The sequence below is a fragment of the Streptomyces sp. NPDC055099 genome (assembly GCF_053607685.1).
Map to the genome: position 1 here is coordinate 694,889 of NZ_JBSGUA010000001.1, position 90,752 is coordinate 785,640.

The 90,752-nt window shown below is 71.2% G+C and carries 74 protein-coding genes and 2 tRNA genes (1 of these 76 cut by a window edge); 19 read left to right on the forward strand and 57 right to left on the reverse strand.

The features are described 5' to 3' along the window. The 4 genes from ACWFRU_RS03140 to leuA all read right to left on the reverse strand — a co-directional run. Positions 1 to 1,001, reverse strand: the 5' portion of a protein-coding gene (locus ACWFRU_RS03140) for a sensor histidine kinase (protein ID WP_453684520.1). Its footprint begins 211 nt before the window's first position; only the first 1,001 of its 1,212 coding nucleotides appear in the window; it begins with the start codon at positions 999 to 1,001; the stop codon falls past the left edge of the window. Positions 1,002 to 1,120: 119 nt separating this feature from the next. After that, positions 1,121 to 3,208, reverse strand: coding sequence for an MMPL family transporter (locus tag ACWFRU_RS03145; RefSeq protein ID WP_453684093.1), 2,088 nt, complete (start codon positions 3,206 to 3,208; stop codon positions 1,121 to 1,123). A gap of 181 nt (positions 3,209 to 3,389) precedes the next feature. After that, the gene (locus ACWFRU_RS03150; protein WP_453684095.1) at positions 3,390 to 4,124 is read right to left on the reverse strand and encodes a TerB family tellurite resistance protein; all 735 of its coding nucleotides are present in this window, start codon (positions 4,122 to 4,124) and stop codon (positions 3,390 to 3,392) included. Positions 4,125 to 4,274: 150 nt separating this feature from the next. Then, positions 4,275 to 6,002, reverse strand: coding sequence for a 2-isopropylmalate synthase (leuA, locus tag ACWFRU_RS03155; protein ID WP_453684097.1), 1,728 nt, complete (start codon positions 6,000 to 6,002; stop codon positions 4,275 to 4,277). A 297-nt stretch (positions 6,003 to 6,299) separates the two neighbouring features. On the opposite strand from leuA, the gene ACWFRU_RS03160 reads away from it, so the two are divergent. The 4 genes from ACWFRU_RS03160 to ACWFRU_RS03175 all read left to right on the forward strand — a co-directional run bounded on the left by ACWFRU_RS03160 (position 6,300) and on the right by ACWFRU_RS03175 (position 10,361). Continuing rightward, complete coding sequence (locus tag ACWFRU_RS03160; RefSeq protein WP_453684099.1) at positions 6,300 to 7,370, forward strand: M4 family metallopeptidase; 1,071 nt, start codon at positions 6,300 to 6,302, stop codon at positions 7,368 to 7,370. Positions 7,371 to 7,407: 37 nt separating this feature from the next. Continuing rightward, complete coding sequence (locus tag ACWFRU_RS03165; protein ID WP_453684100.1) at positions 7,408 to 7,674, forward strand: protealysin inhibitor emfourin; 267 nt, start codon at positions 7,408 to 7,410, stop codon at positions 7,672 to 7,674. Between the two features lie 75 nt (positions 7,675 to 7,749). Then, complete coding sequence (locus tag ACWFRU_RS03170; protein ID WP_453684102.1) at positions 7,750 to 9,126, forward strand: GH1 family beta-glucosidase; 1,377 nt, start codon at positions 7,750 to 7,752, stop codon at positions 9,124 to 9,126. Next, positions 9,123 to 10,361, forward strand: a complete 1,239-nt coding sequence (locus ACWFRU_RS03175; RefSeq protein ID WP_453684103.1) for an MFS transporter — start codon at positions 9,123 to 9,125, stop codon at positions 10,359 to 10,361. The genes ACWFRU_RS03170 and ACWFRU_RS03175 overlap by 4 nt, the downstream gene beginning before the upstream one ends. 15 nt (positions 10,362 to 10,376) lie before the next feature. Here the strand turns inward: ACWFRU_RS03175 and era are convergent, their stop codons facing one another. Next, positions 10,377 to 11,336, reverse strand: a complete 960-nt coding sequence (gene era, locus ACWFRU_RS03180) for a GTPase Era (RefSeq protein ID WP_453684105.1) — start codon at positions 11,334 to 11,336, stop codon at positions 10,377 to 10,379. 191 nt (positions 11,337 to 11,527) lie between these two features. Here era and ACWFRU_RS03185 point away from each other — a divergent pair, with 191 nt between their 5' ends. Together ACWFRU_RS03185 and ACWFRU_RS03190 are read left to right on the forward strand one after the other, a co-directional pair. Further along, positions 11,528 to 12,835, forward strand: a complete 1,308-nt coding sequence (locus tag ACWFRU_RS03185) for an ammonium transporter (RefSeq protein WP_453684107.1) — start codon at positions 11,528 to 11,530, stop codon at positions 12,833 to 12,835. Then, positions 12,832 to 13,170 (forward strand): P-II family nitrogen regulator, encoded by a 339-nt coding sequence (locus tag ACWFRU_RS03190; protein WP_453684109.1) that lies wholly within the window; start codon positions 12,832 to 12,834, stop codon positions 13,168 to 13,170. Before ACWFRU_RS03185 ends, ACWFRU_RS03190 begins: the two co-directional genes overlap by 4 nt. Before the next feature lie 130 nt (positions 13,171 to 13,300). Here ACWFRU_RS03190 and ACWFRU_RS03195 read toward each other — a convergent pair whose 3' ends face one another. Both ACWFRU_RS03195 and ACWFRU_RS03200 read right to left on the reverse strand, forming a co-directional pair. Beyond that, positions 13,301 to 13,666, reverse strand: coding sequence for a cytidine deaminase (locus ACWFRU_RS03195; RefSeq protein ID WP_453684111.1), 366 nt, complete (start codon positions 13,664 to 13,666; stop codon positions 13,301 to 13,303). A 43-nt stretch (positions 13,667 to 13,709) separates the two neighbouring features. Beyond that, entirely contained in the window at positions 13,710 to 14,618 is a 909-nt protein-coding gene (locus tag ACWFRU_RS03200) for a helix-turn-helix transcriptional regulator (protein WP_453684113.1), read from the reverse strand. A gap of 87 nt (positions 14,619 to 14,705) precedes the next feature. Between ACWFRU_RS03200 and ACWFRU_RS03205 the strand changes: the two genes are divergently transcribed. Then, entirely contained in the window at positions 14,706 to 16,121 is a 1,416-nt protein-coding gene (locus tag ACWFRU_RS03205) for an MFS transporter (protein ID WP_453684115.1), read from the forward strand. Here the strand turns inward: ACWFRU_RS03205 and ACWFRU_RS03210 are convergent. The 16 genes from ACWFRU_RS03210 to hrcA all read right to left on the reverse strand — a co-directional run bounded on the left by ACWFRU_RS03210 (position 16,118) and on the right by hrcA (position 32,943). Further along, positions 16,118 to 16,474: an MmcQ/YjbR family DNA-binding protein gene (locus ACWFRU_RS03210; protein ID WP_453684116.1), complete on the reverse strand. Its 357-nt coding sequence runs from the start codon at positions 16,472 to 16,474 to the stop codon at positions 16,118 to 16,120. The two genes, ACWFRU_RS03205 and ACWFRU_RS03210, sit on opposite strands and share 4 nt — an antisense overlap. Continuing rightward, positions 16,471 to 17,772: a hemolysin family protein gene (locus ACWFRU_RS03215; protein ID WP_453684118.1), complete on the reverse strand. Its 1,302-nt coding sequence runs from the start codon at positions 17,770 to 17,772 to the stop codon at positions 16,471 to 16,473. The genes ACWFRU_RS03210 and ACWFRU_RS03215 overlap by 4 nt, the downstream gene beginning before the upstream one ends. Before the next feature lie 4 nt (positions 17,773 to 17,776). Beyond that, positions 17,777 to 18,274 (reverse strand): rRNA maturation RNase YbeY, encoded by a 498-nt coding sequence (gene ybeY, locus ACWFRU_RS03220; protein WP_363208630.1) that lies wholly within the window; start codon positions 18,272 to 18,274, stop codon positions 17,777 to 17,779. A gap of 13 nt (positions 18,275 to 18,287) precedes the next feature. Beyond that, the gene (locus tag ACWFRU_RS03225) at positions 18,288 to 19,331 is read right to left on the reverse strand and encodes a PhoH family protein (protein WP_453684120.1); all 1,044 of its coding nucleotides are present in this window, start codon (positions 19,329 to 19,331) and stop codon (positions 18,288 to 18,290) included. A gap of 149 nt (positions 19,332 to 19,480) precedes the next feature. Beyond that, positions 19,481 to 20,584, reverse strand: coding sequence for a carbohydrate kinase family protein (locus ACWFRU_RS03230; RefSeq protein ID WP_453684122.1), 1,104 nt, complete (start codon positions 20,582 to 20,584; stop codon positions 19,481 to 19,483). Between the two features lie 18 nt (positions 20,585 to 20,602). Then, a complete protein-coding gene (locus ACWFRU_RS03235) occupies positions 20,603 to 21,808 on the reverse strand; it encodes a macrolide family glycosyltransferase (RefSeq protein WP_453684124.1) in 1,206 nt (401 codons plus the stop codon). 28 nt (positions 21,809 to 21,836) lie between these two features. Then, entirely contained in the window at positions 21,837 to 22,838 is a 1,002-nt protein-coding gene (locus tag ACWFRU_RS03240) for an adenosine deaminase (RefSeq protein WP_453684126.1), read from the reverse strand. A 13-nt stretch (positions 22,839 to 22,851) separates the two neighbouring features. Then, on the reverse strand, positions 22,852 to 23,760 hold the full coding sequence (locus ACWFRU_RS03245; protein ID WP_453684128.1) for a ribonuclease Z: 909 nt from the start codon (positions 23,758 to 23,760) through the stop codon (positions 22,852 to 22,854). Between the two features lie 6 nt (positions 23,761 to 23,766). Next, positions 23,767 to 24,120, reverse strand: coding sequence for an HIT domain-containing protein (locus ACWFRU_RS03250; RefSeq protein ID WP_363208636.1), 354 nt, complete (start codon positions 24,118 to 24,120; stop codon positions 23,767 to 23,769). 145 nt (positions 24,121 to 24,265) lie between these two features. Then, the gene (locus tag ACWFRU_RS03255; RefSeq protein WP_453684522.1) at positions 24,266 to 27,484 is read right to left on the reverse strand and encodes a S41 family peptidase; all 3,219 of its coding nucleotides are present in this window, start codon (positions 27,482 to 27,484) and stop codon (positions 24,266 to 24,268) included. A gap of 51 nt (positions 27,485 to 27,535) precedes the next feature. After that, positions 27,536 to 28,096: a hypothetical protein gene (locus ACWFRU_RS03260; RefSeq protein WP_453684130.1), complete on the reverse strand. Its 561-nt coding sequence runs from the start codon at positions 28,094 to 28,096 to the stop codon at positions 27,536 to 27,538. A 120-nt stretch (positions 28,097 to 28,216) separates the two neighbouring features. After that, a complete protein-coding gene (locus ACWFRU_RS03265; protein WP_453684132.1) occupies positions 28,217 to 28,609 on the reverse strand; it encodes a VOC family protein in 393 nt (130 codons plus the stop codon). A 27-nt stretch (positions 28,610 to 28,636) separates the two neighbouring features. After that, on the reverse strand, positions 28,637 to 29,404 hold the full coding sequence (locus tag ACWFRU_RS03270) for a 16S rRNA (uracil(1498)-N(3))-methyltransferase (protein ID WP_453684133.1): 768 nt from the start codon (positions 29,402 to 29,404) through the stop codon (positions 28,637 to 28,639). After that, positions 29,401 to 30,510 carry a nitronate monooxygenase gene (locus ACWFRU_RS03275; RefSeq protein ID WP_453684135.1) on the reverse strand — a complete coding sequence of 370 codons (1,110 nt, stop codon included), beginning with the start codon at positions 30,508 to 30,510 and terminating at the stop codon, positions 29,401 to 29,403. Before ACWFRU_RS03275 ends, ACWFRU_RS03270 begins: the two co-directional genes overlap by 4 nt. A gap of 276 nt (positions 30,511 to 30,786) precedes the next feature. Further along, positions 30,787 to 31,926, reverse strand: coding sequence for a molecular chaperone DnaJ (dnaJ, locus tag ACWFRU_RS03280; RefSeq protein ID WP_453684137.1), 1,140 nt, complete (start codon positions 31,924 to 31,926; stop codon positions 30,787 to 30,789). Continuing rightward, entirely contained in the window at positions 31,927 to 32,943 is a 1,017-nt protein-coding gene (hrcA, locus tag ACWFRU_RS03285; RefSeq protein ID WP_351160429.1) for a heat-inducible transcriptional repressor HrcA, read from the reverse strand. It abuts the gene before it with no gap. 201 nt (positions 32,944 to 33,144) lie between these two features. Here hrcA and ACWFRU_RS03290 point away from each other — a divergent pair, with 201 nt between their 5' ends. Further along, positions 33,145 to 33,888, forward strand: a complete 744-nt coding sequence (locus tag ACWFRU_RS03290; protein ID WP_453684138.1) for an MBL fold metallo-hydrolase — start codon at positions 33,145 to 33,147, stop codon at positions 33,886 to 33,888. Between the two features lie 34 nt (positions 33,889 to 33,922). Next, positions 33,923 to 34,744, forward strand: coding sequence for a DUF3097 domain-containing protein (locus ACWFRU_RS03295; protein ID WP_453684140.1), 822 nt, complete (start codon positions 33,923 to 33,925; stop codon positions 34,742 to 34,744). A gap of 300 nt (positions 34,745 to 35,044) precedes the next feature. On the opposite strand, the gene hemW is transcribed toward ACWFRU_RS03295, so the two are convergent. Together hemW and ACWFRU_RS03305 are read right to left on the reverse strand one after the other, a co-directional pair. Continuing rightward, positions 35,045 to 36,277, reverse strand: coding sequence for a radical SAM family heme chaperone HemW (gene hemW / locus ACWFRU_RS03300; RefSeq protein WP_453684142.1), 1,233 nt, complete (start codon positions 36,275 to 36,277; stop codon positions 35,045 to 35,047). Between the two features lie 83 nt (positions 36,278 to 36,360). Next, complete coding sequence (locus tag ACWFRU_RS03305; protein WP_453684143.1) at positions 36,361 to 38,292, reverse strand: SpoIIE family protein phosphatase; 1,932 nt, start codon at positions 38,290 to 38,292, stop codon at positions 36,361 to 36,363. Positions 38,293 to 38,562: 270 nt separating this feature from the next. Here ACWFRU_RS03305 and ACWFRU_RS03310 point away from each other — a divergent pair, with 270 nt between their 5' ends. After that, positions 38,563 to 42,660 (forward strand): HAMP domain-containing protein, encoded by a 4,098-nt coding sequence (locus tag ACWFRU_RS03310; protein ID WP_453684524.1) that lies wholly within the window; start codon positions 38,563 to 38,565, stop codon positions 42,658 to 42,660. 12 nt (positions 42,661 to 42,672) lie between these two features. After that, on the forward strand, positions 42,673 to 43,260 hold the full coding sequence (locus ACWFRU_RS03315) for a response regulator (protein ID WP_365817067.1): 588 nt from the start codon (positions 42,673 to 42,675) through the stop codon (positions 43,258 to 43,260). Between the two features lie 44 nt (positions 43,261 to 43,304). Here ACWFRU_RS03315 and ACWFRU_RS03320 read toward each other — a convergent pair whose 3' ends face one another. Then, entirely contained in the window at positions 43,305 to 45,194 is a 1,890-nt protein-coding gene (locus ACWFRU_RS03320; RefSeq protein WP_453684146.1) for an AMP-dependent synthetase/ligase, read from the reverse strand. Positions 45,195 to 45,444: 250 nt separating this feature from the next. Then, positions 45,445 to 47,316, reverse strand: coding sequence for a translation elongation factor 4 (lepA, locus tag ACWFRU_RS03325; protein WP_453684148.1), 1,872 nt, complete (start codon positions 47,314 to 47,316; stop codon positions 45,445 to 45,447). A gap of 283 nt (positions 47,317 to 47,599) precedes the next feature. On the opposite strand from lepA, the gene rpsT reads away from it, so the two are divergent. Further along, positions 47,600 to 47,866 carry a 30S ribosomal protein S20 gene (gene rpsT / locus ACWFRU_RS03330; RefSeq protein ID WP_135334171.1) on the forward strand — a complete coding sequence of 89 codons (267 nt, stop codon included), beginning with the start codon at positions 47,600 to 47,602 and terminating at the stop codon, positions 47,864 to 47,866. Positions 47,867 to 48,303: 437 nt separating this feature from the next. Here rpsT and holA read toward each other — a convergent pair whose 3' ends face one another. Continuing rightward, complete coding sequence (holA, locus tag ACWFRU_RS03335) at positions 48,304 to 49,290, reverse strand: DNA polymerase III subunit delta (RefSeq protein WP_453684149.1); 987 nt, start codon at positions 49,288 to 49,290, stop codon at positions 48,304 to 48,306. A 132-nt stretch (positions 49,291 to 49,422) separates the two neighbouring features. Between holA and ACWFRU_RS03340 the strand changes: the two genes are divergently transcribed. Beyond that, positions 49,423 to 49,668 carry a hypothetical protein gene (locus ACWFRU_RS03340; RefSeq protein ID WP_399386554.1) on the forward strand — a complete coding sequence of 82 codons (246 nt, stop codon included), beginning with the start codon at positions 49,423 to 49,425 and terminating at the stop codon, positions 49,666 to 49,668. 27 nt (positions 49,669 to 49,695) lie between these two features. On the opposite strand, the gene ACWFRU_RS03345 is transcribed toward ACWFRU_RS03340, so the two are convergent. The 6 genes from ACWFRU_RS03345 to leuS form a co-directional block, all read right to left on the reverse strand. Further along, a complete protein-coding gene (locus ACWFRU_RS03345; protein WP_453684526.1) occupies positions 49,696 to 50,652 on the reverse strand; it encodes a YceI family protein in 957 nt (318 codons plus the stop codon). A gap of 206 nt (positions 50,653 to 50,858) precedes the next feature. After that, on the reverse strand, positions 50,859 to 53,591 hold the full coding sequence (locus tag ACWFRU_RS03350) for a ComEC/Rec2 family competence protein (RefSeq protein ID WP_453684151.1): 2,733 nt from the start codon (positions 53,589 to 53,591) through the stop codon (positions 50,859 to 50,861). Beyond that, on the reverse strand, positions 53,588 to 54,523 hold the full coding sequence (locus ACWFRU_RS03355; protein WP_453684153.1) for a helix-hairpin-helix domain-containing protein: 936 nt from the start codon (positions 54,521 to 54,523) through the stop codon (positions 53,588 to 53,590). Before ACWFRU_RS03355 ends, ACWFRU_RS03350 begins: the two co-directional genes overlap by 4 nt. 863 nt (positions 54,524 to 55,386) lie before the next feature. After that, complete coding sequence (locus tag ACWFRU_RS03360) at positions 55,387 to 56,232, reverse strand: DegV family protein (RefSeq protein ID WP_453684155.1); 846 nt, start codon at positions 56,230 to 56,232, stop codon at positions 55,387 to 55,389. 78 nt (positions 56,233 to 56,310) lie between these two features. Further along, on the reverse strand, positions 56,311 to 57,084 hold the full coding sequence (locus ACWFRU_RS03365; protein ID WP_453684156.1) for a hypothetical protein: 774 nt from the start codon (positions 57,082 to 57,084) through the stop codon (positions 56,311 to 56,313). Between the two features lie 174 nt (positions 57,085 to 57,258). Next, a complete protein-coding gene (gene leuS, locus ACWFRU_RS03370) occupies positions 57,259 to 60,162 on the reverse strand; it encodes a leucine--tRNA ligase (protein WP_453684158.1) in 2,904 nt (967 codons plus the stop codon). Between the two features lie 414 nt (positions 60,163 to 60,576). On the opposite strand from leuS, the gene ACWFRU_RS03375 reads away from it, so the two are divergent. Continuing rightward, a complete protein-coding gene (locus ACWFRU_RS03375) occupies positions 60,577 to 61,827 on the forward strand; it encodes a hypothetical protein (RefSeq protein WP_453684159.1) in 1,251 nt (416 codons plus the stop codon). After that, on the forward strand, positions 61,824 to 63,419 hold the full coding sequence (locus tag ACWFRU_RS03380) for an NADH-ubiquinone oxidoreductase-F iron-sulfur binding region domain-containing protein (RefSeq protein WP_453684161.1): 1,596 nt from the start codon (positions 61,824 to 61,826) through the stop codon (positions 63,417 to 63,419). The genes ACWFRU_RS03375 and ACWFRU_RS03380 overlap by 4 nt, the downstream gene beginning before the upstream one ends. Before the next feature lie 72 nt (positions 63,420 to 63,491). Here the strand turns inward: ACWFRU_RS03380 and ACWFRU_RS03385 are convergent. After that, positions 63,492 to 63,564, reverse strand: a tRNA-Ala gene (locus ACWFRU_RS03385). A 111-nt stretch (positions 63,565 to 63,675) separates the two neighbouring features. Between ACWFRU_RS03385 and ACWFRU_RS03390 the strand changes: the two genes are divergently transcribed. After that, complete coding sequence (locus ACWFRU_RS03390) at positions 63,676 to 64,938, forward strand: glycosyltransferase 87 family protein (RefSeq protein ID WP_453684163.1); 1,263 nt, start codon at positions 63,676 to 63,678, stop codon at positions 64,936 to 64,938. On the opposite strand, the gene ACWFRU_RS03395 is transcribed toward ACWFRU_RS03390, so the two are convergent. The 3 genes from ACWFRU_RS03395 to ACWFRU_RS03405 form a co-directional block, all read right to left on the reverse strand. Beyond that, entirely contained in the window at positions 64,917 to 65,150 is a 234-nt protein-coding gene (locus ACWFRU_RS03395; protein ID WP_006137425.1) for a hypothetical protein, read from the reverse strand. The two genes, ACWFRU_RS03390 and ACWFRU_RS03395, sit on opposite strands and share 22 nt — an antisense overlap. Before the next feature lie 3 nt (positions 65,151 to 65,153). Further along, on the reverse strand, positions 65,154 to 65,345 hold the full coding sequence (locus ACWFRU_RS03400; RefSeq protein WP_453684165.1) for a hypothetical protein: 192 nt from the start codon (positions 65,343 to 65,345) through the stop codon (positions 65,154 to 65,156). Positions 65,346 to 65,431: 86 nt separating this feature from the next. Next, a complete protein-coding gene (locus ACWFRU_RS03405) occupies positions 65,432 to 66,910 on the reverse strand; it encodes an MFS transporter (RefSeq protein WP_453684167.1) in 1,479 nt (492 codons plus the stop codon). A gap of 94 nt (positions 66,911 to 67,004) precedes the next feature. Here ACWFRU_RS03405 and ACWFRU_RS03410 point away from each other — a divergent pair, with 94 nt between their 5' ends. Further along, complete coding sequence (locus tag ACWFRU_RS03410) at positions 67,005 to 67,922, forward strand: helix-turn-helix transcriptional regulator (protein ID WP_453684169.1); 918 nt, start codon at positions 67,005 to 67,007, stop codon at positions 67,920 to 67,922. Positions 67,923 to 67,925: 3 nt separating this feature from the next. Here the strand turns inward: ACWFRU_RS03410 and ACWFRU_RS03415 are convergent. The 7 genes from ACWFRU_RS03415 to ACWFRU_RS03445 all read right to left on the reverse strand — a co-directional run bounded on the left by ACWFRU_RS03415 (position 67,926) and on the right by ACWFRU_RS03445 (position 72,326). Further along, a tRNA-Ala gene (locus tag ACWFRU_RS03415) sits at positions 67,926 to 67,998 on the reverse strand. A gap of 150 nt (positions 67,999 to 68,148) precedes the next feature. After that, the gene (locus tag ACWFRU_RS03420) at positions 68,149 to 68,790 is read right to left on the reverse strand and encodes a histidine phosphatase family protein (protein WP_365817037.1); all 642 of its coding nucleotides are present in this window, start codon (positions 68,788 to 68,790) and stop codon (positions 68,149 to 68,151) included. Beyond that, complete coding sequence (gene rsfS / locus ACWFRU_RS03425) at positions 68,787 to 69,233, reverse strand: ribosome silencing factor (protein ID WP_361828200.1); 447 nt, start codon at positions 69,231 to 69,233, stop codon at positions 68,787 to 68,789. Before rsfS ends, ACWFRU_RS03420 begins: the two co-directional genes overlap by 4 nt. Positions 69,234 to 69,368: 135 nt before the next feature. After that, positions 69,369 to 71,102: an LCP family protein gene (locus ACWFRU_RS03430; RefSeq protein WP_453684172.1), complete on the reverse strand. Its 1,734-nt coding sequence runs from the start codon at positions 71,100 to 71,102 to the stop codon at positions 69,369 to 69,371. Between the two features lie 16 nt (positions 71,103 to 71,118). Next, positions 71,119 to 71,757: a nicotinate-nucleotide adenylyltransferase gene (gene nadD, locus ACWFRU_RS03435; RefSeq protein ID WP_365817033.1), complete on the reverse strand. Its 639-nt coding sequence runs from the start codon at positions 71,755 to 71,757 to the stop codon at positions 71,119 to 71,121. Positions 71,758 to 71,818: 61 nt separating this feature from the next. After that, complete coding sequence (locus ACWFRU_RS03440) at positions 71,819 to 71,980, reverse strand: hypothetical protein (protein ID WP_363211168.1); 162 nt, start codon at positions 71,978 to 71,980, stop codon at positions 71,819 to 71,821. 85 nt (positions 71,981 to 72,065) lie between these two features. Next, a complete protein-coding gene (locus tag ACWFRU_RS03445) occupies positions 72,066 to 72,326 on the reverse strand; it encodes a hypothetical protein (RefSeq protein ID WP_453684543.1) in 261 nt (86 codons plus the stop codon). 98 nt (positions 72,327 to 72,424) lie between these two features. Between ACWFRU_RS03445 and ACWFRU_RS03450 the strand changes: the two genes are divergently transcribed. After that, positions 72,425 to 73,522 carry a M48 family metallopeptidase gene (locus tag ACWFRU_RS03450; RefSeq protein WP_453684174.1) on the forward strand — a complete coding sequence of 366 codons (1,098 nt, stop codon included), beginning with the start codon at positions 72,425 to 72,427 and terminating at the stop codon, positions 73,520 to 73,522. 3 nt (positions 73,523 to 73,525) lie between these two features. Here ACWFRU_RS03450 and ACWFRU_RS03455 read toward each other — a convergent pair whose 3' ends face one another. The 5 genes from ACWFRU_RS03455 to proB all read right to left on the reverse strand — a co-directional run bounded on the left by ACWFRU_RS03455 (position 73,526) and on the right by proB (position 78,469). After that, a complete protein-coding gene (locus ACWFRU_RS03455; protein WP_453684176.1) occupies positions 73,526 to 74,593 on the reverse strand; it encodes an SCO2583 family membrane protein in 1,068 nt (355 codons plus the stop codon). 66 nt (positions 74,594 to 74,659) lie between these two features. Beyond that, complete coding sequence (locus tag ACWFRU_RS03460; protein WP_453684178.1) at positions 74,660 to 75,235, reverse strand: SCO2584 family spore wall biosynthesis protein; 576 nt, start codon at positions 75,233 to 75,235, stop codon at positions 74,660 to 74,662. A gap of 66 nt (positions 75,236 to 75,301) precedes the next feature. After that, on the reverse strand, positions 75,302 to 76,594 hold the full coding sequence (locus ACWFRU_RS03465) for a glutamate-5-semialdehyde dehydrogenase (RefSeq protein ID WP_453684180.1): 1,293 nt from the start codon (positions 76,592 to 76,594) through the stop codon (positions 75,302 to 75,304). A gap of 74 nt (positions 76,595 to 76,668) precedes the next feature. Then, positions 76,669 to 77,151 carry a hypothetical protein gene (locus ACWFRU_RS03470; RefSeq protein WP_363211173.1) on the reverse strand — a complete coding sequence of 161 codons (483 nt, stop codon included), beginning with the start codon at positions 77,149 to 77,151 and terminating at the stop codon, positions 76,669 to 76,671. A 190-nt stretch (positions 77,152 to 77,341) separates the two neighbouring features. Next, complete coding sequence (gene proB, locus ACWFRU_RS03475; RefSeq protein WP_453684182.1) at positions 77,342 to 78,469, reverse strand: glutamate 5-kinase; 1,128 nt, start codon at positions 78,467 to 78,469, stop codon at positions 77,342 to 77,344. A 273-nt stretch (positions 78,470 to 78,742) separates the two neighbouring features. Between proB and ACWFRU_RS03480 the strand changes: the two genes are divergently transcribed. Next, positions 78,743 to 80,833, forward strand: a complete 2,091-nt coding sequence (locus ACWFRU_RS03480) for a hypothetical protein (RefSeq protein ID WP_453684184.1) — start codon at positions 78,743 to 78,745, stop codon at positions 80,831 to 80,833. Positions 80,834 to 80,965: 132 nt separating this feature from the next. Here ACWFRU_RS03480 and obgE read toward each other — a convergent pair whose 3' ends face one another. The 7 genes from obgE to ACWFRU_RS03515 form a co-directional block, all read right to left on the reverse strand. Further along, complete coding sequence (gene obgE, locus ACWFRU_RS03485; RefSeq protein WP_453684186.1) at positions 80,966 to 82,405, reverse strand: GTPase ObgE; 1,440 nt, start codon at positions 82,403 to 82,405, stop codon at positions 80,966 to 80,968. 135 nt (positions 82,406 to 82,540) lie between these two features. Then, complete coding sequence (gene rpmA, locus ACWFRU_RS03490) at positions 82,541 to 82,795, reverse strand: 50S ribosomal protein L27 (RefSeq protein ID WP_148013939.1); 255 nt, start codon at positions 82,793 to 82,795, stop codon at positions 82,541 to 82,543. A gap of 14 nt (positions 82,796 to 82,809) precedes the next feature. Then, positions 82,810 to 83,130: a 50S ribosomal protein L21 gene (gene rplU / locus ACWFRU_RS03495; protein ID WP_055566950.1), complete on the reverse strand. Its 321-nt coding sequence runs from the start codon at positions 83,128 to 83,130 to the stop codon at positions 82,810 to 82,812. A 170-nt stretch (positions 83,131 to 83,300) separates the two neighbouring features. Beyond that, positions 83,301 to 84,650 (reverse strand): phospholipase D-like domain-containing protein, encoded by a 1,350-nt coding sequence (locus ACWFRU_RS03500; RefSeq protein ID WP_453684188.1) that lies wholly within the window; start codon positions 84,648 to 84,650, stop codon positions 83,301 to 83,303. A gap of 179 nt (positions 84,651 to 84,829) precedes the next feature. Further along, a complete protein-coding gene (locus ACWFRU_RS03505; protein ID WP_453684189.1) occupies positions 84,830 to 88,711 on the reverse strand; it encodes an Rne/Rng family ribonuclease in 3,882 nt (1,293 codons plus the stop codon). Between the two features lie 246 nt (positions 88,712 to 88,957). Continuing rightward, positions 88,958 to 89,758, reverse strand: a complete 801-nt coding sequence (locus ACWFRU_RS03510) for a TIGR03936 family radical SAM-associated protein (protein WP_453684191.1) — start codon at positions 89,756 to 89,758, stop codon at positions 88,958 to 88,960. A gap of 46 nt (positions 89,759 to 89,804) precedes the next feature. Further along, positions 89,805 to 90,752: hypothetical protein (locus ACWFRU_RS03515; RefSeq protein ID WP_453684193.1), on the reverse strand; the 948-nt coding region annotated here is incomplete at its 5' end.

Genomic DNA, 90,752 nt, shown 5'->3' on the forward strand with positions numbered 1-90,752 from the left:
ACCCGCAGTTCCGCCCCCTCCGCGCGTATCCCCACCCGGATGGTGAGCCCCGGCCCGCCGTGCCGCACCGCGTTCGTCAGGGCCTCCTGCACGATCCGGTAGGCCGCCGCGCCCACGGCGGGCGACGCGTCGGCCTCCCGTACCGTGAGGTCGACCTCGGCCCCGGACGTACGCGCCGCCTCCGCGAGGTCGGCGAGGCCGTCGAGGCCGGGCAGCGGGCCCCGCGTCTCCTCCGCGCCGCCCGTCTCCCTCAACACCTCGAGGGTGGCGCGGAGTTCGCCTCGCGCCGAGCGGCAGGTGTCGGCGATGTCGTCCAGGGCCTTGGCCACCGCCGCCCGGTCGAGCCGGTCCGGATCGGCGGCGAGGACATGGGCCGCGACGGAGGTCTGCACGCCGACCAGGGTGATGCTGTGCGCGAGCAGGTCGTGCAGATCGCGGGCGACCCGCAGCCGTTCCTCGGCGACCCGCCGCCGCGCCTCCTCCTCCCGCGTGCGCTCGGCCCGCTCGGCACGTTCCAGTACGGAGGTGACGTACTGGCGGTGGATGCGCACGTACACGCCGAGCAGCAGCACCGCGACGATCCACCCGGCGATTCTCAGCACCTCGGCCACCTGGTGCGGGGCCACGCTCGCGTTGACGGACATCGTGACGCCGACGACGAGGGTCCCGGTGATCAGGGCGCGGCGCGGACGGCCCGAGACGGCGACGGTGTAGAGGGCGACCATGCCGACCGGGACCGCGGCCACGTGGGTGTAGTCGACGGCGTGGTACGGCGCGACGCAGGCCATGACGGCAAGGAGCACGGGCACGGGACGGCTTCGCCGCCACACCAGGGGCAGATGGGCGCCCAGGAGGAGCGCCCACCCCAGCGCGTCCGGCCGCCGCCCGTCCACGACGAAGACCGCGAGCAGGACGGACAGCACCGCGAGGCCCGCAGCGAACACCGCGTCGTCCCGCAGGGCACGCGAGGTGCCGGGCACGGCCCCGGTGAAGGGCAGCACACCGCGCGGCCCCGACGGACCCCGGCGGACCTGAACCTCCGGTTCTCTCCCCACCGCTGCATCCTCCCGTACGAGGACGCCCCTCCGGCAGGGAAGGGGCGTCCTGAAGCGGTCAACTGTCAGGGGGCGGGCACCCGTTGGGGCTCCGTCTCCGGTACCGGGCCGGTGGCGGGCGCGGGCCGCGACAGCTTGCCCGGCCACCACACCTTGCGCCCCAGCGCCACGCTCGCGCTCGTCACCAGGTACGTCCGCACCAGGAACGTGTCGAGCAGTACCCCGACCGCGATCACGAAGCCGAGCTCGACGAGCTGCACCAGCGGCATGTTGGTGAGCACCGCGAACGTCGCGGCGAGCACGAGCCCCGCCGAGGCGATGACGCCGCCCGTCGTCCGCAGCGCGGTGAGCGCGGCGGCCCCCGGTTCGGCTCCGGCGAGGGATTCCTCCCGCATGCGGTGCATCAGGAAGATGCCGTAGTCGACGCCCAGGGCGACGAGGAAGACGAAGGACAGCAGACCGAGTCCCGGGTCGGTGCCCTCGAAGCCCAGGAGCGGCTCGAAGACCAGGCCCGCGATGCCCAGCGACGCGCCCCACACCGCGACCACCGCGGCGAGGAGCAGCAGGGGCGCGACGAGGGAGCGGAGGAGCGCGACCAGGATCAGCAGGACGGCGGCGAGCACCAGGGGCACGATGACGAGCCGGTCGCGGGAGTTGGTGTCCTTCAGGTCGAGCTGCTGGGCGCTCGATCCGCCCACGTACGAGCCGTCCAGGTCCGCCCGCAGCGCCTTGATCGTCGCGGTCTCCCCCGCCGACTCGGGCGGGGCCTTCGCGATCACGGAGATCTCCGTCCAGCCCTCGGCGGTACGTCCCTTCTCGGCGCTGTCCACACCCTTCATGCCCTTGATGTCGGCGAGGGCGGTCGTGGCGCGGTCCTCGGGCGTCAGCACGGTGATGGGCCGGGTGCCGCGTTCGGGGTAGGCCTTGGCGAGGGTCTCCATGGCGGTGACGGAGTCGGGCGTCTTGGTGAAGGAGTCCTCCTGTTTCAGGGCGCCCGGCAGGTTCAGCGCTCCCAGGGCGAGCGCGCCGAGCAGCACGGCGCCGGCCGCGAGCACGGTGCGGGGCCTGCGGCCCGCCGAACTGCCCATCAGGGAGAAGAGACTGCGCCGCTGCTTGGGCTCGCTGCCGAAGGCGGGCACGAGCGGCCAGAACACGCGCCGTCCGAGGAGGACCAGGACCGCGGGCAGCAGCGTCAGCATCGCGGCGAGCGCGCACAGCACGCCGACCGTGCCGAGGGGGCCCATGCCGCGGCTGCTGTTGAGGTCGGCGGCGAGCAGGCAGAGCAGCCCCGCGGCGACCGTCCCCGACGAGGCGAGCACGGCGGGTCCGCATCCCTTCAGGGCGGCGGTCATCGCGTCGTAGGGGCGCTCGATCCTGCGCAGTTCCTCGCGGTAGCGGGAGACGATGAGCAGCGCGTAGTCCGTGCCCGCGCCGAAGACGAGGATCGTCATCACACCGCTGCTCTGGCCGCTGACGGACGTCCCGAAGGCTTCGTGCAGTCCGTACGCGACGCCCATCGCGAGGTAGTCCGCGACGCCCGCCACGGCGAGCGGCACGAGCCACAGGAAGGGGCTGCGGTAGATGAGGATCAGGAGCAGCGCGACCACTCCGGCGGTGGTGTAGAGCAGCGGCCCGCCGAGGGAGTCGTAGACCTTGCCCGCGTCGGTGTCGAGCGCTCCCGGTCCTCCCACGTCGACGCTCAGCCCGCCGTCGCCTTCGGCGGTCTCGCGTATGTCGTCGACGAGGGCGTCCCTGGCCTCTTCGTCCTGGCCGGGCTCGGTGCTCGCCACGGGGTACATCAGCGTGGTGCCGTCCTTGGACGGTACGGCGCGCGGGTCGGACGTCAGCTCGTGGGCCCGGCCGATCTCGGCGACCTGGGCGGCCGCCGTCTCGCGGTCGGCGGCGGTCAGGCCGCCGTCGCGGTGGTAGACGAGCACCAGTTCGGTGGACTTGCCGCCGGGCAACTGGTCCTGGATCTTGGCCACTTCGGTGGAGTCGGCGCTCGCGGGCAGATAGTCGACGACGCGGTCCTGCTGGGCGTCGGACAGCTTCGACGCGAAGGGCCCGGCGAGCGCGAGCACGGCTATCCACAGTCCGAGGAACACCCAGGGCACGGCTCGTCGCCGTCGTGCGGTGGTCTGTTCGGCCCGCATGACGGGCCTCCTTCCGGCAGGTCGGCAGCTTCGGTGCCTACCCTTCCGGAGGGGCTCGCGCGTTCCGTCGGGCGCGAGGGCGAGTTGAGGAGTACGGCGCAGGGAGACATCCGCGTCGCAGTACTCCCTGGGGAGTAGCGCCCCTGCACTCCTGAGGTAACCCGTGAGGTCGCCCCTGAGGTCAGAAGTGCGTCGTCCGCGCCGCCACCATCAGCCGCGTCACCTCGTCCGCGCCGATGGTCAGCGCGCCGCCCGCCGTGGCGAGCACCTCGCGCTCGGCGGGGGTGTACGGGCCGTCGGCGAGGGCGATCCGCGCGCCCTGGAGCAGCAGCGCCTCGCGTCCGGCCGGGGCCAGGTGCGGGGCCAACGGGCCGAGCGCCTCGTGGAGTTCTATGGCCAGACCGGGCCCGCAGTCCGGGACGGTCGCCCGTCCGGTGTCGGCGGCGAGCGCGTCGACGAGGGCGACGAGCTGTTCCTCGCGGCAGTCGTCGAAGCCCGCCCCGCGCAGCGCGCCGACGGCCGCGTCGAGCGTCGTGCGCGAGGAGGTGCCGCCCGCGGCGAGGACGGCGAGGACGACGGTGTGCACGGCCTCGCGCACCATGGCCGACAGGCGCGTGGTGGTGGGATGGCCGAGAACGTCCGTGCCGAAGTGGTCGCCGCAGGCGGCGCACTCGACGATGGGGCCCGCTGTGCCGCGCGGCAGGACGGGAACACCGAGCAGGACGAAGCGGCGCCGGCCCGTGCGGCGCTGGTAGTTGCGGTCACCGCCGCAGCCGGGGCAGAAGAACTCGCCGTCCCCGACGGTGGTCCAGGCCGTGTGCACGCCGATCACGCGCCTGCGCAGGACCCGCCCGCGGGATACGGGCGTGGCGAAGATGCGGGATTCCCGGCCGTTTCGTCCCCGATCTGGCAGCACCGCACACCTCCGTAACGCCCCGGCAACATTGCCGCGTTGGGCGTGATGTTAGCCACATTGTTGATGTGGCGTCAGCACCCTGTGCGAGAGATGGCCGGTAGACGATCGCCGGACAGGCTCAATTTCGGCCTGCCCGGCGGCCGGGAAGCGTCAGCGTGCGGCGCGGTTCACCGCGGAGACCGCGGCCTTCAGCGAGGCACGTGTCGTGTTGGCGTCGATGCCGATGCCCCACAGGACCTTGTCACCGATGGCGCATTCGATGTACGAGGCGGCCTGCGCGGAGGCGCCCTCGCTCATCGTGTGCTCCTGGTAGTCCAGGAGGCGTACGTCGATGCCGATGCCCTGCAGCGCGTTGAAGAAGGCCGAGATCGGACCGTTGCCGGTGCCGGTCAGGACGGTGTCGGCGCCGTCGACCGTCGCCTCGACGGTCAGCGTGTCCGTGCCGTCCTTGTCGGTGGTGGTCTGGCCGTTCTTGACCTGGATGCGGCCCCACGGGTTCTCGGGGTTGGGCAGGTACTCGTCCTGGAAGATGCCCCAGATCGCGTCCGGCGTGACCTCGCCGCCCTCGGAGTCGGTCTTCGTCTGGATGATCTTCGAGAACTCGACCTGCATGCGGCGCGGCAGGTCCAGCTTGTGGTCGTTCTGCAGGACGTAGGCGATGCCGCCCTTGCCGGACTGCGAGTTGACGCGGATGACGGCCTCGTACGAACGGCCGACGTCCTTGGGGTCGATGGGCAGGTACGGGACGGCCCACTCGATGTCGTCGACCGTCTTGCCCTGCTGCTCGGCCCGGACGCCCATCGCCTCGAAGCCCTTCTTGATGGCGTCCTGGTGGGAGCCGGAGAAGGCGGTGTAGACGAGGTCACCTGCGTACGGGTGGCGCGGGTGGACCTCCATCTGGTTGCAGTACTCGGCGGTGCGGCGGATCTCGTCGATGTCGGAGAAGTCGATCTGCGGGTCCACGCCCTGCGAGAAGAGGTTCATGCCCAGGGTGACCAGGTCGACGTTGCCGGTGCGCTCGCCCTGCCCGAACAGGCAGCCCTCGATGCGGTCGGCGCCGGCCATGATGGCCAGTTCGGCGGCGGCGACGGCGGTGCCGCGGTCGTTGTGCGGGTGGACGGACAGGCAGACGTGCTCGCGGCGGGTCAGGTTGCGGGACATCCACTCGAAGCGGTCCGCGTGGGTGGAGGGCGTCGAACGCTCGACCGTGGCGGGCAGGTTCAGGATGATCTCGCGGCCCTCTTCGGGCTGCCATACGTCACAGACGGCCTCGCAGACCTCCAGCGCGAAGTCCAGCTCGGTGTCGGTGAAGATCTCGGGGCTGTACTGGTAGCCGAAGACGGTCTCGGGGCCCAGCAGCTTCTCCGCGTACTCCATGACCAGGCGCGTGCCGTCGACGGCGATCTGCTTGACCGCGTCCTTCGAGCCACGGAAGACGACCTCGCGCCAGACGGGCGCGGTCGCGTTGTAGAGGTGGACGGTGGCGCGCGTGGCGCCGACCAGCGACTCGACGGTGCGGGCGATCAGCTCCTCGCGGGCCTGCGTCAGCACGGAGATCGTGACGTCGTCCGGGATCGCGCCGTCCTCGATGATCGACCGCACGAAGTCGAAGTCCGTCTGCCCGGAGGAGGGGAAGCCGACCTCGATCTCCTTGTAGCCCATGCGGACCAGGAGGTCGAACATCTCGCGCTTGCGCGCGGGGGACATCGGGTCGATCAGCGCCTGGTTGCCGTCACGCAGGTCCGTGGAGAGCCAGCGGGGAGCGACCGTGATCCGGTTGTCGGGCCACGTGCGGTCGGGGATGTCGACCTGGTCGTACTGCCCGTACTTGTGGATCGGCATGGAAGTGGCGCGCTGCAGATTGGGCTTGATCGCCATGATGCGGGGGCTCCTCGGGAGTGTCCTTAAGGACGGCCGACGGTCGCTTCGCGAGCAACACCGAACTCCGCGGGGAGGGGGTCGGCCTCGACTACAGGCCCTCGCCGCGGCAGCTAAGGAGAAGCAGCCCGTAACGCATGATGCTCCGCAGCCTAGCCGAGCCGCGCTGTGTGCGCGGGTGCGTATCAGTATGCGGGATCGCCGCCAGGTAACGGGTATGAGGTGATCAATACCTCTATTTCATTAATCATGGTTGCAGGTAGTGACAGCGGCATGACCCAGTGCCACATTGCCGCCATGACCGCCAACCCAGGCTTCGAGCCTGTCTTCTGCACCATCATTCCGCCCCACGTGCTCGACACTCTGGCCCAGAGTGACGACGCCACGCTCGCGGGTCCCGCCCGCCGCACCCTGGAACGGGACTCCATCGAGCGCACCCACCGCCGTCTGACCACGGTCATCGGCGCCCCGTCCGTCTCACTGCCCAAGGAAGCCGCGGAGAGCAAACCGCACCGCACGATCTACGACGCGAAGCACAAGACCGAGCTGCCGGGCCGCAAGATCCGCGGCGAGGGCGAGAAGCCCGGCAAGGACGCGACCGTCAACCGCGCGTACGCGGGCCTCGGCGCGACCTTCGAGCTGTTCCTGAAGACGTACCAGCGCAACTCCATCGACGGCAGCGGTCTGCCGCTGAACGCGACGGTCCACTACGGCGAGAAGTACGGGAACGCCTTCTGGAACGGCGAGCAGATGGTGTTCGGCGACGGTGACGGCGAGATCTTCCTCGACTTCACCATCCCGGTGGACGTCATCGGCCACGAGCTGACGCACGGCGTCGTGCAGTACACGGCGAACCTCACGTACTTCGGCCAGCCGGGCGCCCTGAACGAGTCCTTCGCGGACGTCTTCGGCTCGCTGATCAAGCAGTACACGCTCGGCCAGACCGCCGCCGAGGCCGACTGGCTGATCGGCGCCGGGCTGCTCGCGCCGCGCGTGACCGGCAAGGCGCTGCGCTCCATGAAGGCCCCGGGCACGGCGTACGACGACGACGTGCTCGGCAAGGACCCGCAGCCCGCCGACATGGACCACTACGTCCGCACCGGCCGCGACAACGGCGGCGTGCACATCAACTCCGGCATCCCCAACCACGCCTTCTACCTGCTGGCCGAGGCGCTCGGCGGCAACGCGTGGGAGCGGGCCGGGCAGATCTGGTACGCGGTCCTGACCGGCGGCGAGCTGGCCCAGGACGCGTCCTTCGCGGACTTCGCGAAGCTGACGGTGGCCGCGGCACGCGCCAAGTACGGCGAGGGCGAGGAGCACGGTGCCGTGGTGAAGGCGTGGTCCCAGGTCGGGGTGCCCACCAACTGACCTACCCACCGACCTCCCCATGGAGTAGACAGGACCCATGCGTATCCAGGTGAAGCGCACGGGAGGATTCGCGGGCATCGAGCGGCACGCCGAGGTCGAGACCTCGGGACTGCCCGATGCCCACGAGTGGCAGGCCCTGGCCGAAGAGGCCGTGGCAGAGGGCCGGAGCACGCCACCGATAGGGGTGCCGGACGGCTTCAGTTACCAGCTCACCGTGGACGGACACACGGTGTACTGCTCGGATCCCCGCCTGACCGAACCACAGCGCAAGCTGATCACGCGCGTCCTCAAAGAAGGCGCGTAAAAACTTGAACTGTGTTCACGTTTTCTGAGGTACGCCCATTGACTTCCCTGCTCGGCCGTACGGAAGATCGCGGCCATGGCAGCGAGCGATGCGCGCAAACCACTACCTCAGTTCCCCCGCGATTTCCTGTGGGGAGTGTCCACTTCGGCTCACCAGATCGAGGGCGCCGTCGAGGAACGCGGCCCCTCGGTCTGGGACGCGTTCACGGCGGTTCCGGGCCGGGTCAAGGACGGCACGACGGCCGCCGTCGCCTGCGACCACTACCACCGTTACCGCGAAGACGTCGCGCTCATACGCGAGTTGGGCGCGGACGCCTACCGCTTCTCGGTGTCATGGCCCCGCGTGCTGCCCAGCGGGGCCGACGAGGTGAGCGCCTCGGGCCTGGACTTCTACGACCGGCTTGTCGACGAGCTGTGCGCGGCGGGCGTCAGCCCCGTCCCCACGCTCTTCCACTGGGACACCCCCCTCTCCCTGGCCGACGAGGGCGGCTGGCTGCGGCGGGACACGGCCGAGCGTTTCGCCGAGTACGCGGCGGTGGTGGCCGGGCGCATCGGTGACCGCGCCAAGAAGTGGATCACCTTGAACGAACCCGCCGAGCACACCCTCCTCGGTCACGCGCTCGGCCAGCACGCGCCCGGACAGCAGCTCATGTTCGACGCGCTGCCGGTGGCGCACCACCAGCTCCTCGCCCACGGTCTGGCCGTACGGGCGCTGCGCGCGGCAGGCGTCACGGACATCGGCATCGCGAACTCGCACGGCCCCACCTGGCCCGCGTCGTCCTCGCCCGAGGACACACAGGCGGCGGACTTCTACGACGTACTCCTCAACCGCCTGTTCGCGGACCCGCTCATCCTGGGCCGATACCCGGACGGCATCGCGGAGTTGATGCCGGGCGGCGGCGACATCGAGGCTGATCTGAAGGTCATCGCCGAGCCGATCGACTGGTACGGCATCAACTTCTACCAGCCGACCAAGGTGGGCGCCCCGCTCCCGGCAACGGCAGCGGGAACAGGAACCACGGAGTTCTCCGGCCTCACGCTGCCGCCCGAACTCCCCTTCTCACCAAAGGAGATCGAAGGGCGCCCGGTGACGGACTTCGGCTGGCCGGTGGTCCCGGAGTCGCTGACCGAGCTGCTCACCGGCTTCCGCGACCGGTACGGCGACCGCCTGCCGCCGCTGGTGATCACCGAGAACGGCTGCTCGTACGAGGGCACCGACGACCAACGCCGGATCGACTACCTCGACGGCCATCTGCGGGCACTGCACCGGGCGTTGGAGGACGGAGTGGACGTACGCGGCTACTTCGTCTGGTCCCTGATGGACAACTTCGAGTGGGCGGAGGGCTACCGGCAGCGCTTCGGCCTCGTCCACGTCGACTACGCCACCCTGGAGCGCACCCCGAAGGCGTCGTACGCGTGGCTGCGCGAGGCGCTGCGGGCGCAACGGGCATGACGGCCGACGCGCTGCGCGAGCCGGTCGACCGGGTCGGCCGGGGCTGGACGGCATCCCTGTCGCTCGCCAACGGCGCGATCTGGGTGGGCTGGTACGGCCCGCTGCAGATCCTGCTCGCCGTGCAGGCGGAGGATCTCGCCCCGGCAGGCACCTCCAAGGAGACGGTCCTCGCGTGGGTCGCGGGTGCGGGGGCCGTGGTGTCCCTCGCCGCGAACCCGCTCTTCGGGGCGCTCTCGGACCGCACCGTGTCGCGCTTCGGGCGGCGTACGCCGTGGATCGTGGCGGGCGCGGCGGGCGGCGCGGCGGCGCTCCTGCTGCTCTCGGCCGCGGGCTCCGTGTGGTGGATGGCGGCGGGCTGGTGCCTGGTCCAGCTCACCCTGAACGCCGCGTTCGCCGCGGTCACGGCGGCCGTGCCGGACCGGGTGCCTCGGCTCCAGCGGGGTGCGGTGGGCGGCTGGCTGGGGGCGGCGCAGATCCTGGGCGTGGTCGTGGGGACGGGCCTCGCGACGGCTGCCGGGGGTGTGGGCGCGGGGTACGCGGCGTGCGCGGTGTTCACGCTGGCGGGCGTGCTGCCGTACGTCCTGCGCCACCGGGACCTGCGCCTGGCGCCGCGGGACAGGCCGCCGTTCGCGTGGCGGTCGTTCGCCCGCGCCTTCTGGCTGAGCCCGCGCCGCTACCCGGACCTGGGCTGGGCCTGGCTGACCCGCTTCCTGATCAACCTCAGCAACGCCCTGGTCCTGCTCTATCTCCTCTATTACCTACGGGACCGCCTGCACCACTCCGACCCGGACGAGGGCGTACTGATCCTCACCGCGGTGAACGGCGTGACGCTGCTCGCGACGGTGGTCGTGGGCGGCATCTGGTCGGACCGCGTGGGCCGCCGCAAGCCGTTCGTGCTCTGGTCCGGCGTCCTGATGGCGGTGGCTACGGCCCTGCTGTCCGGCTGGCAGACCTGGCCGGGGGCGATGGTCGCGGCGGCGGTGCTCGGCGTGGGCTTCGGCGTCTTCACGTCGGTGGACTTCGCCCTGATGACGGACGTCCTGCCGAAGGCCATGGACCGCGGCAAGGACATGGGCGTCATCAACATCGCCAACTCCCTGCCCCAGGTGGCGGCCCCCGCCCTCGCGGCCCCGCTCGTGACGCACTTGGGCGGCTACCGGGTGCTTTACCTGGTGGCGGCGGCGATCGGGCTCGCGGGGGCGCTGCTGGTGACGCGGATCAGGGGCGTGGAGTAAGCAGGGTGTCGGCTCTCAGAAGCCGAGCTTGCGGAGCTGCTTCGGGTCGCGCTGCCAGTCCTTGGCGACCTTCACGTGCAGGTCCAAGAAGACGGGCGTACCAAGGAGTGCCTCGATCTGCTGGCGGGACTTGATCCCGACCTCCTTGAGGCGCTTGCCCTTCGGGCCGATGATGATGCCCTTCTGGCTGGGGCGCTCGATGTAGACGTTCGCGTGGATGTCGAGCATCGGCTTGTCCGCGGGCCGGTCCTTGCGCGGCAGCATCTCCTCCACCACGACGGCGATGGAGTGCGGCAGCTCGTCCCGCACGCCTTCGAGCGCGGCCTCGCGGATCAGCTCGGCGACCATGACCTGCTCGGGCTCGTCCGTGAGGTCGCCCTCGGGGTAGAGCGGCGGGCTCTTCGGCAGCATCGGGACGATCAGGTCGGCGAGCAGCTGGACCTGCTTGTCGCCGACCGCCGAGACCGGCACGATCTGCGCCCACTCGAAGCCGAGCTCCTTGCCGAGCTGGTCGATGGCGATGAGCTGCTCGGCGAGCGTCTTGCTGTCGACGAGGTCCGTCTTCGTCACGACCGCGATCTTCGGCGTCTTCTTGATGCCGGCCAGTTCCTTGGCGATGAAGCGGTCACCGGGGCCGAGCTTCTCGTTCGCGGGCAGACAGAAGCCGATGACGTCGACCTCGGCCCACGTGGTCCGCACGACGTCGTTGAGCCGCTCGCCGAGCAGCGTGCGCGGCTTGTGGAGCCCGGGGGTGTCCACCAGGATCAGCTGGGCGTCGGGCCGGTGCACGATGCCGCGGACCGTGTGCCGTGTGGTCTGCGGCTGGTTCGCGGTGATCGCCACCTTCTGGCCGACCAGAGCATTCGTGAGGGTGGACTTGCCCGCGTTGGGGCGGCCCACGAAGCAGGCGAAGCCGGCGCGATGGGTGGCCTCGGACGGCTCGGATGACTCGGTACGAACGCTCATGGCGCCCATTCTCCCTGATCGCCGGAGGGCCGCAGCACCCCGAGGCGCTCCCGGACCCCTGATCGGGCACCGGCAGGCCGTTCGTGAGCGTCCGGAAACCCTCGCGCAACACGAAACACGGCGGAAACGCGCGGGTGCCCGTTCGGAAACGCGGGGCGGTGACGCTCTCCCTCTGCCCCCACCCGGAGGAGAGATTCCCCGTGCAGTCCCTGTACGCGTCCTACGCCCCCACCTTGGCCGCCGCCAAGGGGCCCGACACCGGCGACACCGCCTGGCTGCTGGCGGCCACCGCCCTGGTCCTCCTGATGACGCCGGGCCTCGCGCTCTTCTACGGCGGCATGGTCCGCACGAAGAGCGTCCTCAACATGCTCCTGATGTCCTTCGTCTCGATCGCCCTGGTCACGGTGGTGTGGCTGCTGGCCGGCTACTCGCTGGCATTCGGCGAGGACGCGTTCGGAGGGCTGATCGGAGGCCTCGACCATCTCGGCCTGGCGGGCATCGGCCCGCAGACCCTCACCGGGACGGTCCCCACCCTCCTCTTCACCACGTTCCAGCTGACCTTCGCGATCCTCACCACGGCCCTGATCAGCGGCGCGATCGCGGACCGCACGAAGTTCGCGGCCTGGCTGGTCTTCGTGCCGGTGTGGGCGCTGCTCGTATACGTTCCCGTGGCGCACTGGGTGTGGGGCCCGGACGGCTGGATCTCCTCGTCCCTCGGCGCGCTGGACTTCGCGGGCGGCCTGGTCGTCGAGATCGCCTCGGGCGCCTCCGGCCTCGCGCTCGTCCTGGTCATCGGCCCGCGCATCGGCTTCAAGAAGGACGCGATGCGTCCGCACAACCTGCCGATGGTGCTGATGGGCGCGGGCCTGCTCTGGTTCGGCTGGCTCGGCTTCAACGGCGGCTCGGCGCTCGGCGCGAACGGCCTCGCGGCGGCTTCCCTCCTGAACACCCTCCTGGCCGGATGCACGGGCCTGCTCGGCTGGCTCTTCGTGGAGCAGCGACGCGACGGCCACCCCACCACCTTCGGCGCGGCGTCGGGCGCGGTGGCGGGCCTGGTCGCCATCACCCCCGCCTGCGGGGTCGTCGGGGTGCTCGGCGCCGCGGTGGTCGGCCTCGCGGCCGGGGTGGTCTGCTCGTACGCCGTGGCGTGGAAGTTCCGCTTCGACTACGACGACTCGCTCGACGTGGTGGGCGTCCACCTGGTCGGCGGCGTGGTCGGCACGCTCCTGATCGGCCTGTTCGCGACGGCCACGATGACGGACGGCGCGGAGGGCCTCTTCTACGGGGGCGGGCTCGCCCAGTTGGGCAAGCAGACGGTGGCGGTGCTCGCGGTGGCGGCGTACACGTTCGCGGTGACGTACGGCATCGGCAAGGCGATCGACAAGGTCATGGGCTTCAGGGCGTCGGCGGAGGACGAGCAGACGGGCCTCGACCAGACGCACCACGCGGAGACGGCCTACGATCACGGCGTCCTGGTCAGCCCGATGAAGGGGAGCACCGTCCGATGAAGCTCATCACCGCGGTCATCAAGCCGTTCCGCCTGGACGAGGTGAAGACCGCGCTCCAGGAACTGGGCATCCAGGGCCTCACGGTCACGGAGGCGAGCGGTTACGGCCGCCAGCGGGGCCACACGGAGGTGTACCGGGGAGCGGAGTATCAGGTGGACCTGGTCCCGAAGGCCCGGATCGAGGTCGTGGTCGACGACGCGGACCTGGACCCGGCCATCGACGCGATCGTCCGCGCGGCGGCCACGGGCAAGATCGGCGACGGCAAGGTGTGGGCGGTCCCGGTGGAGACGGTGGTGCGGGTACGGACGGGGGAACGGGGTCCGGACGCGGTGTAGCCCCTGGGGCTCCGCCCCAGACGCCGCTCCTCAAACGCCGGACGGGCTGAAAATTCAGCCCGTCCGGCGTTTGAGGACAAGGCCCTCGCGCCGAGCGAGTTTTCGGGAAGGGGTGGGGTTGGGGAAAGACTCAGTTCGCCTCGGCCCGCACCCGGACCTCCCCATCAGCCCCCGCCAGGAACACCGGCGTCCCGGCCCCGCCAAGGTCCCGCACAGCGGAAAGGTCCTCGGCAGAAAGCTCCTCCGCAGAGGAGACGACCGCCGCCGCCTCAAGGGACTCCGCACCGGAGGCGACAGCCATCGCCACAGCGGTACGCAAGGCGGAAAGCGACAGCGAGGGAAGCGAAACCGTCCCGGCGACATACGTCCGCCCCGTCTCGTCCCGCACAGCGGCCCCCTCGGCCACCCCATTCCGCGCCCGCGCCGAACGAGCCAGCGTAACGATCTTCCGGTCCTCAGCGTCAAGCGCGTCAGGCGACGCAGCACTCTCGGTCATGATCCGAGCATACGGAGGCATACGGGGGACGCAGAACGGGGCCTCACCCGGCCACCGGATACATGGACCCCCGCCGCCCCTCCGGCGACGCCAGCCACTCCAGCTTCGCCGCGGTCTCCGCCTCCGGCAACGGCGTGTGCAGCACGATCGTGAGGTCGGGCCGCGCCGGCACCCGCAGGGCCGTCGACTCGACGTGCAGCGCCCCCACCAGCGGATGCGTGAGCTCCTTGTGCACCTGCCCCGCGGCCCGCACGTCCCGCCGCTCCCACAGCTCGGTGAACTCCTCGCCCGCCGTCTCCCGCAGCTCGGCGAGGACCGCCTGGAACCCCTCGTCGTCCGGCGCCTCCGAGCACGAGGCACGGAACTGCGCGACGACCGTCTCCGCGTTCGTCCGCCAACTCACGCTCCGGGAGCGGTAGATGGGGTCCGTGAAGAAGTCCACGATGCAGTTCTGGGTGATCTCGGGTCGCATCCCGAAGACCATCCCGGCGGCGTCGTTGTAGCGGACGCAGTTGTAGTAGCGGTCCATGATGTGTGCCGGGTAGGGCATCCACGTGTCGATGAGCCGCTGCAACCCCTCACACATGTCCCGGTCGGCCTGCTCGACCTCGGGCGCGGGCGGGTTCAGCCCGGCCAGCACATAGAGATGCCGCCGCTCGGTGCTCGACAGCTTCAGGACGCGTGCCACGGAGTCCAGGACCTGCGGCGACACCGAGATGTCGCGGCCCTGCTCGAGCCACTGGTACCAGGACGCGCCGACCCCGGCGAGCACGGCGACCTCCTCGCGGCGCAGCCCCGGCGTACGCCGCCGCGCGCCGCCGTCCGGCAGGCCGGCCTCCGCGGGGGTGATGCGGGCGCGCCGGCTCATCAGGAACTCGCGCAGTTCGCCGAGCCGCCGTGCCTTGGCCTCGTCCTGGGGCCGTACGGCCGCCGCCTCACTCGTCCCTGCCATCTGCCGGCTCCCCCCTGCCTGGTGTCACGACCACCAGCATAAGTTCCCGCTCCCCACGGGTATTCCGGACGCCCGAGGCTCTTGACCATGGCGATCGACACCACCACTCCCCCGTCCACGAAGGCCACGGCCCCGGCCGCACCCAAGCTCTCCTCACGCGACAGGCTCGTCCTCTTCGTGCTCTGCGCCGCCCAGTTCATGGTCGCGCTCGACTTCTCCGTGCTGAACGTGGCGCTGCCCGTGCTCGGCGCCGACCTGGGCATGAGCCAGTCCGCGCTGCAGTGGGCGGTGACCGCGTTCGCCCTTCCCTCCGGCGGCTTCCTGCTCCTCTTCGGCCGCACCGGCGACCTGTTCGGCCGCCGCAAGCTGTTCATCGGAGGCCTCGCGCTCTTCGGCCTCGCCTCGCTCCTCGCCACCTTCGCCTGGGACCCGGCGTCCTTCCTCGCCGGGCGCGCGCTGCAGGGCGTGGGCGCGGCGGCCATCGTGCCGACCGGCATGTCCCTGCTCACCACGACGTTCCCGGAAGGCCCGCAGCGTGACCGGGCGCTGGGGATATCGGGCACGCTGCTCTCGCTCGGCTTCACGATCGGCATGGTGCTCGGCGGCGTACTCACCGACACGCTCGGCTGGCGCTCCACGATGGGCCTGCTGACCCTCTTCGTGCTGATGGTGCTGCCCCTGGCGCCGGGCCTCCTGCCCGAGTCACGCACCCCGGACCGCCCCCGCCTCGACGTCCCCGGCGCGGTGACCGTCACCGGCGGCCTGCTCGCCCTGATCTACGCGCTCTCCACGGCCGCCGAGCGCGGCTTCGGCGGCGTGGACGTCATCGTCGCTCTCGTCGCGGGTGTGCTGCTGCTCGCCGCCTTCGGTCACGTCGAGTCGCGTGCCGCGTCCCCGCTCGTCTCGCTGCCGATGCTGCGGCGGCGGACGGTGGCGTGGGGCAACCTGGGCGGGCTCGTCACCTTCTCGATGATGTCGGCGGTGGTCTTCGTCCTCACCCTGTATCTCCAGGAGGTGCTGGAACTCTCCGCCTTCCGGACCGGCCTCGTCTTCGGCGTGCAGGGCGTGCTCTCGGTGGTCGCCGGGATCTACGCGCCCAAGGTCATCAGCCGCTTCGGGGCGCGCCGCACGCTCGTCGTCTCGCTGCTCGGCCAGGGCCTGTTCATCGCGGCGCTGCTCGGCGTCGACGAGGGCACCTGGTCGGTGTGGCTCGCCACGGCGGGCGTCTCGGTGGCGAGCATGTTCCACCTGGGCGCGATCATCTCGTACGGCGTGACCGTCACCTCGGGTGTCCCGGACGAGGAGCAGGGCCTGGCCACGGGTCTGGTGACGTCCACCCAGCAGGTGGGCATCACGGTGGGCATCCCGATCCTGGGCGTCCTGGCGACCACGAACACGGATCTCCTGGCGGGGACGCGCACGGTGCTCCTGGTCGACGCGGCGGTCCTGCTGGTGACGGCGGCCCTGGTGGCGACGGGGCTGCGGGTCCGGCGTACCGCCTAGGGCCGGTCGAGACGCAGGCGCTGTGCCTTCGGCAGACCGGCGACGACCAGGTCGTACGAGTCCTCGACGAGCTCTCGGACCATCGCGTCCGGGAGCTCGGCGTCCACCGTCACGGTGTTCCAGTGCCGCTTGTTCATGTGCCACCCCGGCACGATCTCCGGGTGGGCTTCCCGCAGCTGGACCGCCATGTCGGGCTCGCACTTCAGGTTCACGGTCAGCGGCTCGGCGTCCAGGAAACTGAGCGCGAACATCTTGCCCGCGACCTTGAACACCGAGATCTCGGGGCTGAACGGAAACTCCTCCACCGCGTCGTTGAACGACAGGCAGAACGTGCGCAGCTCCTGCGGTGTCACCCCGGGGTCTCCTTCTCCGCGCCCGCCGGCGCGAGCGGCTCCACGAGCACCGTCACGATCTTGTTCCGCCGCCCGGCCGCGGATTCCGCGGTGAGCCGCAGCTCACGGCCGTCCGGCAGCGGCACGAGCGCGGACGCGTCGGCGATCGGCACCCGGCCGAGCGCCTTGGCGAGCAGACCGCCGACCGTCTCGACGTCCTCGTCGTCGAACTCGTCGAGCCCGAAGAGCTCGCCGAGGTCGCCGATGTCGAGGCGCGCGGTGACGCGGTAGCAGCCGTCGTCGAGCTCCTCGACGGGCGGCAGCTCACGGTCGTACTCGTCGGTGATCTCGCCGACGATCTCTTCCAGGATGTCCTCGATGGTGACGATGCCCGCCGTGCCGCCGTACTCGTCGATGACGACGGCGACGTGGTTGCGCTCCTGCTGCATCTCGCGCAGGAGGTCACCCGCGTTCTTCGTGTCGGGCACGAACGTCGCCGGGCGCATGGCCGTCGAGACGAGGTCCGACTCGCTGTCGCGGTTGATGTGCGTCTTGCGGGCCAGGTCCTTGAGGTAGACCATGCCGACGACGTCGTCCTCGCTCTCGCCGGTCACCGGGATGCGCGAGAAACCGGACCGCAGCGCGAGCGTGAGCGCCTGGCGGATCGTCTTGAAGCGCTCGATGGCGACCAAGTCCGTCCGGGGCACCATGACTTCGCGCACGAGGGTGTCGCCGAGCTCGAAGACGGAGTGCACCATGCGGCGCTCGTCGTCCTCGATGAGGGATTCCTTCTCGGCGAGGTCGACCATCGCGCGCAGCTCGGCCTCGGAGGCGAACGGGCCGCGCCTGAAGCCCTTGCCGGGCGTGAGCGCGTTGCCGATGAGGATCAGGAGCGGCGGGATCGGCCCCATGATGCGGGCCAGCGGCAGCAGGACGTACGCGGCGGCCGTCGCGGTGTTGAGCGGGTGCTGGCGGCCGATGGTGCGCGGCGAGACGCCCACCGCCACGTACGACACGAGGACCATCAGCGCGATGGCGATGGCGAGCGCCTCCCAGGTCTCGGGGAATTCGTTCAGGCAGGCGTACGTCACCAGGGACGCGGCGGCCATCTCGCACGCCACTCGCACGAGCAGCGCCACGTTCAGGTAGCGGGTGGGGTCGGCGGCGACCTGTGCGAGCTTGGCGCTGCCGCGCCGCCCGGAGCGGACCGCCTCCTCCGCCCGGAAGCTGGAGGTGCGGGCGATGCCCGCCTCGGCGCAGGCAGCGAGCCAGGCGACGACGACCAGGGCGACGGCGCCCGCGATCAGCTGGAAGCTCATGGGCCTACGAGACCGTGGGCGCCGGAGAGGGGCCGGTCAGGCCGTTCTCGGCGCGCCAGCCGTCGACGATGGCCGCCTGGAGGCCGAACATCTCGGCCTTCTCGTCCGGCTCCTCGTGGTCGTACCCAAGGAGGTGCAGCACTCCATGGACGGTGAGGAGCTGGAGCTCCTCGTCCATGGAGTGCTCCGTGGGCGCTTCCTTGCCCTGCTTGGTGGCGACCTCGGGGCAGAGCACGATGTCGCCGAGGAGGCCCTGCGGGGGCTCCTCCTCGTCCTTGGCCGGCGGGCGCAGCTCATCCATGGGGAAGGACATGACGTCCGTCGGTCCCGGCAGGTCCATCCACTGGATGTGGAGCTGCTCCATGGCGTCCTCGTCCACGACGATCACCGAGAGCTCGGAGAGCGGGTGGATGCGCATCCGCGCGAGGGCGTAGCGGGCGATGTCGAGGATCGCCTGCTCGTCGACCTCGGTCCCGGATTCGTTGTTGACGTCGATCGACATGGTGCGGCTTCCGCTACTTCCCGTGTTTCTTGTTCTGCTGACTCTGCTGGCTGTCGTCGTACTTCTCGTACGCGTCGACGATACGGCCGACGAGCTTGTGCCGGACGACGTCGTGGGACGTGAGCCGCGAGAAGTGCACGTCGTCGATGCCCTCCAGGATGTCCTGGACCTGGCGCAGACCCGACTTCGTGCCGCCCGGCAGGTCGACCTGGGTGACGTCGCCCGTGATCACGATCTTCGACTCGAAGCCGAGGCGGGTGAGGAACATCTTCATCTGCTCGACGCTGGTGTTCTGTGCCTCGTCGAGAATGATGAAGGCGTCGTTCAGGGTGCGGCCTCGCATGTACGCCAGCGGCGCCACCTCGATGGTGCCCGCCGCCATCAGGCGCGGGATCGAGTCCGGGTCGAGCATGTCGTGCAGCGCGTCGTACAACGGCCGCAGATACGGGTCGATCTTTTCGTAGAGCGTGCCCGGCAGGAAGCCGAGCCGCTCGCCGGCCTCGACGGCGGGGCGGGTCAGGATGATGCGGTTGACCTGCTTGGCCTGGAGGGCCTGCACGGCCTTGGCCATGGCGAGGTAGGTCTTGCCGGTGCCCGCGGGGCCGATGCCGAAGACGATGGTGTTCTTGTCGATGGCGTCGACGTAACGCTTCTGGTTGAGCGTCTTGGGGCGGATCGTGCGGCCGCGGGACGAGAGGATGTTCTGCGTGAGGACCTCGGCCGGGGTCTCCTGGCCGTCGCCCTCTCCTGCCTCGTCCGCCCTGAGCATGGCGATCGAGCGTTCCACTGCGTCCTCCGTCATCGGCTGACCGGTGCGGAGCACCAGCATCATCTCGTCGAAAAGGCGCTGGATGAGGGTGACTTCACGGGCGTCACCGACAGCGCTGATCTCGTTTCCCCGGACATGGATGTCGGCCGCCGGGAAGGCCTTCTCGATCACGCGCAACAGGGCGTCTCCGGAGCCGAGCACCGTCACCATCGGGTGGTTGGCCGGGACGGTGAAGTGTGCTCGCGACTGGCCCTGGGCAGGGGTACGAGCTGTGGGTGTCTGAGTCATGGGCCGGCACTTAGGCCTGCTCATCCTCCTCATGCGGGGCTTGGTGGCCGCTCGACAGCCTTGCACTGCCAAGAATACGACGCACCACTGTCACCGCCGTAGGGCTTTTCCACTCCGGTCACGCACGACTGTGCGATTTCGGGCGGTGGCTACGCCGACCGGAACCCGATCGTGGGCACCGCGCGCCGCAGCGGCCACGGACGCGTGGCCTCCGGAAGCAGACCCTCCAGGAACCCGTAGCGGCGCAGCGCCACGGGGTCCTGGTCGTCGACCTCCCGCACGGTCCGCCACCACGTGGCGACCTCCGCCCAGCCCGGCGCCGACAGGGAGCCGCCGAACTCCTGGACCGAGAGCGCCGCCGTGAGCCCCGCGAAGGCCAGCCGGTCCGCGAGGGGCCACCCGGCGAGGGTGCCGGTCACGAAGCCCGCCACGAAGACATCACCGGCCCCGGTGGGATCGAGCGCCTCGACCGCGATGGCCGGAACCTCGGCGGTCTCGCCGGTCCGCCCGTCCACCGCGTACGCCCCTTCGGCACCCAGCGTCACCACGGCGAGCGGCACGTGTTCGGTCAGCGCGCGGGCGGCGGCCCGGGGGCACTGGGTGCGCGTGTACCGCATGGCCTCCTCCGCGTTCGGCAGGAACGCCTCGCAGTGCCGCAGGTCCGGGAGCCCCGCGAGGTCCCAGCGCCCGGTGTCGTCCCACCCGACGTCGGCGAAGATCCGCGTGCCCGTGCGCGCGGCCTCGGCGATCCATGGCGCGCGCGTGCCGGGGGTCAGGGAGGCGACCGCGGCACGCGCGCGTGGCGGGCAGGTGGGGGCGCCGCCGTCCGGGGACCCGGCGTCGGGCGGCGGCTCGTGCCCGTGGCTGACCATGGTCCGCTCGCCCTCGTAGGCCATGGAGACGGTCACCGGCGAGTGCCAGCCGGGCACGGTGCGTGACGTGGTGAGGTCGATTCCCTCGCCCTGTTCGAGGGCGTCCCAGCAGTACTCGCCGTAGTGGTCGTCCCCGAACGCCGCGGCGAGGGACGTGCGCAGACCGAGCCGGGCGAGGGCGGTCGCCATGTTGGCGACGCCGCCGGGGCTCGACCCCATGCCGCGCGCCCAGGACTCGGTGCCGCGCACGGGCGCGGAGTCGAGCCCGGTGAAGATGATGTCGAGGAAGACCGTGCCGGTGAGGAAGACGTCGCAGGGCGGATCGCCTGCTCTGCGGGCTCCCTTGAGCGGGTCGATGCTGGGTTTGAGAGGTACGACCATGCAGGCAACGTAACGGATTCAGGCCACCGGGGGCCGGACGCCGAGCTCCGCCTCGATGAGATCAGCCGCCCGCGCCGTGCCGCCCTCGGCCCGCACCTCCGCCTTGAGGCGGGCGGCCCGGGCCGCGACATCGGGGTCGGAGGTCAGGTCGAGCAGCGCGCCGCGCAGCGCGTCCGGCGTCGCGTCGGCCGTGTCGATCCGCCGCGCGACGCCCAGCTCCACGAGCCGGTCCGCGTTGAGCGGCTGCTCGGCCCCCTGCGGCACGGCGATCATCGGCACTCCGCTGTGCAGACCCTCGCTGCTGCTGCCCATGCCCGCGTGCGTGACGAACGCGTCGGCCTGCTCCAGGATCGCCAACTGCGGCACCCACGAGCGCACTTCCACGTTCCCCGGCACCTCGCCGAGATCGGCGGGGTCCACGTGCTTGCCGATCTGCAGCACCACGTGCCATCCGGCGAGGCCGCCGAACGCCTCCACGCAGCGCCGGTAGAACTCGGGCTGCTGCGTGTAGGCGGAGCCCAGCGACACGAGCAGCACCTTCTCGGCGCCCTCGGGCCGCTGCCAGCCGCCCTGCGCCGAGCGGTCGCCGAAGCACGGCCCGACGAACGCGACCCGCTTCGGGTCGACCCGGTCGGCGAAGAGCTGCATGGCACGGGGGATCGTGGCCACCGCGCGGTCCGGCGTCCCCGAGAAGGCGTCGACGTCCAGGGTCGTGGCCCCGCACCCCGCGAGCCACTCCCCGAACCGCGCCTGGAGTTCGGCGGCCCCGGGGAGCTGCTTCAACTGGGCCCCGACCTCCTCCTGGTAGCCGTCCCAGGACACGAAGGTGGGCGACAGCTGCACGAACGGCCGTCCCTGCGCCTCGGCGAGGGCGCGGGCGACGTACGCGCCGATGTCGTACAGATACAGGTCGGCGGGATCGTCGTCGTAGAACGCGCGCAACTGCGGGAGCACGGACATCGCGTCGTCGAGGAACAGACCGCTGGCGGCGATCGGGTCCTCGGGCCAGACGTTGTCCTTGAACGGCAGCTTCGAGGTGCACGGGACGAGTTCGGCGCCCGTGGGCTCGATCAGCTCACGGGTCGCCGGGTCGTTCGCGTACGTCACCCGGTGTCCGCGCGCCACGAGTTCGCGGATGATCTCCAGGCTGGGCAGCACGTGGCTGACCATCGGGACACCGACCATGGCGATATGGGCGGGGCGACGGGGGCTTCGAGGATGCATGGGCGAACCGTAGGCCCGTCCTCCGCGATCAGTCGAAGGAATATTCCGCGACCTCGGCGAGGTACCGCGCCCGCAGCGCCTCGTCCTCGGCACTGCCGTCGAGGAAGGACGCCTCGAAGGAGTTGCGGGCGAGCTCCCGCAGCCGTTCCTGGTCGAGCGCGAGGGCTTCGCGTACGGCGTGGAAGGTGTCGTCGACATAGCCCCCGAAGTACGCGGGGTCGTCGGAGTTGACCGTGCACAGCAGCCCGGCGTCCATCATCCGCGCCAGGGGATGCTTTTCGAGTACGTCGATGGCGCGCAGCCGGACGTTGGACAGCGGGCACAGGGTGAGCGGCGTCCGCTCGCGCACGAGGCGTTCGACCAGCTCCGGGTCCTCCATGCAGCGCAGCCCGTGGTCGATGCGCTCGACGCCCAGGACGTCCAGGGCCTCCGTGATGTACGCCGGCGGGCCCTCCTCGCCCGCGTGCGCGACCCGGCGCAGGCCGAGCGCGGCCGCAGCCTCGTACACCTCGCGGAACTTGGCGGGCGGGTGCCCGACCTCGGCCGAGTCGAGCCCGACACCGATGATGCTGTGCAGATGGGGCTTGGCCGCCTCCAGCGTCTCCAGGGCGGATGCGGCGGACTCGTCGCGCAGGAAGCACATGATGAGCTTGGTCGAGATCCCGTGCCGCTCGACACTGCGGTCGAGGGCGCGCCCGAGCCCTTCGATCACGGTGCCGATGGAGACGCCGCGCGCCATGTGCGCCTGCGGGTCGAAGAAGATCTCCGCGTGCCGCACTCCCTGTTGGGCCGCTCGCGCCAGATAGGCGTCGGCGAGCTCCTCGAAGTCCGCCTCGGTCCGCAGGACGGCCATCAAGCCGTAGTACAGGTCGAGGAAGGACTGCAGATCATCGAAGAGATAGGCCTTGCGGAGCTCTTCGGTGTCCGCGTACGGGAGCGTGACGCCGTTGCGGGCGGCGAGGGCGAAAGCGAGCTCGGGTTCGAGCGTCCCCTCGATGTGGAGGTGGAGTTCGGCTTTGGGAAGGGGCATGGCGGCGGCTCACTCAGGTGGTTCGTTTGGGCAGAGGTACACGCAGCAGGTCTTTGGCGACGGTGAGTTCACCGTCGAATCCCGCGCCCCGGGCCTGCTGCTCGAAAACGCCGGGGTCGGGGTAGCGCTGACTGAAATGGGTCAGCACGAGGTGCCGGACGCCGCCGTCCACGGCGACCCGGGCCGCCTGCCCCACGGTCAAGTGGCCGTGATCGCGGGCGAGTTGTTCGTCCTCGTCCAGGAAGGTGGACTCGATGACGAGCATGTCGCAGCCCTCGGCGAGCGCGTGGACGCCGTCGCAGAGGCGGGTGTCCATCACGAAGGCGAACTTCTGCCCCCGCCGCACCGCGCTCACCTCGTCGAGCGCGACACCCCGCAGCGAGCCTTCCCGCTGGAGGCGGCCCACGTCGGGTCCCGCGATGCCGCGCGCGGCGAGCAGCTCCGGGAGTATCCGCCGGCCGTCGGGCTCGGTGACGCGGTAGCCGAAGGACTCGACGGGGTGCGAGAGCTTGACGGCGTCGAGCGCGAAGGAGGGGGCGACGGCCAGGGGCCCGTCGTCCGACACGGGCTCCTGGACTAGGGCGACGGTCTCGCGGTAGGCGGTGGCGTACCGGAGCCGGTCGAAGAAGTGCTGCCCTGAGCGCGGGTAGTGCACGGTCACGTCGTGCGGGACGCGGTCCAGGTTGATGCGCTGGATGACCCCGGGCAGGCCCAGCGAATGATCGCCGTGGAAGTGCGTGACGCAGATCCGGTGCAGGTCGTGCGCGGCGACCCCGGCACGCAGCATCTGGCGCTGCGTGCCCTCGCCGGGGTCGAAGAGGATGCCCTGCCCGTCCCAGAGCAGGACGTACCCGTTGTGGTTGCGGTGCCGGGTGGGGACCTGGCTCGCGGTGCCGAGGATCACCAGTTCACGTACGGACAAGGGGGCTTATCCCGGAGGCCACTGCAGGCCGCGTCCGCCGAGGACGTGGGCGTGCGCGTGGAAGACGGTCTGGCCCGCGCCGGTGCCGGTGTTGAAGACGATGCGGTAGCTCTCCGCCTTCTCCTCGGCGGCGACCTCGGCGGCCTCGCGCAGGACGTCGGCGGCGATGGTGGGCTCGGCGGCGGCGAGGGCGGCGGCGTCCGGGTAGTGCGCCTTGGGGATGATCAGTACGTGGGTGGGGGCCTGCGGGTTGATGTCGCGGAAGGCGACGGTCGTGTCCGTCTCCCTGACGAGGGTCGCGGGCACGTCCCCCGCGACGATCTTGCAGAACAGGCAGTCGGCCTGCGGTTCTCCCGCCATGCGGAGCCTCCGGTCCTCGCTTCTCATTGGTCCCTGCGCATGCTATCCGGGCTGCGCCCCTGCCTGGCCCCCTCCCTCAGCCCTCGGCGGCCCCGCCCCTGCCGAACATGCCTCCCCGCTCACCCGCCCGATTGCCCCGCGCACCTCAGACCCCCGGCAGCTCCGGTGCCGTCTTGGGGGGTGTTGTCTCCAGGGAGGCCAGGGCCAGGCGGATCGCCTCGTCCAGTTGTGGGTCCCGGCCCGCGGCGTAGTCCTCCGGGGTCACCACCACCTCCACGTCCGGGTCGACCCCGTAGTTCTCGACGCCCCAGCCGTAGCCCTCCAGCCAGAACGCGTACTTCGGCTGGGTCACCAGCGTGCCGTCCACCAGGCGGTACCGGCTGTCGATGCCGATGACGCCGCCCCACGTCCGCGTCCCCACCACGGGCCCGATCCCCAGCGCCTTGATCGCCGCGTTCACGATGTCCCCGTCGGAGCCGGAGAATTCGTTGGCGACGGCGACGACGGGCCCGCGCGGCGCGTCCGCCGGATAGCTGGAGGGCCGCAGGCCCCGCGGCAGGTCCCAGCCCACGATCTTGCGGGCCAGCTTCTCCACCACCAGCTGGGAGGTGTGCCCGCCGCGGTTCTCCCGTACGTCCACCACGAGACCGTCCCGCGCCACCTCCATCCGCAGGTCACGGTGGATCTGCGCCCAGCCGGGCGCCTGCATGTCCGGCACGTGGAGGTATCCGAGCCGCCCGCCCGACCGCTCGTGGACGTACGCACGCCGGTCGACGACCCAGGCGTGGTACCGCAGCGGCTCCTCGTCGTCGACGGGGATCACCACCGCGTGCCGCGGGTCGCCCCCGCCCGCGGGCGACACCGTCAGCTCCACCGGCTTCCCCGCCGTGCCCATCAGGAGCGGCCCGGGGCCCACCACCGGATCGACCGGCCGCCCCGCGACGGCCAGCAGGGCGTCCCCGGCGCGTACCGCGACCCCGGGCGCGGCGAGCGGCGACCGGGCGGAGGGGTCAGAGGTCTCGGAGGGCAGGATGCGGTCGATGCGCCACACCCCGTCCGCGCCCCGCGAGACATCCGCGCCGAGCAGCCCCTGACGTACCGCCGCGCTCCCCCGGGTCCCGCCTCCCACGACGTAGGCGTGCGAGGTGCCGAGCTCCCCCGCGACCTCCCACAGCAGGTCCACGAGGTCGTCGTGCGTGGCCACCCGTCCGAGCACCGGGCGGTACCGGTCGAGCACGCCGTCCCAGTCGATCCCGCCCAGGTCGGGCCGCCAGAAGTTGTCCCGCATGAGGCGCCCGGCCTCGTCGTACATCTGGCGCCACTCGGCGGCGGGGTCGACGGTCTGCCGGACCCGGGTGAGGTCGACGGTGATGTTCGAGTCGGAGCTCTCGTCGCCGGAGGCGCGCCGGTCGCTCGGCACGACCTTCAGCTTCCCGTCGGCCCAGAGCAGCACCCGCTTGCCGTCCCCGCTGACGGCGAAGTGGTCGGCGTCCAGGGCGAGTTCCTCGATGCGCTGCTGCACGAGGTCGTAGCGTTCGAGCTCGGTCTGCGGGTCGGGGTCGGACGGGGTGGCCCTGGACGCGCCGAGCACGCCCCGCACGGGGTGCCGCAGCCACAGGACGCCGTCCTTGGCGGCCCGCAGCGTCGAGTACCGGGCGGCCTCGACCGGGAACGGCACGATGCGGTCGGCGAGACCGTCGAGGTCGATGCGGGTGACGGGCGAGCCCTCGCTGTCCGGGGTCTCGTCCTTGTCGGGCGCCTCGAAGGGCCGCCCGTGCCGCTGCGGCCCGAAGGGCGAGGGCGTGGTGGCGGCCAGCGTGATGAGGTGGGGCCGCGATCCGCCGACGAAGGCGAGGTCGAAGACGTGCTCGTCGTAGACGGGGTCGAAGGCCCGCGCGGACAGGAACGCCAGATGCTTCCCGTCGAGGGTGAACGCGGGCGCGTAGTCGCGGAACCGCAGCGGCGTCGCCTCGGACACCGAGAGATCCGCCGTGTTCGCCAACTTCAGCTGCCGCAGCGGACTCGGCCCCGGATGCGACCACGCGAGCCACGCCGAGTCCGGCGAGAAGACGAGCCCGGTGGCGTCCCCGTGCTCCCCGCGGTCGACCTCCCGCACCTCACCGCTCTCCCGCTCGACGAGGAGCACCCGGCCGTCGTGCGAGGCGACGGCGGCCCGGCTGCCGTCGGGCGCCACGGCGAGCGCGAGCACCCGGCCGAGCTGCCCGGCGGCGATCCTGCGCGGGGTGGCACCGGGCGCGAGGCCGGTGGCCGGTGCGAACTGGAGCGCGTCGTCGCCCTCCGCGTCCGTCACCCAGACGACGTGTTCCTCGCCGTCGACACGGAACGTGCGCGGCAGCCGTGCGCGCACCCCGTGCTCGGCGGCCAGCGCGCGGGCGGGCCCCTCGCGGTGCGTCACCCAGTGCACGCCGCCGCGCACGGAGACCGCGCTGCCGCGTCCGGTGTGGTCGGGAGCGGCGGCGCCGAACCAGCGTGCCGCGCTGACGGGGTGCGGCTGGAGGTCGGTGCGCTGGCCGCCGAGGCGGATGTCGAGGCGGCGGGGCGCGGCGTCCACCAGGTCGTCAAGGAGCCAGAGTTCGCCCGCGCTCGCGTACACGACACGGGCGCCGTCGGTCGCCGCGTGCCGGGCGTAGAAGCCCTCGACACCCGTGTGCCGCCGAAGATCGGAGCCGTCGGGCAGCGAGGAGTAGACGGCGCCGACACCTTCGTGGTCGGAGAGGAAGGCGATCCGCTCGCCCACCCACAGCGGGTACTCGATGTTCCCGCCGAGCTCTTCATGGAGGCGTACGAAGCGGTCGTCGTCACCCGCGCCGCCACGCCGGATCCAGAGCTTGCCCGCGGTGCCGCCGCGGTAGCGCTTCCACCAGGCGGCCTCGCGCCCCATCGGCGCGGAGAGCAGCAGGACTTGGCCGTCCCGTGGGCCGTACGCGACATCTCCCACGAGTCCGTACGGCAGCGTGTCCGCGGGCCCGCCGTCCAGCGGGACGGCCCGCGCCCAGCTGCGGCGCAGGGAGGCCTGGCCCGCCGTGCTGACCGCGAGGACCCGCCCGTCCGGGGTCCAGCCGCGCACCGAGGTGCGTGAACTGCCCCAGTAGGTCAGGCGCTCGGACGGGCCCCCGTCGACCGGGGCGACATGCACCTCGGGGGAGCCGTCACGCGTGGAGGTCCAGGCGACGGTCGTCCCGTCCGGGGAGACGCGGGGGTGGTTCACCGGCGTGTTGTCGGCGCTGACGCGCCACGCCCGGCCGCCGTCGAGGGGCGCGACCCAGACGTCGTCCTCGGCGGTGAAGGCGACCAACTCGCCGTGCAGATGGGGGAACCGGAGATACGCAGAGTGCCCAGTCAGTGTCACACAGCCAGCCTAGGCAGCGTGGGCGGAGCCGGACAGGGTTTTGGATCACTTGCCCCTGATGCAGGAGCAGCTCGGATGGGGCGTGACGGTCACCGTGACGGTCGCGGCGGGCGGCTGGTCGGGCTCATCCGGCTGGTCCGGCTGGTCCGGTTCCTCCGGCTGCTCGGGTTCGTCGCCGCCGGAGCAGTCGCCGAGCACGTCCACCCGGAACCACTCCTTGCCGTCTACCTTGGCGGTGAGGTTGCCGCGTACGCAGTGCCCGTCGACGACGGACCACACAGAACCCTTGACGGTGATGTCGCTGGTGTCGTCGGAACCCTTGCCGGTCTTGGCCTGGCCCTGGCAGTCGACGGTGGCGACGGCGTCCCGGTCCGGGGAGCCGCTGGAGGGTGTGACCCGGGACTTGTAGCGGGCGGTACAGCTGATCCAGAGCACGTCGAGATGCTGCCGCTCCAGCTCCTTGGTCGCCATCTCGTCCGTGGTGATCGCGATGGCGGCGGTGTTCATGCCGCCGTCGACCGGATCACACGCGGCGGCCCCGATCACCGCCGCACCCGCGAACCCGACGGCGTACAGCACCCGCCGACGCCGTCCGCGAACCTCCACCGAACGATCACGTAAGCGCCTCAATGCCCCCATAGGCGGCAGAATGCCACCACGAGCCGCCTGACGATAGTCCCCTTTGCGTCCAAAAACTCCGGCGGGGCACCGAGCGGTTCGGTGGCTTCAGGCGCGCAGCAGCAGCCACTCCTGCAGTTCCACCAAGTTCCCCTCCGGGTCCTTGAGATGGGCGACCCGCATGCGGTCGGTCAGGGGGGCGGGGCCCTGGGCGATGACACCGCCGCGCTCGGCGATCCGGCCGCAGTACGCGTCGAGGTCGTCGACCCGCAGCACGACCAGGGAACGGTGGCCGGTCGCCGACTCCTCCAGCTCGTCGAGGAGCCGGGCCATCATCGAGCGGTCCTGGAGCGCGATCCCCGCGGAACCGACCGCCGGGCTGAACTTCTCGTACGGCCCGTTCACCGCCCCCGACTGCGGCTTGAGGCCGAGGATGTCGGCGTAGAAGCGGTAGCAGGCACTGAAGTCCGATACGAGCAGCCGTACTTGGGCCAGTTCCACGGCATCTCCCTCACCCGGCGCGGGAGTTCAGGACCAGCGGCCCGTGCGCCCCAGGAGCAGTGCGGCCGCCGCCGTCCCCGCGGTCGACGTACGCAACACGCTACGCCCCAGGCGGTACGGCTTCGCCCCCGCGTCCGCGAAGGCCGCGAGCTCGTCCGGTGACACACCGCCCTCGGGGCCGACCACCAGGACGATGTGCCCGGCCGCCGGGAGTTCGGCCGTGGCCAGCGGTTCGCTGCCCTCCTCGTGCAGGACCGCGGCGAGGTCGGCGGAGGCGAGCAGCGCCGCCACCTGCTTGGTCGACATGGCGTCCGCCACCTCTGGGAAGCGCACCCGGCGCGACTGCTTGCCCGCCTCACGCGCCGTGGCACGCCACTTGCCGAGCGCCTTGAGCCCGCGCTCGCCCTTCCACTGCGTGATGCAGCGCGACGCGGACCAGGGCACGATCGCGTCGACGCCGGTCTCCGTCATGGTCTCGACGGCGAGTTCTCCGCGGTCGCCCTTGGGCAGGGCCTGTACGACGGTGATGCGGGGCTCCTGCGGCGCCTCTTCCCGCACGGAGTTCATCCGCAGGATCAGCCGGTCCTTGCCCTCGGTGTCCTCGACCACGCAGTCGGCCCAGCGCCCGGCCCCGTCGGTCAGGACGACGTCCTCACCGGCGTGCAGCCGCTTCACGGAGACGGCGTGGCGCCCTTCGGGACCATCGAGCACGAAGCGTCGGTTCTCAGAGGATTCAGAGGCCTCAGAGGCCTCAGAGGTCCCGAAGGTCTCGACGACGAAGACGGGCGCGGTCACGCCTGGCTCCCCTGCTGGCTCCCCGGCTGGGTTCCCTGCTGCCCACCGGCCGCCAACGCGGCCTTCGACTCGGCCAGTTCGGCCGCGAGGACCTCCACGAGCTGCCCGGCGGGAAGCTCCCGCGCCATACGGTGGCCCTGCCCCGCCCACAGGGCCATGCCCTGCGCGTCACCGGCCTTGGCCGCGGCCTTGCGCAGACCGCTGGTGAGGTGGTGGACCTGGGGGTAGGCGGCGGGGGCGTAGGGACCGTGCTCCCGCATGAAGCGGTTGACCAGGCCGCGCGCGGGGCGTCCCGAGAAGGCGCGGGTCAGTTCGGTCCGGGTGAACAGCGGGTTGGTCATGGCCTGCTTGTGCAGGGGGTTCGCGCCCGACTCGGGGCAGACCAGGAAGGCCGTGCCGAGCTGCGCGGCGTCCGCGCCGGCCGCGAGCACCGCGGCGATCTGCGAGCCGCGCATCAGACCGCCGGCCGCGACGACCGGGATCTGCACGGTGTCGCGCACCTGCGCGATGAGCGAGAGGAGGCCGAGCCCGGCGCCGTCCGTCTCGGGGTTGTCGCGGTGCGTGCCCTGGTGGCCGCCCGCCTCGATGCCCTGTACGCACACGGCGTCGGCGCCCGACCACTGGGCGGTCTGCGCCTCTTCGGGCGAGGTGACGGTGGCGACGGTGATGGTGCCGACCCGGGCGAACGCGTCGAAGACGTCGCGGGTGGGGCAGCCGAAGGTGAACGACACCAGCGGCACCGGGTCCTCGACGAGGATCGCCAGCTTGGCGTCGTAGCCGTCGTCGCGACCGCTGTCCGGGTCGCCGAGCTGCGTCTCGTACCAGGCGGCCTCACCGGCGAGCTGGTTGCGGTAGACGTCGACGGCGGCGGCATCGGCGTACTCGGGCTGCGGCATGAACAGGTTCACGCCGAAGGGCCGGCCCGTGAGCCCCCGCAGCTGTTTGATCTCCTGGTACATCCCGTCGGCGGTTTTGTATCCGGCGGCGAGAAAACCGAGCCCCCCGGCCTCGGAGACGGCCGCGGCGAGCTGGGGGCACGAGGCGCCACCCGCCATGGGGGCCTGCACGATCGGGAGGCGGCAGAGATCGGTCAGTGCGGTGGGCATGAACGCATCGTGCCACTTCCTGGCCGGGGCGCCGAATCGCGGACCTTTCCCACCCACCCACCCGTCACCCGGCATGATCAGAAGCGCCCCGTAAGGGGCGCGGGGCTGCGACACAAGCGGCTCCGCCGCGGGGCGCGAGCAACCAGGGACGCCCCCATAAGGGGCGCGGGGAACTGCGCGAGCAACCCAAGACAGCCCGCGGACGGCAGATGGCAAAGCGCCCCCGGCGCGGCGTGAACCGCAGCCGGGGGCACCCGAAAAGCACTGCTCAAGGCGCTACCGCCCGTTGAACGCATCCTTCAGACGCGAGAACAGCCCCTGCTGCCCCGGCTGGAACTGCCCCGTGGGCCTCTCCTCGCCGCGCAGCTGCGCAAGCTCCCGCAGGACCCGCTCCTGCTCCGCGTCCAGCTTGCTCGGCGTGAGGACCTCGACGTGCACGATGAGGTCACCGCGACCGCCGCCCCGCAGGTGCGTGACGCCCCTGCCGTGCAGCGGCACCGACTGGCCGGACTGCGTGCCGGGCCGGATGTCGACCTCCTCCAGGCCGTCCAGCGTCTCCAGGGGCACCTTCGTACCCAGAGCCGCGGCCGTCATGGGGATGGTGACCGTGCAGTGCAGATCGTCCCCACGCCGCTGGAACACGGCGTGCGGCAGCTCGTGGATCTCCACGTACAGGTCGCCGGCGGGGCCGCCGCCGGGGCCGACCTCGCCCTCGCCCGCGAGCTGGATCCGCGTGCCGTTGTCGACACCGGCGGGGATCTTCACGGTGAGCGTCCGCCGCGACCGGATGCGGCCGTCGCCGGCGCACTCCGGGCAGGGGGTGGGCACGACCGTGCCGAAGCCCTGACACTGCGGGCACGGCCGCGACGTCATGACCTGGCCGAGGAAGGACCGCGTGACCTGCGACACCTCGCCGCGACCGCGGCACATGTCACACGTCTGCGCGGACGTCCCCGGCGCGGCACCTTCGCCGCTGCAGGTCGTACAGACGACCGCCGTGTCGACCTGTATGTCCTTGGTGGTCCCGAAGGCCGCCTCGTCCAGGTCGATCTCGAGCCGGATCATGGCGTCCTGGCCGCGGCGCGTGCGCGACCGGGGGCCGCGCTGCGACGCCGTCCCGAAGAACGCGTCCATGATGTCCGAGAAGTTGCCGAAGCCACCGGCCCCGAAACCGCCCGCACCACCGCCGCCGCCCGCCTGGGACAGCGGGTCGCCGCCGAGGTCGTAGACCTGCTTCTTCTGCGGGTCCGACAACACCTCGTACGCGGCGTTGATCTCCTTGAAGCGCTCCTGAGTCTTCGGATCCGGATTGACGTCCGGGTGAAGCTCTCGCGCAAGCCTCCGGAAGGCCTTCTTGATCTCGTCCTGGGAAGCGTCGCGGCGCACGCCTAGTACGGCGTAGTAGTCCGTGGCCACTTACGACTCCGCCAGGATCTGTCCGACGTAACGTGCCACTGCGCGTACTGCTCCCATCGTTCCCGGATAGTCCATGCGGGTCGGGCCGACCACGCCGAGTTTGGCTACTGCCTCGCTGCCCGAACCGTAGCCGACGGAGACCACGGACGTAGAGCTGAGTCCCTCATGGGCGTTCTCGTGACCGATCCGTACGGTCATGCCCGAATCCGTGGCCTCGCCAAGCAACTTGAGCAGGACGACCTGCTCCTCAAGAGCCTCCAGGACGGGCCTGATGGTGAGGGGAAAGTCATGTCCGAAGCGGGTGAGATTGGCCGTTCCGCCGATCATCAGCCGCTCCTCGGTCTCCTCGACAAGAGTTTCGAGGAGTGTCGAGAGCACCGTCGCCACCGTGCCGCGGTCCTCCGCGTCGAAGGACTCCGTCATGTCCTGCACCAGCTGCGGCACGTCCGCGAAGCGCCGGCCCGCGACCCTGCTGTTGAGCCGCGCCCGCAGGTCCGCGAGCGAGGTCTCGCCGAACGGGGCGGGACAGTCGATCATGCGCTGCTCGACCCGGCCCGTGTCCGTGATCAGTACGAGCATCAGCCGGGCGGGAGCCAGCGAGAGCAGCTCCACGTGCCGCACCGTCGACCGCGTGAGGGACGGATACTGCACGACCGCGACCTGCCGGGTCAGCTGCGCGAGCAGCCGCACCGTGCGCGCCACGACGTCGTCGAGGTCGACGGCGCCGTCGAGGAAGTTCTGGATGGCCCTGCGCTCCGGGGCCGCCATCGGCTTGACGCCCGCGAGCCGGTCGACGAAGAGGCGGTACCCCTTGTCGGTCGGGATACGGCCCGCGCTCGTGTGAGGCTGGGCGATGAACCCTTCCTCCTCCAGCGCGGCCATGTCGTTGCGGACGGTGGCCGGGGAGACCCCGAGGCTGTGCCGCTCGGTGAGCGCCTTGGAGCCCACCGGCTCCTCGGTGCCGACGTAGTCATGGACGATGGCACGCAGCACCTCGAGCCTGCGTTCACTGAGCATCCGCGCAACACCTCCACCTTTTCACCCTGGGACCCGTCTGCCCCGCGGCCTTGCCTGGCACTCCCCGCAGGTGAGTGCCAGCCTGCACCGCGCCCAGTGTACGGCTGCGAGGTACGGGCCCGGCAAGGGCCGGACCCCATGTCGGTCCGACGGCCGGGGTGACGGCTGCCAAGCCGCCCGCGCGGGGCTAGCGTCGGCTGCATGGACGTGGCACTGGCTTGGGACGAGGCGGGTTGGGAGCGGCTCGCGCCGCATGTGGGACGCAGGCGCCTGCCGGTCTGGGACTGTACGGCGGGTCTGGTCGTCGGCGGCGAATCGGCGCTGATGATCGAGGCGGGCGCGACCCTGCGCGAGGGCGCGGAGCTGCGTACCCAGGCGCGCGGCATCCTCGGTGGGGGCCGCCGGGTCACCCATCTCGCCCTGACGCATCCGCACTTCGACCACGTGCTCGGCGCCGCGGCGTTCGCGGGCGTGGAGGTGTACGGGGCGGTCGGCCTCGACGCGCTGCTCGCGAGGGGACGAGACGAGCTGCGCGAGGACGCCGTGCGGCAGGGGGTCGCCCCGGACGCCGCGGCGGAGGCCGCCGATCTGCTCGTCCGCCCGCGCCACGCGGTGTGCGGGGAGTGGACGCTGGATCTGGGCGGCGGGGTGCAGGTCCTGCTCGCGAACGTCGGCCCGGGGCACACGGGCCACGACCTGGCGGTCCTGGTCCCCGGGACGGGCGACTCCCCCGAGATCGTCTTCTGCGGCGACCTGGTCGAGGAGTCGGGCGAACCGCAGGCCGGTCCCGACGCGGTCCCGGCGCGGTGGCCTGCCGCGCTCGACCGGCTTCTGGACCTGGGCGGCGAGAACGCGGTGTACGTGCCGGGGCACGGCGCGGTGGTCGATGCGGCTTTTGTCCGCGCGCAACGCGCCACACTGGCGGCTCGCTTCGGCGTGTCGTAGCCGCTCGTACGCCGCTTCTCTTATCGTCATGCGAATGCGCCAGTACTCCGCAGACCTCACTCCTCCATGGAAGAAGCCGAAGCCCGTGCCGGAGGTCGCCGCGGAGGCGGACCTCGTGGTGGAGGAGCTGAGCACCGGGTTCTGCGGGGCGGTGATCCGCTGCGAGAAGACGGCGGAGGGTCCGACGGTGACCCTGGAGGACCGCTTCGGCAAGCACCGCGTCTTTCCGATGACGCCGGGGGCCTTCGCCCTGGAGGGCCGGACGGTGACGCTGGTCCGCCCTTCGTCCGCCACCTCCACTCCGGTACGTGCCGCGCGTACCGCGTCGGGTTCTGTGGCCGTGCCGGGAGCGCGGGCCCGGGTCGCCCGCGCCGGGCGGATCTACGTCGAGGGGCGGCACGACGCGGAACTCGTCGAGCGGGTGTGGGGCGACGACCTGCGGATCGAGGGCGTGGTCGTCGAGTACCTGGAGGGCATCGACGACCTCCCGGGGATCGTCGAGGAGTTCTCCCCCGGGCCCGACGCGCGCCTGGGAGTCCTGGTGGACCACTTGGTGCCCGGCTCGAAGGAGTCACGGATCGCGGCGCAGGTGAGTTCCCCGTCGGCCCTGGTGGTGGGGCACCCCTACATCGACGTGTGGGAGGCGGTGAAGCCGTCGTCGGTGGGGATCGCGGCGTGGCCCCGGGTCCCCCGCGGCCAGGACTGGAAGACGGGCGTCTGCGAGGCGCTGGGCTGGCCTCCCCACACGGGTGCCGCGTGGCAGCGGATCCTGGGCTCGGTACGCAGCTACCGGGATCTTGAGCCGGCGTTGCTGGGTCGCGTGGAGGAACTGATCGACTTCGTCACGGCGGAGTAGCCTACGGCGGTCTGCGGGCCCGAACAGTCCCGCCGCTTCGGGCCCCTGGGCCATCACCGCGGCCATCTGCACGTCCGAACAGGCCCGCCGCTTCGCGGCGGATTTCTCCCACCCACCCGCCCGATTGCCCCGCAGGGCTCCGGGACCCGCCGCCGATTGCCCCGCGGTTGCCCGCCCGGGCCGGGCGGCTTTCTTTCAGCCCGTCCGGCGTTTGAGGACCGGGGTCTGGGGCGGAGCCCCAGTTTCGGGAAGGGGTGGGGTTGGGGAAAGCCCCGCAGGGACAGCCCGAACCCCAGCCGATCAGTCCACCAGGTCCCGCACCACCGCATCCGCCAACAACCGCCCCCGCAGGGTCAGCACAGCCCGCCCCTCCTCGTAGGGCCCCGCCTCAAGGAGCCCATCCGCGAGGGCCCGCCCCGCGGCCGCAAGGCCGGCGGGGCGCAGAAGAGTCAACGGACACCCCTCAAGCAGCCGCAGCTCCAGCAGAATCCGCTCCACCCGGCGATCCTCGGCGGCGAGAATCTCCCGCCCGGCCCCAGGCGAGCGCCCCGCGCTCAACGCCCCCGCATAAGCCCCCGGATGCTTGACGTTCCACCACCGCACGCCCCCCACATGGCTGTGGGCCCCCGGCCCGGCCCCCCACCAGTCGGCCCCACGCCAGTACAACTCGTTGTGCAGGCACCGCCCGGCATCGGACGTGGCCCAGTTGGACACCTCGTACCAGGAGAATCCGGCGCCGCCGAGGACCTCGTCGGCGATCAGGTACCGGTCCGCGTGCACGTCGTCGTCCGTCATCGGGACTTCCCCGCGCCGGATGCGCCGGGCCAGCTGCGTGCCCTCCTCGACGATCAGGGCGTACGCGCTGACGTGGTCGGGTCCGGCCCCGATCGCCGCGTCGAGCGTGGCCCGCCAGTCCTCGTCCGTCTCCCCCGGCGTCCCGTAGATCAGGTCCAGGTTGACGTGCTCGAAGCCCGCCGCCCGCGCCTCCGCCACGCAGGCCTCGGGCCGGCCGGGGGTGTGCGTACGGTCGAGCACCTTCAGTACGTGCTGCTTGGCGCTCTGCATCCCGAAGGAGACGCGGTTGAAGCCGCCGGCCCGCAGCTCGCTCAGGTAGGCCGGGTCGACGGACTCCGGGTTCGCCTCGGTGGTGATCTCCGCGTCGTCCGCGAGCCCGAACTCCTCCCGCACCGCCCCCAGCATGCGGACCAGGTCGGCCGCGGCCAGCAGCGTCGGCGTACCGCCCCCGACGAAGACGGTCCGCACCGGGCGCGGGTCGTCCCCCAGCACCTTCCGGGCGAGCCGCACCTCGTCGATCAGGGTGTCCGCGTAGTTGTCGCGCGAGGCGAGCACACCGCCGGAGCCGCGCAGCTCGGTCGCGGTGTAGGTGTTGAAGTCGCAGTATCCACAGCGCGTGGCGCAGTACGGGACGTGCAGGTAGAAACCGAGCGGACGCGACCCCGCACCCGCGAGGGCGGACGCGGGCAGGGCCCCGTCCTCGGGCATGGGCTCACCATCGGGCAGTGCGGAAGGCATACCCCGATTGTCCCGCACCCCGGAGAATGTCCCGCACCCCGGAGAACTCGAGCGCCGCGGCTACGCCTCAGCCGCACACCACCTCACTGCGCCTGCAGCACGAGCACCGCCAGATCATCGTCCGGCGGCCTCTCCGAGAATTCGTGCACCAAGCGCTTGATCCGCTCCGCCACCAGGGTCGCGTCGAGGCCCGCGCAGCTCGCGAGGGCTGCCGCGAGGCCGTCGCTGTCGTCGAACATCCGCTGGCCCGTGCGCCGCTCCGTCACCCCGTCCGTGACGCAGAGCAGCGTGTCGCCCGTGCGCAGCTCGAAGGTCTCGCTCTTGTACGTCGCGTCGTCGACGACCCCGAGCAGCAGCTGGGGCGTGGCCGCCACCTGGACCGATCCGTTCGGGGAGAGGAGGAGCGGCAGGGGGTGTCCCGCGCTGGCCACCGTGCAGCGGACGCCGCCGTCGTCCATGGGCACCAGCTCGCCGTAGAGGAGGGAGAGGAAGCGGGAGGTGGCCCCGTCGGGCGGCACGCCCTGGCCGCCCGCCACCGCGACCACCGCCGCGGCCGCGTCCGCCGCCTCCGTCGCGTCGTCCAGGAGGAGCTGGTTGAGACGGTCGAGCACCTCCGCGACCTCGTACCCCTCGCGGGCGAGCAGCCGCAGCCAGGGCCGGGCGAGGCCGATCACGACGGCCGCCTCGACGCCCTTGCCCTGTACGTCGCCGAGCGCGAAGCACCAGCGGCCCTTGCCCGCCTGGAACACGTCGTAGAAGTCACCGCCGGGCCCGCCCTTGTCCCGCGGCTCGTACACGACACCGCTGCTCACGCCGGGGATCTCCGCGACGGAGCTGGGCAGGAGTCCGCGCTGCAGGACCTGGCTGATGGTGGCCTGGCGCTGATAGCGCCGCGCCGCGCTGATGGCCAGGGCGACGCGGCGGCTGAAGTCCTCGATGAGCCCGGTGACCTCGTCCGCGAAGCGCATCATCCCGGCCCGCCCGATGATGAGCGTGCCCAGCACACGGCCGCTCGCCGTGAGGCGGTACGCCAGGGCCGTGCCGTTCGCGTCTCCCGCCGACGCCTCGCCGGGCCAGGGCACGGGGACGGCGCCGGAGCCCACCTCGTCGGTCAGTTGGGGCGGGTCCTTCTCCAGGCTGCGGCGCAGTTCCTCTATCCGCTGTTCGCTGGTGTGCCAGACGCGGGCGAGCCGGGAGCCCGTGCCCCCGCTCGCGGAGCCGCGCGGCGCGACCTCCGCCTCGTCGTCGAGCCAGACCGCGCACCAGTCCGCGAGCCGCGGCACGAGGAGCTGCCCGGCGAGCGCGGCCACCAGGTCCTCGTCGAACTGACCGGCGAGCAGATCGGAGGCCTCGGCGAGGAAGGTGAGCGCGCCGCGGTTGACCCACTCCGTGTCGTGGGTGATCCGTCTGGGCAGCGGCGCGAGGATCTCGGCGGTGCGCAGTCCCCGCTGCGCCGCCTGTTCGCTCGCGTACGACTCGATCTCCTGTCCGGTCTGTCCGGGCTGTACGTCGCCGACGGGGAGGCGGGCCCAGACGGCCTTGGTGCCGGTGCGGTAGGTGATGCCCCAGGAGTCGGAGAGGGTGGCGACGAGCTGGAGGCCCCGGCCGTACTCGGGCATGCCGGGCTGCTGGGGCGCGGGTTCGCTGCGGACCGCTCGGGCGGGGTGGTGGTCGGAGACCTCGATGACCAGGGTGTCGCAGTTCTCCCCCAGGCCCGCCTCGTCGAGCCTGCACACCAGCTCGACCGTCGTGCCCGCGTGCACGACGGCGTTCGTGACGAGCTCGCTGACCAGCAGCACGGCGTCGTCCGTGAGGCGTTCGGTGACGCCGGCGGCGGCGGGCACGGAGAGTTCGACCCAGTCGGCGAGCGCGGCGCGCACGAACCTTCGTGCGGCGGCGGGCGCCATCGGGTTTCCGGGCAGCGATGTGCACACCACCGCCGGCGGGCCGGGCTGGTGCCCCGGCTGGGCGGACGCACGGAAAGTGGTCTCCCGTTGCATCGGAATGGACCCCACGTTTCGGCTCCTGAGCAGTTCGGTCGAATACGCCTCAGGCGACACGGACAGAGTGACAGACTGGCCACGCCCATAAGCACCGAGTTACTGAAGTGGGCCGCTATGAGTGATAACAGTGCTATGCCCGCGCTCGGTTACGGTCGGATTCCGGCACCGAAACCAGCTTCGACACCTCAGTCACGCACCGGGAACGATCCGGACGCAGCAGTGGAAAACATCTCGGAAACCGCCCCGGAAGCGGCGTCCGATCTGCGCAACCTCCTGGCCGCCATGCGGTCGGCGCGCGACGGGGACTTCTCCAAGGTCACGGTGAGTGGCCACGGCGTGGTCGCCGAGCTGCACACGGTGTTCAACGAGATGCTCGACCGCTCCCTGCACTTCGACAGCGAACTCACGCGCGTACGCCGGGAGATCATCCGGCACGGCCACCTCGACGAGCGGTTCACCGCGAGTCCGGGGCAGGGCAGCTGGGCCACGCGCGTGGCGGACGCCAACTCCCTGCTCGACTCCCTGGTCGCCCCGGCGGCCAACGCGACGCGCGTGCTGAACGCGGTCGCGGGCGGCGACCTGACCCAGCGCGTGGATCTGCACGACGGCTCCCGTGAGCTGCGGGGAGATCTGCGGCGCCTGGGCCGCGCGGTGAACACGATGGTCGACCAGTTGTCGCTCTTCACGGGCGAGGTCACCCGGGTCGCCCGCGAGGTCGGCACGGAGGGGCGGCTCGGCGGGCGCGCCAAGGTGCGGGGTCTTTCGGGCAGTTGGCGTGACGTGACGGAGGCCGTCAACACGATGGCCGCCCGGCTCACCGCCCAGGTGCGCGACATCGCCCTGGTGACGACGGCGGTGGCGCAGGGCGACCTGACGCGGACGGTCACGGTCGAGGCGACGGGCGAGCTGCTCGAACTGAAGCTGACCGTCAACACGATGGTGGAGCAGCTCTCCGCGTTCGCGGCCGAGGTGACCCGGGTGGCCCGCGAGGTGGGCACCGAGGGTCAGTTGGGCGGCCGGGCGCAGGCCCGTGGTGTCTCGGGGGTCTGGAAGGACCTCACGGACAACGTCAACTTCATGGCGTCCAATCTCACCTCCCAGGTGCGCAACATCGCCCAGGTCACCACGGCGGTCGCCAACGGCGACCTGAGCCAGAAGATCACCGTGGACGCCCGGGGCGAGATCCTGGAGCTGAAGTCGACGGTCAACACGATGGTGGACCAGCTCTCCGCGTTCGCCGACGAGGTCACGCGTGTGGCCCGCGAGGTCGGCACGGAGGGCAATCTGGGCGGTCGTGCTCAGGTGCGCGGCGTGTCCGGGGTCTGGAAGGACCTCACCGACAACGTCAACTTCATGGCCGACAACCTCACTTCTCAGGTGCGCAACATCGCCCTCGTGTCGACGGCCGTCGCCCAGGGGGACCTCGGCAAGAAGATCACGGTCGAGGCGAAGGGCGAGATCCTCGAACTGAAGTCGACCATCAACACGATGGTCGACCAGCTCTCCGCGTTCGCCGACGAGGTCACGCGTGTGGCCCGCGAGGTCGGCACCGAGGGGAACCTGGGCGGCCAGGCCCAGGTACGCGGCGTGTCCGGCGTGTGGAAGGACCTCACGGACAACGTCAACTTCATGGCGCTGAACCTCACCTCCCAGGTGCGCAACATCGCCCAGGTCACCACGGCCGTCGCCAACGGCGACCTGTCCAAGATGATCACGGTGACGGCGCGCGGCGAGATCCTGGAGCTCAAGGACACCGTCAACACGATGGTGGAGCAGCTGCGCGCCTTCGCGGACGAGGTGACCCGCGTGGCCCGCGAGGTCGGCACGGACGGCCGGCTCGGCGGGCGGGCCCAGGTGCTCGGCGTATCGGGCGTGTGGAAGGACCTCACGGACAACGTCAACTACATGGCCGACAACCTCACCGGCCAGGTCCGCAACATCGCGCAGGTCGCGACGGCGGTGGCCCAGGGCGACCTGTCCAAGAAGATCGACGTGGACGCCCGCGGCGAGATCCTGGAGCTGAAGACCACCATCAACACCATGGTGGACACGCTGTCCTCCTTCTCCTCGGAGGTCACCCGCGTGGCCCGCGAGGTCGGCTCCGAGGGCCAACTGGGCGGTCAGGCACGGGTCGAGGGCGTCTACGGCACGTGGAAGCGCCTGACGACGAACGTGAACGAACTCGCCCTGAACCTCACCACCCAGGTCCGCGCGATCGCCGAGGTCGCCTCGGCCGTGGCGCAGGGCGACATGACCCGGTCCATCACCGTCGAGACCCGCGGCGAGGTCTCCGAACTCAAGAACAACATCAACGTCATGGTCTCCAACCTCCGCGAGACCACCCGCGCCAAGGACTGGCTGGAGTCGAACCTGGCCCGTCTCGCGGGTCTGATGCAGGGCCACCGTGACCTGATGGAGGTCGCGGACCTGATCCTGCGCGAGCTGACCCCGCTGGTGAACGCGCAGTACGGCGCGTTCTTCCTGGCCGACCCGGAGGCCGGGGACGCCACGACGCTGCAGACCCCGCCGGTCAAGGGGCTCGCCTTCATCGCCGGGTACGGCTCCGCGCAGGGCTCGGTCGTGGACACGGGCGCGATGCCCGCGCACGGCCTGGTGCGGCAGGCGGCCCTGGAGAAGAAGCGGATCCTCGTGGACGAGGTGCCGCCCGACTACATCAAGATCACCTCGGGGCTCGGGGACGCCGCCCCGGCCAGCCTGGTGATCATCCCCATCCTCTTCGAGGACAAGCTGCTCGGCGTCATCGAGCTGGCCACGTTCTCCCGCTTCTCGGACGTGCACCTGGCGTTCTTCGACCAGTTCGTGAGCACCATCGGCGTCGCGATCAACACCATCATCGCCAACTCCCGTACGGAGTCGCTGCTCAGCGAGTCCCAGCGGCTCGCCACGCAGCTCCAGGACCGCTCGGACGAACTCCAGCTCCAGCAGGCCGAGTTGCAGCGCTCGAACGCTGAACTGGAGGAGAAGGCGGCTCTCCTCGCCACCTCCTCGCAGTACAAGTCGGAGTTCCTCGCGAACATGTCGCACGAGCTGCGCACCCCGCTGAACTCGCTGCTCATCCTGGCCCGGCTGCTCTCGGACAACCCCGACAGCCATCTCTCCGACCAGGAGGTGCAGTTCGCGACCACGATCCACCGCTCGGGCTCCGACCTCCTCCAGCTCATCAACGACATCCTCGACCTGTCGAAGATCGAGGCGGGCCGGATGGACGTACGCCCCAAGAAGCTCCCCCTCATCAAGGTCCTCGACTACGTCCACGCGACGTTCCGCCCGCTCACCCTGGACCGCGGGCTCGCCTTCGAGGTGTCGGTCGGCGAGGACGTGCCGCGCGAGATGTTCTCCGACGAGCAGCGGCTGCAGCAGATCCTGCGCAACCTCCTGTCGAACGCGGTCAAGTTCACCGCGAGCGGCCGGGTCGAGCTGCGCGTCAGCCGCGTCAAGAACACCGGGGACCGGCGGCTCCACGACGGCGGCGACCGCCTCTGCTTCGCCGTCACGGACACCGGCATCGGCATCCCCGCCGACCAGCTCCCGGCCATCTTCGAGGCGTTCCAGCAGGCCGACGGCACCACCAACCGCAAGTACGGCGGCACCGGCCTCGGCCTCTCCATCAGCCGCGAGATCGCCGGTCTCCTCGGCGGCCGCATCACGGCGGAGAGCAACCCGGGCCAGGGCTCCACCTTCTCGCTCTACGTCCCCGTGGTGCACCCCGGCCACGGCCCCGCCGCGGCGGCGTACGCGGCGACCAAGTCGCTCGCCACCCCGGAGCCGCAGGAGGAGCGGGTCACCATGTCCCCGCACACCTTCCACGAACAGAACGACAGCTGGCCGACGCCGACCAAGCTGGAGGAGTACCGCGAGGGACCGGCGGGCCGCATACTGCGCGGGCGCCGCGTCCTGATCGTGGACGACGACATCCGCAACGTCTTCGCGCTCACCCATGTGCTGAGCCGCGTCGGCATGCCGGTCCTCTACGCGGAGAACGGCCGCGAAGGAATCGAGACCCTGGAGCGCAACCCCGACACCGACCTCATCCTGATGGACATCATGATGCCGGAGATGGACGGCTACGAGACCATCGCCGCGATCCGCCGCACCCCGCGCTGGACCGGCCTTCCCATCATCGCGCTGACAGCCAAGGCGATGCCCGGCGACCGCGAGAAGGCCATCGCGCAGGGCGCCAACGACTACGTACCCAAACCCGTGGATGTGGACCAGCTGCTCACCGTCGCCTGCTCGCTTCTGGCACCCGAGAGCGCGGACAGGACAGAGCCGGACACCCCCACCACCACAGAGACGACCGTCGCACCGGAACCGGCAGGCGCTCAAGGGGAGACCGCTGTTCCGCCGACGATCGAGTGAGGCACTGTCACCATGAGCACAGAGGTCCTGACCGACAACCGCGCGAGCATCCTCCTGGTCGATGACATGGAGGACAACCTGATGGCGCTCGAAGCCGTCCTGGGGTCACTCAACGAACCACTGGTACGCGCCCGTTCGGGCGAAGAGGCGATGAAGGCCCTCCTGCGCCAACGTTTCGCCGTGATCCTCCTCGACGTACGCATGCCGGGGATGGACGGCTTCGAGACCGCGTCGAACATCAAACGGCTCGACCAGACCAAGGACGTGCCCATCATCTTCCTGACGGGCACGGACAACGACGCGGGCTATGCCTTCCGGGGCTACGCGACGGGCGCCGCGGACTACCTCACCAAGCCGTTCGACCCCTGGGTGCTGCGGGCCAAGGTCACCGTCTTCCTCGAACTGCACCGCAAGAACCAGCAGTTGGAGAAGATCCTGGCCCGCGAGCAGCAGCAGTTCGACGAGCTCGCGGCCCGCCTCTCGGCCATCGAGACGCACATGGCGGCCAGCAGCCTGGGGGACATCCTCGAACTGCGCCACCACGTGACGCACATGGAGGAACTGGTGAAGGAGATGCGGCGCGGGCGGGGCGGCGGCTGACCCGAGAGTCGCGCACTACCCCGCCCGCGTACGGGAGCCGGGGCTCAGGCCTCGCGTGAACCCGCGTACATCTCGTCGATCAGGTGCTGGTACTCGCGCTCGACGACCGGGCGCTTCAGCTTCAGGCTGGGCGTCAGTTCACCGTGCTCGATGTCCAGGTCACGGGGCAGCAGCTTGAACTTCTTGACGGTCTGCCAGCGCTGGAGGCCTTCGTTGAGCTCTTTCACATAGCCCTCGACCAGGGCGACCGTCGCCGGGGCCGCGACCACCTCGGCGTAGCTCTTGCCGTCCAGGCCGTTGTCCTTGGCCCAGGCCAGGATGGACGGCTCGTCGAGCGCGATCAGAGCGGTGCAGAAGTTCTTGTCGGCGCCGTGCACCAGGATGTTGGAGACGTACGGGCAGACGGCCTTGAACTGGCCCTCGACCTCGGCGGGCGCGATGTACTTGCCGCCGGAGGTCTTGATCAGGTCCTTCTTGCGGTCGGTGATCCGCAGATAGCCGTCGGCGGACAGCTCGCCGATGTCCCCGGTGTGGAACCACCCGTCGGACTCCAGGACCTCGGCCGTCTTCTCGGGGAGGCCGTGGTAGCCCTCCATGATGCCGGGGCCGCGCAGCAGGATCTCGCCGTCGTCGGCGATCCGGACCTCGGTGCCGGGCAGCGGCTTGCCGACGGTGCCGGTGCGGTAGGCCTCGCCGGGGTTGACGAAGGAGGCGGCCGAGGACTCCGTCAGGCCGTAGCCCTCCAGGATGTGGATGCCCGCGCCGGCGAAGAAGTAGCCGATCTCGGGGGCGAGCGCGGCCGACCCGGAGACGGCGGCGCGCAGCCGTCCGCCGAAGGCGTCGCGCAGCTTGGAGTAGACGAGCGCGTCGGCGACCTTGTGCTTGGCGCCGAGACCGAAGGGCACGGACGCGTTGCCGGTCCTGCGGAAGTTGTCCTGGCTGACCTTCGCGTACTCGCGGGAGACCTCGGCTGCCCACAGGAAGATCTTGTACTTGGCGCCGCCGCCGGCCCGGGCCTTGGCCGCGACCCCGTTGTAGACCTTCTCGAAGATGCGCGGCACGGCGGCCATGTACGTGGGCTGCACCACCGGCAGGTTCTCGATGATCTTGTCGACGCGGCCGTCGACCGCGGTGACGTGCCCGAGCTCGATCTGGCCGGAGGTCAGCACCTTGCCGAAGACGTGCGCGAGCGGCAGCCACAGGTACTGCACGTCGTCCGGGCCGAGCAGGCCGGTCGCCGCGATGGCCTTGGCCATGTACGACCAGTTGTCCTGCGGCAGGCGCACGCCCTTGGGCTTGCCGGTGGTGCCGGAGGTGTAGATGATCGTGGCGAGCTGGTCCCTGGTGATGGCGGCGATCCGCTCCTTGACCGCCTCCGGGTTCTTCTCCAGATGGGCGGCGCCGCGCGCCTCCAGGTCGGCGAGGGTGAGCACCCAGCCTTCGGGGTCGCCTTCGGCGGGCCCCGCGCCCTCGGCGTCGATCACCACGACATGCCGCAGATCGGGCAGCTCGGCCCGCTTCTCGCGCGCCTTGGCGAGCTGCTCGGCGTTCTCGGCGATCAGGACCCGGCTGTCGGAGTCGGCCAGGATGTAGGTGGACTCCTCGGCGTTGGTCTGCGGATACACCGTGGTGGTGGCCGCGCCCGCGCAGAGGATGCCGAGGTCGGCGAGGATCCACTCGACGCGGGTGGACGAGGCGAGCGCCACCCGGTCCTCGGGCGCGAGCCCGAGCTCGATCAGGCCGGCCGCGATGGCGTAGACGCGCTCGGCGGCCTGTCCCCAGCTCAGCGACTTCCAGTCGTCGGGGCCCTCGCCGGACGCGGCCGGCACCGGGTAGCGGTAGGCCTCCGCGTCGGGCGTGGCCGCCACGCGCTCAAGGAAGAGTTGCGCCACGGACGGCGGACGGTTCTCGATCAAGGTCTGTGTGTCGCTCACGACATCCTCCGGACCCGCGACTATGCGGCGACTGGCTGGCGGCTGCTGGGCTTGTTGAACGTGCGAGGGTCTTGTTTAACTTGCGAGTAACCTACGAGCAGTGATCAGAGTAGAGCGCTGAAGCCCGGTGCGTAAGGGGCTTCTGCCTGTCACTTCCTACAAGAACGGGTCCGCCGCGCAAGAGCGCGACGGACCCGCTGAGATGCCGGTGTGACGCCCGTGACGGACGGGACGGCGGCCGAGGCCTGAGCTACTTCTTCCCCTTGCCCGGGCCGCTGTCGTCACTGGAGAGCACCGCGATGAAGGCTTCCTGCGGCACCTCGACGGAGCCGACCATCTTCATGCGCTTCTTGCCCTCCTTCTGCTTCTCCAGGAGCTTGCGCTTACGGGAGATGTCACCGCCGTAGCACTTGGCGAGGACGTCCTTGCGGATGGCGCGGATGGTCTCGCGGGCGATGACCCGGGAGCCGATCGCGGCCTGGACGGGCACCTCGAAGGCCTGGCGGGGGATGAGCTCGCGCAGCTTGGCCACCAGGCGCACGCCGTACGCGTACGCGGCGTCCTTGTGGGTGACGGCGGAGAACGCGTCGACCTTGTCGCCGTGCAGCAGGATGTCGACCTTGACGAGCTGCGCGGACTGCTCGCCCGTGGGCTCGTAGTCCAGCGATGCGTAACCCCGCGTCTTGGACTTCAGCTGGTCGAAGAAGTCGAAGACGATCTCGGCGAGCGGCAGCGTGTAGCGGATCTCCACGCGGTCCTCGGAGAGGTAGTCCATGCCGAGCAGGACGCCGCGCCGGTTCTGGCACAGCTCCATGATCGAGCCGATGAACTCGCTCGGGGCGAGGATCGTGGCGCGTACGACGGGCTCGTACACCTCGTCGATCTTGCCCTCGGGGAATTCGCTCGGGTTGGTGACGGTGTGCTCGGTGCCGTCCTCCATGATCACGCGGTAGACCACGTTCGGAGCGGTGGCGATGAGGTCGAGCCCGAACTCGCGCTCGAGCCGCTCCCGGATGACGTCGAGGTGCAGCAGCCCCAGGAAGCCCACGCGGAAGCCGAAGCCGAGGGCGGCCGAGGTCTCCGGTTCGTAGACCAGCGCGGCGTCGTTGAGCTGCAGCTTGTCCAGGGCCTCGCGCAGGTCCGGGTACTCCGAGCCGTCCAGCGGATAGAGCCCCGAGAAGACCATCGGCTTGGGGTCCTTGTAACCGCCGAGGGCCTCGGTGGCGCCCTTGTGCAGGGAGGTGATCGTGTCACCGACCTTGGACTGACGGACGTCCTTCACGCCGGTGATGATGTAGCCCACCTCGCCGACGCCGATGCCGTCGGCCGGGGTCATCTCGGGGGACGACACTCCGATCTCGAGCAGCTCGTGCGTGGCCCCGGTGGACATCATCCGGATGCGCTCACGCTTGTTGAGCTGGCCGTCGACCACACGGACGTACGTCACGACACCGCGGTACGAGTCGTACACCGAGTCGAAGATCATCGCGCGGGCGGGCGCGTCGGCGACACCGACCGGCGGCGGGACCTCGGCGACGACCTTGTCGAGGAGCGCCTCGACGCCCATGCCGGTCTTCGCGGAGACCTTGAGCACGTCCTCCGGGTCGCAACCGATGAGGTTGGCGAGCTCCTCGGAGAACTTCTCCGGCTGGGCGGCCGGCAGGTCGATCTTGTTGAGCACCGGGACGATCTTGAGGTCGTTCTCCATCGCCAGGTAGAGGTTGGCGAGAGTCTGAGCCTCGATGCCCTGCGCCGCGTCGACCAGGAGGATCGTGCCCTCACAGGCCGCCAGCGAGCGCGACACCTCGTACGTGAAGTCCACGTGCCCCGGGGTGTCGATCATGTTGAGAACGTGCGTACTGCCCTTCTCGGGCCCCTCCGTGGGGGCCCAGGGCAGACGCACCGCCTGGGACTTGATCGTGATGCCGCGCTCGCGCTCGATGTCCATGCGGTCGAGGTACTGAGCACGCATCTGGCGCTGGTCGACCACGCCGGTCAGCTGGAGCATCCGGTCGGCAAGCGTGGACTTGCCGTGGTCGATGTGCGCGATGATGCAGAAATTACGGATCAGAGCCGGGTCGGTACGGCTCGGCTCGGGCACATTTTTAGGGGTCGCGGGCACGCAGGGTCCTGTCTCTTGAGGCGCCTGTCGCCTCGGGTCGGATCTATACGTAGGTTCCATGGTCCCATGGGTGAGGCACTGGGCCCGGTGGGGGCCGGTCGGGGTGGGGTGCGGGGCCCGGATTGGGCCGGTCGAGACGGGGAGCGGGGCCCGGATTGGGCCGGTCGGGGAGCGGCTGGTAATCTGGGCAGCTGTGTCTCCTGGCCCTCTCAGCTCTGAGGCACATGTCAAAGAAACTCATCTGCAGTACCTCTGCAGTACCTGAACCTGAAAAGGCTCTTTCGTGGCGAACATCAAGTCCCAGATCAAGCGGATCAAGACCAACGAGAAGGCGCGTCAGCGCAACAAGGCGGTCAAGTCTTCGCTGAAGACCGCGATCCGCAAGGCCCGCGAGGCCGTTGCCGCAGGCGACACCCAGAAGGCCGTCGAGGCGACGCGTGAGGCTTCGCGTCAGCTCGACAAGGCTGTCTCGAAGGGTGTCATCCACAAGAACCAGGCCGCCAACAAGAAGTCGGCGCTTGCTTCGAAGGTCGCGACCCTCCAGGGCTGAACCCCTTGCCCCGGTCCGCCGGGGCGCTGATCAATCCTCCCGCGAGGGTAATTCGAGCCCTCTACCTCGATTCGCGGACAGACCCCGCAGTACGCCACGCTGCGACGATGCCCCCGGCCCACTCCGGGGGCATTGCTGTGCCCGGGGCCAGGGAGGAGCCCCGTCAGGGGCGCGGGGAACGGCGCGAGCAACCACGACGCACGCGCGGACGACAGACGGCCGGAGGCCCCGTCAGGGGCGCGGGGAACGGCGCGAGCAACCGTGGACGGCCCGCGGACGACGAACCGGCGGAGGGGCGTCAAGGGGCGCGGGGAACTGCGCGACCAGCCACGACGCACGCGCGGCTTCAAGACGGCGGGACGCTACTTCAGGGGCGCGGGGAACTGCGCGAAAACCACGGCAGCCCCGCACGGGAACCGCACGGGAACCGCACGGGACTAACCCCGCCGAGACCGAGCCGCACGAGCAATCGCCACGACAGCCTTCTCCAGGGCGTACTCAGGGTCATCGCCCCCACCCTTGACCCCCGCATCAGCCTCCGCACAGGCCCGCAGCGCAACCGCCACCCCGTCAGGGGTCCACCCCCGCATCTGCTGCCGCACACGATCGATCTTCCACGGCGGCATCCCCAGCTCCCGAGCCAGATCCGCCGGCCGCCCGCCCCTCGCGGAGGACAGCTTCCCGATCGCCCGCACGGCCTGCGCCAACGCACTGGTGATCAGTACGGGAGCGACCCCGGTCGACAGGGACCAGCGCAACGCCTCGAGCGCCTCCGCGGCCCGCCCCTCCACCGCCCGGTCGGCCACGGTGAAACTGGAGGCCTCGGCCCGCCCCGTGTAGTAGCGGCCGACGACGGCCTCGTCGATCGTGCCCTCGACGTCAGCCACCAGCTGGGACACCGCCGAGGCAAGCTCCCGCAGATCGCTGCCGATCGAGTCGACCAGGGCCTGGCACGCCTCGGGCGTGGCCGAACGCCCCAGCGCGCGGAACTCGCTCCGTACGAACGAGAGCCGGTCCGCGGCCTTCGTCATCTTGGGGCAGGCGACCTCACGGGCCCCGGCCTTGCGCGCGGCGTCGAGCAGCCCCTTGCCCTTGGCACCGCCCGCGTGCAGCAGGACGAGGGTGATCTCCTCGGCCGGCGACGCGAGATACGCCTTCACGTCCTTGACCGTGTCGGCCGACAGATCCTGCGCGTTGCGTACGACCACGACCTTGCGCTCGGCGAAGAGCGAGGGACTGGTCAGCTCGGCGAGCGTGCCGGGCTGCAACTGGTCGGAGGTGAGGTCGCGCACGTCCGTGTCGGCGTCCGCGGCACGTGCGGCCGCGACCACCTGCTGCACGGCGCGGTCGAGGAGGAGGTCCTCCTGGCCCACGGCGAGCGTGAGGGGAGCGAGCGGGTCGGCGGTATCTGTCTTCCTGGCCATCGCGTCAAAGCATCCCACGCGGCACTGACAGCCCGTCCCGTGCCAGGCCAGGCAGCCCGTCCGTGCAGGCCACACAGCCCGTCCCGTACAGCCGGTTCCCGACCGCCTCCCCCGGTACCGGACAATGAGCGGGTGACCGACGTACGACATGTCCTGGTGCTGCCCGACCGCGATGCCGCGGAGGAGGTGGCCGAAGAACTCCCCGACCGTTTCGGCGTGCGCGAGCAGCCCCAGCTCGTCCGTGACGCCCTGGCCGGCGAGGACGACGCCGAGGACGCCCAGTGGCTGGTGGTGATCGAGGACCCGGAGCGGCGCCTGGACCGCACGGCCCTGGACGATCTGGCGGCGGAACACGAGGGCTGGCTCGAAGCTCCGTGACGGCCCTTCGCCCATGGGAGCCCGGCGTCAGCTCTTGGGCAGGACCTGGATGTCCAGATCGATCGAGATGCTGGGACCGACCGCGGCGATGCCACGGGCGAGCATCGTCTGCCAGTTGATCGTGAAGTCGTCGCGATGCAGCTCGGTGGAGGCGCGGCAGGCCACCCGGGTCTCGCCCTCCAGGCCCTGGCCCACCCCGAGGTACTCCGTCTCCAGCGTCACCGTCCGCGTCACACCGTGCAGCGTCAGGCCGCCCGTGATCGCCCAGCGGGTGCCGCCCTTGTGCACGAAGCGGTCGCTGTAGAACTCCATCGTGGGGAAGCGCGCCACGTCGAGGAAGTCCTTGGACCGCAGGTGGTCGTCACGCATCCGCACCGCGGTGTCGATGGAGGCGGCGTCGATGACGACATGCATCGCGGAGTCCTCCATCCGCTCCCCCAGCCGTATGGCCCCCGCGAAGCTGTTGAACCGGCCGTGGATACGGGCCAGACCGATGTGCCGCGCGGTGAAGGCGACCGACGAGTGCAGGGGGTCGATCTCCCAGTCACCGGGCTCGGGCAGCGCCGGGGGCGGGGCTATCTGGAGCATGACGTCACCGAGCGAGGCGTGCGCGCTCTCCCCGACCGTGGCGTTCGCCCGGTACGGGGTGAACCCTTCCGCCGAGACCGCCAGGCGGTAGTCCCCGGCAGGAACGGTCGCGACGAACGAACCGTACGGATCGAGTCCCCCGCCCACGACCTTGCGCCCCATGGCATCGTTGACCGCGAACTCCGCGTGCCGCACGGGCTCGTTGACGGGGTCGAGCACCCGGCAGCTGAGCACGCCCGCGCTGGGCGGCACCGCCACCGCGGAAAGAGGCCCGCCTCCCCGCCCCGCTCGCCCTGCCCCACCGGCTCGTCCTGCCTCACCAGCTCGTCCTGCCCCACCGGCTCGGTTCATCCGGCCGGCTCGGTTCGTACGGTCTCCCAGCCAACGGCCGAACATTTGCGACACACCCCCGCGCACCTTGACAACTCTGGTCACGAAGAGGCATTCGATCACCGTTGCGGCATTCGATGCAACACGAACCCACTGCGCTGAAATCCTGCGTTAGCGCTGAAACTGTCACGAGTAACCGAATTGCTCCTCCTGGGTGGGGGTTTGGCCGCTCAGGGCGGCTCGGACGAGGGGCGGGCGGGGTCCGCGGCCCGTCATGGAGGGCGCGTGGTCACCTTCAAGGGGGGAGCTCCGTTCCCCGGCCCGGCCGCCGACCCGCTGGTCGGGCCCGACACCGCGATCGAGCCGCTCGTGTCCGTACGCAGCACCTCCGCTCCCCCGGCCCGCAGCGCCGCGACCGTCCGGGGCGCCGGATGTCCGTACGAATTGTCCCGCCCGCAAGAGATGAGGGCGAGGCGCGGCGCGGCCCGCCGGAGGAGTTCGGGGTCCTGGTAGGCCGAGCCGTGGTGGGCGACCTTGAGCACGTCCACGGGTGGCAGCGCCGCCACGGCCGGGGTGCGGGTCAGGGCTCGCTGGGCGGGCGGTTCGAGATCACCGAGCAGGAGCAGGGTCATCCCCATGGCCCGTACGAGCAGGGTGACACTGGCGTCGTTCGCGCCGTCGGGAGCGGGCCCCGCCCCCGGCCCGGCCGCCATGGGCCAGAGCACCCGCCAGTCGAGGGCTCCCGCACCCGCACGGCGCCGCTCCCCCGCCACGGCTTGGCTCACCGGGATCCGATGGGCGGCAGCCTGCGCCCGTACGAACCGTGCCTGCTCGGGCGGCTCCTGGAACCCCGTCGTCTGGATCGCCCCGACCGAACGCCCCCGCAGCACCCCCGGCAGTCCCGCCACGTGATCAGCGTGGAAGTGCGTCAACAGCACGAGCGGCACACGGGTCACGCCCAGCGAACGCAGACAGCGGTCCACGAGCACCGGGTCGGGACCCGCGTCGACGACCACTCCCGCCCCGTCACCGGCGGCGAGCACCGTCGCGTCCCCCTGGCCCACGTCACACATCGCGAACCGCCACCCCGGCGGAGGCCAGCCCGCGATCACCCGGGTGAGGGGCGGGGGCTGCACGACCGCGAGGAGAAGCAGCAGGGCGCAGGCCGCGCTGAGCCACGGGTGCCTGGCGAGCCTGCGGCCAACCAGCACCACGCCGACCGTGGCGAGGGCCAGCAGCAGACCGCCACGCCAGCCGCCGGGCCAGTCGACCCCGCTGCCGGGCAACCCCGCACCCGTGCGGGCGATGTCCGCGATCCACCCGGTCGGCCAACTCGCGCACCAGGCCAGCGCCTTGGCCACCGGCATCGCGACCGGCGCGGCCGCGAGCGTGGCGAAGCCGAGGACCGTGGCGGGCGCCACGGCCACCTCCGCGAGGAGATTGCAGGGCACCGCCACCAGGCTCACCCGTGCCGCGATGACCGCCACGACGGGCGCGCACACCGCCTGCGCCGCGGCCGCGGCCGCCAACGCCTCCGCCAACCGCGGAGGCACCCGGCGTCCCCTCAGGGCGGCACTCCACCTCGGGGCGAGGGTGAGCAGCGCTCCGGTGGCCAGGACGGAGAGCAGGAAGCCGGGACTCCGGGCCAGCCACGGGTCGTACAGGACGAGCAGCAGCACGGCGGCGGCCAGGGCCGGGATCAGCGAACGGCGCCGCCCTGTGGCGATGGCGAGCAACGCGATCAGCCCGCAGGCCGCGGCCCGCAGCACACTGGGGTCCGGTCGGCAGACGATGACGAAGCAGAGGGTGAGGACGCCGCCCAGCAACGCCGTCGCCCGCAGCGAAATCCCCAGCCGTGGCGCGATACCCCGGCGTTCGGCACGCTGGGATAGGCCGGGCGGACCGATGAGCAGCGCGAGGACGATCGTGAGGTTGGCCCCGCTCACCGCCAGAAGATGCGTCAGATCGGTCGCCCTGAACGCCTCTTCCAGCTCGGGCGGCACGCGCGAAGTGTCCCCCACCACCAGCCCGGGCAACAACGCCCGCGCGTCGGGCGGCAGCCCGTCCGTGGCCTCCCGCAACCCGCCCCGCAACCGTCCCGCCACCCGTTGCGCCCCCGACGGCCCCTCGACCACCCGCGGCACCGACTCCCCGCCCACCCGCAACACCGCCGCCACACGGTCACCCCGCAGCAAGGGAGCCGAAAGACTCCCCCGAACACGCACCCTGGTCGAAGGCAGAAGCGCAAGCCAACGCGCCTTGCTCCAGGGGGCCGCGGAAGCCTCGTCCCCCCTCCTCGGGGGCCCGACGGAATCCCCGCTGTCAGCACTCTCGTCGCCCTCGCCGCCCTCGCCGCCCTCGGCGAGGACCAGGGCCGGGGTGCGGGTCACGGAGGTGGTGCCGTTCGGGGACGTCACCCGGACGATCTCCGCGTTCAACATGACGGAGGGCGGCATCGCATGCGCCCCCGTGATGCGGGGCCGGGTCAGCCGGGGGTCGGAGGTGACCTCCAACTCGACCTCCGCCTCCGCATACTGACGCGCCAGAGCAGGGACTGGCCCCCGATACAAGTCGGCCCCATGCAGTGCCGCCGAGGTGGCGCCCGCCGCGGCACAAAGGAGGACGGCGGCCACCGACACCCGCTGCCAGGGCTGCCGCTGACGCTGGTGCTGCGGTCGATTGTCGGCCGGCCCCTGCACAGCTTGCGCAGCCCCTGCAACCCCCGCAGCCCGCCGCCCTCTCACCGTCCACGTCACCAACAGGACACCGGCCGCCGCCACACAGACCACCACGGCCGCGATCACCCATCGAGGCGGGGCGTCCAGCGTCAGGGCCGCGGTGCCCCACGCCGCGAGGGCGGGCGGCACGAGGCGCAGGTCCAGTGGGCCCTCCGGGCGTGGCCGGGGATCCGCGAGTCGGCGGCTGTCCGGGGCGTGAACGGCGGGATGTCCCGGGCCTCTTGTCGCTTCCGGCCCACCGGCCGTCGCCCGGCTCGGCGCTCTCATGGCCGCACGAGATTCTGCAGGTCGGCATAACGCTTGTCCCCGATTCCATTGACCTCCCGCAGCTCGTCCACCGAGCGGAAACCGCCGTGTTCCGTCCGGTAGTCGATGATGTGCTGCGCCAGGACGGGGCCCACGCCCGGCAGTTCGTCGAGTTGCTCGGCGGTAGCCGTGCTCAGGCCGATCGGCGCGGCGGGGCTCGCTCCCGTCGCCCCTGCTGCCGCCCCCGCACCAGGAGCCGCCGGAGCTGCCGGTGCCGTCGCCGGAGCGCCGACCACCACCTGTTCGCCGTCGACGAGGAGACGGGCACGGTTGAGGCCGTCCGTGTCGGCGCCGGGACGTACGCCGCCCGCGGCCTTGAGCGCGTCGGCGACCCGGGAGCCTGCGGGCATCCGCAAGATCCCGGGACTGCGGACCTTCCCACTGACGTCCACGACGATCCGAGCACCGCCGGGGCCGCTCGCCGGTCGGCCGCCGCCTTCCGCAGAAGGCGGGGCCCCCGGTGACGGAGACGGCTCCGCGGCCCGGTCGGGCGCCGCCCCCACCACGTCCGGCGCCCGCACCGGCTGCGTCCGCCCCGCCCAGAAGTGCTGGGCCGCGAAGACCGCCGCGAGGGCGAGCACCACCAGGAGCGCGACCAGGCTTCGCCGCTCAAGACCGCACCGCAGCTGCAGCCACAACGGCAACCGCTCCCGCACCGCGAGCCCCAACCGCCCCGGCAGCGGCGGTACGGCCTCAGCCTCGCCCGCAGGAGCCACCGCCCCCTGAGCCCCTCGGGACTCCGAAAGCTGATCCCCCGCCTCAGCCCCCGCCTCGGCCCGCTCCTCGACCCGCGCCTGAGCCCCCGGCACGGTCGCGGCATCCGACCGCGCCACCTCCCGAGGCTGCCGCCGCACGGCCTCCGGCAGCGTCACGGCCTCCGGCTGCTGCGACACCGACCGAACCGCACGCACGCCCTGAGCTGCCCGTACACCCTGAGCCGCTGCCCGCCCACCCTGCACCGCCGGCCCAACCCGCGTTCGCCCCACACTCGCCGACGCCGACGCCGGCGCAGGCCCAGGCCCACGAGCACCCTGAGCTGCCCGTACACCCTGAGCCGCTGCCCGCCCACCCTGCTCCGCCGGCCCAACCCGCGTTCGCCCCACACTCTCCGACGCAGACGCCCACGCAGGCCCAGGCCCAGGCGCAGACCCAGACCCAGACGACCGCGCAGCCCCCGGCCGAAACAGCAGCCCCGACTCCGACGCCTCGCCCTCCACAGCCTCCAACTCCGGCTGCCGCCACCGCACGGCCCGCACCGGCACCGGCACCGGCGCACCGTAATCCTGTGACGACTCCCGTCCCCCAGCCTCCGCCCCCGGCGGCGCCCCCCGCGGCGCCCCCCGCGCCGCCCCCGACCTCAACTCCCCACCGATCCGCCCCCCTTCGCTCCCGGCAGGGAAAAGCAGCTCCGCGCGCCGCCGCAACGCCTGTGCCCGCGCCTCCGCCGAAGCGTGCCTGCGCCGGATCGCCCGCCCGCGGGCATTGCGGTATCGCGCGCGCTCGGCTGAAGCAGGGCCGCCCTGCGCGCGGCCGGTGGAGACGCGACCGTCCGACGCGGGGCCTCGCCCCGGTCCGCTTGTCGCGGCAGATGTCCGTGAAAGTGATCGAAGTGCCATGCGGACGACGCTAGGCACTCCAACAGAACGACGTTGATCTTGGTCAATTCCCGTGGATTACTCACGGGTTGTGGAAAACCTCGTCACCCTCACCCTCGCCCCTCGCCCCTCGCCCCTCGCCCTCGCCCTCGCCCTCGCCCTCACCAGGGCGAAACCACAGCCCCCAACAGCCCAGGCCCCGTATGCGCCCCGATCACCGCGCCCACCTCACTCACATGCAGCTCCGCGAGGCCGGGCACCCGGTCCCGGAGGCGGTCCGCCAGAGTTGTCGCGCGGTCGGGCGCCGCCAGGTGATGCACCGCGATGTCCACGCGGTCCGTCCCGGCCCGCTCCACCGCGATCTCCTCGAGGCGGGCGATGGCCTTGGACGCCGTCCGCACCTTCTCCAGCATCTCGATGCGTCCGCCGTCCAACTGGAGCAGCGGCTTCACGGCGAGGGCCGAGCCGAACAGGGCCTGCGCGGCGCCGATCCGGCCGCCACGGCGCAGGTAATCCAGTGTGTCGACGTAGAAGTACGCGGACGTGTTCGCGGCCCTCTTCTCCGCCGCGGTCACCGCCTCGTCCACCGAGCCGCCCGACTCGGCGGCCTCCGCCGCCGCGAGGGCACAGAAGCCGAGGGCCATCGCGACCATTCCGGTGTCCACCACCCGCACCGGCACCGGCGCGTCCTTCGCGGCGAGGACCGCCGCGTCGTACGTGCCCGAGAACTCGGCGGACAGATGCAGCGAGACGATGGCCGTGGCGCCCGACTCGGCGACCTTGCGATAGGTCTGCGCGAAGACTTCCGGGCTCGGCCGGGAGGTGGTCACGGAGCGCCGTTTCTGCAGCGCCAGAGCCAGGGAACGCGCCGAGATCTCCGTGCCCTCTTCGAGGGCCTGGTCACCGAGGACCACGGTCAGAGGTACCGACGTGATGCCGTGCCGCTCCATCGTCCGCTGCGGCAGATAGGCCGTTGAATCCGTGACGATCGCGACATGACGGGACATGCGGTGGAGATTACCTGCCTGGACCCGACGACGGCAGCCCGGCCCCACGCCCGGGTCCTGGCTCGGCCCCTCGCCCGGTCACGTCGTGCTCTCGGGCCTGGTCTGCTTCTCCCAGGGATAGGTGGGCCGCGGCGTGGGCGGCGTGATGGCCGGCCGCGCCGACTCCGACGGGGCCTCCGCCGATTCCGCCCGCTCCGGACGCTCCGCCTGCGCCGACGGCTCCGTCCACGTCTGCTCGGCCCCCTTGCCCGCGTCCGCCGCCGGCTCGGGCTCGGGCCACGCGGCGGGGGTCTGCGTGGGCGCGGGCTCCTTCGTCCAGTGCCGCAGGGCGCCCGTCTCCAGGTCGATCTGCGAACTCAGCGAGTCCAGGTCGTCATCGGCGAACCGGTGGGCGCGGTCGCGCACCACCCACCGCAGCGAATCCGCCGACTTCGTGATCTGCGCCGTACGCTCCCGCAGCGCGGGGAGCCGCGATGCCAGGGACGTCTTGTCGGGGTCCCGCTCAAGGCGCCGGAGCTCCTCGTCCAACTCGTGCCCGTGCGCGCTGAGCCGCTCGAAGAGGCCCAGGGACTCCTTCAGCGAGGCGTCCTCGACCACGCCTGCCTGCAGTGCGTCCTGCGTGGCCCGCATCGACGTACGCAACGAGAGGCGCAGCTGGGCCAGTTCGCCGGCCGTGCCCACCTGCGCGAAGCTCTTGGCGCGCAGCGTCGTGTCCTCCACGGACCGGCGCGCCTGCGAGATCGTGCGGTCCACGCCGCGCTTGGCCGCTCCGACCGCCTTCACCGTGAGGTACGCACCGAAAACGACGAACAGCAGGACGAGCAGTGCCACGATCACGCCCACGGCTTCCATGACGCTCCTCTCAGGTCCTGCGGCGAGTTCCGCACCGACTCTTCAACGGTAAACGCAAAGAGCAGGCCGAGGGTTCCAACGGAACCCCCAACCTGCCCGTAGGGGACTACCCTCATGCCCCCTCGCACACGTTCAGCACCCGGCGGCACGCCGGAGCGATGTCACCGCCCGGCGTTACGCCGGAACGATGTTCACCAGCTTCGGCGCCCGAACGATGATCTTGCGGATACCGGCACCGTCCAGCGCCGCCAGCACCCGCTCGTCGCCCAGGGCCACCTTCTCCAGCTCCTCGTCGGAGATCGACGGGGAGACCTCCAGGCGCGCCCTGACCTTGCCCTTGATCTGCACGACGCAGGTCACGCTCTCGTCCACGACGTACGCCGGGTCGGCCACCGGGAAGTCCTGGTGGACGACCGAGTCGGTGTGGCCCAGCTTGCGCCACAGCTCCTCGCCGACGTGCGGGGCCAGCGGGGCGATCAGCAGCACCAGGCGCTCGGCGACCGAGCGCGGCAGCGTGCCGCCCTCCTTGGTCAGGTAGTTGTTCAGCTCGGTGATCTTGGCGATGGCGGTGTTGAACCGCATGCCGTCCAGGTCCTGGCGCACGCCGTCGATCGCCTTGTGCAGGGCGCGCAGCGTGCCCTCGGCGATGTCGGACTCCGCGACGTCGGCGACGGTGACCTCCCCGGTCGACTCGTCGACGATCAGACGCCACATCCGCTGCAGCAGGCGGTACTGGCCCACCACCGCGCGCGTGTCCCACGGGCGCGAGACGTCCAGCGGGCCCATCGCCATCTCGTACAGGCGCAGGGTGTCGGCGCCGTACTCCTCGCAGATCTCGTCCGGAGTGACGGCGTTCTTCAGGGACTTGCCCATCTTGCCCAGCTCGCGCCGGACCGGCTCGCCCTCGAAGAAGTACTGGCCGTCGCGCTCCTCGACCTCGGTCGCCTGGACCGGGAAGCCGCGGCTGTCGCGGTACACGTAGGCCTGGATCATGCCCTGGTTGAACAGCTTGTGGAACGGCTCGGCGGACGAGACGTGGCCCAGGTCGAACAGGACCTTCGACCAGAAGCGCGCGTACAGCAGGTGCAGCACCGCGTGCTCGGCGCCGCCCACGTACAGGTCGACGCCGCCCGTCGGCTGGCCCTCGCGCGGGCCCATCCAGTACTGCTCGACCTCCGGGTCGACCAGCTTCTGGTCGTTGTGCGGGTCCAGGTAGCGCAGCTCGTACCAGCACGAACCCGCCCAGTTGGGCATGGTGTTGGTCTCCCGGCGGTAGCGCTTCACGCCGTCGCCCAGGTCCAGCTCGACGTTGACCCAGTCCTCGTTGCGGGACAGCGGAGTCTCCGGGGAGGTGTCCGCGTCGTCCGGGTCGAAGGTGCGCGGGGAGTAGTCCTCGACCTCCGGCAGCTCCAGGGGCAGCATCGACTCGGGCAGCGCGTGGGCGACGCCGTCCTCGTCGTAGACGATCGGGAAGGGCTCGCCCCAGTAGCGCTGGCGGCTGAACAGCCAGTCGCGCAGGCGGAAGTTGACGGTTCCCTCGCCGATGCCGCGGGTGGCCAGCCAGCCGGTGATGCGCGCCTTGGCACCGGCGACATCCAGGCCGTCCAGGGAGATCTCCGGGTTCGTGGAGTTGATCAGCTTCGCCTCGTACGAGGAGAAGGCGTCGTCCCACGTCGAGGGGTCGGTGCCGCGGTCGTCCGCGGGCTCGACCACGCAGCGCATCGGCAGGTTGAAGGCGCGCGCGAAGGCGAAGTCGCGGCTGTCGTGCGCCGGGACGGCCATGATCGCGCCGGTGCCGTAGCCCATCAACACGTAGTCGGCGATGAAGACCGGGACCTGCTCGCCGCTGACCGGGTTGGTGGCGTAGACACCGGTGAAGACGCCGGTCTTCTCCTTGGCGTCGGCCTGGCGCTCCACGTCGGACTTGGACGCGGCGAACGCGCGGTACTTGGCGACGGCCTCGGCCGGCGTGGCGTGCCCGCCGGTCCACGTCTCGTGGGTGCCCTCGGGCCACGCGTCGGGGATGACCTTGTCGACCAGCTCGTGCTCGGGCGCCAGGACCATGTAGGTGGCGCCGAACAGGGTGTCCTGGCGGGTGGTGAAGACGGTGATCGCGTCGCCGTCCTCGGTGCCGACGGGGAAGGCGACGCGGGCGCCTTCGGAGCGGCCGATCCAGTTGCGCTGCTGCAGCTTGATGGCCTCGGGCCAGTCCAGCGCGTCCAGGTCGTCCAGCAGGCGGTCCGCGTAGGCGGTGATGCGCATGTTCCACTGGCGCAGCTTGGCCTTGAAGACGGGGAAGTTGCCGCGCTCGGAGCGTCCGTCGGCGGTGACCTCCTCGTTGGCCAGGACGGTGCCCAGGCCGGGGCACCAGTTGACGGGCGCGTCCGAGGCGTACGCCAGGCGGTACTCGCCCAGTACCTCCGCGCGCTCGGAGGCGTCCAGTTCGCTCCACGCGCGCGTGGTGCCCGGTACGGCACGCTCACCGCTGTCGAACTGGGCGACCAGGTCGGCGATCGGGCGGGCCTTCTGGGCGTCGGTGTCGTACCAGGAGTTGAAGATCTGTACGAAGATCCACTGGGTCCACTTGTAGTAGTCCGGGTCGATCGTCGCGAAGGTGCGGCGCTTGTCGTGGCCCAGGCCCAGACCGCGCAGCTGCGCCTTCATGTTCTCCATGTTGGCCTCGGTGGAGGCCCGGGGGTGGGTGCCCGTCTGCACGGCGTACTGCTCGGCGGGCAGGCCGAACGCGTCGAAGCCCAGGGTGTGCAGGACGTTGTGGCCGTTCATCCGCTGGAAGCGCGCGAAGACGTCCGTGGCGATGTAGCCCAGCGGGTGGCCGACGTGCAGGCCCGCTCCGGAGGGGTACGGGAACATGTCCATGATGAACTTCTTGGGCTTGGCGACCAGCGCGGCCTGCGCCTCGTCGGCCGCCGCCAGGTCACCGCTCGGGTTGGGTGCCTCGTACGTGCCGTCGGCGTCCCAGAAGTCCTGCCAGCGTGCCTCGATCTCGGCGGCCAGGGCGGCCGTGTAGCGGTGCGGTGCGGCCACCTCGGAGGCGGCAGCAGAATTCGTCTCGCTCATGATCCTCAAAGCTCCATCGATCGTCTCTGCCTGCGGAAGTGACCGTCCCGGCCAAATGAAAAAGCCCCTCACACAGGAGGGGACGCCGCGCCGATGCCGACCGCGATTTTCCGGCGGTCGGGACTGATCAGCGCGGCCCGCTAAGCAGAAGGCGTACGGCACGCATGGCGTCAGGGTACCGCAGCGCCCGCGCGGCCCGCGACGAGGTTCCACCGCGCCGCTCGACGCCGCCGCGTGGTTCACCGATGGGCCGGAGGCTCACCTTTGGCCAAGGGTTACTCCGCGTACCGACCCCTATCGGGGCAACACCAAGATCGCATCGCTTTTAGATAACGACGCAATAACTCAAACCGCGTACTCGCCGGTATGAGGACACTTAGCATGCGGCGATCGAGCCATTTCGGAGTCGCCCCCATGAACCCTCTGAATCCTCCTCGCAAGAGCCGCTCCAACCGCTCCAACCGCACCGCCCGCAAGAGCCGTTCGTTCGCAGCCTTCCCCGAACCGAGCAGAACCACGCGCGGAGTCCTGATGACCGCCGCGCTGCTTCTCATACCCCTGCTCGTGATCATCGGGAGCGACGCCTTCCGCGCCGCACTCGACTTCACCACCGGCGTCCTTTCCCTGGTCTCCCTGACCGCCGCCGTCTTCTGGGGCCTGGTCGCCACCGACCGGCTCTTCCTGCACTCCCGTCAGCGACTGCTCGCCCAGGCCGTGCACCGGGCCACCGCGGTCGCCTCCATCGGTTTCCTGCTGCTCCACGTCACCGTCAAGCTCATGCTCGACCACGTGTCCCCGGTCGGCGCTTTCATCCCCTTCGGGACGGGCTTCTCCGGCAGCGACGGGCTCATCGGCCTCGGCTCGCTCGCCGGGCTCCTCATGGTGGTCACCGGCGTCACCGGGGCCCTGCGCAGCGCCTTCGCCTCACCGGCCCAGGTCGCGTCGCGCTGGCGCGCGCTGCACATGCTCGCCTACCCGGCCTGGTGTTCGGCGCTGATCCACGGCCTGTACGCGGGACGCGCCCCCGCGACCTGGGTGACCGTCCTCTACAGCCTCTGCCTGGTCGCCGTGGCGGGCGCGGTCGCGCTGCGCGCGTCCCCGCTCCCGGTCAAGCGGAAGGTGGCCGCCCGGATTCTGGCCGTCCTCGAACCGGAGCGCAGGGCGGGCGGCAGAGACGCCGTGCGCCGGGACACCACCGAGTCCCCGCTCCCCGGCACGGCCGCCGCTCCCGGCCGCGCCCCCGAACCCGGCCCCGACACCGCCCCGGTGGTCGGCATCGCGGCGGCCTACCGCGTCCTCGCCTCCACCGACCGGCCCACGGAGGTCACGGAGGTACTGCCGCACACCGAAGCCCCCGCGCCCCGCTGGCCGTCCCCGTCCCCGCCTCCCCCGGCCGAGGCCCCGCACATCCCGTACGACGACACCACGTACGCGTACGACACCCACTCCACGGCGTACGGCTCGGAGGACCCCGGCTACCGCTCCCACGACACCGCGTACGACCCGCCGTACGGCGCGCCCACCGACCCTCCGTACGAAGCCCCCTATCAAGCCCCGTACCAACCCCCGTACGACAACGGTCCCGCCACTGAACCGCTGCCCCAGACCTTCCAGGCGCCGAGTTCGGGCGAGCCCTGGAACGCCGCCACCGGAGGCCCCAAGTGAACGCGTCGCTGCCCGACGTCCCCGAAGTCCGCGTCGTCGGGCTTCCGCTCCTGACCTCGGGCTTCGACCTGGTCGAGCGCCTCGATCTGGCGATGCACCTGAAGGTGCACGGCCCGCTCGAACCCATGGCGGGCGAGTCCCTCGCCTCCCTCTCCGAGGCGATCTCGCTGCGCGGCAGGGGCGGCGCGGGCTTCCCCTTCGCCAAGAAGCTGCGCTCGGTCGCCGACGCGGCGATACGTCGCGGGGTGCGCCCCGTGGTCGTCATCAACGGCAGTGAGGACGAACCGGCCTGCCGCAAGGACACCGTCCTGATCAACCGGGCCCCGCACCTCATCCTCGACGGCGCCCTCCTTGCCGCCGAGGCGCTGGGCGCCCGCACGCTCGTCGTGGGCGTCACGCGGGACTCCACGGAGTCCTCGATGCTGGCGGCACTCGCCGAGCGCGGCCTGACCAACCGGCGCGGATCGAGCATCCGCGCGCGCGTGCAGCGCAATCCGGTGCGCATGGTGACCGGCGAATCGTCGGCCCTGGTGCGTTCGGCGGACGGCGGCCCGCCCAAGCCGCCGGGGCGCAAGGTGCGCACCTCCGACTCCGGGGTGGGCGGCGCGCCCACGCTCCTGTCCAACGCGGAGACCTTCGCCCAGCTCGCGGTCGCCGCGCGGATCGGCCCCGACCGCTACTGCCGCACCGGCCTGCGGGACGAGCCCGGCACGGTGCTGCTCACCGTCTCCGGAGCCGTCGCGAGGCCCATGGTGGTCGAGGTCCCCACAGGAGTGCCCCTGCGGTACGTCCTGCAGCTGGCCGGCGCCCCGCCGCTCCCCCAGGGCGTCCTGACGGGCGGCTATCACGGCAAGTGGCTCGACGCGGTCACCGCTCATGACGCGGTCGTCTCCCGTGCCTCCCTGGAGGCCTGCGGGGGCGCGCTCGGCGCGGGCGCGATCCTGCCGATCGGCGCCGGCACCTGCCCGCTCGGGGAGGCGCTGCACGTGGCGAACTGGCTGGCCTCCGAGAGCGCGGGCCAGTGCGGCCCCTGCTACCTGGGCCTTCCCGCGGCGGCCCGCGGCCTCGCGGACGTCCTGGACGGCGGCGGCCCCACCGCCCTGGAGGCACTGCGCGAGGTGACACGGGCCGTGAAGCGACGCGGTGCCTGCAAGCACCCGGACGGAACGGCGGCGTTCATCGAGTCCACGATCTCCGCGTTCACGGACGACCTCGCCGCGCACGTCCTGGGCGGTGGCTGCGGCCGCCCCGTGGAGGGCGTCCTGCCGCTCCAGGAGGAGGTACCGCAGGCCGAGGCCCCCAGTGGCCGCAGGCTCGCCGTCGACTGGACGCTGTGCCAGGGCCACGGGCTGTGCGCGGACATCGTCCCCGAGCTGATCCAGCTGGGCCCCGACGGCTTCCCCGGTGTGGCGGAAGCGTCCGTACCGCGCTACTCCGAAGCGCGCGCCGAGCGCGCCGTACGCCGCTGCCCGGCGCTCGCGCTGCGCATCGAGGAGGACCCGTCCGCGCCGTCGCCGCGCACGGCACTGCCGCTCGCCCTGCCGCCGGGCCGCGGCCGTGGCCGCCGGGCGCTCGGCAGCGGACGGCAGTGACCCGCCCCTAGGTGCCTGGTCAGACACACGAAAGCGGGCCACCCGATCCGGGTGGCCCGCTCTCATCTGCTGTGGAGCTAAGGAGAATTGAACTCCTGACCTCCTGCATGCCATGCAGGCGCTCTACCAACTGAGCTATAGCCCCTTGCTTGTCCGCCCGGTTTCCCCGGCGACTTCGTAAACATTACACGGTCCTCCCCGTGCTCCACCAAATCGTTTCCGGTCTGTACGGATACGCCCGGTACTGTCTGCCTTCGTGACCGTGATCGCGCTTGTCGGCGCCCGCCGCCGCGTGCCCCTCGCCGCCGGGGCCTGCCTGCTCTCCTTCACGGCTTTCTGGCTCGCGCAGCGCGCGGCGGACGTCTCGATGATCGACTTGATGGTCTACCGGGCCGAGGGCGAGACCGTGCGCGCGGGCGGCGACCTCTACGCGCTGCGGACCACCGAGGCCCATCTGCCCACCACATACCCGCCGTTCGCCGCCCTGCTGTTCACGCCGCTGACGCTCCTGGACACGGCGGAGATGCGCACGCTGGCGACACTGGCGAACCTGCTTCTCCTGGTGGTCTTCGCCCACCTCGCCCTGCGTCTCGTGGGGCCCGCCCAGAACACCGGGCGGCACGGCACCGGGCACGCGCGCGTGGAGAGCGCCCTGTGGGTGGCCGCGCTCGCGGTCTGGGCCGAGCCGGTGTGGACCACCCTGCGGTACGGCCAGATCAATCTGCTGCTCGCCGTCCTGGTCCTGTGGGATCTCTCCCGCCGCCCCGGTCACCGCTGGGCGGGCCTGGGCATCGGCATCGCGGCCGCGATCAAGCTCACGCCCGCGCTCTTCGCGGTGTTCCTGCTGCTCACCGGCGCCGCGGAGGCCGCGCGGCGCGGGCCGTGGCGCGTACCCGTACGGCACGCGTGCGTGGCCGCCGTCTCCTTCGCCGGCGCGACACTGCTCGCGGCCGCCGTCCTGCCCTACGACTCGCGGCGCTTCTGGACCCGGATGGTCTTCGAGGCGGGCCGGGTCGGGCTCCCCGAGGACACCGCGAACCAGTCCCTGCGCGGGGTGCTCGCACGGCTCCTGCACACCGAGGAACCCGGCCTCTGGTGGATCGGGGCCGCGGCGGCGGCCGGCGCGCTCGGCCTGACGGTCGCGGTGCGCGCGGCCCTCCGCGGGGAACGCGCCAGGGCGGCGGTGAGCTGCGCGGCGACGGCGCTCCTGGTGAGCCCGGTGTCGTGGTCGCACCACTGGGTGTGGTGCGTGCCGATGGCGCTGCTCGTGTGGACGGAGGCGGTGCGCCGGGGCGGCCGGGCCCGGTGGGCGGGCACCGGCGCGATGGTCCTCGTCTTCTGTTCGTACGCCCTGTGGTGGGTCCCGCACGGCGTGGGGCGGCTCGAACTCGACCAGAATTATGGCGAGATGACGCTGTCAGCCCTCTACGTAGGGACCGCTTTCGCGTTCCTGCTGCAAGGAGCCGGACACCGGGCACGCCTGAGGATCAGGCGAGGTCAAGCCGTGGCGAAGGAGTAGAAGCGCTTGAGCGTGCAGTGTTCGTCGAGCAGCCGGCCATAGATCGGCTCCCCTTCGAGTTCGCGGTACGTCTCGATGGGGTCGCCCTTTATGATCAGCGCCCGCGCGCACTCCTCGCACCAGTACTGGTAGTCCTGGTTGACCGGTTCCATGTCGCGGACGATCGGCGTGCCACTGCCACACCAGTCGCACTTCCGCCTGTGTGCACCCATCAATCAGCTCCAGCTGCGGCCGCAGGCCGTGCACACGTACGAGACACCGCCGTTGTCGCCGAGAACTTGGGCGACATGGGACGAACCGCAGGACGGACAGGTGAGGAGAGGGGTCGCCGCGAAGGGAGAGGCAGCGCGTCGTGACGCGGCCACTGCGACGGGGCCGTCGGCCCCATCGAGGATGCTCGCAGGCATCGCTCTCCCTCCCGTCGGGTCACAATCGGTGGTCTGGTGCGGTCCCCTTCCGGCTGTCCGATTCTGCCACGGCCTGAGCGACCCGGTCAGCGACGCAGTCGTACCAGTCCGGACACGGCGCCCAGTGCGGCCGCCCCGGCCAGGGCGTATGTGCACACCAGGAGGGCGTCCGCGGATGAATACGCCCCCGGAGCCCCTTGTGACTCAAGCCGGTTGAGGAAAAGTGCGCCATAACACGCGACGCCGGTCGACTGGCCGAGCTGAGCGACCGTCGACAGGAGGCCGCTGGCGTCCGCGGCGTCCTCGGGCCGCACCGTGGACAGCGCCCGCGTCAGCGTCGGGCTGAACCCCAGGGAGAGACCCGCACCGATGCCCACGAAGGCCACATAGAGCCATGGTCCGCCCTCGCCGCCGTCCCGCAGCAGCAGCCCCACGGCGACCGCGGAGAGCGCCGTGAGCGCGAACCCGCCGGGAATCAGTGCCCGTTGGAGCACCGCGGGCCAGCGGCGCCACGTCAGGCCGACCGCGCCGAAGACCACCGCGGTCGGCGCGAACGTCAGACCGGCGCGCAGCGCGCTGTAACCGAGGCCGCCCTGGATGTGCAGCGTGAGCACGAACAGGAAACCCGCGTTGACCCCCATCACCGCGGCGATCCGGAAGACGGCGAGGCCCATGCCGGGGATGCGCAGGACCCGCGGCGAGATCAGCGGCGCGCCGCCCCCGCGGGCGAGCCGGGACTCGTACGCGCAGAAGAGGGCGAAGAGCGGCAGCGCGCACCCCAGCGAGAGCCAGGACCACAGCGGCCAGCCCTCCTGCTGACCGAGCACCAGCGGCACGGTGAGCAGCGACACGGCGGCGCCGAGCAGCACGAGCCCCGGCAGATCGAGCCCCCGCGCCCGCCGCCCCTCCCCCGGTTCCCGCACGGCGTCACGCGGCAGCACGCGCCCCGCCGTGATCAGCAGGACCACACCCACCGGCACGTTCACCAGGAACACCGGGCGCCATCCCGTGCCGAACAGGTCGGCGCTGACCAGGACACCGCCGAGCACCTGCCCCGCGGCGGCCCCGACGGCGAGCGTGGCCGCGTACACGCCGAGCGCCTTCGTCCGCGCCTCTCCGGTGAAGTTGCGCTGGATCAGGCTGAGCACCTGCGGGATGAGCAGCGCCGAGCCCGCGCCCTGCAACAGCCGGAAGGCGATCAACTCGCCCGTCCCCCGGCTGAGTCCACAGGCGAGCGAGGCGACGGTGAAGACCGCGAGGCCGATGAGATAGACGCGACGGTGTCCGAGCCGGTCACCGAGCCGCGCACCGGTGATCAGCAGCACGGCATACGTGATGGTGTAGCCGGCGACCACCATCTGCAGGCCCGCGCCCGAAGCGCCCAGTTCGGTGCGGATGGTGGGCGCGGCGACATTGACGATGAAGACGTCGAGCAGCGCCATGAACTGTGCGGCGATGACGACGGCGAGCAGCCGTCCGGGGCGGTTGTCGGTGCCGGGGGCTTTACTGGACGCAGGGCTCGAACCAGCGCGATCCGTCGCGGTGGGCGGGGATGTGGTTGTCATGACACCGAGCGTGGCGGCGAGTTGGTACGGGTAACGAGAGCCCGCCGATGCTGGTACTGGCAGCACCTGGCAAGGCCCGGGGCGAGGACCGACCATGGGGGATGTGACGACGATGGGGACGACTCAGCGACGGAGGCCGGAGCTCGCCGCCTTCCTGCGCGGCCGCAGGGCCAGGGTGACACCGGCCGACGTGGGCATGCCGCCGGGCCTGCGCCGCCGTACGCCGGGGCTGCGCCGCGAGGAGGTCGCCCAGCTCTCCGGAGTCGGCGTCACCTGGTACACGTGGCTGGAGCAGGGCCGCCCGATCAACGCGTCGGCGCAGGTCCTGGACGCCGTGGCGCGCACGCTCCGGCTCGACAGGGCCGAGCGCGAGCATCTCTACCACCTGGCGGAGGTTCCGTACGAGCCGGTCCGCAAGACCACGTCCCCCGCGGCCGTCGGCCCGGAGGTCCAGGGCATCATCGACGCGCTCGACCCGCACCCGGCGGTGGTCTACAACGCGCGGTACGACATCCTCGCCACCAACCCCGCCTACCGCGACCTCTTCTTCGTCCCGCAACTGGAGGCCTTCGGCGCCCCGAACGTGCTGTGGACGCTGTTCATCGCCCCCGACCCGGTCTGCCCGCTGGTCTTCCGCGACGAGGAGCTGCCGGTGATGGTGGCGACGCTGCGCAGTTCGTACGGACGGCATGTGGGCGAGCCCGCCTGGGAGGACTTCATAGGCCGGCTGTCCGCCGCGAGCGCGCGCTTCGCCGAGCTGTGGGAGCGGGGCGACGTGGCGCCGCCGGGGCCCCGTGTGAAGACGTTCCGGCACGAGGCGGTCGGAGAGCTGCGGATGACGTCGGTCTCGCTGTCCATCAACGGCATGCCGGAGTGCCGGATCGTCGTGTACACCCCGGACGACGAGGAGAGCCGCCGACGGTCGGCCGAGCTTCGCGAGCTCAGGCCCCCGGAAGCAGATGGGCCCCCGGGAACAGAAGAATCCCGCCCTCTGATGAGGACGGGATCCTGATTGTGGAGCTAAGGAGAATTGAACTCCTGACCTCCTGCATGCCATGCAGGCGCTCTACCAACTGAGCTATAGCCCCGTGTGTTCTTCGTGTTCCTCCCGCTCGGCGGGCGAACAAGAAGAACTTTAGCCTGCGCCGGGCCGGAATGTGAAATCCGGGTGAGGGGCCCTCTCCGGCTCTCCGACCAGCGGCTCTGTCACCCGCTCTCGGGCCCGCCCCGGCCCAGGCCTAGTCGTCGTCGCCGAGCACCGGCTCCGGCAGTGTGCCGGCGTTGTGCTCGAGGAGGCGCCAGCCCCGCGCGCCCTGGCCGAGCACGGACCAGCAGCAGTTGGAGAGCCCGCCGAGGCCCTCCCAGTGGTGGGACTCCAGGCCGAGGAGGCGGCCGATGGTGGTGCGGATCGTGCCGCCGTGGCTGACCACCACGAGCGTGCCGTTCTCCGGCAGCTTCTCGGCATGGCGCAGCACGATCGGCGCGGCACGGTCGGCGACCTCGGTCTCCAGCTCACCGCCGCCCCGGCGCACCGATTCGCCGCGCTTCCACGCGGCGTACTGGTCGCCGAAGCGCGCGATGATCTCGTCGTGCGTCAGGCCCTGCCACTCACCGGCGTACGTCTCCTGGAGACCCTGCTCGTGCGTGACGGGCAGGCCGGTGAGGGCCGCGAGCTCGTTCGCCGTGGCCGCCGCCCGCTTCAGGTCGGACGCCACGATGGCGTCCGGCTTCAGCGAGGCGAGCAGCCGGGCGGCGCGCCTGGCCTGAGCGACTCCGGTGTCGGTCAGCTCGATGTCCGTGGAGCCCTGGAAGCGGCGCTCCAGGTTCCAGGACGTCTGGCCGTGCCGCCACAGGATGATCCGGCAGCCGCGGCTGGTCACCGAAGCTCACCGTCCAGGTCGGCTGCCTCCTCCGCGGCGCGCTGCTCGGCGTGCTCGGCGGCCTTGCCGCGGGTCGCGACGGCGTCCGCGGGGAGCTCGATCTCGGGGCAGTCCTTCCACAGGCGCTCGAGGGCGTAGAAGACACGCTCCTCGCTGTGCTGGACGTGCACCACGATGTCCACGTAGTCCAGGAGGACCCAGCGGGCTTCGCGGTCGCCCTCGCGGCGCACCGGCTTGACGCCGAGCTCCTTGCTGAGCCGCTCCTCGATCTCGTCGACGATCGACTTGACCTGGCGGTCGTTGGGCGCGGAGGCGAGCAGGAAGGCGTCCGTGATCGACAGCACGTCGCTGACGTCGTACGCGATGATGTCGTGCGCGAGCTTGTCGGCGGCCGACTGAGCGGCGACCTTGATGAGCTCGATGGAGCGGTCCGTGGCGGTCACAGTTGAGCTTTCCTTCAGGTGGTCAAGACACCCCAAGGGTCTCACGGACCGCCGGAGGACCTCCCGTCGATTACGCGACGGCCCTGTCTGCTGCGTCACCCCGGCCGGAGGAACCCCCGGCCGGGGCCGCCGCCGTCATCCCGCGTCGTAGTCCTGACCGAGGACGACCGACACATCCGCGTTGGGTGCGGTCTTGCCCTTGCGGACCGCGCCGTCCGGCAGGCCGAGGGTCTTGGCGACCTCGGTGGCCTGCGTCTTCTTGTCCGCGTCGGCATAGGTGACCTGCGATGTCGCCTGGGCCGTCGAGCCCGCGCCGCCGTCCACGAAGGTGTAGCCGCCGTTGACCAGCGAGATCCGCGCGTCCTGCCCGGCGCCCTTGCTGCCGGACGCGTTCTTGACGCCGACCCGTACGGCCGCGTCCTTGTCCGGGTTCTTGACCGCGCCGCCCAGGACGTTCTTGACCACGCTCGCGCCGGCCTTCTCCGAGAGCGTCCCGTCCTGCCGCACCGGGAGCAGCTGCGTGGAGTAGTCGCCGCCCTTGGCGCGGTCGGCGAGCTTGGCGAGGAAGGCGCCGAGGTCCTTCTCCTTGAGGGAAGGGTCGAGGATCTGGGCCAGCGACTGGACGGTGGTCGTCGCGGCCTGCGGGTCGGACGACAGCTTGCGCAGGACACCCTGCATGACCTGCCCGAACCGGTCGAGCTGCGCGGTCTCCGGCTCGCCGGACGCGCGGTAGGTGGCGTACGCGACGGCCATCGGGCCGCTCAGGGTCTGCTGCTCGCCCTTCTTCACGAGGGGCGCCTGGCCCTTCTTGGCCTTGGGGTCGGGCACCTCGGCGTCCGTGTCGATGTCGATGTTGCCGACCAGCTCGACGAGGTTGTTCAGGTAGGGGGTGTCCAGGCGCCAGGTGCCCTCGACCTGGGTGCCGAGCAGGCTGTCGATCGACTCGCGGGTGCCGGTGGAACCGTCGTCGTCGACCGACTTGCCGAGCGTCGTCCCCGCGCCCTCGTCGTCCGTCACGGACAGGGCGTTGGGCAGCAGGACGGTGGTGCCGCGCTTGGTGGTGGTGTTGTTCACCAGGAGCGCCGTGGAGGTGCCGCCCCCCTTGGTGTTGTGCAGGTGGACGACGATCACGTCGCGGTTCTGCGGTCCGGTCGCCGCTGCGCCGCCGTCGGCCGCGTCGTCCGACAGGCCGGGCAGCTTGCCCGCGTACCAGAGGTAGCCGACGCCGCCCGCGATGACGAGCGCGAGCACCACGACGAGGGCGACGACCCGGGAACGCCCGCGCCGCTTGGCCTCCTCGCGCCGCTCGGTGCGGCTCTCGGTGAACTTCAGCCAGTCGATGACGTCCTCGGACTCTTCGTCCGGCTCCTCGATGAAGGAGAACTGCTGGGTCTCGTACGCGGGATCGCGGCGCTGGGGCTCACGCCGCGGCTCGGCCTCCAGGTCCGGCTCCGGCTCGGGTTCCGGCTGCCGCGACTGCTGCGGGATCCAGCCGGTCTGCGTCTGCTGGGCGGTCTGCGGCTGGGGCTGGGGCTGCGGCTGCGCCGCCTGCTGAGGCTGATCGTAGGCGCCGTACGAACCGGCGTCGTACGCACCGGAGTCGTACGGCGGGGCCGGCGCCTGCTGCCCCGTCGCGTACGGGTCGTAGCCGTAGCCCTGCGGCGGCTGCTGGTACTGCTGCTGGGCCTGGGCCTGGGACCCGTACTGGTCGTACGAGGCCGACGGCTGGGCCTGCTGGGCCTGCTGCTGGACCTGCTGATACACCGGCTGCCCGTACTCGTCGTACCCGACGATCTGGTACTGATCAGCCGCGTACTCGCCCGCGTACGGGTCGCCGCCCGCATACGGGTCGTACTGTCGGTCGTTCACCGGTGCCCCTCTCGGCTCAATCGCCGCGGTACAGCTCGCGCTTGTCGATATAACGCACCACGCCGTCCGGCACCAGATACCAGACGGGGTCACCCTTGGCGACCCGCGCACGGCAGTCCGTGGACGAGATGGCGAGGGCCGGGACCTCCACGAGCGAGACTCCGCCTTCGGGAAGTCCGGGGTCGGCCAGCGTATGGCCCGGCCGGGTGACCCCGATGAAGTGCGCCAGGGAGAAGAGCTCTTCGGTGTAGCGCCAGGTGAGGATCTGGCCGAGGGCGTCGGCGCCCGTGATGAAGAAGAGGTCCGTGTCGGGGTTGAGCGTGCGCAGATCGCGCAGCGTGTCCGTCGTGTAGGTCGGTCCGCCGCGGTCGATGTCGATGCGGCTCACCGAGAACTGCGGGTTCTCGGCCGTCGCGATGACCGTCATCAGATAACGGTCCTCGGCCGGGGACACCGCCTTGTCGCTCTTCTGCCACGGCTGCCCGGTCGGCACGAACACCACCTCGTCGAGGTGGAACTGCGCGGCGACCTCCTGGGCCGCCACCAGGTGTCCGTGGTGGATCGGGTCAAACGTTCCGCCCATGACACCCAGGCGGCGCTTGCCCTTGCTGGCCGGGCCGGTACCGGGACCGGTAGGCATGTCCTGCTCTCCCATGCGTGCAGACCCTACCGGCCCGGTGGACGGGCTCTGTTTCGGCGTCCGGCCGGTGGACGGCTCAGCGGTCCCGGTTGAAACGCGTGGTGATCCACAGGAGCAGCATCAGCACGACGAACGCGCCACCGCCGGTGATGTAGGGGCTGAGGCTTGCGTGCTCGTCGACGTGCTTGCCCTCGGAGGCGAGAGTGACCAGCTGGGAGGCGGTGCTGTGGAGGCTCATCGTCGGCAGGACCTATCCGGAGGTGGGCGGGAACAAGGACTTCCGGGCCATCGTATGCGGGCGCACCGGCAGAGCTCACGCCGACTCAGCCGTTGTGGCCCGCGCGGTCGTCCTCGTCGCCGCCGCCCGGGCGCCCGGCATCCGCGCCCGCGTCCGCGTCACGCCGCTCCGCGTCGGCCCCCTGGCGGTAGCCGCGCAGCAGGAACCACGCCACGAGCACACAGCCGACGACCATGACGATCAGCACGACGCGGAGCAGATTGCCCGCCCCCTGCTCCTTCGCGGCCAGGGCGGCCGCCTCCGTGACCCAGTGGTGGGCTGCGGCGCTGTGCTCCGTGACGGCCATGAGGGCGACTCCATTCGCTGTGCTGCCCTGTCACGGTATCTCCGCCTAGGCTGGGTCCCACCTCGGGGGCATGACTGGACGAGCATGGGGGATGGGGCATGACCGACGACAACGACCACGGCCGGCGAGGCGGTGGCCACGAGCACGTGCCGAGCAGGCAGCGCAGGCGCTTTCCCGGTATCTCGTCACGGGCGTACGAACACCCGGCGGACCGCTCGGCCCTGGTGGCCCTGCGCAAGCTCAGCGGGTTCGACACCGTCTTCAAGGCACTCAGCGGGCTGCTCCCCGAGCGGAGCCTGCGGCTGCTGTTCCTCTCGGACTCCGTACGGGTCTCCGACGCGCAGTTCGCGCACCTCAACACGATGCTGCGGGACGCCTGTTACATCCTGGACCTGGAGAAGGTCCCGCCGATGTACGTGAACATGGACCCGAACCCGAACGCCATGTGCATCGGCCTCGACGAGCCGATCATCGTGGTGACCACGGGTCTCGTCGAGCTCCTCGACGAGGAGGAGATGCGCGCGGTCGTCGGTCACGAGGTGGGCCACGCGCTCTCCGGCCACTCGGTGTACCGCACGATCCTGCTGTTCCTGACCAACCTCGCGCTCAAGGTCGCCTGGATCCCGCTCGGCAACATGGCGATCATGGCCATCGTGACCGCCCTGCGCGAGTGGTTCCGCAAGTCGGAGCTGTCGGCGGACCGCGCGGGGCTCCTGGTGGGCCAGGACCTCAAGGCGTCGATGCGCGGCCTGATGAAGATCGCGGGCGGCAACCACCTGCACGAGATGAACGTGGACGCGTTCCTGGAGCAGGCCGAGGAGTACGAGGCCGGGGGCGACCTGCGGGACTCGGTCCTGAAGATCCTGAACGTCATGCCGCGCACGCATCCCTTCACCACCGTGCGCGCGGCCGAACTGAAGAAGTGGGCCGAGACCCGCGACTACCAGCGGATCATGGACGGCCACTACCCCCGCCGCGACGAGGACGGGGACACCTCGGTGTCCGACTCCTTCCGCCAGTCGGCCTCCAGCTACGCCGATGACGTACGCAACAGCAAGGACCCGCTGATGAAACTGGTCAACGACCTCGCGGGCGGCGCGGGCGACCTGGGCGGCAAGCTGCGCGGCAGGTTCACCGGCCAGGGCCGCAACGACACTCCGCCGACCGACACTCCGCCGGCCGACGGAGCGCCGTAACCCTCAGAGCGAGGGCTGGGCGGCCGCCGAGAGCGAGCCGCACAGCGCCGGGGCATCACCCGTCGCGTAGGGGTCGGTGCCCGCGGGGCCGCCCGCCTTCGCCTTCTGCCCGGCGAGCAGCGGCCGCAGCTGGTCGGCGGAGCCGGCGGAGCAGGCGAGCGGGCCCGCCTGCATGTACGACACAAGGAGCTCGGCCTGGCGCATCCGCAGGTCGTCGCGGTCGAAGCGGAACTGCAGCTCACGCCGGACGGTGAAGAGCGAGGCCTTGACGTCCTCGCCCTTGCCGGCCGGCCGCAGCGCGTAGACGAAGGTGTGGTCCGAGGTCACCTCGAGGGTGTTCTTGTCCGTCTCGGTGGCGTGCAGCGTGCCGTGGACGCGGATGCCGGGTGAGGCGAGGGACGTCTTCGTCGGGTCGAAGCGCACGAGCCAGCCGGTGGGCGCGTGCCGGCCGTCCGCCGCCGGGTGGGCGAAGCTCCGGTCGAACTGGTCGAGCTGGCGCGGGTCGAGCAGGATGCGCGCCGAGCGCACGGCGCCGCCGGTGAGGACGTCCGGGTCGAGCGAGGACTCGACGAGGTAGTCCTTGGCGGTGGTCAGCGCGGTCATCACCTGACCGTCCGAGAAGTGCGATGTCCGCTGTGCCGCGGGGAGGTTGATGCCTGACGCGCCCACCCGGAACTGCGCGGCCGGGCTGTGCGCGAACAGGTCGGCGGGTTTCTCGGCGCCGGGCACGGGCCCCGGCGGGGCGAGCGGGATGACCGTCATCCGCAGCGGCTCGGGGCGCTGGGCGACGGGGTTCTGGTACGGATGGCGCACGCCCATGTAGATCGCGGTGCCGAACGCGACGGCGATCAGCAGGACGAGGATCACGGCCTGCTTGGAGAGGTGCTTGTGGTGCGCGGGAGTGCGGCGCACCGCGTGCGTGTGGTCACTCATGCGCTCCTGCGCGGAGTACTCCTGGAGCCGTGCGGCACGGACGAACGACTCGTCGAAGACGACGGATCGGTATTCGTCCTCACCACCGGCGGGAGCGCCCTCGGATGTCCCCTCGGGTGGTTCTCCTGGCCCGCCCATACCTTCAGGGTAGGTCTCAGCACGGTCACGTAAACGCCCTGGTGCGCGACAAGTTCTGACAACTTCTCACGGGGAGCGGGGAGTTGCGGAGACCGGTGGCCTGCCGTACTCCGCGGAGGCCGAGGGCTCCGTGGACACCTGGGACGGAGCCGGGTCCTGGCGGCCCGTCGACGCGCCGCGGTAGACCGCGGTGAAGGCGAGCGCGACCATGCCGATGCCCATCAGGAGGGCGAGCATCCAGGCGACCGGGCGGTGCCAGCGGTTGCGCCCGGTGTAGCCCTGCCTGCCGTACCCGTGCTCGGTGAACTCACGGTCGTACACGTCGTCGAGATCGGCGTCGTGGCCGAACTCTCCGCCGTCGTCGGGGCCGAAGCCCTCGTCGTAGAGATCGTCCTCGGGTGAGTCGCGGCCCGAGCCCCGGGTGCGGGCCCGGCGGCTCTCGGCCTCGGAGGCCTCCGCGCGCGCCTGGGCGGCGGCCAACAGCCGCTCCACCGCGGTGGGTTCATGTATCTCGGCGGCCTTGACGAAGGCCTCGTCGAAGACCACGGAGGCGAACTCTTCGTCCGCACCCCCGCGGTCGCGGTCGTCGTCGGGCTCCCCGCCGTCAGGAAACGACGGCGTGCCCCCCACGTCCTCCGGCACCCTTCCAGCCTAGACCGGAAGGGGCAATCTGGGCAGACGGTACGGGAATTCAGCCCGTGCGGGAATTCAGCGGGTGTGGCCGTCGCCGGTGACGATGTACTTCGTCGAGGTCAGCTCGGGAAGCCCCATCGGGCCGCGGGCGTGCAGCTTCTGCGTGGAGATGCCGATCTCGGCGCCGAAGCCGAACTGGCCGCCGTCCGTGAAGCGCGTGGAGGCGTTCACGGCGACCGTCGTGGAGTCCACGAGCTGGGTGAAGCGGCGCGCGGCCTGCTGCGACGTGGTGACGATCGCCTCGGTGTGCCCGGAGGTCCACAGGCGGATGTGCTCGACGGCCTGCTCCAGGGAGTCGACGATGCCCGCCGCGATGTCGTAACTGAGGTACTCGGTCTCCCAGTCCTCCGTGGTCGCGGGCACGACGGTGGCCTTCGAGCCGTCGGCGTACGCGATGACCCGCTCGTCGGCGTGGACCGTGACCCCGGCCTCGGCGAGGGCGTCCAGGGCGCGCGGCAGGAAGGCGTCGGCGATGTCCGCGTGCACCAGGAGCGTCTCGGCGGCGTTGCAGACGCTGGGGCGCTGGGCCTTGGAGTTGACGAGGATGTCGACGGCCATGTCCAGGTCGGCGTCGGCGTCCACGTAGACGTGGCAGTTTCCGGTGCCGGTCTCGATGACCGGGACGGTGGACTCCTCGACGACGGTCTTGATCAGCGAGGCGCCGCCGCGCGGGATGAGGACGTCGACGAGGCCGCGGGCGCGCATCAGCTCGCGCACGGGGTCACGGTTCTCGCCCGGCACGAGCTGGACGGCGTCGGCGGGCAGACCCGCTCCGTGGACGGCGTCGCGAAGGACCCGGACGAGCGCGGTGTTCGATTCGTACGCCGATGACGAGCCCCGCAGGAGCACCGCGTTGCCGGACTTCAGGCAGAGGGCGGCGGCGTCCACGGTGACGTTCGGGCGGGCCTCGTAGATGATGCCGACGACGCCGAGCGGGACGCGGACCTGGCGCAGGTCGATGCCGTTGGGCAGGGTCGAGCCGCGGACGACCTCGCCGACGGGGTCGGGCAGGGCGGCCACGTCACGCACGTCGGCGGCGATGGCGCGGACCCGCTCCGGGGTGAGCGTCAGCCGGTCGACGACGGACTCGCTGGTCCCGGCCTCGCGGGCGCGGACGGTGTCCTTGTCGTTGGCCTCGATGATCTCTGCCGTACGGACCTCGAGGGCGTCGGCGATCGCCAGGAGCGCGTCGTCCTTGGCGGCACGCGGCAGCGGCGCGAGGGTCGCGGCGGCGCCACGGGCGCGGTAGGCGGCCTGGGCGACCGGCGAGAGGTTGTCGTACGGAGAGACCGGCGTGAGGGACGTCATGAACGCAGCGTAATAGGGAGCGGCCACGGTCCACCCGCTGTTTCAGCAGCCGAGACCACGGTGCTCACGTCGGCTCAAAAAGGGTGCACGCCCACCGGGGTCGCCGGCAGCGGGCCGTACCCCTCCGCGATGCGCTGGTGGTACGTGTCGCGGTCGATGACCTCAAGACCGACGATCTCCCACGGCGGGAGCTGCGCGCTCTGCCGGTGCTCTCCCCAGAGCCGGAGCGCGACCGCGGCGGCGTCGTGCAGGTCGCGGGCCTCTTCCCAGTACCGGATCTCCGCGTGGTCGGGCGCGTACCTGCTGGTCAGCAGGAAGGGGTGGTCGTGGGCGAGCTGTTCGAGGCCGCGCCTGACCTCCTTCAGCGGGGCTTCGCTCCCCGAGACGCTCAGGGTGACGTGCCACAGACGGGGCGCGTCCACCGTCTCGCCCTCCTGGCTCTCGTCCGTCTCCGCCGCCGCTTGCGTGTCACCGGTGTACGTCGCCCCCGCGGCAACGCTGGTCAGGGACCGCTCAGCCGGCGCGCGGGACGACGCTCCCGGGCGCACTCGTCTCACGACGGCCTCCTCTACGCAATGGTGGTGCGGATACGCAATGGTCGTGCGGAAGTGTCTGGACAAAGTTGAGCAGGCCAAGCGCCCCCGCGGGGCGGTTTTGGGGAGTTTCACCTCGCACGGGCCGGGCGGCGCACGGCGTTCGCGCCTGTTTTCGGCCGGGGCCGGGCCGCGAGAGGAGCCCGCGAAGGGCTCAGTCGTGCAGCAGGGCGAGGTCGTCGCGGTGCACGACCTCTCGCTCGTACGCCGGTCCGAGCTCGCGCGCGAGATCCCTGGTGGAACGGCCGAGGAGCTGCGGAAGCTCCTTGGCGTCGAAGTTCACCAGACCGCGCGCCACAGCCCGCCCCGCGGTGTCCCGCAGCTCGACGGGGTCGCCCGCGGCGAAGTCGCCCTCGACCCCGGCGATCCCGGCGGGCAGCAGCGATTTGCGCCCCTCGACGACCGCACGCACCGCCCCGTCGTCGAGCGTCAGTGCGCCCTGCGGCTCCGAGGCGTGCTGGAGCCACAGGAGCCGGTCACCGGAGCGGCGGCCCGTGCGGTGGAAGCACGTGCCGGTGTCGCGGCCCGCGAGGGCGTCGGCGGCTTGGCTCGCGGAGGTCAGCACCACCGGAATCCCGGCGCCCGCGGCGATCCGCGCGGCCTCGACCTTGGTGACCATGCCGCCGGTGCCGACGCCCGCCTTGCCCGCGCTGCCGATCTGGACGTGCGCTATGTCGGCGGGGCCCGTCACCTCGGAGATCCGGGAGGTGCCCGGCTTCGCCGGATCGCCGTCGTACAGACCGTCCACGTCGGAGAGGAGCACGAGGAGGTCGGCGTGGACGAGGTGCGCGACGAGGGCGGCGAGCCGGTCGTTGTCGCCGAAGCGGATCTCGTCCGTCGCCACGGTGTCGTTCTCGTTCACGACCGGCAGCGCGCCCATCGCCAGGAGCTGGTCGAAGGTGCGGGACGCGTTGCGGTGGTGCGCGCGGCGGGCCATGTCGTCGGAGGTGAGGAGCACCTGCCCGACGCGTACGCCGTAACGCGCGAAGGAAGCGGTGTAGCGGGCCATGAGAAGGCCCTGGCCGACGCTGGCGGCCGCCTGCTGCCTCGCCAGGTCCTTGGGGCGCCTGCGCAGCCCCAGCGGCGAGAGCCCGGCGGCGATGGAGCCGGACGAGACGAGGACGATCTCGCGCTCGCCGCCGCTGCGGCTCTTGGCGAGTACGTCGACGAGGGCGTCGACGCGATCGGCGTCCAGGCCCCCCGCCGCGGTGGTCAGGGACGAGGACCCGACCTTGACGACCACCCTGTGGGCCTCTGCGATGCCCTGCCTTGCCCCAGCCAACGTACTTCCCCAATGATCCCGAAGGTCCCGTTCCCTGCCGGACCAGCAATCTACGCGAGTGAGCGTGTGGAGTGCCCATCCATTTCGAGGGACGGACCGAATACTCCCCGGAGGTGAAACCGGGCCTCTGGGTTCAGTACCTTTGCCCCTTTATCCGGTGATTGTCGTCACGGAAGATTGCTACAGGGCCACCGCACGTCATACGGTCAGTGGTCGCTTTCCTTGACTTCCCCCCGTCCGATCCCCCCGATCCCCCGCCAGGAGCCCAAGCCCGTGCCCTCTGCCGGACTCGCCCCCCGCCGCATCGTGCAGCTCACCGCGCTGTTCGCGATGTTCGCGCTCTTCACGGCCCAGCTCGTCAGCGCGCTGGTCCCGTATGTACCGGTGTTCGTCGCCGCGTCCGCGGCGAACCTCGCGCTCGACGTGTATCTGCAGTACAAGCAGCCGGGGCTCCTCTCCCTCCTTGGCAAGATCCGGTTCGATGTCACCGTCAGGCAGCTCCTGCGCGACATGCTGATCCTGGTCGGCCTGCTGCGCATCGACGGCATCGAGCCGCTGGCCGAGCAGTCGCCGCTGACGATCTCGCTGCTCGCCTTCTACTTCCTGCACTTCGGCTGCCAGGCCACCGCCATACTGGTGCGCCGCCGCCGCCAGCTGCCGATCGTCACGCGCAACATCGACACGTCCGCGCTGCACCTGACCGCCGCCCCGCCGCGCATCCTCTCGCGCCGCCAGGCCCACCGCCTGCTGACGTTCTCGATCCCCGGCACGGCGGGCCTCGTGCTCACCGCCGCCACCACCGAGGCGTACTGGGGCGGCATCGGCCTCGGGATCTCCATCGCCCTGATGGGCATCGGCGCGGTCTACCTCGCCACGTGGCTGCTCCCCAAGAAGCGCGCGAAGAACGACGAGCAGGTCATGGAGTGGCTGGACAACTGGCTGGCCGACTACCAGCCGTCCGTCGCCATGTACTTCTCGGGCGGCGCCACGTCCGCGTACCAGGCGAACATGTGGCTCTCCACGCTCTCCAAGCTCGACGGCAATCCGCTGATCGTGCTGCGTGAGCGCTTCATGGTGCAGAAGATCGACGCGACGGACGTCCCGATCATCTGCTTCCCGAAGGTCGCGACGATGTTCTCCCTGGAGACCTCGACGCTGAAGATGATGCTGCACCCGGCGAACGCCGCGAAGACCTCGCAGGTGCTGCGCATCCCCACGATCAAGCACGCCTTCATCAACCACGGCGAGAGCGACAAGCTCTCCTCCTGCAACCCGTACGCGAAGGCGTACGACGAGGTGTGGGTGGCGGGCCCCGCCGCGCGCGACCGCTACCAGGCCGCCGACGTCGGCGTCGACGACAAGGACGTGGTCGAGGTCGGCCGCCCCCAACTCTCGCCGATCCTGCCGTCCACGGGCGCCCCCACGGGTCCGTTCACGACCGTGCTGTACGCCCCCACCTGGGAGGGCTGGGACGGCAACCCGGGCAACACGTCGGTGACGCTCGCGGGCGAGAACATCGTCCGGCACCTGCTCGCCGACCCCGGCGTCCGGCTCATCTACAAGCCGCACCCGATGACCGGCTCGCAGGACCCCCGCGCCGGCGCCGCCGACCTGCGCATCAAGGCGATGATCCGGGAGGCCGCGGCCAAGCGTTCGGGCGAGCGTCCCGGCCCGGAGGCCGCCGCCGAACTGGCGCGCCGCACCGCCGAGTTGGACCAGCTGACCTCGACCGCGTTCCGCAAGAGCGTGGACGAGATGGAGCGGATGATGCTCCAGGGCACGCCCGACGGCGACCAGCAGGCGGCGGTCGCCGAGGCGACGGCCGCGTGGGAGGCGGCGTACTGGGCCTCGTTCCCCGAGTGGGAGCACCAGATCATCACCACCGCCCGCCCGGCGATCTTCTCCTGCTTCAACCAGGCGGACCTGCTGATCAGCGATGTCTCCTCGGTCGTCTCCGACTGGCTGTCGAGCGAGAAGCCGTACGCGGTCGCCAACACGTCCGGCATGTCCGAGGCGGACTTCCGCTCGGGCTTCCCGACGGTGAGCGCGGCGGCGATCCTCACCCCGTCCGCCGAGGGCGTCCCGGCGCTCCTGGAGTCCGTCCGCTCCCCGGAGCTCGACACCCACGCCGAGGCCCGCGCGGCCCTCAAGGAGCACCTCCTGGGCCCCTCGGACCCGCCCTCCCTGGTCCGCTTCAACGAGGCGGTCCTCGCACTCTCGGCCAAGGCCGACGAGCGCCGCGTCCGCATGGCCACCCGCATCGACGCGGAGATCCCCGGCCAGCGTGCGGCACAGGACGCGGCGGAGGAAGTCGAGTCCGACCCGACGGAGTCGAACGGCGCGGAGGACACGGTCACCGCGTAAGCCCTGAAGGGGCGCGGGGAACTGCGCGCCCAGCCACAAAGCACCCGCACGGTGTACGAAAAAGCGAAGGCCCCCCGGAGCAGAAGCTCCGGGGGGCCTTCGCGCAGTCCAGGGCGCCCCGCCAGGCAAAAGCTAGAACGGTTCGAAGTCGTCGTACGCCTTCTCCGCCTCGTCCCGCTCCGCGTCCCGGTCCCTGCGGCGCTGGGCCGCGGGGCGGGGCGCGTCGAGGCGGTGGTCCTCGCCACGGCGGCCGAGCATCTCCGCGCCGGCCATGACCGTGGGCTCCCAGTCGAAGACGACCGCGTTGTCCTCGGGGCCGATGGCGACGCCGTCGCCCGTGCGGGCGCCCGCCTTCATCAGCTCTTCCTCGACGCCGAGGCGGTTGAGCCGGTCCGCGAGGTAGCCGACGGCCTCGTCGTTGTTGAAGTCGGTCTGGCGCACCCAGCGCTCCGGCTTCTCGCCGCGCACGCGGTAGATGCCGTCGTCGCCGAGCTTGACGGTGAAGCCCGCGTCGTCCACGGCCTTGGGCCGGATGACGATGCGGGTCGCCTCCTCCTTCGGCTTCGCGGCACGCGCCGCGGCCACGACCTCGGCGAGCGCGAAGGAGAGCTCCTTGAGCCCCTTGTGCGCCACGGCCGACACCTCGAAGACGCGGTAACCGCGGGCCTCCAGGTCGGGGCGGACCAGGTCGGCCAGGTCCTGGCCGTCCGGTACGTCGATCTTGTTGAGGACGACGACGCGCGGGCGGTTCTCCAGGCCTGCGCCGTACTCACGCAGCTCGGCCTCGATGATGTCGAGGTCGGAGACGGGGTCGCGGTCGGACTCGAGGGTCGCCGTGTCCAGGACGTGCACCAGGACGCTGCACCGCTCGACGTGCCGCAGGAACTCCAGGCCGAGGCCCTTGCCCTGGCTGGCGCCCGGGATCAGGCCCGGTACGTCGGCGATGGTGTAGACGGTCGAACCGGCCGTCACCACGCCGAGGTTGGGGACCAGCGTCGTGAAGGGGTAGTCCGCGATCTTCGGCTTGGCGGCGCTCAGGACCGAGATCAGCGAGGACTTGCCGGCGCTCGGGTAGCCCACGAGGGCGACGTCGGCGACGGTCTTCAGCTCCAGGACGACATCGCCCGCGTCGCCCGGCTCACCGAGCAGCGCGAAGCCGGGGGCCTTGCGGCGAGCCGAGGCCAGCGCCGCGTTGCCGAGGCCTCCGCGGCCGCCCTGCGCCGCGACGTACGTGGTGCCCTCGCCGACCAGGTCGGCCAGGACGTTGCCCTGCTTGTCGAGGATGACCGTGCCGTCCGGGACCGGCAGGACCAGGTCCTGGCCGTCCTTGCCGGAGCGGTTGTCACCGGCACCGGGAGCGCCGTTGGTGGCCTTGCGGTGCGGGGAGTGGTGGTAGTCGAGGAGCGTGGTGACCGACTGGTCGACGACCAGGATCACGTCTCCGCCACGGCCGCCGTTACCGCCGTCCGGGCCGCCGAGCGGCTTGAACTTCTCACGGTGGACGGAGGCACAGCCGTGGCCCCCGCTACCCGCGGCGACATGCAGCTCGACGCGGTCCACGAAGGTGGTCATGGGATGTGCCTCCAGAAAGGATACGAAATGTCAGGGGCGAAATGCCCCTAGGTGTAACACGCGAAGGGCGGACCCGCTTCCCGACAGGGAAGTGAGGTCCGCCCTCGCGAAGAACCTGTTCTACGGAAGCCTGATTCAGGCGACCGGAACGATGTTCACGACCTTGCGGCCACGGTGCGTGCCGAACTCGACCGCACCGGCGGCCAGCGCGAACAGCGTGTCGTCCTTGCCACGGCCGACGCTCGCGCCGGGGTGGAAGTGGGTGCCACGCTGGCGGACCAGGATCTCACCGGCGTTGACGGTCTGACCGCCGAAGCGCTTCACGCCGAGCCGCTGAGCATTGGAATCGCGCCCGTTCCGAGTGGACGATGCGCCCTTCTTGTGTGCCATCTTGTCTCAGTCCCTTACTTCGCAGCCGTGGGGATACCGGTGATCTTGATCGCCGTGTACTGCTGACGGTGACCCTGACGACGGCGGTAGCCGGTCTTGTTCTTGTAGCGAAGGATGTCGATCTTCGCGCCCTTGTGGTGGTCCACGACCTCGGCCTGGACCTTGATGCCGGCAAGGACCCACGGGTCGCTGGTCACGGCGTCGCCGTCGACAACGAGCAGGGTCGAGAGCTCGACCGTGTCGCCAACCTTGGCAGTGGAAATCTTGTCAACCTCAACGATGTCGTCGACAGCAACCTTGTGCTGGCGACCACCGCTGCGCACGATGGCGTACACGCGGATCTCTCTCTCGCTCGGAACGGGACCCCCGCAGTCCAGCCGCCCGTCCAGATGCACGGTCGGCCTCTTCCGAGCGCCGGGGGCGCCGGAAGGAAATCAGGTTTACAGGGGTAGGGCATGTCCAGTGACACGCCGACGCTCAAGATTACGGGGCTGGGCCACAAGGGTCAAACCGGCTTCTCGCCGTCCGGCGGCAGCGGCTTGACGCCCTTGCACAGGTCGGTGGCGTCGGCCTTGCCCGGCCAGGCGATCGTCCGCACCCGGTCGAAATGGCCGCGGTACGCGTCGTGCACGGAGTCGTCGTCGACCTTCACGATCGCCTCGTCGTTCTCGCGCAGCGCGGGCGCCGTGTAGTTCTGCGAGCCGGTGAAGGAGAGCTTGTTCTGCTTGCCGTCGTACTTGCCGTCGATGAGCAGGTACTTCGAGTGGATGATGTAGGGCGTCACCAGCTTGGTCCCGGGGCGCAGCGGGTCGCGGTCGTCGTTGAAGCAGCGCATGGTGGGCCCGCCCGACTTGTGCAGGGCCTCCCAGGTGCCCGGCGTGCCGCCCTGGCTCTTGGCGCTGTCGGTCTCGGCGTAGACGATGCTGACGGTGCAGCCCGCCTTCTTGAGCGAGACGAGCTTGTCGGCGATCTGCTTGCGGGTGATCTTGAAGATCGAGGCGCGGATGTTGGTGTGCCGGGCCACCCCCGCCGCGTCCCTGTAGTTGCACTGCACGTTGTTCAGGACCGAGTACATGGTGTCGGTCTCGTTGACCGTGCCGGCGCGCGGGAAGAAGTACGCCTTGTAAAGGCCGTCGCTCACCGTGCGGTAGTCCCAGTTCCGCCAGTCCTTGCGGATCATGTCGGCGAAGTAGTCGGCGTACGCCTCGTACATCGTCGGGTTGTTCGGGAGCTGCAGCGCGTCGTTGAAGAACTTCGTGTGGGCAGAGGGCGTCGAGTTCGACGTGGTCTGCACGACGACGTCCCTGGCCCCCTCGACCTGCGAGAACAGCCAGAACTTGTTGTGCATGATCGACTTGCCGTACCTGGGATCGCCGAGGCAGGACTTGCCGGTCGGGCAGAGCGTCACGAAGGACGGCTTGTTCTTGTCGGTTCCGAGCGCCGCCGCGAGCCTGCCGTACGAGGTGTTCGCGGGGCGGTCGCTCCTGCTGGTCTCGTCGAGGACCATCTGCACGTGCACACCGCGGTTCTTGGCCGCCAGGAGCGCGTCGACGACCGAGGCCTCCCACACGTGGTAGACCGCGACCTTGATGGTCGAGCCCGGGACCGCGGCGTTCGTCAGCTCGATCAGACGGGTCCTGATCGCGTGCTGCTGCTCGGGGGTGCCCAGCGGGTCATTGAAGAGGGGCGCCTCGACCAGCGGCGGCTCCCCGTCGGCCGCTGCCGTCCCCATGGCACTGACGGTCTGAATCCCCGCCGCCGACAGGACCGTGGCCAGGGCGACCGCCCGGCGTCCGCCTTTGATCTGCTTCACGGCACGGTGACGTCCCGTGCCCCTCAGGCGACCGTGCGCCATCGTGCGACCCCTCCCTCCACGCGCGGAGCGTCTCCCGAACGCCACGCGCGTGTGCTCTTTCACCAACCGCATGAGTTTTACAAACGGCTCTGCGTGTTCCAAAAGAGAAGTGCCCCCGGCATGGCCAAATCACCATGCCGGGGGCACCCGGTCATATGTACGGACTACGAAGGAGGGGGTCAGCCCTCGTCGGCCGCGGAGGCCTTGACGCCGGACAGCGTCTGCTCCGCCGCGGCGGTCTTCTTCGTCGTCTTCGACGCCTTCTTGGCCGTCGTCTTCTTTGCGGCCGTCTTCTTGGCCGCGGTCTTCTTGGCGGCGGCCTTCTTCGCGGGCGCCTTCTTGGCGGCGGTCTTACGCGCCGTCTTCTTGGCCGGAGCGGCTTCCTCGGCCTCGGCCTCGGGCTGCTCCGCTGCCTGCTCGGCGGCCTTCTCCGGGGCCTGTGCGGCCTTCTCAGCCGACGGGACGACCAGGACGGCCGCATCCTCGGACGCGGTCGGCGCGGTGGCCTTGCGGACCGCACGGCGGCGCGGACGGGCCGGCGCGGCGTCGGCGGGGGCCGCCTCGGAGGAGGCCACCGGCTCGGCCGCGACGGGCTCGGCCGCGACGGGCTCGGCCACGGGCTCGGCCACGGGCTCCGCCTTGGGCGCCTCGGCGACGATCACCTCGGCGGCCTGGGGCTCGCTCTCGGTGCTCTTCGGCGAACCGGCGGGCGACGTCGCCTTACGGGTCGCACGACGGCGCGTACGCCCCTTGGGCGCCGCGTCGTCCACGGGCGCCTCGGGGGCCACCTCGACGACCGGGTCCTCCGCGGCGGCCGGAGTCTCGACCACGGGGGCCTCGACCACCGGAGCCTCGTCCTCGGCCGTGGCGGCCTTGCGGGACCTGGACCGCTTCTCCGCCTTGGGGGCGGTCTCCGTCTTCGGGGCGCCTGCCGGAGCCGAGGCCCGACGGGTCGCCCTGCGGCGCGAACGGCCACCGCGGGACGCCGCGGCCTCCGCCTCGGACGCGCTGCTGTAGAGCTCCTCGTCCGGCACGAACTCCGGCTCGGGAAGCGCCACGGGAGCGGCGGCCTCCGCGGCGACCTCTGCCTCGGTCTCGGTCTCGGGCTCGTCCGTGGCCTCGTGGACCTCGTGGTCGTGCGTGTGCTCCTGACCCTGCTCGGAGCCGCCGCGGCCGCGCTTCTTGCGCTTGCCGCCGCCACCGGCGGAGGTCGGCTGCTCCATGTGCACGATCACGCCGCGGCCGTTGCAGTGGACGCAGGTCTCGGAGAAGGACTCCAGGAGGCCCTGGCCGACCCGCTTGCGGGTCATCTGCACGAGGCCCAGCGAGGTGACCTCGGCCACCTGGTGCTTCGTGCGGTCACGGCCCAGGCATTCGAGCAGCCGGCGCAGGACCAGGTCGCGGTTGGACTCAAGGACCATGTCGATGAAGTCGATGACCACGATGCCACCGAGGTCGCGCAGCCGGAGCTGGCGCACGATCTCCTCGGCCGCTTCGAGGTTGTTCCTCGTCACGGTCTCTTCGAGGTTGCCGCCCTGACCGGTGAACTTCCCGGTGTTGACGTCGACGACGATCATCGCCTCGGTCTTGTCGATCACCAGCGAGCCGCCGCTGGGCAGCCAGACCTTGCGGTCGAGCGCCTTCATCAGCTGCTCGTCGATGCGGTACGTCGCGAAGACGTCGACCTCGGAGGTCCAGCGCTGCAGGCGGTCCGCCAGGTCGGGGGCGACATGGGAGACGTATCCGTGGATGGTCTCCCAGGCGTCGTCACCGCTGACGATGACCTTCGAGAAGTCCTCGTTGAAGATGTCGCGGACGACACGGACGGTCATGTCCGGCTCGCCGTAGAGCAGGCCCGGCGCGCTCGTCGAGGCCGCCTTCGACTTCTTCTGGATGTCCTCCCACTGCTGCTGAAGACGCTCGACGTCACGGCGCAGCTCGTCCTCGCTCGCGCCCTCGGCGGCGGTGCGCACGATGACGCCCGCGTCCTCGGGGACGATCTTCTTGAGGATGGTCTTCAGACGCGCGCGCTCGGTGTCGGGCAGCTTGCGGCTGATGCCGGTCATCGAGCCCTCGGGCACGTAGACCAGGTAGCGGCCGGGCAGCGAGACCTGCGAGGTCAGGCGGGCGCCCTTGTGGCCGATCGGGTCCTTCGTGACCTGCACGAGGACCGACTGTCCCGACTTCAGGGCGGACTCGATGCGACGGGGGCCGTTGGCCATCCCGAGCGCCTCGAAGTTGACCTCACCGGCGTACAGGACGGCGTTGCGGCCCTTGCCGATGTCGATGAAGGCGGCCTCCATGGACGGCAGCACGTTCTGGACCTTGCCCAGGTAGACGTTGCCGACGTACGAGGTGGCCTGCTCCTTGTTGACGTAGTGCTCGACGAGCACGTTGTCCTCGAGGACGCCGATCTGGGTGCGCTCGCCGTTCTGGCGGACGACCATCACACGCTCGACGGCCTCGCGGCGCGCCAGGAACTCCGCCTCGGTGATGATCGGGACGCGGCGGCGGCCCTGCTCGCGGCCTTCGCGGCGGCGCTGCTTCTTGGCCTCGAGGCGGGTCGAGCCCTTGATGGACGTGACCTCGTCGACGCCGGTGCCGAGCTCGCGCTCTTCCTTCTTGCGCGGCTCGCGGACCTTGACGACCGTACGCTCCGGGTCGCCGTCCGACGTGCTCTCGGCCTCACCGGAGTCACCGGCGCGGCGACGGCGGCGGCGACGGCGACGGCTGCTGCTGGAGCCGGAGCCCGAGCCGTTGTCGTTGTCGTCGGTGTCCTCGTCGGACTCTTCGGCGGCCGGCTCGGCGTCCTGCTCGGCGGCGTCCGTGTCGGTGTCCGCTTCGGCGTCCGCGTCCTGCTGGTCGCCGGAGTCGTCGGCGGACTCACCGCGGCGGCGGCGACGGCCACCACGACGGCGACGGCGGCCGTGCCGCTCACCGGAGTCGTCGGACTCGTCGTTGTCGTGGTCGGTGTCCTCGACGGTGTCCTCGGCCTCTTCGGCCTCGGGGACCTCCGCCTCGGCGGGCTGCGGAGCGGCCTTGGCGGGCTCGCGCTCGGCGGCGGGCTGCTCCTCGGCGGCCCGGCCACGGCGGCGGCGACGGCGCGGACCCGTCTCCTCCTCCGCCACGGGGGCGGCGGCCACGGGCTCGGCCTCGACCTCTTCGGCGGGCTCGTCGGCCGCTTCGGCGGCGGCAGCGGCGGCCGCGCTCTCGGGGGTCTGGAACATCGGCGCGGCGAACACCGGCGCCTGGAAGACGGCGACGGCGGGGCGCGGCTTCCTCCCGGAACCCTCCTCGCCGTCACCGGCACGCGCCTTGCGGGCCCGCGCCGGGGCGGGCGCCGAGAATCCGGCGGCGGCCTTGCGGGTGGCACGGCGGGGACGGCGGCCACTGGGCGCGTCCTCTTCGGCGGTCTCGGGCTCGGGGGCCTGCTTGACCTCGGCGGGTGCGGCTTCGGCCGCCGGCTCGGCGGCGGGCGCCTGCTCGGCGGCCTGCGTCTCCGCCGCGGGCGAGGACGAACCGCGGGTCGCGCGGCGGCGGGCACGGCGCGGGGCGGCGTCACCGGACTCCGGCTGCGCCTCGGGCGCGGCCTCGGCGGCGGGCTCCTCGGCGGCCACCGGCGTCTCGGCGGGCGTTTCGGCACCCTGCGGCGCACCGGCCGGAGCCGAGGCACGGCGAGTGGCGCGGCGGCGGCGCGGGGCGGGAGCGGCTTCCTCGGGCTCGGCCTCGGCCACGGCGGCAGCAGCGGCGGGCTCGGCGGCCGGGGTCTCGGCGGGCGTCTCGGCACCCTGCGGCGCACCGGCCGGAGCCGAGGCACGGCGGGTGGCGCGGCGGCGGCGCGGGGCGGGAGCGGCCTCCTCGGCCGCCGCGGGCTCCGGAGTCACGGCCTTGGCGGGCTCTTCGGCGGCGGGGGTGGCCGGTATGGCCGGAGCCGCGGCTTCGGTGGTCCCCGCGGGCGGACCCGCGGGCCGCGACGCCGCACGGCGCCTGCGGCGCGGCGGCAGGGTGTCGCTGGGCGTGTTGTTGTCCGAGCCCTCAGTGGGTTCGTTCGGCTCATGCATGCGGGCGGTTCTCCCGTCACGCTCCCGGGCGCCGCGCCTGGTCCGGTGATGTCCGCGGCCCTCGCTCACCTACGCGGGGCCGCCATCCGGGGGCGTGGGCGCCGCACGGGAGCTCTTTGTGTCTGTCTCGCCGGTTCCGTACGCCCAAATGCGGACGGCCTGGCGAAAGTCTCGGTCAGTGCGCTGCCCGACCCAGGTGGCTCCCGAGTACATGGGCGGCGCTTCTGTTTCTGCCGACGGCCCTCCCTACACGGGGCCTTCCTGCGCCGGCGCCTTCGCGGTGGCTGCGGCGGCCCCTTGGTTCTGTGGGGTCGTGGCTGCCTCGCGGTCGGGCGCGAGCGGGTCGGTCACCGTGCCGGTCTCGTCGTCAAGAAGCCCCTGCGCCAGCCTGGTCACCGCTGCGGGGACCGGCGGCGCCAGGTCGGCCACAGCTCGGAGACCGGACAGGACGTCGTCGGGTCGTACGGCAGGTGTCACGTGCCGAACAACCAGCCGCAGTATCGCACAGGGCTGGTCGGTCGGCCTATCAGCATCGTGGCTGAGTGCCTCGTCAGAGGCCAGGGCCTCAAGGCTCACCACAGCCTCGCGGGCGTCGAACGTCCGCATGCCGTTCTTCGTGCGGCGCTGGACCTCGACGGTCTCCGCGGCCCGGAAGGCCTCGGCGGCACGCTGCGCGTCCACGGGCTCGACGCCGTTCAGGCGCAGCTCCCAGACGGACGCGGTGAGCCGGTCGGCGAGTCCCGAGGTGCGGGACACGACGGCGTCGACGATGTCGAGGCCGGTCGGCATCGACTCGTCGAGCAGCTCGCGCAGCTTGTCGGGGTCACGCGGCTCGGTGAGCGCGATCTCCAGGTACTCGGCCTCACTGCCCGTGCCGGTGGGTGCGGCATTGGCGTACGACACCTTCGGGTGCGGTGTGAACCCCGCCGAGTACGCCATGGGCACCTCGGCGCGGCGCAGCGCCCGCTCGAAGGCGCGCTGGAAGTCACGGTGGCTGGTGAACCGGAGGCGGCCGCGCTTGGTGTAACGCAGTCGGATGCGCTGCACCGCGGGAGCGGGCGGCGGGCCTTCGGGCTGTCGCTTGCCCAGTGTTCTAGTCCTTCGTGAGTGCGGTCGTACTGCTACCTAGAGTACGTGCCGTGGCCGTGTCCGGTTCCCGCCGGGCCACCGGCACCGGCATGGGTTCCCCCGGGGCCGCCCCCACCGGCACCCGTGCCTTCGGCGCCCCGAACAGCATGCGGCGCACGTCGGCACGGGCGTCCCGCACGCTCTGGCGGGCGGCTGTCAGGGCCTGCCGGGTGGCACGCCCCGCGTCCTTCACCGCCTTGGCCGCGGGCCGCCAGATGCCGTCGCGTACCGCGTGTCCCACCGGAGTGAGGATCACCCGGTACGCCCAGCGCACCGGGTCGACGAAGAGCCACCGCAGGAGCCTGCCGAGGAAGCGGCCCACGGCGAGCGAGACATACCCGGCGATACGCCAGGCGTGTCCGAACGCGGCGCCGACCTCGCGCGCGACGACGGCGATGCCCCGTCCGATGGGTGCGAGCACCCAGCGCCAAAGGGCGACGGCGGGCACGACGAAGATCCAGCGCCCCAGGGCTCCGAGCACCGTCCCGATCCCCCGGACGGTCCAGGCGATGCCCGCCCCGACTCCCTTGGCCAGCCAGGCGATCGCATGCCCGATGGGGGTGAGGACGGCGGCGTACAGCCACACGGCGGGGATCACGAACAGCACCCGGCCCAGCCACGCGAGACCCTTGCCGACCGGCACCAGCACGTACCGCCACAGCCCCACCCACGGCCACACGAACACGGCCTTGAGCAGCCACATCACAGCGGCGCCGATGCCACGTCCGGCCACCGCCGCCCCCGCGGCGACGCCCCGCGCGAGCCAGGCGATGGCGTGCCCGATCGGGGTGAGGACGGCGGCGTACAGCAACCCGGCCGGGATCACGAACAGCACCCGGCCCAGCCACGCGAGACCCTTGCCGACCGGCACCAGCACGTACCGCCACAGCCCCACCCACGGCCACACGAACAC

Excerpts from the sequence above, each read along its gene's own strand:
- ACWFRU_RS03145 (WP_453684093.1), bottom strand. The coding sequence starts at position 3,208 with ATGCGGGCCGAACAGACCACCGCACGACGGCGACGAGCCGTGCCCTGG.
- leuA (WP_453684097.1), bottom strand. The coding sequence starts at position 6,002 with ATGGCGATCAAGCCCAATCTGCAGCGCGCCACTTCCATGCCGATCCAC.
- ACWFRU_RS03160 (WP_453684099.1), top strand. The coding sequence starts at position 6,300 with ATGACCGCCAACCCAGGCTTCGAGCCTGTCTTCTGCACCATCATTCCG.
- ACWFRU_RS03165 (WP_453684100.1), top strand. The coding sequence starts at position 7,408 with ATGCGTATCCAGGTGAAGCGCACGGGAGGATTCGCGGGCATCGAGCGG.
- ACWFRU_RS03170 (WP_453684102.1), top strand. The coding sequence starts at position 7,750 with ATGGCAGCGAGCGATGCGCGCAAACCACTACCTCAGTTCCCCCGCGAT.
- ACWFRU_RS03175 (WP_453684103.1), top strand. The coding sequence starts at position 9,123 with ATGACGGCCGACGCGCTGCGCGAGCCGGTCGACCGGGTCGGCCGGGGC.
- era (WP_453684105.1), bottom strand. The coding sequence starts at position 11,336 with ATGGGCGCCATGAGCGTTCGTACCGAGTCATCCGAGCCGTCCGAGGCC.
- ACWFRU_RS03190 (WP_453684109.1), top strand. The coding sequence starts at position 12,832 with ATGAAGCTCATCACCGCGGTCATCAAGCCGTTCCGCCTGGACGAGGTG.
- ACWFRU_RS03195 (WP_453684111.1), bottom strand. The coding sequence starts at position 13,666 with ATGACCGAGAGTGCTGCGTCGCCTGACGCGCTTGACGCTGAGGACCGG.
- ACWFRU_RS03200 (WP_453684113.1), bottom strand. The coding sequence starts at position 14,618 with ATGGCAGGGACGAGTGAGGCGGCGGCCGTACGGCCCCAGGACGAGGCC.
- ACWFRU_RS03205 (WP_453684115.1), top strand. The coding sequence starts at position 14,706 with ATGGCGATCGACACCACCACTCCCCCGTCCACGAAGGCCACGGCCCCG.
- ACWFRU_RS03215 (WP_453684118.1), bottom strand. The coding sequence starts at position 17,772 with ATGAGCTTCCAGCTGATCGCGGGCGCCGTCGCCCTGGTCGTCGTCGCC.
- ybeY (WP_363208630.1), bottom strand. The coding sequence starts at position 18,274 with ATGTCGATCGACGTCAACAACGAATCCGGGACCGAGGTCGACGAGCAG.
- ACWFRU_RS03225 (WP_453684120.1), bottom strand. The coding sequence starts at position 19,331 with ATGACTCAGACACCCACAGCTCGTACCCCTGCCCAGGGCCAGTCGCGA.
- ACWFRU_RS03230 (WP_453684122.1), bottom strand. The coding sequence starts at position 20,584 with ATGGTCGTACCTCTCAAACCCAGCATCGACCCGCTCAAGGGAGCCCGC.
- ACWFRU_RS03235 (WP_453684124.1), bottom strand. The coding sequence starts at position 21,808 with ATGCATCCTCGAAGCCCCCGTCGCCCCGCCCATATCGCCATGGTCGGT.
- ACWFRU_RS03240 (WP_453684126.1), bottom strand. The coding sequence starts at position 22,838 with ATGCCCCTTCCCAAAGCCGAACTCCACCTCCACATCGAGGGGACGCTC.
- ACWFRU_RS03250 (WP_363208636.1), bottom strand. The coding sequence starts at position 24,120 with ATGGCGGGAGAACCGCAGGCCGACTGCCTGTTCTGCAAGATCGTCGCG.
- ACWFRU_RS03275 (WP_453684135.1), bottom strand. The coding sequence starts at position 30,510 with ATGCCCACCGCACTGACCGATCTCTGCCGCCTCCCGATCGTGCAGGCC.
- hrcA (WP_351160429.1), bottom strand. The coding sequence starts at position 32,943 with ATGCTCAGTGAACGCAGGCTCGAGGTGCTGCGTGCCATCGTCCATGAC.
- ACWFRU_RS03290 (WP_453684138.1), top strand. The coding sequence starts at position 33,145 with ATGGACGTGGCACTGGCTTGGGACGAGGCGGGTTGGGAGCGGCTCGCG.
- ACWFRU_RS03295 (WP_453684140.1), top strand. The coding sequence starts at position 33,923 with ATGCGCCAGTACTCCGCAGACCTCACTCCTCCATGGAAGAAGCCGAAG.
- hemW (WP_453684142.1), bottom strand. The coding sequence starts at position 36,277 with ATGCCTTCCGCACTGCCCGATGGTGAGCCCATGCCCGAGGACGGGGCC.
- ACWFRU_RS03310 (WP_453684524.1), top strand. The coding sequence starts at position 38,563 with ATGCGGTCGGCGCGCGACGGGGACTTCTCCAAGGTCACGGTGAGTGGC.
- ACWFRU_RS03315 (WP_365817067.1), top strand. The coding sequence starts at position 42,673 with ATGAGCACAGAGGTCCTGACCGACAACCGCGCGAGCATCCTCCTGGTC.
- holA (WP_453684149.1), bottom strand. The coding sequence starts at position 49,290 with ATGGCCAGGAAGACAGATACCGCCGACCCGCTCGCTCCCCTCACGCTC.
- ACWFRU_RS03345 (WP_453684526.1), bottom strand. The coding sequence starts at position 50,652 with ATGTTCGGCCGTTGGCTGGGAGACCGTACGAACCGAGCCGGCCGGATG.
- ACWFRU_RS03350 (WP_453684151.1), bottom strand. The coding sequence starts at position 53,591 with ATGAGAGCGCCGAGCCGGGCGACGGCCGGTGGGCCGGAAGCGACAAGA.
- ACWFRU_RS03360 (WP_453684155.1), bottom strand. The coding sequence starts at position 56,232 with ATGTCCCGTCATGTCGCGATCGTCACGGATTCAACGGCCTATCTGCCG.
- ACWFRU_RS03365 (WP_453684156.1), bottom strand. The coding sequence starts at position 57,084 with ATGGAAGCCGTGGGCGTGATCGTGGCACTGCTCGTCCTGCTGTTCGTC.
- leuS (WP_453684158.1), bottom strand. The coding sequence starts at position 60,162 with ATGAGCGAGACGAATTCTGCTGCCGCCTCCGAGGTGGCCGCACCGCAC.
- ACWFRU_RS03375 (WP_453684159.1), top strand. The coding sequence starts at position 60,577 with ATGAACCCTCTGAATCCTCCTCGCAAGAGCCGCTCCAACCGCTCCAAC.
- ACWFRU_RS03395 (WP_006137425.1), bottom strand. The coding sequence starts at position 65,150 with ATGGGTGCACACAGGCGGAAGTGCGACTGGTGTGGCAGTGGCACGCCG.
- ACWFRU_RS03400 (WP_453684165.1), bottom strand. The coding sequence starts at position 65,345 with ATGCCTGCGAGCATCCTCGATGGGGCCGACGGCCCCGTCGCAGTGGCC.
- ACWFRU_RS03405 (WP_453684167.1), bottom strand. The coding sequence starts at position 66,910 with ATGACAACCACATCCCCGCCCACCGCGACGGATCGCGCTGGTTCGAGC.
- ACWFRU_RS03410 (WP_453684169.1), top strand. The coding sequence starts at position 67,005 with ATGGGGGATGTGACGACGATGGGGACGACTCAGCGACGGAGGCCGGAG.
- nadD (WP_365817033.1), bottom strand. The coding sequence starts at position 71,757 with ATGGGAGAGCAGGACATGCCTACCGGTCCCGGTACCGGCCCGGCCAGC.
- ACWFRU_RS03440 (WP_363211168.1), bottom strand. The coding sequence starts at position 71,980 with ATGAGCCTCCACAGCACCGCCTCCCAGCTGGTCACTCTCGCCTCCGAG.
- ACWFRU_RS03445 (WP_453684543.1), bottom strand. The coding sequence starts at position 72,326 with ATGGCCGTCACGGAGCACAGCGCCGCAGCCCACCACTGGGTCACGGAG.
- ACWFRU_RS03450 (WP_453684174.1), top strand. The coding sequence starts at position 72,425 with ATGACCGACGACAACGACCACGGCCGGCGAGGCGGTGGCCACGAGCAC.
- ACWFRU_RS03455 (WP_453684176.1), bottom strand. The coding sequence starts at position 74,593 with ATGGGCGGGCCAGGAGAACCACCCGAGGGGACATCCGAGGGCGCTCCC.
- ACWFRU_RS03465 (WP_453684180.1), bottom strand. The coding sequence starts at position 76,594 with ATGACGTCCCTCACGCCGGTCTCTCCGTACGACAACCTCTCGCCGGTC.
- obgE (WP_453684186.1), bottom strand. The coding sequence starts at position 82,405 with ATGACCACCTTCGTGGACCGCGTCGAGCTGCATGTCGCCGCGGGTAGC.
- rpmA (WP_148013939.1), bottom strand. The coding sequence starts at position 82,795 with ATGGCACACAAGAAGGGCGCATCGTCCACTCGGAACGGGCGCGATTCC.
- ACWFRU_RS03500 (WP_453684188.1), bottom strand. The coding sequence starts at position 84,650 with ATGGCGCACGGTCGCCTGAGGGGCACGGGACGTCACCGTGCCGTGAAG.
- ACWFRU_RS03505 (WP_453684189.1), bottom strand. The coding sequence starts at position 88,711 with ATGCATGAGCCGAACGAACCCACTGAGGGCTCGGACAACAACACGCCC.